The sequence below is a fragment of the Aphanothece hegewaldii CCALA 016 genome (assembly GCF_003007785.1).
In the GTDB taxonomy this organism is placed as follows: Bacteria; Cyanobacteriota; Cyanobacteriia; order Cyanobacteriales; family Microcystaceae; genus Chroococcus; species Chroococcus hegewaldii.
Genome location: NZ_PXOH01000007.1, coordinates 56358 through 171700, shown reverse-complemented (window position 1 = coordinate 171700; position 115343 = coordinate 56358). Strand labels below are relative to the sequence as shown.

At 38.0% G+C, this 115343-nt stretch carries 114 protein-coding genes, 1 tRNA gene, 1 other RNA gene, 2 pseudogenes and 2 riboswitches (1 of these 120 only partly in view); of the genes and pseudogenes, 55 read left to right on the top strand and 63 right to left on the bottom strand.

What is annotated here, in order from left to right:
* A protein-coding gene (rodA, locus tag C7H19_RS09330; protein ID WP_106456603.1) for a rod shape-determining protein RodA crosses the window boundary here: on the top strand, positions 1 to 374 show its 3' portion. It extends 892 nt beyond the left edge of the window; only the last 374 of its 1266 coding nucleotides appear in the window; its start codon lies off the left edge, out of view; its stop codon occupies positions 372 to 374.
* 43 nt (positions 375 to 417) lie between these two features.
* Here rodA and C7H19_RS09325 read toward each other — a convergent pair whose 3' ends face one another.
* Positions 418 to 1299 carry an alpha/beta fold hydrolase gene (locus C7H19_RS09325; protein WP_106456602.1) on the bottom strand — a complete coding sequence of 294 codons (882 nt, stop codon included), beginning with the start codon at positions 1297 to 1299 and terminating at the stop codon, positions 418 to 420.
* Between the two features lie 238 nt (positions 1300 to 1537).
* Between C7H19_RS09325 and C7H19_RS09320 the strand changes: the two genes are divergently transcribed.
* Together C7H19_RS09320 and C7H19_RS09315 are read left to right on the top strand one after the other, a co-directional pair.
* A complete protein-coding gene (locus C7H19_RS09320; RefSeq protein WP_106456601.1) occupies positions 1538 to 2116 on the top strand; it encodes a GGDEF domain-containing protein in 579 nt (192 codons plus the stop codon).
* 195 nt (positions 2117 to 2311) lie between these two features.
* Positions 2312 to 2641 (top strand): hypothetical protein, encoded by a 330-nt coding sequence (locus C7H19_RS09315; RefSeq protein WP_106456600.1) that lies wholly within the window; start codon positions 2312 to 2314, stop codon positions 2639 to 2641.
* A 132-nt stretch (positions 2642 to 2773) separates the two neighbouring features.
* Here the strand turns inward: C7H19_RS09315 and C7H19_RS09310 are convergent, their stop codons facing one another.
* From C7H19_RS09310 to C7H19_RS09300, 3 genes are all read right to left on the bottom strand, one after another.
* Positions 2774 to 3097 (bottom strand): DUF4278 domain-containing protein, encoded by a 324-nt coding sequence (locus tag C7H19_RS09310; protein WP_106456599.1) that lies wholly within the window; start codon positions 3095 to 3097, stop codon positions 2774 to 2776.
* A 34-nt stretch (positions 3098 to 3131) separates the two neighbouring features.
* Positions 3132 to 3199: riboswitch (Glutamine riboswitch) on the bottom strand.
* Between the two features lie 91 nt (positions 3200 to 3290).
* Entirely contained in the window at positions 3291 to 3926 is a 636-nt protein-coding gene (locus tag C7H19_RS09305) for a hypothetical protein (RefSeq protein WP_106456598.1), read from the bottom strand.
* Positions 3927 to 3981: 55 nt separating this feature from the next.
* On the bottom strand, positions 3982 to 4917 hold the full coding sequence (locus tag C7H19_RS09300) for an FTR1 family iron permease (protein WP_106456597.1): 936 nt from the start codon (positions 4915 to 4917) through the stop codon (positions 3982 to 3984).
* Between the two features lie 530 nt (positions 4918 to 5447).
* Between C7H19_RS09300 and C7H19_RS26330 the strand changes: the two genes are divergently transcribed.
* From C7H19_RS26330 to C7H19_RS09285, 3 genes are all read left to right on the top strand, one after another.
* Positions 5448 to 10400: a beta strand repeat-containing protein gene (locus C7H19_RS26330; protein WP_106456596.1), complete on the top strand. Its 4953-nt coding sequence runs from the start codon at positions 5448 to 5450 to the stop codon at positions 10398 to 10400.
* Between the two features lie 165 nt (positions 10401 to 10565).
* Positions 10566 to 11762 (top strand): choice-of-anchor L domain-containing protein, encoded by a 1197-nt coding sequence (locus C7H19_RS25595; protein WP_181280559.1) that lies wholly within the window; start codon positions 10566 to 10568, stop codon positions 11760 to 11762.
* An 84-nt stretch (positions 11763 to 11846) separates the two neighbouring features.
* On the top strand, positions 11847 to 13580 hold the full coding sequence (locus C7H19_RS09285; protein WP_106456595.1) for an HTTM domain-containing protein: 1734 nt from the start codon (positions 11847 to 11849) through the stop codon (positions 13578 to 13580).
* A gap of 75 nt (positions 13581 to 13655) precedes the next feature.
* Here the strand turns inward: C7H19_RS09285 and C7H19_RS09280 are convergent, their stop codons facing one another.
* Both C7H19_RS09280 and rpsF read right to left on the bottom strand, forming a co-directional pair.
* The gene (locus C7H19_RS09280; protein WP_106456594.1) at positions 13656 to 14096 is read right to left on the bottom strand and encodes a ferritin-like domain-containing protein; all 441 of its coding nucleotides are present in this window, start codon (positions 14094 to 14096) and stop codon (positions 13656 to 13658) included.
* A gap of 192 nt (positions 14097 to 14288) precedes the next feature.
* Positions 14289 to 14723: a 30S ribosomal protein S6 gene (gene rpsF, locus C7H19_RS09275; protein WP_106456593.1), complete on the bottom strand. Its 435-nt coding sequence runs from the start codon at positions 14721 to 14723 to the stop codon at positions 14289 to 14291.
* Positions 14724 to 14875: 152 nt separating this feature from the next.
* On the opposite strand from rpsF, the gene C7H19_RS09270 reads away from it, so the two are divergent.
* The gene (locus C7H19_RS09270; protein WP_106456592.1) at positions 14876 to 15694 is read left to right on the top strand and encodes a fumarylacetoacetate hydrolase family protein; all 819 of its coding nucleotides are present in this window, start codon (positions 14876 to 14878) and stop codon (positions 15692 to 15694) included.
* A 141-nt stretch (positions 15695 to 15835) separates the two neighbouring features.
* Here the strand turns inward: C7H19_RS09270 and C7H19_RS09265 are convergent, their stop codons facing one another.
* The 8 genes from C7H19_RS09265 to C7H19_RS09245 all read right to left on the bottom strand — a co-directional run bounded on the left by C7H19_RS09265 (position 15836) and on the right by C7H19_RS09245 (position 19852).
* Positions 15836 to 16285 carry a DoxX family protein gene (locus C7H19_RS09265; RefSeq protein WP_106456591.1) on the bottom strand — a complete coding sequence of 150 codons (450 nt, stop codon included), beginning with the start codon at positions 16283 to 16285 and terminating at the stop codon, positions 15836 to 15838.
* A 71-nt stretch (positions 16286 to 16356) separates the two neighbouring features.
* Positions 16357 to 16896, bottom strand: a complete 540-nt coding sequence (locus tag C7H19_RS09260; RefSeq protein WP_106456590.1) for a DUF2267 domain-containing protein — start codon at positions 16894 to 16896, stop codon at positions 16357 to 16359.
* Positions 16897 to 17110: 214 nt separating this feature from the next.
* A complete protein-coding gene (locus tag C7H19_RS09255; RefSeq protein WP_106456589.1) occupies positions 17111 to 18778 on the bottom strand; it encodes a tetratricopeptide repeat protein in 1668 nt (555 codons plus the stop codon).
* Positions 18779 to 18780: 2 nt separating this feature from the next.
* Positions 18781 to 18957, bottom strand: coding sequence for a hypothetical protein (locus tag C7H19_RS25590; protein ID WP_181280558.1), 177 nt, complete (start codon positions 18955 to 18957; stop codon positions 18781 to 18783).
* Between the two features lie 120 nt (positions 18958 to 19077).
* Positions 19078 to 19236, bottom strand: a complete 159-nt coding sequence (locus tag C7H19_RS25585; RefSeq protein WP_181280557.1) for a hypothetical protein — start codon at positions 19234 to 19236, stop codon at positions 19078 to 19080.
* 19 nt (positions 19237 to 19255) lie between these two features.
* Entirely contained in the window at positions 19256 to 19402 is a 147-nt protein-coding gene (locus C7H19_RS25580; RefSeq protein WP_181280556.1) for a hypothetical protein, read from the bottom strand.
* A gap of 15 nt (positions 19403 to 19417) precedes the next feature.
* On the bottom strand, positions 19418 to 19603 hold the full coding sequence (locus tag C7H19_RS09250; RefSeq protein WP_106456588.1) for a hypothetical protein: 186 nt from the start codon (positions 19601 to 19603) through the stop codon (positions 19418 to 19420).
* Positions 19604 to 19663: 60 nt separating this feature from the next.
* Complete coding sequence (locus tag C7H19_RS09245; RefSeq protein WP_106456587.1) at positions 19664 to 19852, bottom strand: DUF4278 domain-containing protein; 189 nt, start codon at positions 19850 to 19852, stop codon at positions 19664 to 19666.
* A 209-nt stretch (positions 19853 to 20061) separates the two neighbouring features.
* On the opposite strand from C7H19_RS09245, the gene C7H19_RS09240 reads away from it, so the two are divergent.
* Positions 20062 to 23640, top strand: coding sequence for a WD40 domain-containing protein (locus C7H19_RS09240; RefSeq protein ID WP_106456586.1), 3579 nt, complete (start codon positions 20062 to 20064; stop codon positions 23638 to 23640).
* 13 nt (positions 23641 to 23653) lie between these two features.
* Here the strand turns inward: C7H19_RS09240 and C7H19_RS09235 are convergent, their stop codons facing one another.
* Complete coding sequence (locus tag C7H19_RS09235) at positions 23654 to 24289, bottom strand: C-phycocyanin alpha-cysteine-84 phycocyanobilin lyase subunit CpcF (RefSeq protein WP_106456647.1); 636 nt, start codon at positions 24287 to 24289, stop codon at positions 23654 to 23656.
* A gap of 5 nt (positions 24290 to 24294) precedes the next feature.
* Positions 24295 to 25113, bottom strand: coding sequence for a C-phycocyanin alpha-cysteine-84 phycocyanobilin lyase subunit CpcE (locus tag C7H19_RS09230; protein ID WP_106456585.1), 819 nt, complete (start codon positions 25111 to 25113; stop codon positions 24295 to 24297).
* Positions 25114 to 25274: 161 nt separating this feature from the next.
* On the opposite strand from C7H19_RS09230, the gene C7H19_RS09225 reads away from it, so the two are divergent.
* Genes C7H19_RS09225 through C7H19_RS09210 form a run of 4 tightly spaced genes read left to right on the top strand, consistent with a single transcriptional unit; the run spans position 25275 to position 28857 of the window.
* Positions 25275 to 25652 carry a DUF3110 domain-containing protein gene (locus tag C7H19_RS09225; protein WP_106456584.1) on the top strand — a complete coding sequence of 126 codons (378 nt, stop codon included), beginning with the start codon at positions 25275 to 25277 and terminating at the stop codon, positions 25650 to 25652.
* 7 nt (positions 25653 to 25659) lie between these two features.
* Positions 25660 to 26577: an N-acetylmuramic acid 6-phosphate etherase gene (gene murQ, locus C7H19_RS09220; protein WP_106456583.1), complete on the top strand. Its 918-nt coding sequence runs from the start codon at positions 25660 to 25662 to the stop codon at positions 26575 to 26577.
* A gap of 21 nt (positions 26578 to 26598) precedes the next feature.
* Positions 26599 to 28101: a site-2 protease family protein gene (locus C7H19_RS09215; RefSeq protein WP_106456582.1), complete on the top strand. Its 1503-nt coding sequence runs from the start codon at positions 26599 to 26601 to the stop codon at positions 28099 to 28101.
* 3 nt (positions 28102 to 28104) lie between these two features.
* On the top strand, positions 28105 to 28857 hold the full coding sequence (locus C7H19_RS09210; protein WP_106456581.1) for an ABC transporter ATP-binding protein: 753 nt from the start codon (positions 28105 to 28107) through the stop codon (positions 28855 to 28857).
* Between the two features lie 7 nt (positions 28858 to 28864).
* On the opposite strand, the gene C7H19_RS09205 is transcribed toward C7H19_RS09210, so the two are convergent.
* Positions 28865 to 29065, bottom strand: a complete 201-nt coding sequence (locus C7H19_RS09205; RefSeq protein WP_106456580.1) for a hypothetical protein — start codon at positions 29063 to 29065, stop codon at positions 28865 to 28867.
* Between the two features lie 272 nt (positions 29066 to 29337).
* Here C7H19_RS09205 and C7H19_RS09195 point away from each other — a divergent pair, with 272 nt between their 5' ends.
* From C7H19_RS09195 to C7H19_RS09180, 4 genes and pseudogenes are all read left to right on the top strand, one after another.
* Positions 29338 to 29673, top strand: a complete 336-nt coding sequence (locus C7H19_RS09195; RefSeq protein ID WP_106456579.1) for a cupin domain-containing protein — start codon at positions 29338 to 29340, stop codon at positions 29671 to 29673.
* Between the two features lie 191 nt (positions 29674 to 29864).
* Positions 29865 to 30878: a DNA cytosine methyltransferase gene (locus tag C7H19_RS09190; RefSeq protein WP_106456578.1), complete on the top strand. Its 1014-nt coding sequence runs from the start codon at positions 29865 to 29867 to the stop codon at positions 30876 to 30878.
* A 33-nt stretch (positions 30879 to 30911) separates the two neighbouring features.
* Positions 30912 to 31742, top strand: a pseudogene (locus C7H19_RS09185) (Rpn family recombination-promoting nuclease/putative transposase).
* Between the two features lie 33 nt (positions 31743 to 31775).
* Positions 31776 to 32012: a DUF6737 family protein gene (locus C7H19_RS09180; RefSeq protein WP_106456577.1), complete on the top strand. Its 237-nt coding sequence runs from the start codon at positions 31776 to 31778 to the stop codon at positions 32010 to 32012.
* A gap of 26 nt (positions 32013 to 32038) precedes the next feature.
* On the opposite strand, the gene ilvN is transcribed toward C7H19_RS09180, so the two are convergent.
* The gene (ilvN, locus tag C7H19_RS09175) at positions 32039 to 32557 is read right to left on the bottom strand and encodes an acetolactate synthase small subunit (RefSeq protein ID WP_106456576.1); all 519 of its coding nucleotides are present in this window, start codon (positions 32555 to 32557) and stop codon (positions 32039 to 32041) included.
* Positions 32558 to 32620: 63 nt separating this feature from the next.
* Positions 32621 to 33583: an alpha/beta fold hydrolase gene (locus C7H19_RS09170; protein ID WP_425428886.1), complete on the bottom strand. Its 963-nt coding sequence runs from the start codon at positions 33581 to 33583 to the stop codon at positions 32621 to 32623.
* A gap of 206 nt (positions 33584 to 33789) precedes the next feature.
* Here C7H19_RS09170 and infC point away from each other — a divergent pair, with 206 nt between their 5' ends.
* Positions 33790 to 34326: a translation initiation factor IF-3 gene (gene infC / locus C7H19_RS09165; RefSeq protein ID WP_106456574.1), complete on the top strand. Its 537-nt coding sequence runs from the start codon at positions 33790 to 33792 to the stop codon at positions 34324 to 34326.
* Between the two features lie 193 nt (positions 34327 to 34519).
* Here the strand turns inward: infC and C7H19_RS09160 are convergent.
* From C7H19_RS09160 to C7H19_RS09140, 5 genes are all read right to left on the bottom strand, one after another.
* Positions 34520 to 34592 (bottom strand) — tRNA-Glu (locus C7H19_RS09160).
* A 58-nt stretch (positions 34593 to 34650) separates the two neighbouring features.
* The gene (locus tag C7H19_RS09155; RefSeq protein WP_106456573.1) at positions 34651 to 35220 is read right to left on the bottom strand and encodes an NYN domain-containing protein; all 570 of its coding nucleotides are present in this window, start codon (positions 35218 to 35220) and stop codon (positions 34651 to 34653) included.
* A gap of 76 nt (positions 35221 to 35296) precedes the next feature.
* Entirely contained in the window at positions 35297 to 35971 is a 675-nt protein-coding gene (locus C7H19_RS09150; protein ID WP_106456572.1) for an energy-coupling factor ABC transporter ATP-binding protein, read from the bottom strand.
* A gap of 119 nt (positions 35972 to 36090) precedes the next feature.
* Positions 36091 to 36843 carry a phycobilisome rod-core linker polypeptide gene (locus tag C7H19_RS09145; RefSeq protein ID WP_106456571.1) on the bottom strand — a complete coding sequence of 251 codons (753 nt, stop codon included), beginning with the start codon at positions 36841 to 36843 and terminating at the stop codon, positions 36091 to 36093.
* 111 nt (positions 36844 to 36954) lie between these two features.
* On the bottom strand, positions 36955 to 37539 hold the full coding sequence (locus C7H19_RS09140; RefSeq protein ID WP_106456570.1) for a phycobiliprotein lyase: 585 nt from the start codon (positions 37537 to 37539) through the stop codon (positions 36955 to 36957).
* Between the two features lie 590 nt (positions 37540 to 38129).
* Here C7H19_RS09140 and C7H19_RS27025 point away from each other — a divergent pair.
* The 13 genes and pseudogenes from C7H19_RS27025 (at position 38130) to C7H19_RS09075 (ending at position 51644) form a co-directional block, all read left to right on the top strand.
* Entirely contained in the window at positions 38130 to 40958 is a 2829-nt protein-coding gene (locus C7H19_RS27025; RefSeq protein WP_219907620.1) for a Calx-beta domain-containing protein, read from the top strand.
* Between the two features lie 386 nt (positions 40959 to 41344).
* Positions 41345 to 43201: an ATP-dependent zinc metalloprotease FtsH3 gene (ftsH3, locus tag C7H19_RS09130; RefSeq protein ID WP_106456568.1), complete on the top strand. Its 1857-nt coding sequence runs from the start codon at positions 41345 to 41347 to the stop codon at positions 43199 to 43201.
* A gap of 161 nt (positions 43202 to 43362) precedes the next feature.
* Positions 43363 to 43542: a DUF6888 family protein gene (locus C7H19_RS27155; RefSeq protein WP_106456645.1), complete on the top strand. Its 180-nt coding sequence runs from the start codon at positions 43363 to 43365 to the stop codon at positions 43540 to 43542.
* Positions 43539 to 43754, top strand: coding sequence for a DUF6887 family protein (locus tag C7H19_RS09120; protein ID WP_106456644.1), 216 nt, complete (start codon positions 43539 to 43541; stop codon positions 43752 to 43754). The genes C7H19_RS27155 and C7H19_RS09120 overlap by 4 nt, the downstream gene beginning before the upstream one ends.
* A 27-nt stretch (positions 43755 to 43781) precedes the next feature.
* Positions 43782 to 44604: pseudogene (locus C7H19_RS09115) on the top strand (Rpn family recombination-promoting nuclease/putative transposase).
* Between the two features lie 40 nt (positions 44605 to 44644).
* A protein-coding gene (gene prfB / locus C7H19_RS09110; protein WP_146136506.1) for a peptide chain release factor 2 occupies positions 44645 to 45749 on the top strand; the annotation gives its coding sequence in 2 pieces (ribosomal slippage) (positions 44645 to 44716 and positions 44718 to 45749; 1104 coding nt in all).
* 71 nt (positions 45750 to 45820) lie between these two features.
* Entirely contained in the window at positions 45821 to 46009 is a 189-nt protein-coding gene (locus tag C7H19_RS09105) for a DUF3285 domain-containing protein (protein ID WP_106456566.1), read from the top strand.
* A gap of 4 nt (positions 46010 to 46013) precedes the next feature.
* A complete protein-coding gene (gene ybeY, locus C7H19_RS09100; protein ID WP_106456565.1) occupies positions 46014 to 46532 on the top strand; it encodes an rRNA maturation RNase YbeY in 519 nt (172 codons plus the stop codon).
* Between the two features lie 30 nt (positions 46533 to 46562).
* The gene (locus tag C7H19_RS09095) at positions 46563 to 47075 is read left to right on the top strand and encodes a diacylglycerol kinase family protein (protein WP_106456564.1); all 513 of its coding nucleotides are present in this window, start codon (positions 46563 to 46565) and stop codon (positions 47073 to 47075) included.
* Positions 47076 to 47099: 24 nt separating this feature from the next.
* A complete protein-coding gene (locus C7H19_RS09090; protein WP_106456563.1) occupies positions 47100 to 47690 on the top strand; it encodes an anthranilate synthase component II in 591 nt (196 codons plus the stop codon).
* A 76-nt stretch (positions 47691 to 47766) separates the two neighbouring features.
* Positions 47767 to 48582 (top strand): MBL fold metallo-hydrolase, encoded by an 816-nt coding sequence (locus C7H19_RS09085; protein WP_106456562.1) that lies wholly within the window; start codon positions 47767 to 47769, stop codon positions 48580 to 48582.
* A 50-nt stretch (positions 48583 to 48632) separates the two neighbouring features.
* Positions 48633 to 49832: a 4-hydroxy-3-methylbut-2-enyl diphosphate reductase gene (locus C7H19_RS09080; RefSeq protein ID WP_106456561.1), complete on the top strand. Its 1200-nt coding sequence runs from the start codon at positions 48633 to 48635 to the stop codon at positions 49830 to 49832.
* Positions 49833 to 50081: 249 nt separating this feature from the next.
* Positions 50082 to 51644, top strand: coding sequence for a metallophosphoesterase family protein (locus C7H19_RS09075; protein WP_106456560.1), 1563 nt, complete (start codon positions 50082 to 50084; stop codon positions 51642 to 51644).
* On the opposite strand, the gene dpsA is transcribed toward C7H19_RS09075, so the two are convergent.
* The gene (dpsA, locus tag C7H19_RS09070; RefSeq protein WP_106456559.1) at positions 51645 to 52199 is read right to left on the bottom strand and encodes a DNA starvation/stress protection protein DpsA; all 555 of its coding nucleotides are present in this window, start codon (positions 52197 to 52199) and stop codon (positions 51645 to 51647) included. It abuts the gene before it with no gap.
* A gap of 162 nt (positions 52200 to 52361) precedes the next feature.
* Here dpsA and C7H19_RS09065 point away from each other — a divergent pair, with 162 nt between their 5' ends.
* Positions 52362 to 53018: a MarC family protein gene (locus tag C7H19_RS09065; RefSeq protein WP_106456558.1), complete on the top strand. Its 657-nt coding sequence runs from the start codon at positions 52362 to 52364 to the stop codon at positions 53016 to 53018.
* Between the two features lie 53 nt (positions 53019 to 53071).
* Here the strand turns inward: C7H19_RS09065 and hemB are convergent, their stop codons facing one another.
* The gene (gene hemB / locus C7H19_RS09060) at positions 53072 to 54058 is read right to left on the bottom strand and encodes a porphobilinogen synthase (RefSeq protein ID WP_106456557.1); all 987 of its coding nucleotides are present in this window, start codon (positions 54056 to 54058) and stop codon (positions 53072 to 53074) included.
* 137 nt (positions 54059 to 54195) lie between these two features.
* Here hemB and ssrA point away from each other — a divergent pair.
* Positions 54196 to 54586: a transfer-messenger RNA gene (ssrA, locus tag C7H19_RS09055) on the top strand.
* A gap of 8 nt (positions 54587 to 54594) precedes the next feature.
* Here the strand turns inward: ssrA and C7H19_RS09050 are convergent.
* The 3 genes from C7H19_RS09050 to C7H19_RS09040 are packed head-to-tail and all read right to left on the bottom strand — an operon-like array spanning position 54595 to position 59264.
* Entirely contained in the window at positions 54595 to 56106 is a 1512-nt protein-coding gene (locus C7H19_RS09050) for an MBOAT family O-acyltransferase (protein ID WP_106456556.1), read from the bottom strand.
* 11 nt (positions 56107 to 56117) lie between these two features.
* Positions 56118 to 57332, bottom strand: coding sequence for a DUF1574 family protein (locus tag C7H19_RS09045; RefSeq protein WP_106456555.1), 1215 nt, complete (start codon positions 57330 to 57332; stop codon positions 56118 to 56120).
* A gap of 54 nt (positions 57333 to 57386) precedes the next feature.
* Entirely contained in the window at positions 57387 to 59264 is a 1878-nt protein-coding gene (locus tag C7H19_RS09040; RefSeq protein ID WP_106456554.1) for a DCC1-like thiol-disulfide oxidoreductase family protein, read from the bottom strand.
* Positions 59265 to 59481: 217 nt separating this feature from the next.
* On the opposite strand from C7H19_RS09040, the gene C7H19_RS26700 reads away from it, so the two are divergent.
* Positions 59482 to 62400 (top strand): valine--tRNA ligase, encoded by a 2919-nt coding sequence (locus tag C7H19_RS26700; RefSeq protein ID WP_106456553.1) that lies wholly within the window; start codon positions 59482 to 59484, stop codon positions 62398 to 62400.
* A 331-nt stretch (positions 62401 to 62731) separates the two neighbouring features.
* Here the strand turns inward: C7H19_RS26700 and C7H19_RS27150 are convergent, their stop codons facing one another.
* Positions 62732 to 62845: an ankyrin repeat domain-containing protein gene (locus C7H19_RS27150; protein ID WP_181280554.1), complete on the bottom strand. Its 114-nt coding sequence runs from the start codon at positions 62843 to 62845 to the stop codon at positions 62732 to 62734.
* Between the two features lie 4 nt (positions 62846 to 62849).
* Between C7H19_RS27150 and C7H19_RS09025 the strand changes: the two genes are divergently transcribed.
* On the top strand, positions 62850 to 63032 hold the full coding sequence (locus tag C7H19_RS09025) for a hypothetical protein (protein ID WP_106456551.1): 183 nt from the start codon (positions 62850 to 62852) through the stop codon (positions 63030 to 63032).
* Here the strand turns inward: C7H19_RS09025 and C7H19_RS09020 are convergent.
* Complete coding sequence (locus C7H19_RS09020) at positions 63029 to 66322, bottom strand: PAS domain S-box protein (RefSeq protein WP_106456550.1); 3294 nt, start codon at positions 66320 to 66322, stop codon at positions 63029 to 63031. The genes C7H19_RS09025 and C7H19_RS09020 overlap by 4 nt on opposite strands.
* Positions 66323 to 66695: 373 nt before the next feature.
* On the opposite strand from C7H19_RS09020, the gene C7H19_RS09015 reads away from it, so the two are divergent.
* Together C7H19_RS09015 and C7H19_RS09010 are read left to right on the top strand one after the other, a co-directional pair.
* Positions 66696 to 66968, top strand: coding sequence for a BrnT family toxin (locus C7H19_RS09015; RefSeq protein WP_106456549.1), 273 nt, complete (start codon positions 66696 to 66698; stop codon positions 66966 to 66968).
* Positions 66952 to 67179 carry a BrnA antitoxin family protein gene (locus C7H19_RS09010; RefSeq protein WP_106456548.1) on the top strand — a complete coding sequence of 76 codons (228 nt, stop codon included), beginning with the start codon at positions 66952 to 66954 and terminating at the stop codon, positions 67177 to 67179. Before C7H19_RS09015 ends, C7H19_RS09010 begins: the two co-directional genes overlap by 17 nt.
* 38 nt (positions 67180 to 67217) lie before the next feature.
* Here the strand turns inward: C7H19_RS09010 and C7H19_RS09005 are convergent, their stop codons facing one another.
* From C7H19_RS09005 to grpE, 12 genes are all read right to left on the bottom strand, one after another.
* Entirely contained in the window at positions 67218 to 67814 is a 597-nt protein-coding gene (locus C7H19_RS09005) for an ATP-dependent Clp protease proteolytic subunit (protein ID WP_106456547.1), read from the bottom strand.
* 24 nt (positions 67815 to 67838) lie between these two features.
* Positions 67839 to 68483: an ATP-dependent Clp protease proteolytic subunit gene (locus C7H19_RS09000; protein WP_106456546.1), complete on the bottom strand. Its 645-nt coding sequence runs from the start codon at positions 68481 to 68483 to the stop codon at positions 67839 to 67841.
* 13 nt (positions 68484 to 68496) lie between these two features.
* Positions 68497 to 69183 carry an ATP-dependent Clp protease proteolytic subunit gene (locus C7H19_RS08995; protein WP_106456545.1) on the bottom strand — a complete coding sequence of 229 codons (687 nt, stop codon included), beginning with the start codon at positions 69181 to 69183 and terminating at the stop codon, positions 68497 to 68499.
* Positions 69184 to 69366: 183 nt separating this feature from the next.
* Positions 69367 to 70518, bottom strand: coding sequence for an IS200/IS605 family element RNA-guided endonuclease TnpB (tnpB, locus tag C7H19_RS08990; protein ID WP_106456544.1), 1152 nt, complete (start codon positions 70516 to 70518; stop codon positions 69367 to 69369).
* Between the two features lie 109 nt (positions 70519 to 70627).
* The gene (locus tag C7H19_RS25570; protein WP_181280566.1) at positions 70628 to 70780 is read right to left on the bottom strand and encodes a DUF6887 family protein; all 153 of its coding nucleotides are present in this window, start codon (positions 70778 to 70780) and stop codon (positions 70628 to 70630) included.
* A 7-nt stretch (positions 70781 to 70787) separates the two neighbouring features.
* Positions 70788 to 72161 (bottom strand): tRNA (N6-isopentenyl adenosine(37)-C2)-methylthiotransferase MiaB, encoded by a 1374-nt coding sequence (gene miaB / locus C7H19_RS08985; protein WP_106456643.1) that lies wholly within the window; start codon positions 72159 to 72161, stop codon positions 70788 to 70790.
* Between the two features lie 111 nt (positions 72162 to 72272).
* Complete coding sequence (locus C7H19_RS08980) at positions 72273 to 72521, bottom strand: hypothetical protein (RefSeq protein WP_106456543.1); 249 nt, start codon at positions 72519 to 72521, stop codon at positions 72273 to 72275.
* 90 nt (positions 72522 to 72611) lie between these two features.
* On the bottom strand, positions 72612 to 73697 hold the full coding sequence (gene rsgA / locus C7H19_RS08975) for a small ribosomal subunit biogenesis GTPase RsgA (protein ID WP_219907619.1): 1086 nt from the start codon (positions 73695 to 73697) through the stop codon (positions 72612 to 72614).
* Between the two features lie 24 nt (positions 73698 to 73721).
* Complete coding sequence (locus C7H19_RS08970; protein ID WP_106456541.1) at positions 73722 to 73943, bottom strand: sulfurtransferase TusA family protein; 222 nt, start codon at positions 73941 to 73943, stop codon at positions 73722 to 73724.
* Positions 73940 to 75064, bottom strand: coding sequence for a molecular chaperone DnaJ (dnaJ, locus tag C7H19_RS08965; protein ID WP_106456540.1), 1125 nt, complete (start codon positions 75062 to 75064; stop codon positions 73940 to 73942). The genes C7H19_RS08970 and dnaJ overlap by 4 nt, the downstream gene beginning before the upstream one ends.
* A gap of 108 nt (positions 75065 to 75172) precedes the next feature.
* The gene (gene dnaK, locus C7H19_RS08960; RefSeq protein WP_106456539.1) at positions 75173 to 77242 is read right to left on the bottom strand and encodes a molecular chaperone DnaK; all 2070 of its coding nucleotides are present in this window, start codon (positions 77240 to 77242) and stop codon (positions 75173 to 75175) included.
* A 282-nt stretch (positions 77243 to 77524) separates the two neighbouring features.
* Positions 77525 to 78283 carry a nucleotide exchange factor GrpE gene (gene grpE / locus C7H19_RS08955; RefSeq protein WP_106456538.1) on the bottom strand — a complete coding sequence of 253 codons (759 nt, stop codon included), beginning with the start codon at positions 78281 to 78283 and terminating at the stop codon, positions 77525 to 77527.
* Positions 78284 to 78514: 231 nt separating this feature from the next.
* Here grpE and C7H19_RS08950 point away from each other — a divergent pair, with 231 nt between their 5' ends.
* The 3 genes from C7H19_RS08950 to C7H19_RS08940 are packed head-to-tail and all read left to right on the top strand — an operon-like array spanning position 78515 to position 82945.
* Positions 78515 to 80539, top strand: coding sequence for a GspE/PulE family protein (locus tag C7H19_RS08950; RefSeq protein WP_106456537.1), 2025 nt, complete (start codon positions 78515 to 78517; stop codon positions 80537 to 80539).
* 27 nt (positions 80540 to 80566) lie between these two features.
* On the top strand, positions 80567 to 81670 hold the full coding sequence (locus C7H19_RS08945) for a type IV pilus twitching motility protein PilT (protein WP_106456536.1): 1104 nt from the start codon (positions 80567 to 80569) through the stop codon (positions 81668 to 81670).
* A gap of 60 nt (positions 81671 to 81730) precedes the next feature.
* Positions 81731 to 82945 carry a type II secretion system F family protein gene (locus C7H19_RS08940; RefSeq protein ID WP_106456535.1) on the top strand — a complete coding sequence of 405 codons (1215 nt, stop codon included), beginning with the start codon at positions 81731 to 81733 and terminating at the stop codon, positions 82943 to 82945.
* A gap of 57 nt (positions 82946 to 83002) precedes the next feature.
* Here the strand turns inward: C7H19_RS08940 and C7H19_RS08935 are convergent, their stop codons facing one another.
* Positions 83003 to 83227 (bottom strand): DUF4327 family protein, encoded by a 225-nt coding sequence (locus C7H19_RS08935; RefSeq protein WP_106456534.1) that lies wholly within the window; start codon positions 83225 to 83227, stop codon positions 83003 to 83005.
* Between the two features lie 379 nt (positions 83228 to 83606).
* Between C7H19_RS08935 and C7H19_RS08930 the strand changes: the two genes are divergently transcribed.
* The 3 genes from C7H19_RS08930 to C7H19_RS08920 all read left to right on the top strand — a co-directional run bounded on the left by C7H19_RS08930 (position 83607) and on the right by C7H19_RS08920 (position 85622).
* Positions 83607 to 84332, top strand: a complete 726-nt coding sequence (locus C7H19_RS08930; protein WP_106456533.1) for a superoxide dismutase — start codon at positions 83607 to 83609, stop codon at positions 84330 to 84332.
* A 22-nt stretch (positions 84333 to 84354) separates the two neighbouring features.
* Entirely contained in the window at positions 84355 to 85047 is a 693-nt protein-coding gene (locus C7H19_RS08925; RefSeq protein ID WP_106456532.1) for a lecithin retinol acyltransferase family protein, read from the top strand.
* A 110-nt stretch (positions 85048 to 85157) separates the two neighbouring features.
* Positions 85158 to 85622, top strand: a complete 465-nt coding sequence (locus C7H19_RS08920) for a phosphate-starvation-inducible PsiE family protein (protein WP_106456531.1) — start codon at positions 85158 to 85160, stop codon at positions 85620 to 85622.
* 17 nt (positions 85623 to 85639) lie between these two features.
* On the opposite strand, the gene C7H19_RS08915 is transcribed toward C7H19_RS08920, so the two are convergent.
* On the bottom strand, positions 85640 to 85891 hold the full coding sequence (locus tag C7H19_RS08915; protein WP_106456530.1) for a hypothetical protein: 252 nt from the start codon (positions 85889 to 85891) through the stop codon (positions 85640 to 85642).
* Between the two features lie 190 nt (positions 85892 to 86081).
* Between C7H19_RS08915 and C7H19_RS08910 the strand changes: the two genes are divergently transcribed.
* Positions 86082 to 87311, top strand: a complete 1230-nt coding sequence (locus C7H19_RS08910; protein ID WP_106456529.1) for an RNA-guided endonuclease InsQ/TnpB family protein — start codon at positions 86082 to 86084, stop codon at positions 87309 to 87311.
* 114 nt (positions 87312 to 87425) lie between these two features.
* On the opposite strand, the gene C7H19_RS08905 is transcribed toward C7H19_RS08910, so the two are convergent.
* Entirely contained in the window at positions 87426 to 88823 is a 1398-nt protein-coding gene (locus C7H19_RS08905) for a DUF3370 domain-containing protein (RefSeq protein ID WP_106456528.1), read from the bottom strand.
* Between the two features lie 447 nt (positions 88824 to 89270).
* Here C7H19_RS08905 and ftsH2 point away from each other — a divergent pair, with 447 nt between their 5' ends.
* From ftsH2 to speB, 3 genes are all read left to right on the top strand, one after another.
* Positions 89271 to 91160, top strand: a complete 1890-nt coding sequence (gene ftsH2 / locus C7H19_RS08900) for an ATP-dependent zinc metalloprotease FtsH2 (RefSeq protein WP_106456527.1) — start codon at positions 89271 to 89273, stop codon at positions 91158 to 91160.
* A gap of 90 nt (positions 91161 to 91250) precedes the next feature.
* A complete protein-coding gene (locus tag C7H19_RS08895; protein ID WP_106456526.1) occupies positions 91251 to 91556 on the top strand; it encodes a DUF2288 domain-containing protein in 306 nt (101 codons plus the stop codon).
* 30 nt (positions 91557 to 91586) lie between these two features.
* A complete protein-coding gene (gene speB, locus C7H19_RS08890; RefSeq protein WP_106456525.1) occupies positions 91587 to 92483 on the top strand; it encodes an agmatinase in 897 nt (298 codons plus the stop codon).
* Positions 92484 to 92525: 42 nt separating this feature from the next.
* On the opposite strand, the gene C7H19_RS08885 is transcribed toward speB, so the two are convergent.
* Both C7H19_RS08885 and C7H19_RS08880 read right to left on the bottom strand, forming a co-directional pair.
* Positions 92526 to 92912 carry a type II toxin-antitoxin system VapC family toxin gene (locus tag C7H19_RS08885; protein WP_106456524.1) on the bottom strand — a complete coding sequence of 129 codons (387 nt, stop codon included), beginning with the start codon at positions 92910 to 92912 and terminating at the stop codon, positions 92526 to 92528.
* A complete protein-coding gene (locus C7H19_RS08880; RefSeq protein ID WP_245927403.1) occupies positions 92905 to 93138 on the bottom strand; it encodes an AbrB/MazE/SpoVT family DNA-binding domain-containing protein in 234 nt (77 codons plus the stop codon). The genes C7H19_RS08885 and C7H19_RS08880 overlap by 8 nt, the downstream gene beginning before the upstream one ends.
* 278 nt (positions 93139 to 93416) lie before the next feature.
* On the opposite strand from C7H19_RS08880, the gene C7H19_RS26315 reads away from it, so the two are divergent.
* Together C7H19_RS26315 and C7H19_RS08870 are read left to right on the top strand one after the other, a co-directional pair.
* Positions 93417 to 93971, top strand: a complete 555-nt coding sequence (locus C7H19_RS26315; RefSeq protein WP_219907624.1) for a helix-turn-helix transcriptional regulator — start codon at positions 93417 to 93419, stop codon at positions 93969 to 93971.
* Entirely contained in the window at positions 93964 to 94377 is a 414-nt protein-coding gene (locus C7H19_RS08870) for a type II toxin-antitoxin system VapC family toxin (protein ID WP_106456522.1), read from the top strand. The genes C7H19_RS26315 and C7H19_RS08870 overlap by 8 nt, the downstream gene beginning before the upstream one ends.
* Before the next feature lie 43 nt (positions 94378 to 94420).
* On the opposite strand, the gene C7H19_RS27020 is transcribed toward C7H19_RS08870, so the two are convergent.
* From C7H19_RS27020 to C7H19_RS08855, 4 genes are all read right to left on the bottom strand, one after another.
* On the bottom strand, positions 94421 to 94546 hold the full coding sequence (locus C7H19_RS27020; RefSeq protein WP_281261722.1) for a hypothetical protein: 126 nt from the start codon (positions 94544 to 94546) through the stop codon (positions 94421 to 94423).
* Between the two features lie 15 nt (positions 94547 to 94561).
* Complete coding sequence (locus C7H19_RS08865; RefSeq protein ID WP_106456521.1) at positions 94562 to 94930, bottom strand: aspartyl protease; 369 nt, start codon at positions 94928 to 94930, stop codon at positions 94562 to 94564.
* Positions 94927 to 95244, bottom strand: coding sequence for a hypothetical protein (locus C7H19_RS08860; RefSeq protein WP_106456520.1), 318 nt, complete (start codon positions 95242 to 95244; stop codon positions 94927 to 94929). The genes C7H19_RS08865 and C7H19_RS08860 overlap by 4 nt, the downstream gene beginning before the upstream one ends.
* A gap of 76 nt (positions 95245 to 95320) precedes the next feature.
* On the bottom strand, positions 95321 to 96697 hold the full coding sequence (locus C7H19_RS08855) for a glycerol acyltransferase (RefSeq protein WP_106456519.1): 1377 nt from the start codon (positions 96695 to 96697) through the stop codon (positions 95321 to 95323).
* A 66-nt stretch (positions 96698 to 96763) separates the two neighbouring features.
* Between C7H19_RS08855 and C7H19_RS08850 the strand changes: the two genes are divergently transcribed.
* Positions 96764 to 98020 carry an MDR family MFS transporter gene (locus C7H19_RS08850; RefSeq protein WP_245927402.1) on the top strand — a complete coding sequence of 419 codons (1257 nt, stop codon included), beginning with the start codon at positions 96764 to 96766 and terminating at the stop codon, positions 98018 to 98020.
* An 84-nt stretch (positions 98021 to 98104) separates the two neighbouring features.
* On the opposite strand, the gene cobD is transcribed toward C7H19_RS08850, so the two are convergent.
* The 9 genes from cobD to C7H19_RS25565 all read right to left on the bottom strand — a co-directional run bounded on the left by cobD (position 98105) and on the right by C7H19_RS25565 (position 106379).
* Positions 98105 to 99157, bottom strand: coding sequence for a threonine-phosphate decarboxylase CobD (gene cobD / locus C7H19_RS08845; RefSeq protein WP_106456517.1), 1053 nt, complete (start codon positions 99155 to 99157; stop codon positions 98105 to 98107).
* A 20-nt stretch (positions 99158 to 99177) separates the two neighbouring features.
* The gene (locus tag C7H19_RS08840; protein ID WP_106456516.1) at positions 99178 to 99456 is read right to left on the bottom strand and encodes an HU family DNA-binding protein; all 279 of its coding nucleotides are present in this window, start codon (positions 99454 to 99456) and stop codon (positions 99178 to 99180) included.
* A gap of 324 nt (positions 99457 to 99780) precedes the next feature.
* On the bottom strand, positions 99781 to 100350 hold the full coding sequence (locus C7H19_RS08835; RefSeq protein ID WP_106456515.1) for a shikimate kinase: 570 nt from the start codon (positions 100348 to 100350) through the stop codon (positions 99781 to 99783).
* 83 nt (positions 100351 to 100433) lie between these two features.
* On the bottom strand, positions 100434 to 101249 hold the full coding sequence (locus C7H19_RS08830) for a LapA family protein (RefSeq protein WP_106456514.1): 816 nt from the start codon (positions 101247 to 101249) through the stop codon (positions 100434 to 100436).
* A 45-nt stretch (positions 101250 to 101294) separates the two neighbouring features.
* Positions 101295 to 102107: a Ycf66 family protein gene (locus tag C7H19_RS08825; RefSeq protein ID WP_106456513.1), complete on the bottom strand. Its 813-nt coding sequence runs from the start codon at positions 102105 to 102107 to the stop codon at positions 101295 to 101297.
* Between the two features lie 208 nt (positions 102108 to 102315).
* Positions 102316 to 103149, bottom strand: coding sequence for a transglutaminase-like domain-containing protein (locus C7H19_RS08820; protein WP_106456512.1), 834 nt, complete (start codon positions 103147 to 103149; stop codon positions 102316 to 102318).
* Positions 103146 to 105617 carry a glycosyltransferase family 39 protein gene (locus tag C7H19_RS08815; protein ID WP_106456511.1) on the bottom strand — a complete coding sequence of 824 codons (2472 nt, stop codon included), beginning with the start codon at positions 105615 to 105617 and terminating at the stop codon, positions 103146 to 103148. The genes C7H19_RS08820 and C7H19_RS08815 overlap by 4 nt, the downstream gene beginning before the upstream one ends.
* An 8-nt stretch (positions 105618 to 105625) precedes the next feature.
* Positions 105626 to 106069: a GNAT family N-acetyltransferase gene (locus C7H19_RS08810; RefSeq protein ID WP_106456510.1), complete on the bottom strand. Its 444-nt coding sequence runs from the start codon at positions 106067 to 106069 to the stop codon at positions 105626 to 105628.
* 160 nt (positions 106070 to 106229) lie between these two features.
* On the bottom strand, positions 106230 to 106379 hold the full coding sequence (locus tag C7H19_RS25565) for a hypothetical protein (protein WP_181280553.1): 150 nt from the start codon (positions 106377 to 106379) through the stop codon (positions 106230 to 106232).
* A gap of 184 nt (positions 106380 to 106563) precedes the next feature.
* On the opposite strand from C7H19_RS25565, the gene C7H19_RS08805 reads away from it, so the two are divergent.
* Positions 106564 to 107607: a class I fructose-bisphosphate aldolase gene (locus tag C7H19_RS08805; protein WP_245927400.1), complete on the top strand. Its 1044-nt coding sequence runs from the start codon at positions 106564 to 106566 to the stop codon at positions 107605 to 107607.
* A gap of 74 nt (positions 107608 to 107681) precedes the next feature.
* Here the strand turns inward: C7H19_RS08805 and C7H19_RS08800 are convergent, their stop codons facing one another.
* Complete coding sequence (locus C7H19_RS08800) at positions 107682 to 108866, bottom strand: hypothetical protein (RefSeq protein ID WP_106456508.1); 1185 nt, start codon at positions 108864 to 108866, stop codon at positions 107682 to 107684.
* Between the two features lie 31 nt (positions 108867 to 108897).
* Positions 108898 to 109089, bottom strand: coding sequence for a CbtB domain-containing protein (locus C7H19_RS08795; RefSeq protein ID WP_106456507.1), 192 nt, complete (start codon positions 109087 to 109089; stop codon positions 108898 to 108900).
* A gap of 23 nt (positions 109090 to 109112) precedes the next feature.
* Positions 109113 to 109254, bottom strand: a riboswitch (cobalamin riboswitch).
* Between the two features lie 149 nt (positions 109255 to 109403).
* On the opposite strand from C7H19_RS08795, the gene C7H19_RS08790 reads away from it, so the two are divergent.
* The 5 genes from C7H19_RS08790 (at position 109404) to phoU (ending at position 115338) form a co-directional block, all read left to right on the top strand.
* The gene (locus C7H19_RS08790; RefSeq protein WP_106456506.1) at positions 109404 to 110633 is read left to right on the top strand and encodes an RNA-guided endonuclease InsQ/TnpB family protein; all 1230 of its coding nucleotides are present in this window, start codon (positions 109404 to 109406) and stop codon (positions 110631 to 110633) included.
* Positions 110634 to 110999: 366 nt separating this feature from the next.
* Entirely contained in the window at positions 111000 to 112385 is a 1386-nt protein-coding gene (gene fumC / locus C7H19_RS08785; protein WP_106456505.1) for a class II fumarate hydratase, read from the top strand.
* Between the two features lie 206 nt (positions 112386 to 112591).
* Positions 112592 to 112891, top strand: a complete 300-nt coding sequence (locus C7H19_RS08780; protein ID WP_106456504.1) for an RNA recognition motif domain-containing protein — start codon at positions 112592 to 112594, stop codon at positions 112889 to 112891.
* 225 nt (positions 112892 to 113116) lie between these two features.
* Positions 113117 to 114439 (top strand): PAS domain-containing sensor histidine kinase, encoded by a 1323-nt coding sequence (locus C7H19_RS08775; RefSeq protein ID WP_106456503.1) that lies wholly within the window; start codon positions 113117 to 113119, stop codon positions 114437 to 114439.
* A 230-nt stretch (positions 114440 to 114669) separates the two neighbouring features.
* Positions 114670 to 115338, top strand: coding sequence for a phosphate signaling complex protein PhoU (gene phoU, locus C7H19_RS08770; protein WP_106456502.1), 669 nt, complete (start codon positions 114670 to 114672; stop codon positions 115336 to 115338).
* The last annotated feature ends 5 nt before the right edge of the window (positions 115339 to 115343 follow it).

Sequence of the window (115343 nt, the reverse complement as noted above, 5' to 3'; positions counted from 1 at the left end):
ATCAAGGTACACAAACGCAACTCAATTTTATTCCAGAACAACATACCGATTTTATTTTCTCAGCCATTGGAGAAGAGTTTGGTTTTGTTGGCGGAATTGCTATTTTAATTATATTTTGGTTGATTTGTTTGCGTTTAATCATTATTGCCAATCGTGCTAAAGAAAATTTTGGCTCATTATTAGCCGTTGGTGTTTTATCGATGATTGCTTTTCAAACCATTATTAATATTAGTATGACCGTTGGACTTGCCCCAATTACGGGTATTCCGCTTCCGTTTCTCAGTTATGGTCGTTCGGCTTTACTAACCAATTTTATCGCACTCGGATTAGTCGAATCTGTCGCCAATTATCGACCCCGCAAGAGATTATATTAATTAAAACCTGTAGAGACGCGCCGATCGCACGTCTTTACCATTTCTACAAACCTAAAATCCAATTTTTAATCAATTGATTCACTTGTTCTGGTATTTCATCATGGGGACAATGACCCGCATTGAGATAATATTCAGTAAGATTGGGATAATGCTCACGATATTTCACCCCTCTTTCTTTTGCCTTCATCCAAGGATCACCTTCACCCCACAACATCAATAAAGGACATTGCATCTGTTTTAATAACACATCGACCTTTTCTCCGTGAGGATTTTTGAATACCGCCGCAAAAACCTGCGCCGCCCCTGGATCACAAGAAGGACGATAAATATCTTCTACTAATTGATCGGTAATAGCACTTTGATCGACATAAACTTTAGCTAAGGTTTTCCGAATATTACTCCGATTACGGACAAATTGAAACAAGAAAAAACTCGCCCAAGTTTGCAGCAAAATATAACGAATGAAATTTTGAATGAGACTCGGTTTCTTTCTGGTTTGCGCTTCTGTAAAAGGACCCGCACTATTGAGTAAAATTAAACCAGCCACTGACGAGGGATATTTTGCCGCCACACACAAAGATACATAACCACCGAGTGAGTTACCCGCTAAAACAACGGGTTTGCGAATGACTTCAGTGATAAAATCGTACAGTTGATCTCGCCATAAGTCTGCACTGTATTCTATATTCGCTTTTGCCGATCGTCCAAAACCGAGAAGATCGATCGCAATGACTTCAAAATCTTGCTGTAACTGGGCTATATTTTTTCTCCAGTGATCCGTTGACGCACCAAAGCCATGTACTAATAATAAGGGTGGTTTTCCTTCTTGTTGAGTACCCGATGTCGTGTAGTAAATGGTTTGTCCACGCCACTGCCAATATACACCAGGAACAGATGTTATAGATGCAACTGATGTTGTCTGCATAACCCAAATGTTAAGTAATGTTAACTTCTTCTATTTTAGCGTGGTTTTTGGACCGATCGCTATTTTGGACAGTTTGTCTATGACGAAGATCACAACATCTATGTGATCAATATTATCGTCTTATTTTGAATTAGGAATAATAATAGTTACAGGATTCAAAAAGCGGATGCATAGCAAACGAAGTGGTTAGTTATTAAATAAAAATTTTGATAACTAACCATGCTTTCTTTATAAAATTATGTTGAAAAATCACAATGAATTAAATATAAAAAATAAAGTTTCACCAATGATTAAACCACAAAAGACAATTGTTAATCATCGTTATTTAATTGAATTTTTACAAAAAGAATTACAAAATATTCATCAATATGAAGATTCCCTATCTTTACTTATTATGGCAATTGAGGAAGTTCAGGAACTCGATGATAATCAATTTGCTAAAGACGAAATTATTGGATCAGTGACTAAATCAATCATAAAATGTATTCGTCGTGATGATTGTTTTGCTCAACTGAGCAAAGATGAATATGTAATTCTTTTGCAGTTTACGAATACCCAAGCAGCAATTACTGTAGCTCAACGTCTATGTAGAAAAGTTTCAGGATTATCTTTTATTATTAACCAACATTTAATTAAACCTACCCTAAAAATTGGCATTGCTAGTTCTCAAAAAAGTGATCTGAATATTGATGAGATTTTAACACGAGCTAAAGAGGCACTTTTAACAGCAAAAAATAATAAAGATAATAACTTTATCGTTCATCCAATAGATTTAGAAATTTGGTTAGCACAGTCCAAAAAAACTAAAAATTATTAAAAATAATAAGATGGTTATGTTTAAGCTGTAGAGGATGGTTTTAAAAAGATAAAAATAACAGCACTGCAATAACGAGTATGTTCTTTTATGGTATTATTTTTTAGTAGTGATAAAAATGTCGTGATAGTGGAACGGTTCTATAATGCTTTCAGTCTCTTTATTTACTGGTAGCTAAATTAACAATTTTATTTTACTATGAGAAAAGAAGAAATGTTATATTTAAATAAAATCATGAAAAAGCGGATTATTTTTCCCCTTAATTATTTGTCTGTCTCTTTTTTACTTTTAATGTCTTGGTCTAGCGTGGCTTATGGTGCGGTAGATCGGGATGCAACGCCCGAAGAAATAGCTAAGGTAGATAATGCTTTAAAAGAGGCTGGTTGTTCATCTTTCGACGATGTAGATTTTTATTACAGTCTGAATCTCTTTAAAGCTGATGATGTTATGTGTAATGATGGAAAAAAATACGATGTTTATCTGGATAAAAATTTTAAGATTGTCTCGAAACGGGAAGATCTAGATTAGAAAAATAAATTATACAAAATCCGATTAATCAAGTAGAAATGTGCCATGATGCGTTGCTACAGCCTAAAAAATAGGGTGGATATTATCCCCCCTAGCTTTGGTTAGTTGTTAGTTGAAGTGTTTAGTTGTTATTTATAGTCCGATGTCTGACGATAAACGATTCAAGACATTCTGATGACGTTTTCTGGTTTCTTTTTCTTGGTTGAAAATAGATAGACGTGCTTTTTCTTGAATCGATGTTACCGGTTGTTCCACAGGATGGGTTTGTGATACACCAACATTGTTATATGGAACTCCTCGATAAGTTAGTTTGACTATTGGTTGTATGACGAATGGCTTTTTCAGATTGCGGAATCTCCAATCGAGTCCTCGATATTTTCCGCCAATATTGCCGTCCGTCGTTTCAACTACAGGAGGGTTGTAATCGTAACTAACACCGCGATAAGTAAGTTTCATGGGTTTTCGCTCCTCAATATGTTGTGTTTTTTGAGGCGCGTTCCTTCGGGATTTTTCCCTACTTCCGTCTTTTCCTTAAATGAGGGGAAAAAGATGAACGATTTTTCTGTCTGTATCTATTGTTACAATTATCTAAAAAAATGTCAAGGGGTCAAAATCATTCGACCCCCCAAAAATGGTAGTAATTTTACCTTTATTTCATACGGTTAGGCTGTAAACGTTGATTGGGTAAAGGAATTGGAGGTGTAGTAGTCGGAACTTTGATCGAGGGAAGCGGGACTAATTCAGTAGAACTAGGTGTGGTTAATGGTGTCGTCGTTGTTGTGGGTGTTGTTGTGGGTGTTGGTGTCGTTGTAGGTATTGTTGTTGTAGGTATTGGTGTAACTCCTGGTATTGGTGTAACTTCAGGTTCAGATGCAGGAATTTCGTCGGTAGGAATGGGGGATGCGGGTTCTGTAGGTTCTGTCATTTGAGCTTGTTGTTGCTCAAAACCTAATAAATCTTTACTATAAGGATAAAGATTTTGCCAGCGTTTGACATTGGGTTCATTGTTCCAATTGTCTCGGTTGACTTGTACAGTTAATACAGGTGCGATCGCTCCTTGATTTTCACCAACGATTAAAACCCGCAATTCTTCTAAAGAATTATTTTCTTTAAAACGTTGTTGTACGGTATCTGTCGCTAGAGTTTGCGCCCGTTGTACAAATTGCTCGTAGTTTTCCGACGTTTGACGGTTAATGGATAAATTTACTTCTGTTGGATTTGCTAAAGTAATTCCAGATGTTAGTATTCCACCAAAAAGAGTAATTAGACCAAAAAATTTATTCATTGCTTTAGAGTTACGACTGTAACTGGAGAGATTAGATTAAGTTGTTTCAGTTCCCCTATCTTGTTGAAGTAATGACGGTTTTTTGGGTGTTAGGGTTAGGGGTTTGACTGCTAAGATTTTGAAAGTATATCTTGCCAATTGTGAATAAAAAGAGTAGATAAACGATCGCTTGTCCTAAATATAGAGTTTGACGATAACCAAAAAGTGCTTTTAAAAGAATGCCTGGAAATTGTTTATCGCTTAAAATAGCGGAACCATCCCAAATTTGAGGACCGAGTAAACAGGATGAATTCTGGAATAAACACCGATTTTTTCCTGTCATGAGCGAAAATAAAGTCACTGCTTGATCGAAATGCTTTAAAACACCGATTAATAAACCACCGACGATTAATAACAGGAATATTCCCATTATTTTGAAAAATAGACGGATATTTAATTTTATACCACCTCTAAATAATAAAATACCTAGAATTGATGCTGAAATCAAACCCGCGATCGCTCCTATTGTTGTTGCAAGCCATCCTTGATCAAATTGCGCCAAAATAAATAAAACGGTTTCAAATCCTTCTCGCAATACCGCAATAAACACCAAGAGAAAGACTCCTTTTCCTGCTTGTTCATTTTGACTTAAAGCGGTAGTAATTGCCCCTTCTACTTCAGATTTCATCGATTTTGCTTGGCTCGTCATCCACAGTAACATCCAACTCAACATTATCACCGCGACTAAACCAAAAAGGGCTGCTAAAATTTCTTTAATTAGAGGTGTATAAGGACTAGGTGAGTGATTAATTCCTTGTAAGATACCTCCTAACAGAAATCCGATCGTAACACTTGCGATAATACCTGCACTAACCCCACGAATAACCCAGCGATAGAGTTGAGTTTGTTGTGCTTTATTTAAACACGCTAAAACAATTCCAACCACTAACGCTGCTTCAAAACCTTCTCTTAGGGTAATGACAAATGTTGGCAAAGCTGCACTAAAATTCATGGTAATTTGATATGGTTTGGAGACCAAACCCCTACTAATTCCTGTACATGATTGAATATAAAGCAAAATCAAGTAATGGTATCGTAGAGACGCGCCATGATTCGTCTATACAATGGTTGGAAACTTTTGTTAATTTTTTGTAATATATATTATAAAAAACTTGACAATATTAAAAATTTATTTTACAACTAATCGTGTCTAGCGATTGTACTGTAAACGGAAAAAATCTAAATTTTCTTTTTCCCTAACAAAATCTTGTATCTGTAGCCCTAACCTAAGATAAATTGCGCTTAATTAAAAAAACTCATTTTTTCATCAATGAGTTGAAAACGCGTTTTAAGATTATTAGCTAAAGTTGGTGCGCGACAACTTTATACGATTTCGGAATTCAAACAAACGAAACATGAGTGAATCATTTTTTCTCTTGCTCATAAAAATTTCTATGAAGGAATTTTTAAGCAAGAGATGAAATACTGATTCGTCGTTGAAAAGGAAAGTCAATCATCGCATTGAAAGAGAGAGAAGAAATTATGACTGAACAAACTAATCTGTTAATTCCTTGGGATAATTCCTTAGATAATGAAAATTTAACAGCACTGAGATACGGGCCTTGGCTCGATAGTGAAATTGATACAATTGAGCAAGCAAGTGTTCCAATCCAGATTTTTGTCGTTGCAGTAGAAGAAAATCAAATCATTTTTCAAACTGTAGCTCAACATCAAGCATCAAGTGATCTTACCACGCTAACTATTCAAGTTGAGGCGACGGATGAAGCGGAAGATAAATTAAATCTTATTGCTGGTCAAATTTCATCGATACTGGATAATCTACGATCGAAAATAGAAGGACAAGATCTCAACAATGTTCCTTTACTCAATGATATTTCGGTCGAGGATTATGTAAACCAGTTGTTAAATGGAGTCGATACAAAAATTATCGATGAAATTAATCAAGAAGGTACAGATAGTGTTGATGCAGTACGGAAAGCGTTGTATGATGCACTATCGGATTTGAATTTGTTGCTAGATTCTACAGGAGATAGCGCAGTTACGATCGATGATATCAAACTCGTCCAAAATGATGCAGATGCGATCGACTTTCAATTTAAGATCGGAAAAAGTTTTACACCAACACTTGATTTAGCCGAAAAATTAGGATTACCGTTTTTAGGACTCGATATTAGTGGTGGAATTAGTGCCTCTCTTGATTTTGGTGTAGCCATTGGGTTCGGAGTCGATAAAGATGGTAATGTTTTTGTAGATACTGGGATTGATGATGAGTTTCAAGCAGGAATCGGCGCAACACTCCAAGATTCTAGTAATAATCCCTTGAATTTTACGGGAAAATTGGGCTTTATCAATCTTACTGCGGTGGACAACGGAAGTTCTATCACAGGGGACTTGACAGCCGACCTAACAAGTGCTATGGCTGATAGTAAAGGAAGAGTCAAAATTAGTGATCTTGGTAGTCTGAGTATTGCATCTACAGAAAAAGCTAATGCTGACTTGAAGCTTAAACTAGAAACAGGTTTTGGCAATGATCTATTACCATCGATCGCAGCCGATTTTAATTTAATCGGTTTGAAGTACGATAGCAATACGAGTACACCAGCGCCGAGTATTTCCTTTGATAACGTCACTCTAGATGTAGGAAGTTTGGCAAACACTTTAGGTGGTGGTGTTTTAGGGAAGGTGCAAGAAGTTCTTGATCCGATCGCTCAAGTTCTTGATCCGTTTATTTCTCCCTTACCCGTTATTGGCTATTCTTTTTTAGATTTAGTACCAGGTATTCCAGAAGAAACACGCGAATTTGTCAAGCAACTTAATGAAATTTTAAATGCAAGTGTTCCGGGGGGAGCAAGTGGCAAAATTGATTTAGGTAGTTATGTTCTATCAGGAGATGTCAGAACAGATCCATTAAACACTACAACGCCGTCACCTGAAGCAGCTTTAGCCTCTTTCGTAACGTCTAGTTCTCTAGAACCCGACTTTCTCAAAGATTTAGAAGATATTGGCTTTGATTTTCCCTTATTTGATGGGGATGTGGCAGATGTTGGAACAAAAGTCGTCAGCTTACTACTGGGAAAAGATAATGTAGATCTGTTTACCTATCAATCTCCTGAGTTTCGTTTTGAATACACTGTACCCGATATTAAAATACCGATTTTTGGGCCGATTTTCTTTTCTATTGGTGGTGAAGCTCATGCAAGCGCACAAGTAAAATTAGGTTATGATTCTTATGGTCTTGCTAATGGCGATCTAACTGATGGTTTTTATGTCGCTCGACCTACCGATCCCCTCAATCATCCCAATGTAGGAGGAGGAGCGCAAATCGATGCAAAAGTCGGTGTATCAGTTGCCGTTTTTTCTCTAGCTATAGGTGGTGGTGTTGCGCTCGATTTGGGTTTTAATATCAAAGAAAGTTTAGATGGACTCGATGGCACTGTTGATAATAAAGTTAGAGGCTCTCAATTAATTGCTAATCCTGCTTTCTGTGCTTTTCAGTTAGATGGTGGGTTATCTGTCATCATTTTTGGACAGCTAGAAATCGATCTCGGATTTTTTAGTGTAACTGAACGGTTGAATTTAGCTGATATTAAACTTATTGACTTCACTCAACCGATCGACTGTGATGGAAGTAGTTACTTTAATGTAGATGATGCTGAACCAACAGAACATCAAAAAGAGCAATTTAGAAACGCGGGAATTATTGAGCGCAAGGGAACTGATGGCGACGATAACATTACCGTAGATCATGACGGAGGAAGCTACAATAATCCTGAAAGTTCCGACGAAAAAGCCACAGTATATGGTTTATTCGATCCAAGTTACCCCATACCAGATCCTTACGAGAATGTCAAGTTAGCGGTGATTAACGGTGAGGGCGGAAATGACACGATCGTCTTTGATGAAATGCAAGCACCAGGGCAGATTAAAGGAGGATCTGGAAACGACACAATAACCACAGGAAAAGGAAATGATTTCCTAAACGGGGGAGAAGGCAACGATTTTCTAGACGGTAACGATGGGAAAGATACAGCCGATTATGGTGATGCACCAAATGGCGTAAATGTCAACCTTTTATTATTTACGGCTTCTAACGACGGTTACGGAACTGTTGATGCTATCTTCGATATCGAGAATGTTCTAGGTTCGAGCAAAAATGACTCGATTGTAGGAAATTCTGAGGAAAACTATCTCAACGGTGGTGATGGCAACGATACCCTAAATGGTGGTGCCGATGACGATGTACTCCTTGGGGGTGCGGGTGCAGATTATTTAGATGGTGGTGATAATATTGATACGACTACCTATTTTGACTCACCTTCTGCGGTTTTTGTCAACCTCTCCAATGATAATTTATTTGGGAATATTACGGCTCCTGATGGCATATCTCCGCTATTTTTGATGGCGCATCAAGGGCAAGGCGGTACAGCACAAGGCGACACAATAACGGGAATGGAAAATGTCTCAGGGTCAAGCTATGATGACATTCTAGTAGCCAGTAATGGTAATGGTATTATCGATGGCTGGGACGGAAATGATATTATTTACGCTGGCCCGATCGGTGATACACTCATTGGCGGGAACGGGGTAGACTGGTTATCCTACAAGCTTTCTAATGGGGGTGTTGGAGTTAATGTCAGCCTCAAAGATAATTCATTGTCTGGAGGTTTTGCTAGTGGGGACAAACTGCAAAAACTCGTTTACACAGGGAAAGACGGTAATCTAGAAGACGGTAACTCTTTTGAAAATTTAGAAGGCTCGAAGTACGATGATGCCAGACTAGAAGGTGATGATGGTAATAATATTATTCGAGGTTTAGCTGGAAATGATAATCTATCGGGAGCTAATGGAAATGATACCCTCATCGGTGGTGCTGGCGCAGATTTCCTGAATGGGGGTGATGGCGAAGATACCGCAAGTTATCTAGATTCACCCGATAAAGTCATTGTCGATCTCGAATTTAATAACGGTTTCTTAGCTGATGCGGAAGGTGATACTTTCTCTAGCATTGAAAATTTAATCGGTTCCAACTACGGAGATACACTCTATGGTAATGGTGTCAGTAATAAGATTTATCCGAGTTTGAGTAATCGTCAACTCGATTTTGTCGATGGTGAAGGAGATATCGATATCCTTTATGTAGACTACTCCATTGATGATTATGGGGAAGGTGTTGAAGGTGGGTTCAATGGATTTACTACAGGTAATATCAAGCATTATGATATCGGCAAAACCACACTGTTAGATGAAGTGACGTTTGAAGATATCGAAAGTCTGGTGCTAACTGGTACGATTCGTAGTGATGCGATCGTCGGTGGTGCGGGTGATGATACGATTTGGGTTAGTGAAGGTAATGATTTTGTAAACGGTGGTAATAATAGTCTCGATGGTATTGTCGCTAACGATTTTATAAACACTGGTAGTGGTAATGATAGTCTCGATGGTGGTAAAGGAATCGATACCCTATCCTATGATTTTACCCACAGAAGCGAAAATATTACCTTAGAAAGCTTCGATATCACCACAGAAAAACAAGGTACTAATCTTTTTCTGCCTTCTATTCCTTTTTTCCAAAATAGTATTACGATTCAAAACTTTGAAATCTTCAAAGACATTGAGACGGGTTTTGGTAATGATATCCTCACCCAACTCGACAGAGTTAATAATTATTTTAGTACAGATGGTGGTACAGATGTAGTCAATGCGGGTTTAGGGTTTGATACCGTTGATGGTGGTACAGATTTTATCATCGGAATTGCTATCAACGACGTTTCATCTCCTGTCATCGATACACTAATTATCGACTATTCCCAAGGTGATACGGGTAGCGAAATGGTTATGTTTGTCTTCTCGGAGGACGAAAGCGGTTTCGCTTACAGAAGCATCGATCCTAATGATGTTGAAGCATCTCTATTAGACTCGATCGACTTTAGTAACTTTGAGGTTTATCAAGTGACTGGTACTAGCAAAGGTGACACTATAGTACTGGGATATGGAAATGATACCATTTTCGCAAATGCTGGTGATGATTACTTAAGGGGTAATGGTGGTGACGACTTCATTGATGCTGGCGATGGAAATGATGTGATCATCGGATCTGATCAAACCAGTTTCTTTGATATTGATACCCTAACAGGTGGTACGGGGGCTGATCTCTTTATTTTGGGGGATTCTCTTGTGGCAGGAAGTGGGCTAGATCCCCATTTTTATGACAAATCTGGTCTAAATGACTATGCTTTGATCACTGATTTTAATCCTGCTCAAGGAGACGTAATACAATTACCTAAATGTGGTGTAACAAGCGGTTCTGGTTTCGGTAGTGGTTATGTACTACAAGATTTCTTTGGTTTAGGGCAATTTCTCTATGCAAATTATGGACAAGAACTCATTGCTTATTTGCAAGGTGCAAGCGGACTTGATCTCAATGCTTCTTATTTTAGTTATGTTGGTGATCCTTGTTTTGAACCTCCTTCCTGATTGATTTAAACAGATTTATTTGGGTAGATTATTGATCTTATAGTCGCTAAGGGTTTGTCTATCAGGGTTTGGAAATAAAACCCCTACATATTTAATTAAGAGAAGCTATATCTACCCATTTCCTCGTATGTTTCGTATTTACGCTTTTTTAAAGGATGTCGAAAAATGAAATATTCTCGTTATATAATCCCTTCTTTGATGCTTTCTATTGGTGCTAGTTTTAGCTTTTTCAACACTTCAGCTAAAGCTTTTACCGTTACACAAAATAATAATCCGTCTGCTTTACAAAATGCTTTGTTAGGTAGTGATCCCAATACTTATGCAGGTTTAAGTAATTTTCAAATTAGTCTAGTTGGTGATGCAAGAGCCTATGGTACTTTCACTGATGATCCTTTTGGGTTAGGATCTGCTGTAGCCCTCAGTACAGGACGAGTTGAGGATTTAGCGGGTATTAATACGTGTTTCTCTTTTTGTCAACCCGATCTAATTACTGATTTAGGTTTACCTGGTGTTGCGGGCGACTCTATTTTCTTAATTCTCAGTTTTGATGCCGATCAGACTGTTGATCAATTATACTTCCAGTATGTTTTCGGTTCGGAGGAGTTTCCAGAATTCGGAGGATCTTCATTCAATGATACTTTTAACCTCTATCTCAATGGGGTTAATTATGCGACTTTGAGCAACGGCGATCAGGTTACAATTAATAATCTTGCGGTTAGTCCGAATGGGCCTTTTAGTCCTGATTTGATCTTAAACCCAGTAGGTACCGGCCCCGCTAATGATGTCACTCGCTTAGATGGATACACTACACCTCTACTCTTCACCGCACCTGTAGTTAAAGGACAAACTAATACTCTTGTTATTAATATTGCTGATTCAACTGATGGCATTTATGATTCTGGTGTTTTTATCAAAGCTGGAACTTTAGGCAGTGTTTGTCCCGTAGGAGTTAATTGTAACGGTGGAACTACACCAGGAACTACACCAGGTACAACACCAGGAACTACACCAGGTACAACACCAGGAACCACACCAGGTACAACACCAGGAACTACACCAGGCACGACCCCAGGTACAACACCAGGAACTACACCAGGAACTACACCAGGTACAACACCAGGTACAACACCAGGTACAACCCCAGGTACGACCCCCGGTACAACCCCCGGTACAACCCCAGGCACGACTCCAGGTACAACACCAGGTACCACACCAGGTACAACTCCAGGTACGACACCAGGTACAACCCCAGGTACGACTCCAGGTACACCATCAATACCCGAACCTAGTTCTAGTCCTCTTTCTTTTGTAGCATTGGCTCTAGCAGCGATCGGACTTGCGTTATTTCAGAAAAAGAGTTAACAATTAATCACAATAAAATAACCTAAAATTCCCTATTCATTACCTAAAAATGAATGGGGATATTGTCAAAAATGTCAAGATTTTATGTTAAAAAAAATTTTTGAACTCGATTTACGATCGCTGGCTTTTTTTCGCATTGCTTTTGCTGTATTAATCATCACTAATCTTTGGGAGCGTTTTAGCTCTTTAACTGCTCATTATAGTGATTATGGAGTTTTACCCAGAAGCTTTTTAGGACAAGGTTTATCAGAACCTTGGGTTTGGTCAATTCATCTTTTTAGTGGGGAACCTGCTTTACAAGCTATCTTATTTTTTATTGCTTTTCTGTCTGCGTTTGCTTTATTAATTGGTTATCGAACTCAATTTGCTATTGTTATTTGTTGGCTTTTACAAGTATCAATTATTAATCGAAATTGGTTAATAAATACGGGAGGCGATAAAGAGGTTGCCTTACTATTATTTTGGAGCATTTTTTTACCATTAGGTGCTTATTATTCGGTTGATAGTGCGCTTAATATCTCTAAGAAAACGATTCCTAAAACTTATTTTTCTGGGGCAACAATAGCTTACACTTTACAAGTTTGTATGGTGTATTGGTTTGCCTGGGCGTTAAAATCTGATCCGATGTGGTGGCGCGATGGTACAGCCGTCTACGCTGCATTAAGTATTGATTATATGGCGACAAGTTTCGGTAGTTTTTTATTAAATTTTCCCTCATTGCTAGTATTTTTTAATTTTTTAACTTTAAAAATAGAATTACTCGCACCATTTTTGTTATTTATTCCTGTTAAAATGAGTTTTTTTCGCAGTTTTGCTGTGATTTTATTTATTTTAATGCACATCGGATTTGGTTTATCATTAAGACTTGGTGTATTCTCTTTTATTGGTGCGATCGCTTGGCTGTCTTTTATTCCTAGTTCAATTTGGGATACTCTTAGTCAACGTTGGATAAAGTCTCAAGAATTCTATCAAGTTTATTATAATTCAGGATGTGATACTACTATTAAATTAATCGGGATTTTAAAAACATTTTTAATTTTACCCAATGATTTATTTATTCCTGTACAAAATAATTTAGATATCTTTAATTTACTCAAAAATAAAAATAGATTATGGTTAGTCATTGATTCAAATTCTCAGCAATATGAGCAATTTTCCGCTTTTAAATATTTGTTAACTCAATTACCAATTTTCAAACCATTTAAATTTTTATTCAAAATAAAGATTTTTGATTTATTTTTAGATTTAATTTATAAAATTTTGACTAAAACTTGTCTTTTATATCAATTTAAATTCGGTTCTTTAAATGTTCGATTTAATACATTTACAAATGTAATAACTATGTATTTAATAGGATGTGTAATTTTATGGAACTTAAATACAATTAATCCTTCTTATGGCTTACCAAAACATATGATCATACTCAATAAAGTTTTAGGATTAGATCAAAACTGGGGTGCATTTTCTCCTTATCCCTCTCCTGATGACGGTTGGTATGTTATTCCTGGAAAACTACAAGATGGCACAGAAATTGATTTATTTCGGGAGGGAAAATCTGTGACTTGGGAAAAGCCTAAAATAATCTCAGCTTTGTTTCCTAGTATGTATTGGCTGAAATATATGGAAAATATCTGGAGACAAGTTCAAACACCTTATCGATATTATTATGCTCAGTATCTTTGTCATAATTGGAACAGTCAACATCAAGGAGCAAAACAATTAGAAAGTCTAGAAATTTATTATATGTTAGAAAGAACTTTGCCCAATTATCAAACACCCAAAATAGAAAAAGTCCTACTCTTTAAACAACAATGCTAAAAAGTATCATCTAAATCTAGAGGTGGGTTTGTTGCGTTGTCTTAAAAAACGTCATCACAACCCCAACCACTAACTTTAATGATCAATAAAATCCCGTAACATTTTCTTGATTTCGATGTTGTGTAATTCTTCTTGTCCAATCATTCCTCTAGCAAATTCTTCTAGATAGACACTGGCATTTTCTACAGTATCGAGCAACACTTTATACAATTCTAAGGCTTTTTTTTCATGGTTGAGGCTTTCCGTCAAAATAGCTCGTAAACCATGCTCATAGCTTTCCTCAATGGGTGCTATTTTTAAGCTAGGATGACCTTCTAGACCTGTTAAAATTTCGCCGACTTGTTGTGCGTGGGTGAGGGATTCGGTGGCTTGTTGCTGAAAAAACTGCACAATGGGAATACGATGTGGCCCTGTAACCATCAGAGAATAGTGAGTGTATCGTACTACTCCCGCTAGTTCAAATTCCATGATCTGGTTTAGAAGATCAGTTGTTTTTTCTCGGTTTAATTCTCTCATTGCGTTTAGAGGTATAGTTGCTCAACTCATTTTAGCGAATAACTAAGAGCAAATGATAACAGGAAGTTGAGGATCTCTATCAATTCAGCGAATTTGTATGCAGCGAATCATCAATGATTATTGAGAATAATTAGTGTTTGAGTTGAATAATAATTGGGTTTGGAGACCAAACCCCTACATTATCATTAAAAATTATTCTTCGGCAGAATACAGATCATCATCGTCTGTTGCTGCGGGGAAGGATGTGTCTACTGCTGTTACAGGTTTAGACTCTCTATCTCTAGGGAATGATCTTTCAGAGGTTCCAGAGTCGGAAATGGCAGTAACCAGAGGTTGATCGGTATCTAGTTTAATTGTCAAATAACGAATTACTTCATCAGAAAGACGCATTGCTCGTTCAAGAGGGGCGACTTGCTGACCGTTACATTTATAATTGACTTGAACATAGAAGCCTTCATTAAATCTATTGATGGGGTAAGCTAGGCGGCGTTTTCCCAAATTTTTGACTTGAATTTCTTCTGCGCTGTGTTCCTGTAAAAAAACCTGATATTTTTCTACTTGTTGGTTAACCTGCTCGTCAAGTAAGTCTGGGCGCAGGATATACATCATTTCGTAACTTTGTGGCATTTACTTCGTCTCCTTATGGACAAAATGGCTTCTTTGTCAAGTGCTAGACAAAACCTCTTCGGATTTGTTATTTAGCATTAAATAAAGAAGCAAGGATATACGATCTTACTACTTCTTTAGTCCCGATCGCTAGTTATAAAGCCAAAAAAAATATGGCGCAACGTTACGTTAGAGTAAAAAACTATCAAGGACAAACCTACTATGGTTTGCTTCAGCTTAACCGAACTGTCGTCGTTTTGGATGCTCCGCCTTGGTTGGGTGGTAAACCCACTGATATCATCCTCACAGCCGATAGTTATCAACTTCTTTTTCCTTCTAACCCCTCGAAAATTATTGCGGTGGGGAAAAACTATTCAGATCACGCCGCCGAAATGGGTACACCTGTTCCTGATGAGCCTTTGCTTTTTCTCAAACCCCCAACCACACTCATCGCAGAGCATCAGCCCATTTACTACCCATATCAGTCAGAACGTGTAGACTATGAGGGAGAATTAGCTTTAATTATCGGACAAGAGACTAAAAACTGTTCCATTAACCAAGCGCGTCAAAAGATTTGGGGATATACGATCGCAAATGATGTAACTGCGAGAGATCTGCAAAAAAAAGATGGTCAGTGGACGCGAGGCAAAGGATTTGATAGTTTTTGTCCCCTTGGCCCTTGGATTGTCCGGGAAATTAACGCTGATGCCAAGATTACGACGTTTATTAATCAGGAAACACAACCGCGTCAGTCTGCTTTACTCTCTGATATGGTGTTTTCGCCAGAAGAAATCGTCTCTTATATTTCTCAGATTATGACACTATTACCTGGTGATATTATTTTAACAGGGACACCCGAAGGAGTTGGGCCTATGGAAATCGGCGATCGGGTTCGAGTCGAAATCGAAGGAATAGGTATATTAGAAAATCATGTTGTCGCTTATGCTCAAACACCTTCAATTAATCAGGAAAATCCTACATTACCTAAATAAAAAATTAATATAATTTGTCAAATCTTTAGGGTAAGCAATACGGTTTTATATAAAAAATTATTAAAAGCTTGCCTTGATTGCTATTCTAAGCCGTCGATTCCTGTTTTTTCTATTAATAGCAAGTTCCGAGGAAAAAAATTTTTAAGAGTTTCTTTCTTGATGAGTTTTTCCGTTTGCCTGACGGAATAAAGCTCTGACAAAACCTGCGCCAAATTGTTTATCTGGCTCTTGAGTATACCACCACGCCCAAGCAATTAAAACGGCTTGAAAAGGAAGTCGCGCCCAATACAATGCTTTAATATCAGGAATTCCTTCTATTGCAATACCATTGATCGCCTGATTAATATTAGCTGGAAATACGGCAATATATAGAGCAATAAGTCCCCAAGCCGCAGCTACACTAACATAAGGAATTAATAAACCGATTCCGCCTAATATTTCAAAAACACCGCTAATATAAACTAATTCAAGAGGATGGGGGAGTTGTGGCGGGACAATTTTTACATAGGGTTCAGGTTTAATAAAATGCGTGATCCCTACTATAATAATGGCGACAGCGTGTATACCACGAAGGATTTCTTTACGATTCATCGCTCTAATTTTCTGTTATTAATGGTGTGTGTAAAGACGTGCCATGGCACGTCTCTACCAATATCTGTTGTTTACGCTTCTTCCCAAAGTTTACGCACATGAGGAGGTAGCCACTCGGCAACTTCTTGTATACGTTCTTCTGAAAGTTCATCTTTTGTAGCAGAGAATACAGCCTGAACGGCCACTTCTCTATCTAATGCTGGTGCTAAACCGCCTTCATTTTCGACGCGGAACAAAAAGCGATCGTCATTAATCTTAAAGATTCCAGGGCCTTGCCAAGGTGGACGAACTCGACTTAAAAACCCGACAATGGGGTTAGTATCTTTCCAAAGATCAGCAACTTCTAATTTAAGTCTTTTTTCTTTCGTTGCATAAGCTTCTTCATGTAATTCCGATTCTACATGATCGGCGGCTTCTGTTGTCATTAAATCGCGCATCACACGAAATACAACTTCTGTAAAATCCCTAGCATCATAAGGATCAGCAAAACCACCTTTTACCATCACTTTTTCTAAGAATGAACCATTTTCATCAGCAAGAATGGCTCTACGATCTTCTATTTCTGATGGATCGATTTCTGGTCGATTTTTGTTGAAAACTTCATCTGGCATAATTTTTTTTATGTTTCTTAAAATTGAAGAATCAAACTCATATCAGTAAAATCGCATAATTTAAAACCATTCAGCATCATCCAGAAGTTTTAGATATTATGTAGACGAAAGGCATAAATAGAGAAAAAGAGGGTAGAATTAGCCGTTGTATTGTTGGCTAAACTACCCCCACCAGAGCTACAAGATTGAATTATTGTTTAAATTAGGCTATTTTTTAGAATCCTGCCGTAGTGAGGGTAACATCGCCATATTGCCAAGCTTTTTCTAGACGAGTCTTAACGGATCTGGCTTCCTTGGTTTTGCCTTGTGCTGCTAAACTTTGAGAGAGTCCATAAAGTGACCAACCATTCTCAGGATAGATTTTTAATTCTTCACGAAAGACTTTTTCTGCTTCTATCGGTTGGTTTGCGGTGATTAAAGTTGCTCCGAGTAACTGTCTTGCAGGATGATACCAGTCTTGAGGTTCCGTGTAAATTAGAGAATCTTCGATCGCAACGGCTTGTTTAAGATGAGCGATCGCGCTGCTATAATCATTTTGTTTGGCTGCAATTTTAGCCGATAATACTTCAGTAGCGATTTTCAGTACTTTTGCCGTTGAGTTGAAACCCCAAATTTTGAATTCTTCTAAAGTAGGATCAGCAGCAATAGTTTTAAGATTAGCTAACTCCTCTATTGCTTCTGTCAGTTTTCCTAAAGCAGCAAAAGCCATTCCTCTAGCATAGTGCCAAACACCTGTAGGATATTGTAAATCTTTGTCGGGTGCAGAAGTAGAGAGAATTTTATTCCATAGTCCAAAACGAACATAAGTATAAAGGGGAATGGTGTAATAATGTTGTAGAGAAGCAGCCAGATTAGGATCGCGCATCAGTTCAGGATTTACTTTAGCTGTATTTAAAGCGGCATCAAGTGCAATTTTACTTTGACCATTCATGAGGGCTGCAAACCAGAGAAAATGTTGATTATGAGGCATATAAGCTAAAGGATACAACCCCTTTTGATGACAGCCAGCAAGATAATTTTGATCGGCTAGAATTGCGTTTTGATTAGCGATGACGGCATCATGATAGCGTCCTACTCTAATATAAATGTGAGAGGCCATATGTACCAGATGTCCAGAGTCGGGGGCAAAGTTGAGTAAGCGATCGGCTGATTTTTCGGCTAATTGGGGTTTTTCGGCTTCTACGGCGTGAATATAGAGATGATTCGCCCCAGGGTGATTCGGACTGCGTTTTAGGATAGATTCTAGAGTAGAAATAATTTCCACTGCTTCGGGTTTCGGTTCACCATTTTCTTGCCAATAGTTCCAAGGTGTGGTATCCATTAATGATTCGGCATAAAGAGTCGCTGCATCGAGATCATCGGGATATTGTTGTGAGACTTGTTTCATCGCTTTGGCAAAAGCAAGATCATAGGGTTTGCGATCGCTCACAGGTTCCGCCGTATAGCGCAAGGATAAAGCATTAATATAAGCTTTTTCTTTGTCTGAAGCATAGGGGCTAAGTTCTTTGGCTTTTTGGATGGCTTTCCACGCATGACTAACGGCAGCATCATCCATCGGTGCGTTAATATTAGGTCCAGAAACTAAAGCAATTCCCCAATAACAAATTGCACAATTAGGATCAATTTTAGCGGCTTCTGTGAAGGAACGGGCAGCCTCAGCATGATTAAAACCGTAAGCGAGGGTTATTCCTTGATCGAAGTATTTTTGAGCGAGTTTAGATTGACTTGAAATCGGATGATGATGATTTCCTAACTTTTGAAATAAAGGTGCGGTAGTATGATTGGTATGTGTTGGGCTATGGTTTTCGGCTTTTAGATAATGATTGAATCCTGAAAAACTAATGCTGAGTATTAAAGTGATGATGAATAGTTTGCGATACATTTTTAGTTCCCCTCTTGTCGTAGTTTTTCTAGTAATATTTGTCCTTGTTGAATTTCAGTAATATTATTTGAATAATCAATACTAACTATCCGAAATAAAAGACCTAAAGTAATAATACTGATACACAAACTGAGGTGATTTGCAATATTTAATAGAATATCTTTATCAATTTTTAACATCGTCAACCTCTTTGATGACCTGATAGTGAATTCAAGAAAATAGATTAGAGAACAATGATGAGTAGCGAGGGTTAAGACATCTTGAATTCTATCTTTGAGGTCATCAATAGCTTTTCAAATTTATTGTTTGTCTTGTACCCATTTGCAAGTTAGTTGAGCGTTTTCGTCTAATGTCCATTGCATGACTAATTGATTCGCTTGATTGGATTTTTGCCGATGAACAAAAATCACTTTTTCTTGTTCTTGAATATCAGGTGAAATCAGAATAGCAGGAACCATTTTAGTTTTCTCCAATAAATTAGGTTTGGTAAATTATATTGAGTTTGTTTTTCTCAGTTTTTGCCCACTTTAGAGATAGCTGATAAACTCTGATTTTGGGCTGATTAGGAATAATTGAATCTTGTTCAAATTTAGAAGCTTTTTGAGATTCGTATGAATTCGTCATCGGAATATCTCCAATTTATGTAGGAACTTGCCAACGCCAGTTAATGGCTTTAGGTTGTTGATAATTCTTTTTAAGTAAATAGCTTTCTTGATATTTCTCGTTAGGTACTCGATAACGCCAGTTGATTGTACAAGGTTTTTCATAAGCGAGCGGTTGACGAGTATTATAAGCAAAAGTTTGACCGCGATAGATAAGTTCCATTGTTTTTTTCTCCTAGAAATTTGATTGTTTTGTTTTGGGTAGAAAGACGAAACCAAGATGTTACATTGTGTAACAAATTCCACGATATTTAAGTTGTTTTTGGGTGGGATATTGTAAGAAGGTTGTCGAATCAGTTTGATAAGAATTTCCGCGATATTTAATTGTTTTATTGGTTTGAACAAAAGGAAAAGATTGAACTTGGTAAGAAAGACCGCGATAACAAAGAAACATTGTTTTGACCTCACTCATTAATAAAATTGAATTCCGTTTTTTAGAATTGATTGATTTGCTTTGTTAACTCTAATATCTCGCTTATTCTCAGTTCACACCAGGATTTTTAGGCATCTTCGACAGGCAATTTAAGAAATTCTTCAAAAGCCTTGTCTTATATAGATGGAACCAGATAACCAATCTTCGCTAGAATGTCTTAAAGTGCCTAAAATGCCTATATGTGATCTGTGAATGAATCCAAACAACAACGCCAAAGAGGAGTCATTCCCACTCCTATTGGTCTAAAAAAGCTACAAGAGGCAATTCTCGCTTTAGAAAAAGAGGATGCTTTTGAATATCGTTTTACTCAAGAACGAATTAGCGAACACACGGGTTTAGCAATTCGGACAATTCGGAAAGTCTTTAACCGTGAGGGTTTAGTCAGTATTAGTACTCTCCAAACTCTGTTTAGTGCATTTAATTTAGAATTAGTCAAGAGTGACTACACGAAACCGAAACTAAAAGAAGAAACGACGGTTAGTTCTTTACCTTCTGTGTCCCAAAATCGTATAGATTGGGGAGAGGCGATCGATGTTTCTTTTTTTCAGGGTAGAAGTACGGAACTTCTTACACTACAAAATTGGATTATTAAAGATAAGTGTCGTTTAGTTCTTCTGTTGGGAATGGGAGGGATCGGGAAAACCGCTTTATCTGTTAAGCTAGGACTACAGTTAACGGATCATTTTGAATGTATTATATGGCGATCGCTACGAAATGCGCCAACTTTTACAACCCTAATGAGTGAATTAGTCGAATGTCTGTCGGATCATCAAGAAAAGAATGGGGATATCCGTCAGTTTATTGCATATTTGCGATCGATGCGTTGTCTGATTATTCTCGATAATTTAGAAACCCTTCTGCAACCCCAAGGAACCGCCGGACAATATCGTAAAGGTTACGAAGAATATGCTACTTTATTACAATCTGTTGCAGAGATTGGACATTCTAGCTGTATTGTGCTAACCAGTCGAGAAAAACCCTCAGAGATTGCAGCATTAGAAGGATCTGGGTTAGAAACACGTGTCCTAAATATTAAAGGTTGTCCTGAAGCGGCACAAGCGTTATTATCAGCAAGTGGGTTAGTGGGAACACCAGAACAAAAACAAACCCTCGCGGATGAATACGGTAATAGTCCTCTAGCCCTAAAAATTGTTGCTAATTCGATTAAAGATTTATTTGATGGCGATATTCCGACTTTTTTGGCACAAAATACTACTGTTTTTAATCATATTCGCTATCTGTTAGCCCAACAATTCGATCGTCTTTCCCCACTAGAACAGAAGATATCTTATTGGTTAGCGATTAATCGAGATTGGACATCAATTCCGACTCTAATTGACGATATTACACCACCAGTGACCAAAAAAGACTTATTATCCGCGTTGGAGTCCCTGAGTTGGCGATCGTTTTTGGAACATCAAACCAGTCGCTACACCCAGCAACCCGTCGTCATGGAATATGTCACCGAACGTTTATTAGAAAATGCGATCGCTGAATTTTCTCAAACCAGTTCAAATGATCTGAAGCTTTTGCGGAATCATTCTCTGTATAAAGCGCAAGCAACCGATACAATTAAAGAAGTCCAACAACAGTTATTCATTATTCCCCTCATTCAAGAATTACTTAATCGTTTTGGTCAACCCTATCACGTTCAAGACTATCTGATCGGTCTTTTGAGGGAATTGCAAACATCTACAGAAAATAATTATTTAGCGGGTAATTTACTTAATCTTTTACTCTATCTCAAAACCGATCTCAGTTATTTTGATTTATCTAATCTCACCATTTGGCAAACTGATTTTAGAAACATTAATTTACAATCGGTCAACTTTACGAATACTAATCTATCCAAATCTATCTTTTCTCAGGCGTTTGGAACCGTATACGCGATCGCATTTAGCCCCAATAATCAACAATTAGCCACTGGACACGCAGACGGAACGATCAAAATATGGCAAGTTAATACAGGACAGTTATTAGTCACCCTAAAAGCTCATCTTAGTTCAGTTTGGACACTTGCGTTTAGTCCAAATGGCGAAATGATTGCAAGTGGTAGTTTTGACACCTCGATCAAACTCTGGAATCTAGCGACCTTTACGGAATATCATACTTTATATGGTCATCAAGATTGGGTGAAAGAAATTGCATTTAGTCCCGATGGTAAGGGGTTGTCCTCGCCACCTGTGGGCGAGGCTTGTACGCCCCGTCAACTTTTAGCCAGTTGTAGTAATGACCAAACAATTAAAATCTGGAATAGTCAAACGGGAAAAGTAATACAAACATTCTATGGTCATACTGCGCCCGTCACAACCATAACTTTTCATCCCCACAATAATTATGTAGTCAGTGGTAGCGAAGATCTAACCCTGAGATTTTGGGATCTCAGTACAGGTGAATGTCTAAAGATTTTAGAAGGGCATACGACGGCTATTTCTTCTGTAACTTTTAGTACAGATGGAGAAATTTTAGCCAGTAGTGAGGAACAACTGATCAAACTTTGGACAGCAGAAAGCGGAAAATGTTTGCATACATTGGGAAATCTAACCTTAGTTTGGTCAGTTGCATTTAGTCCCGATGGTCAACTTTTAGCGGGAAGTGATGGACAAACCCTCAGACTGTGGGAAGTCAAAACGGGAAAATGTTGTCAAATTCTTTCTGGATATACTAGCCAAGTTTGGTCAGTCGCATTTAGTCCAAATGGACAACTTTTAGCCGCGAGTGATAATGAACAAGTGGGGTTATGGAATGTTCAGACGGGAGAACGATTAAGATCTTGGCAGGGTTATACTGCTTGTGTTGAGTCATATTGGTCATTAGCATTTGATCCAACGGGTGAACGTTTGGTGAGTGGGGACGGGGCCGGAAAAGTTAGAGTGTGGGATATTGGAACGGGTGAGTGTCTCAAAACTTTTCACCAACCCAAAAAAACATTTCATGCAGTCGCTTTTTGTCCCGATGGTAAAACGATCGCAGGAGGTGGAGATGATGGCAAAATTGAGTTATGGAATATTGAACAAGGAATAACCAGTCAGTCGTTATTCGGACATACAGAAACGGTGTGGACACTTGCGTTTAGTGATGATGGTCAGTTTTTAGTTAGCGGTAGTAGCGATCATACGATTAAACTATGGGATATTAAAACGGGTCGTTGTCTAAAAAATTTGACGGGACATAGTGAGCGTATCCTATCGGTTAATTTTAGTCCAGATGGTGCGTTTTTGGCGAGTGTTAGTGGCGATCATACAATTAAACTATGGGATATTAAAACGGGTCGATGTTTACAAACTTTTGAAGGACATCAAGGATGGGTTTGGTGTGTCGCTTTTAGTCCTGATAGCCAAAAAATTGTAAGCGGTAGTGGCGATCGAACGATTAAACTATGGAATATAAATAATGGAAATTGTCTAGCGACGTTATCGGATCATACTAAGTTAGTTTGGTCGGTGATGTTTAGTCCCGATGGTCAAAGTTTATTGAGTGGCAGTGCTGATCAAAGTGCTAAACTGTGGAATCTGCAAACCTTACAATGTCAGCATACGTTTAAAGGTCAGACTGATTTTATGTGGGTTTTCCACTATTCTAAAAATGGTGAAATTTTGGTCAGTGGAAGTACTGGAGAACTGATCCATGTTTGGAACTTCCTGACGGGAGAATGTCTAAATACACTGCGTCGTCCTAAGCTTTATCAAGATATGATTCTCAGCTTAACTTCGGGTTTGTCACAAGCGACTCTTTTAAATTTACAAGCATTAGGGGCAAAAATTTAGTTCATTGCGATATTCATCTATATTTATCTAAAACACTCTCCGCTAACTGAATACGGGCGCAAATGACGGGTTCATTTTCTGATTCTCTCATTTCTTGAAACCGTGTAAAAATTTCCTCTAGTTGAAATGTCCCATCTGTAGAGATCGCAAAATTTTCTAAACCCACAATAGCCGCATAACGTACCACCCATTCGGGATCTTGAGATACTTTGAGTAAAGCTGCTAAAACTTCTTGTTTTGCTCTTGTAGCATCCTTTAAGGGCATTTTTTCCCAACGAATACCCCCTAAACCTTTAGCCGCCGAACGACGCACACTCAGAGAAAAATCATTAAGGGCAGCATCTAATAATAATTCTAAGGCACGAGGATCACCAATTCCAGCTAAGGCACGAGTAGCCCAAGCTCTCGCCCCATAATTATAGCCGTCCACTTGTTCTAAAATAGGAGAAACCGCAATATCGCCCATCTCGATCAAGCCATCAACAGCAGCAACAGCAGCCCCAGGATTATTGTATTTTAAAACATCGATTAAAGTAGAAATAGCGGCTTGATGACGAATGGCACAAAGGGCTTTAACTGCATCGAGTAAACCCTCGGATGTATCTGCTTTTTCGACTGCTTGAATGAGTTCTGTTACGTGATTTTCCATTGTTTTCATAATAATCCGTCCATCAGTTCCATCACGTGTTTACTTTGATCAGATAAAGCATCCGACTGTTGTTTAAGATGATTTTCGAGTAATCCTTTGAGGGCAATCAGTTTTAAACTATTTTCTGCCAAAGTATTATAGATGGGGTCGGCTGCGTTTAAATAACCGATCGCTCCTAAATCCATTAAAGCAGAACGGCGTAACTGTAGGTCTTTTCCGTCTAAGGCTTGAATTAGACGATCGCCATAACGATTTTCTCCCGTCAGTTGATATAATGCTCGTGCTGCTGCATATTGTACCTTTTCGGTAGAATGGGCTAGAAATGGTTCAATCATTAAAATAGCGTTTCGCGCTCCCAGTGTCCCCAATGCCTCTAAAATAGCCTCGTATGGCTGTCTCAGATGAGGTTTACCGTCCACCTGCACTGCTGCTTCGACACCTCCATCAAGTAGATTAATTAAAGCAGGAATACATTGCTCATCGCCAATCATTTCGAGGGCAAAGGCGGCGGATTCTCTGACATAATAATCTTCACAGGCGAGACAGTCGATTAATGCAGGAACGGCGGCGATCGATTCGAGTTTACCTAATGCGGTGGCTGCATTGCGTCGCAGAGGATAACCCCCATCGGGAGTGCGATCGGTTTGATCACCTAAAGCATCAATCAGCATTGTAATCGCTTCTGGTTCTTTGACACGGAACCGTCCTAACCACCATGCGGCATAATAACGTAAACCTGAATCGTCTTTTTGTTGTAGGTTAGCGAGGGCTTGTTCAACGGTGAGAGAGGGACTATTAGACTCGTATTCGGCAAAATCAGACATTAGAATTTAAGATTTATAAAAATTCTGTTTTAGTGTAGAGTAACCTTTGATCTATTATACGGCAAGCTTTGACGCAGATTAAATAATCATATCATCTCGATTCGATGATGGACGGAATCTAGTAGAGTAGATAAAAAATCCTTTAATTGAAATTGATTTCTATGCGTGTATACGTCTTACTTTTTAATGCCCGAACTGAAAACGAGGGAATTCATACAGTACAAGTGGGTTCTCAGAATAAAGTATTAATGTTTGAATCAGAAGATGATGCAGAGCGCTACGCTTTGTTATTAGAAGCGCAAGATTTCCCCACGCCCACAGTTGAAGCGGTTGACTCAGAAGAAATTGAAGAATTTTGTCGAGAGGCAGCTTATGAATGGGAACTGATCAAAGATGGGATGTTGGCTATTCCACCTGAACAAAATGTTACCAGTCCTGATTGGACTACGGAAGGGGAACCATTAGCGGTCGAAACCCAGTCGGAAATGTCAGAATCAGAACTCGATCGCATTCGTCGTCAACTCGAAGGATTAGTGTAAAACATTGATGGAAACACTCGAAAATAGAGGGTATCTCCTCACCGAACAGATTAACCCCAATAGCCAAAATTTAGATGAACTAACGACTATAGAATTAGTTGATCTTTTTAATCAAGAAGATACCCAAACTTTAAAGGCGATCGCTAATGCACGTATTGAACTTGCCAAGGCGATCGATCTCACTAGCGAATCTCTATCCTTAGGCGGTAGACTTTTTTATATTGGCGCGGGAACCAGTGGCAGATTAGGGGTACTCGATGCTGCCGAATGTCCCCCAACTTTTTGTACACCACCCGACTTAGTTCAAGGAATTATCGCAGGTGGTACATCAGCACTGATAAAAAGTTCTGAAGGATTAGAAGATCAAAAAGAAGATGGCGCGTCGGCGATCGCAGAACGAAAGATCACCGCAGTCGATGTGGTTGTCGGAATTATGGCAGGGGGAACCACTCCTTATGTACATGGTGCATTAGAAGAGGCTAAACGTCGAGGTGCGACAACAATTTCGATGAGTTGTGTACCATTAGAACAGGTAGAAATTATCGCTGATGTTGATATTCGTTTACTGACTGGGCCAGAAATTTTAGCCGGTTCCACTCGTCTCAAAGCGGGTACAGTGACTAAAATGGCACTGAATATTCTATCGACTGGCACAATGGTTAAACTCGGTAAAGTATACGGAAATCGCATGATCGATGTTGCTGTAACAAATCGTAAATTACACGATCGCGCTTTAAGAATAATCCAAGATCTAACCAGTTTAAACCGCGAAGAAGCAGGATTATTATTAGAAAAAAGCGGCAAAAAGGTTAAACTAGCTTTATTAATGCACTGGAGTGGGTTGGATGAAAAAATATGCGATCGTTTACTCAATGATCATCAAGGTAACTTACGTTCTGCCCTTTTAGCAAGTAATAAACCTTAAATTAATTATTTTTAAAACCTAATGTTAAATGTTTCCGAAACCACTGCTATTGTTTTAATTCTTGTACTGGCTCTAGTGATCTTGACTTGGGGTTACAATCGCTCTAGAGTGTATGGTAAGTTGGGGCTATTAGCTTGGTTACAATCTGTTATTTTAATGGCTCCTTGGCTCGTTTTTTTCGGGCTTTTTGCGGCTGGAATTTATCTTAATCTCGTGGCGATTATTTCATTACTCATCATTTCAACGATCGTTTATATTTATCTTGGTAAGCGTTTGCGTTCGGCGGGACAAGATACTATTCTTAGAGAACGAGCAGCACAAAGAATTCAATCTGAACAAATCGAACATAACTCGAATAATTCAAAAGTAGTATCGACAGTCGAAGCGAAAGTTTTACCCGATGTTTTACCAATTCCTGAAGAAGATTTAAAAACCATTAAAAGTATTTTTGGTATTGATACCTTTTTTGCCACAGAAACCATTCCCTATCAAGAAGGGGCAATTTTTCGCGGAAATCTTCGGGGTGAAATAGAAGAAAGCTATCAACGACTTTCGGAAAAATTAAAAGAGCATTTTGGCGAGAAATATCGTCTTTTTTTAGTCGAAGGTGCAGAAAATAAACCTGTTGTGATTATTTTGCCGAGTGCGAATGATCCTCAACCAACAACAACAACGCAAAAATATATTGCAATTCTTCTAATTGGTGCGACGATTTTAACCAGTTTAGAAGCGGCAGGATTATTATTAGGATTCGATCTTTTTTCTAACTGGGGACGCACTTTAGAAACCGTTCCAATGTCTTTAGGACTTTGGGCAGTTTTAGTATCTCATGAAATCGGTCATCGTATCCTGGCAAATCGTTACAATATTCGTTTAAGTATTCCTTTTTTCCTTCCTACTGGGCAGATAGGTTCTTTTGGTGCAATTACTCGTTTTGAATCTTTAGTCCCCAATAGAACAGCATTATTTGATGTGGCGTTTGCAGGGCCTGCTTTAGGGGGAATTGTTTCTTTAATCTTATTAGTGATTGGTCTAACTTTATCCCATACAGGTAGCCTTTTTCAAATTCCCAGTCAGTTTTTCCAAAGTTCAATTTTAGTCGGTTCATTAGCGAGAGTTGTTTTAGGTGATGAACTGCAAAAAACGATTATTGATATTAATCCTTTGATGATTGTTGGATGGCTTGGATTAGTAATTACTGCTTTGAATCTTTTGCCCGCAGGTCAACTCGATGGGGGAAGAATTGTACAAGCAATATATGGTCGTAAAGTGGCGCGAAGAACCACAATTATTACCTTAGTTATTTTAGGGATTATTGCGATAGTTAATCCGATTAATCCGATTCCTTTATATTGGACAATTTTAGTCCTTTTCTTACAACGAGATTTAGAACGTCCTAGCTTAAATGAACTCTCAGAACCCGATGACACTCGCGCAGCTTGGGGTTTACTTGCGCTATTTTTGATGTTAGCAACACTTATTCCTTTGAGTCCTTCTTTAGCGGGACAATTGGGAATTGGATAAAAAATGAATGACGATTCTATTCTGGAGTTACAACAGGTTGGTTTAACCGCTTCTCTTGGTAAGAATTATCTGTTAAAAGATATTTCGTTTGGGGTGAATTTAGGCGATCGTATTGCTATTATTGGCTCATCAGGTGCAGGAAAAACCACCCTTTTACGTCTACTAAATCGCTTAAGTGAACCCACCGAAGGACAAATATTTTATAACCATCAACCAATTCAAAAAATACCTATTATTTCCCTGCGTCAACAAATTGTATTAGTTCCCCAAGAACCGAAATTATTAGGCATGACGGTTCAAGAAACTTTAGTTTATCCTTTAGTCTTGCAAAAACGTTCTAAACAAGAAATATCAGATAGAATTAACACATGGATTAATCGTTTATTAATTCCTTATGAATGGTTAGAACGCAATGAATTACAACTCTCTTTAGGACAACGCCAAATTATTTCTATTGCGCGTGGTTTAATCATGCAACCGCAAATATTATTACTTGATGAACCCACTTCAGCCTTAGATTTAGGAATGGCTAATCATTTAATTGATGTTCTAAAAGAATTGACAGAACAGAAAATCATGTCGATTTTAATGGTCAATCATCAGTTAGAAATTACTGAAAAATTTGCTCAAAAAGTTTTATATTTACAAGGAGGAAAATTAGAAAGTCAAATTAGCTATCCTGATATTAATTGGCAAGTAATAAGAGAAAAATTGATGAAAACTCAACAAGATAGACTTGATGAATGGGGAGAATAAAATATTTTTAGGATTGTTCTATACTCACAGAAACATCATTAAATTGTTTAATAAGATTCTGACAGTTTTTAGATGCTGCTCTAGCTTCATTCATCAGTGCCTTTCCTTGTATTTTATTGTTATCCTCAAATGCTTCTATAGCTTCTTTACTTAATCGCGCGGCTCGATTTGATTCATACTTTATTTGTGTTTTTAATTCTTCCATCATTGATTTATTCCTCTTGTTCTGTCAATATCGTTTCTAAATTCTCTACCACTTCATACAGTAAATCTGCTTGACTTTGAAGTAAACTAGCATCATTATAATTTTCCTGCTCAACTGCGTTATCTGCTTCACTATATAAGTCAGTAACAATACGTTGAAGTGATAAAGCAGCCCGTTCTAAAGCGTTAAACGTCTGTCTTTCGATAGCTAAATATCCAAATATAGATTTATAATTATTATCACATATTTATTCAAACATAAAAAATTTTAGCATAATGACTCAAATATTTAAAGATGCTTCCACCCAAGAATACACAGATTTAAGCGCATTCCTCGGAACAAGTTGGGTTGTTTTAGCTGAACCTGTTTCTCAAGGTTCGATTCATCGCTTAAAAATGAAACAGGGAACTATCATACCTGTACATACTCATCCATCTGATGAATATGTTTTTGTCGTCTCTGGTAGCCTTAAAACGGGTGAGAGGCTGTGCGAAGCAGGATGTTTTTGGATTACACCAAAAGGAACTAGACAAGGCCCCCATGAAGCATTAACCGATGTAGAATTAATTACGATAAGGCTCGGAGAAATGGGAGAATTTGAAAATATCTAAATTTTTGCTTTTAAAGATATGTGATATCCTATATTAATCGAAAAATTACGAAGCTGATTTATCTTATTTTTTTAAGATAGATATAGATAGGTTGGGTTGGGAGACCAAACCCCGACAAATCATCTGTATCTTATTTCTTTGAAAAGGAATAAACCTTGAGATAAAATTAAAAAATTGCTATTAGTTATAATATGTTAACTTTTATTGATTTATTTGCAGGGATAGGAGGTTTTAGAATTGCCTTAGAAAATTTAGGTTGTAAATGTGTTTTTTCATCTGAAATTGATTCTTATTCTAGAAAAGTATATTTAGAAAATTTTGGTCATTTACCAGAGAATGATGATATCAGACAGTTAGATGAAAATGTAGTCCCAAACCATGATATTTTGTGTGCAGGTTTTCCCTGTCAAGCTTTTAGTATAGCAGGTAGAAAAAATGGTTTTGAGGATGCAAGAGGAACTTTGTTCTTTGAGATTGCACGTATTATTAATGTTAAGAAACCTAAAGCTTTTTTGTTAGAAAATGTTCAAGGTTTATTAACACATAATAAAGGTAAAACGTTAAGAACAATATTAGATATTTTAGAAAATGATCTACAATATTTTGTTCCTTCACCTAAAATATTGAATGCCAGAAACTTTGGTGTACCTCAAAATAGACCTAGAATATTTATTGTTGGTTTTAGAAAAGATTTAAACATTTTTAATTTTTCATATCCTAAATCTATAGGTAAAATCGTTTTAATAAAAGATATTTTAGAAAAAACCGAAGTAAGCGTTAAATATTATTTATCTGAGCAATATTTAGGAACATTGGTCAAACATAGAGAAAGACATCAAAATAAAGGTAATGGGTTTGGTTATGAAATTATTAAACCTGATGGAGTAGCTAACTCTTTAGTTGTCGGTGGAATGGGAAAAGAAAGAAATTTAGTAGTTGATGAACGATTGACGAATTTTATACCAGTTACTCGTATTAAAGGAGAAGTCAATAAATCTAAGGTCAGAAGAATGACACCGCGAGAATGGGCAAGATTACAAGGATTTCCCGAAAGTTTTAAAATCGTTGTTAGTGATGTACAAGCTTATAAACAATTTGGAAACTCAGTCGCTATCCCTGTAGTTGAAGCTGTAGCCGAACAAATTATAAAAACTTTGACTTTATCTTTACAAGAGAAAAAACAGATCACCAGTTCTGTCTTATAATTCTGTTTAACTGTAACCTATTCCCGTAATTTTGTGAAAACGGATACACTTTTTTATCAACTATTTCAAACTTTTCCCCATTTCTTTTTTGAACTGCTTAACCTGCCACCTGAAACCGCTAATCATTATCAATTCTCCTCTGTCGAGGTTAAACAACTTGCTTTCCGTCTAGATGGCGTATTTCTTCCAGATACTTCTGATTCACCGATTTACTTTGTTGAAGTTCAGTTTCAAAAAGATAATAAGTTTTACTCTCGATTTTTTTGTGAAATCTTTCTCTATCTGCATCAAACGGACTTAGGCAATAATTGGCAAGGAGTAATTATTTATCCTCAACGTCGAATTGAAGTTGGAGAAACTTCTCGTTATCAAGAATTGCTAAACTCAGGGAGAGTGTCTCGTTTTTACCTTGATTAATTAATCAATACTGATTCGGTGGGACTAGCTATTTTAAAATTAATTATAGCTCCAAAAAAAAGAGCCATTGAGCAAGGAAGAGGATTAGTTCAACAAGTTAGACAAGAATTTCCACAAGCCAAACAACAGCGAGAACTTTTACAATTAATAGAGACGATCTTAGTTTATAAGTTACCGAAACTCAGTAGACAGGAGATAGAAGCAATGTTTAGTTTAAGTGATTTAAAACAAACTAGAGTGTATCAAGAAGCCAAAGAGGAAGGCTTAGAAGAAGGTAGACAGCAAGGCATCGAGCAAGGCATCGAGCAAGGCATCGAGCAAGGGAAAATAGCCGCAAAACTAGAATCTATTCCTCGTTTAGTGGCGTTAGGTTTGGGTAAGGAGCAAATTGCACAAGCTTTAGACTTAGAAATCGAACAAGTTAGACAAGCGACTCAAAACAACTAAAAAAATCAATTTAATAAACAATAGAAAAATTTCATGTCAAACCCACAATCTTTTAATGTTTGGAATTATAAACCTTGGTGGTGTCAACCTTGGTCAATCTTGCTGACTGGGATAACAATTATCGGTGGTACTTGGTTTTTATTCCACAAAATTTGGCTTGTTTTAGTTATATCTTTTCCTATTCTGGTTTGGTGGGTTTATTTTCTCATTATTTATCCAAAACTTGTACAACAGGCTTTGATTGAGTCACAACAGCTAATAGAAAATTAATTTAAAAGGGTTCTGTTACCAAACCCCTACACTTTTGCCTCTAAAGACTTGAGATATTCTGTATTCACTCCAGACTCACGAATTAGAGCAATTTTACCGGTTCTGGCTACTTCCCGAATGCCAAATTTATTCAACATTTGCATAATGGCGACCATTTTTCCCGGATCACCCACTACCTCAATTGTCAAGGTTTCTTCAGAAATATCTACAATTCTGGCGCGGAAAACTTGAGCAAGTTCGATAACTTCGGCGCGACTACCAGCATTTGCACTCACTTTAATTAACATCAATTCCCGTTCGACTGCGGGTGTTTGGGTAATATCTTGTACTTTCAGGACATTGATTAGTTTGTAGAGTTGTTTGGTGAGTTGTTCAATATCATTATCGCTTCCGGGGACAACCATCGTAATTCTAGAAATACCTAGATTTTCCCCTGGCCCTACTGCTAAACTTTCAATATTAAAGCCTCTACGTGCAAATAAGCCAGCGATCCGACTTAAAACTCCGGCCTCATCTTCGACTAAAACCGAAAGAGTATGTTTCATGGCAATCAACTTTTATCTCTACTTCTTCTAACCAATCGACTAACAGCTAGATCTCGTATCTTATCACACATCTAGGGCAGTCTCCGCCTTTTCAATGAAATTTTTTGACCCAATTGGATGAAAATGTTTCTCAATCCATGCCAGTAAGATAGCATTAAAGCGATCGGGACATTCATCATGGAGACAATGACCCGCCCCATCAAAATCAACCATTTCAATTTTAGGATTAAGATCGCAGAAGATAGACGCTAGGGCAAAAGGAACCATTCTATCTTGACGACCCCAACACAACAACATCGGTATTGATATATTAGGTAAAAGTTGTCTAACTGAAGGCGAAAAATTAGGATTACGTGCGGTTTCAAACAAAGCACAAAACGCCCGTTCTGCACCTTCATCTTGGGCGGGATTGGCTAAAATATTCAGTAATTCATCTGTGACAGCTTTTTTGTCTTCGTAAGCAATATTAGCCCATTTTCGTAAAATATTTGGACGACGCAAAAAACGAAATAGGGGTTTAAGCAGTACGGGTGAAGCGAATAAATTTTCGATATTAGTCACTATAGGACTTAACCAACCCGGAAGGGCTTCTTGTCTGAGGGAAACATCAGGTAAACTCAGCATAGCAATACCTTTAACCATTTCTGGATATCTTGCAGCAGCGAGTAAACACACCAGAGAACCAATTGAGTTACCGACTAAAATAACAGGTTTTTGCAGAAAGTTTCGCCAAAAATCGTAAACTTGTTCAACCCAAAGATTTATATTATAGGTTGTATAGACTTTTCTCGATGCACCAAAACCCAATAAATCTAAGGCATAGACTCGATGCTGCTTTCCTAAAATGGGGATATTAGAGCGCCAATGTTCGATCGCTGCCCCAAATCCATGCAGTAGAATAACAGGAGGATTCATTTGTTCTAATTCTCTTGATGAGGGCATAAAAGTGTAACGAATTTGCCAGCCCCGCCATACCCAGTCTCTAGAGTACCCGATACGCTGTCTCCAATCCATCGGAACGGTCACGCTTGACACCTCAACTTAAAAAATGTTTACATTTCTATTTTAATCGTCCCATAGTAAGCGACACAGATGGATTAAGTTCAATTAAAAACAAATCCAAACGGTTTGAGTACAATTAAAATTAAAGAACAGAGTCATCCTAAATCATTTATTACTCACTGACTCAAATTCTATTGCAATATATTCATCGGAGACGATAACAAAAGCCTGTGACTGAAAGAAAACGTAATCAACGCGATCTGCCTCAAATTAACGAAAGAATCCGCTTTCCTACAATCCGCGTCATTGATAGCGATGGAGGGCAGCTAGGCATACTAACGCCAGACGATGCGTTACGCATGGCCGAGGAAAAAGAACTCGATCTTGTTTTGGTCAGCGAAACAGCCGACCCCCCTGTGTGCCGTATTATGGATTACGGTAAATATAAATTTGAACAAGAAAAAAGAGCCAGAGAAGCGAAGAAAAAGCAGCATACGGCCGATGTAAAAGAAGTCAAAATGCGCTACAAAATTGATGACCATGATTATCATGTCCGCGTTAACCAAGCAAAACGCTTTCTTAAAGATGGAGATAAGGTCAAAGCAACTATTACCTTTCGAGGCCGCGAAATTCAACACTCTAACCTAGCAGAAGATTTACTCAAACGCATGGCGACAGATTTAGAGGAACACGCTGAAGTCCAACAAGCCCCGAAAAAAGAAGGCCGTAATATGATGATGTTACTGTCACCGAAAAAAGAAAAATAATATGTAATGTATGGGTTTGGTCTCCAAACCCTTTGCTCAAGAAAATAAAACACTTATAACTTTAGATAGAGAATTTTAATTCCCTATCCCCACATATTTTTATAAATATGTTTAGACTGCTTTGTCGATTACTAAGATGATTGCTAAAATGTACTTCAACAATATCACCTTTCTTTTAGTATCCCTTTTTTAATACCCCCAAGGGAATTCGAATCCCTGTCGCCTCCGTGAAAGGGAGGTGTCCTAGGCCACTAGACGATGGGGGCTTGTTTTTTCAGACATTTACTAATATATCGGTAATATTTGGAAAAGTCAAGAGTTTTTTTAAAAGTTTTTTGAGTCGGGTTTAATCCCGTGACGTAACTCGGCTAAACGTTGTTGAACCTTAATATCGAGAGAATTAACTAAAAAACGACCTTGAGCCGGATTTTTGGGTCGTTGTTTGCGTTTTATTTGAAGATGGATAAAATCTAGATCGGCTTCGAGTTGTTTAGCAGAAAGCCATTCCGCGCCATAGCCTTGTACAGTTATGCGCTGTGCTTGATCGGATGTAGCGACAATTAAGCGAGAAGCAACTGGGACAGCACGACGTGAGTAATAAGACGCGCAGGTTTTTTCGATGTAGGTATCTGCGGTCTGAGCAAAGGCTGTAAAATAAATCGATAAATTGGGGCTGTAGTCCTCTTGGGAACCAGGCGTGTTTTGATAATAAGAATCAAAAACAACTTGAGTCTTATAACCCTGATGGGCTGTATAGTTCAGCAGTTTTTCGACTAGCTCATAACGAGCCATCTCTAAACCATGTTGATCACGGGTTTTCTGTAAAGATGACCAAGAACCGATGATGTTATAACCATCAACGAGAAGTAAAGCACACGGGGAAGAAGTAGACATTGTTTTAAAAAGGAATTTGACACAGTTAGACAATGAGTAACTACATTTCCCAATGTTAACAAAAAATTTACGTTTCTTAATTAGGGGTTTTCAAAAGTTTTTCTTTTAAAAAGATGGGATCACCCTGAGCGACGACTTTGCCCGCTTCGAGTAAAAAAGCACCATCAGCATAATCTAATTCATCTAAACGATGTGTCACCCACAAAGCGGTAATGTTGCGATTTTTGACCAAACGTTGGACTTGTGCGACGAGTTCGAGTTGAGTATCTGCATCAAGTAAAGCTGTTGGTTCATCTAATAACAAAACCTCACAATGACGGGCTAAAGCACCAGCGATCGCAATGCGTTGTTTTTGACCCCCACTGAGAGCGTAGATGGGTCGTCTCTCTAAATCTAATAAATTAACGGCGGCTAATGCTTCTCTAACGCGATCTTTTATTGCCACGAGTGATAATTTTTCTTTCACTAAACCAAAAGCTACATCAGCGCCAACCGTCGGCATCACTAACTGATGATCAGGATTTTGAAAAACAAATCCCATTGGTTCAGTCATAAAAATTTCTCCCTTTTGAGGAGTCAGTAAACCCGCTAAAATCCTGAGTAGTGTAGATTTCCCACTTCCATTGGTTCCCAACAACATCCAGAATTCCCCTTTCGGCACATCCAATGAACAAGATTGTAAAATGGGGACACCGTAGGACCAACTAAAATCAATATCTTTAACAGAAATGCCAAAAGATGAATCATTCATAAAACATTTTCCCATCAAATAGGGGGTAGTCACAGATCCACAAGATAACCGAGTTTAATACACGTTCGTCATCTAGCCAATCCGCAACTATCCCCACTCAACAGTCGAGCAATTTTTTATTAACGACGAGGAACAGAAGCCTCAATGTTAATATTCAACGCACTAACACGAGGTGTTGGGTTTCCTTTAGCACTGTTTAAACCACGAGCCATGTCGAGATATAAAGAGGGATCGCCAGCTTTTGCTTTCTTCTCTTGAGGGATATAACGACGAATTTCGTTTTGCCAAACAATTTGGGGGAAGCCCAATTGACTCCGATGGTAGCCATCGTAACGAGGTGATTTAATGTTAAAAGGTAGTTCACCCGCATCACGACCAGGTAAATTACGACGACGCTGATAAGGCAGGGTGTCATAACCAAAGTTTTCTAAATATTCGTCACTGTTGAGTAACGCATCAACAAAACCTTGAATACCTTTAGTCGCTATTAGGATAGACCAAGTAATTTTTTCTTTTTCGCTGTATACATCACGACCTAATACTCGTTGAACACATTGTTCTACGAAACGATAGTTACTATTTTTTTCGTAAAAACTGTTTCTGTAAGTATTAGATAAGAGTAAACCCCGAACAAAGTCCCGAACGGTGATTTGTCCGTTACGGAGTTGAGATTCGAGAAAAGGTTCTCTGTCTGCTTTAAAAGCATGAAAGAAGATTTGACGGTAGGCCGCCTCAATCAGTTCAGTCATGTCCGAATAAGACAAGATATTTTCGGTGGTGTAGACTTTGGGTTTTTCGTCTCCACCGACTTCGTAACCTGTAACACGCGCATTTTGAGTCTTGGGCGCGTACTCTAAGAGAGGAATAGCCAAGGAAAGAACCTCCGTATTGAAACGAACAATGCAAAAACTTTCCTACCCATCATAAGGGAGTCAGTGCATAAGTGCTGAGATATGTTAAAAATTCTTACAATTATTAAGAATTTACCAGCCACTCACGGCATAAAAAGGGGTATCGGATGTGCTATGAGTCGATGACTCGGTTTCTGATTCATGGCGCATTTCCGCACAAAAGGTCGCTGTATTAAATCCGCCAAACCGTTGAACCGTACTGGTTCTCAGGCGTAAATTAGGATCGGCAAACCAAAACCGTTCGATGGTGGACATGGTATCGTATTCGGTGATCAAAACCAGTCCATTAAGTTCGTCTATGTGATATCGTCCAGCGATCGGAACAATTTCGGCGTAACCTCTTTCTCGGAGTAAAACACCCGCTTTAGGATTATCAGCATCGGGAATTAAAGCAAAGATCGTCGTTCCTTCGTGGTTTTCGTCATCTTTATCCCAAGCCATCGAACCATCCCAACTGACAAACGCTCCACCAACCGCGAGATTAGGATCATATTCGTGCATTTGACAGATTTCAATGACTTTCGGATGCTTTGCGTCTAATGCTTCGACATAAATGTCAGATCCGCCAGTTTCAGCCCGTCTAAAGGCTAAATGATGGGTTGTCCGTTGCGATTTCCAGCGTCCCCCACTCTGCTTAAAAAATTCCATCGCATCCACTAAGTTTAAGTCTCCTAAGTCTTGTATTCTTACTGTACCAAGTTACCTAGTATTTGTGGCAGATACAACAAGCTTTGATTGATAAAAAGTTTGACACTTCTGTGCCTAAGCTTGTTACTACCCTAAAATTATTATTTGTCTCTTTTAAGATCACATCATCTTTATTTTTTAATTTTTTTAAGCAATATTATAACCGACGAAAAAGATTTGTATTAAGATTTAATTCGATAGCTGTTCTCTATAACTTTGAGTCGTTTAAAACAATTTTTAGATTTGCTTTGGCAAAAATTATCATCAGTCATTAGCCCACTTGACAGAATGCTAAATCTACTTTTATAGTTATAAATGATTTAACTAGACTATTGAGTCGAAGTACATTTATTCTCATCTACGTTTGAGTTATTTAGTTCCCTACCCTTCCAAAAAAATCAAAAAAATAAATTAAATACAAAGTCATTTGACACTAAGTCTCTAATTATTTTTGAGATAAAAAATTAGTTATTTAGGTCAATGAAGCAAGACTTAAACGAATGTAGAGCAAAATATGAAGGACACTTATTCTGTTTATCTAAAAAATGGAGTCATCGAATATGCAATCTCACAATACTGTGTTAAATTCTGGTTTTGAATATCAAAATTTGTTAACTATAGCCTTATCCCAAACTCAAAACTCTTTAAGCTCCTTTGCTAGTTCATCGAATTATCTGACTACACTTCAACAAGCTTTTGGAGGTAATTTCAATACTTCTGTCGCTTTAGATTTAGTTTCCTCTTGGCAAAACGATGATTTTAGGATCATTCCATCAATTCAAATCGTTAATAATAACGTATTACAAGGTGCTAACGGGGCTTTTTCATTAGAAACAGATACGATTTATATATCGGAAGAATTTATAAGAGAAAATCAACAGAATATAGAAGCGATCGCAGCCTTACTTCTAGAAGAAATTGGACACAAAATAGATAGTGTACTGAATACAACCGATAGTCAAGGGGATGAAGGAGCGATCTTTGCTGCTTTGATATTAGGATATGATTTGATGGCGCAGGAATTAGCGCAGTTACAACAAGAAGATGATACAGGGTTTATTATCGTAAATGGGGAAGCGATCGCAGTTGAGTTTCAGGATTTTCCTGGAACCACTGGAAATGATACGATTACAGGAACCAATGACGATGATGTAATTAATGGGATACAAGGTAATGATAGCCTGAGTGGTGCTGGAGGCAATGACCGAATAATCGCAGGTGTCGGAAATGATACTATATCTGGTGGTACGGGAAATGATACGATCGTCTTTGATTACTCGGCTGGTACTGATGTCATTACGGATTTTGTGCAGGGACAAGATAAAATCGATGTTAGCAGCCTAAACCTTAGTGATTGGACAACTCTACAACTCCTGATTAGCAACGATAATCAAGATAATGCTCTGATTACCACTTATTTTAATGGTGGTACATCAATACTAAAAATTAATGGCATCAATTTTAGTCAACTACAAGCGACTGATTTTATCTTCAACACCGATAATATTAATCAAACAGTTAATGGAGATGATTTTTACTCTGATCAGCTATTCGGTGGTTTAGGCAATGATACAATTCGAGGATTACGGGGTAATGATGTCCTTTTTGGCGAACGAGGTGACGATCGTTTAGAAGGTGGAATTGGTAACGATACTTTTTATGGTGGTACTGGTAAAGATGTAATCGTTTTTGATTACTCGGCTGGTAGTGATGTCGTTATAGATTTTGTGCAGGGACAAGATAAAATCGATGTGAGAAGTCTTAACCTCAGTGATTGGACAACTCTACAACTCCTGATCAGCAACGATAATCAAGATAATGCTCTGATTACCACTTATTTTAATGGTGGTACATCAATACTAAAAATTAATGACATCAATTTTAGTCAACTACAAGCGGCTGATTTCATCTTCAACACCGATAATATTAATCAGACAATTGATGGAGATGATTTTTACTCTGATCAGTTATTCGGTGGTTTAGGCAATGATACGATTCGAGGATTGCGGGGTAATGATGTCCTTTTTGGCGAACGAGGTGACGATCGTTTAGAAGGTGGTTTAGGGAATGATACCTTGTATGGGGGTTTGGACAATGATACAGCCGCTTATGTAGGAAATCGTTCTCAGTATTCATGGACTAATAATGGGGGAGTATTTACCATTACCGATTCAGTCGCTAATCGTGATGGTATAGATACATTGTATGGTATTCAAAACCTAAGATTTTCGGATCAAACTGTAACGATCGCACCTGTTGAGGTAGAACTAGCTATTAATAATGTAACCCTTGCTGAAGGCAATAGCGGTACTAATAATGCTGTCTTCACCGTTACTCGCATGGGTACAGCCACCCAATCGATTACCGTTCAATATACTACAGCTAACGGTACAGCCACCGCAGGAAGCGATTACACGGCTACTACAGGTACACTGACTTTTGCGACTAACGAAACGACAAAAACGATCGCAGTTCCGATTATTGGCGATACTACAGTAGAATCGAACGAAACTTTCTTTGTTAATCTCAGCAATGCAACGAATGCGATTATCACTGATAATCAAGGTTTAGGCACGATTAGTAACGATGATCCTCAAATTCCCCCTGCTACTGTAACCCTTTCTACTAATCCCAGCATTGTCACCGAAGATGGTTTCTCTTTTATTGCCTATACCTTCACACGAACTGGAAACCTAACTAACTCTCTCATCGTTAACTTTAATGTAGGCGGTACAGCAACTTTCAACAGTGACTATACTCCAATTGGGGCAATTAATTATAGTGCTACAACAGGAAACGTATCATTTGCTACTGGACAAAATACCGCTTTTGTGATAATAGATCCACTTTCTGATACAACCGTTGAACCGAACGAAACTGTAAATCTTACTCTGACTCCTGGTTCAGGTTATAGTATCGGTACAGCCAGTGCAGTAACCAGTACTATTACCAATGATGACGCAGGAACAGGAAATGATAGTCTCACAGGTGCTTCTAGCAACGATAGCTTAAATGGTCTTGCCGGAAATGATACCTTAGTTGGTGGTGAGGGTAACGATACTCTAACGGGTAAAGCAGGTTTAGATAATTTTGTCTTTAATCTTCCATCTGAAGGTATTGATACAATTACTGATTTTTCAGTGGGTGATGACACTATTGTTGTTTCTAAAGTAGGTTTTAAGAGTGGTTTAACGGTGGGAACTTTGGCAACAACACAATTTATCCAAGGTGCAGCCGCGACTACTGCTAATCATCGCTTTATTTATAACAATACTAACGGTCAACTTTTATTCGATAGCGATGGAAATGGTGTAAACGCGGCCATCTCTATAGCCACTTTAAGTACAGGGTTAGCAATGACTAATCAAGATATTTTGGTGATTGCTTAGTAAATTTTGTAATACCAAATCCTATTTAATTGCACCCTTGATCTTAAGAGTAGGGGTTTGGTCGCCAAACCCTTTTTTTAACTGGATTTGGTTTTTAAATTCTTACATAATAAATATCTAAAGAAAGGAAAATCTTTATACATTATAATTGACTAAAAGTCAACCATTATAAATAACTATTATACAGCCAACTGTAATCGGCTTCTGTGAAAACGCGCTTTACGAGAGAAAGTAGAAAAATACTGTTAAAACTTCATGAGAAACGTTAACATAAATTAACAAGAGTCATCATCGATCGCATTCAAAGAGGATACATTGGGTCAACTGTTAGACACCCCATCGCTCACTCTAGAACTATATCCCCGCCTAACCAGGAGGCTTATCGCGTGAACAAAAATAATAATAATAAGAAATGGCGTAACGCTGGATTATATGCTCTTTTGCTGATTGTCGTTTTAGCATTAGGATCAGCTTTCCTAGAGCGACAACCTGAACCTCATACCACATGGAAATATAGCAAATTCTTAGAAGAAGTTAGAAATCGTACAGTAGAAAGTGTTAGATTAAGTGCCGATCGAACTCGTGCCAAAGTACCAACACAAGACGGTACACAAGTTTACGTCAACCTACCCAACGATCCCCAACTGATCAACATCCTAACTGAAAACGGCGTTGATATCTCCGTAGAACCCCAAAAAGATGACGGAACATGGGTACGCGCCCTAAGTAGCCTATTCTTCCCCATCTTATTACTCGCGGGTCTTTTCTTCCTCCTCAGACGGGCGCAAAGTGGACCAGGTTCTCAAGCAATGAACTTCGGCAAATCTAAAGCAAGAGTTCAAATGGAACCCCAAACCCAAGTCACCTTCGGAGATGTTGCAGGGATCGACCAAGCAAAACTAGAACTTGCTGAAGTAGTAGACTTCCTGAAAAATGCCGATCGCTTTACCGCCATTGGTGCAAAAATTCCTAAAGGTGTTCTATTAGTCGGGCCGCCAGGAACAGGAAAAACCCTCTTAGCGCGTGCCGTTGCAGGTGAAGCAGGCGTACCCTTCTTCAGTATCTCTGGTTCTGAATTTGTAGAAATGTTCGTCGGGGTGGGTGCATCTCGCGTTCGTGACCTCTTTGAACAAGCAAAAGCAAACGCACCTTGTATCGTCTTCATCGATGAAATTGATGCAGTCGGTCGTCAACGGGGTGCAGGTTTAGGCGGTGGTAACGATGAAAGAGAACAAACCTTAAACCAACTCCTCACCGAAATGGATGGTTTTGAAGGCAATACAGGTATCATCATCATCGCAGCTACTAACCGTCCCGACGTATTAGACGCAGCATTACTTCGTCCAGGACGTTTTGATCGTCAAGTCGTGGTAGACCGTCCAGACTATGCAGGACGTAAAGAAATTCTCTTAGTTCATGCGCGTGGTAAAACTTTAGCCCAAGACGTAGATCTTGATAAAATTGCCCGACGGACTCCTGGTTTCACTGGTGCGGATCTTTCTAACCTACTCAACGAAGCAGCTATCTTAGCGGCCCGTCGTAACCTGACTGAAATTTCGATGGACGAGATAAACGATGCAATAGATCGAGTTCTCGCAGGTCCAGAGAAGAAAAACCGCGTCATGAGCGAAAAACGTAAAACTCTAGTCGCTTATCATGAAGCAGGACACGCTTTAGTCGGTGCATTAATGCCAGACTATGACCCTGTACAAAAAATTAGCATTATTCCTCGCGGTCGTGCCGGTGGTTTAACTTGGTTTACTCCCAGTGAAGATCGCATGGAGTCGGGTTTATATTCTCGTTCCTACCTACAAAACCAAATGGCCGTCGCCCTCGGTGGACGCATTGCCGAAGAAATTATCTTTGGTGAAGAAGAAGTAACCACAGGTGCATCCAATGACTTACAACAAGTCGCACGAGTCGCACGTCAGATGGTAACCCGTTTTGGGATGAGCGATCGTCTTGGCCCTGTTGCCCTCGGTCGTCAGAATGGCGGTGGTGTCTTCCTCGGTCGTGAAATTGCCTCAGATAGAGACTTTTCCGATGAAACCGCAGCAGCAATAGATGAAGAAGTCCGCAACCTTGTCGAACAAGCGTATCGTCGTGCCAAAGATGTTTTAGTCGGAAACCGTCACGTTTTAGATCAACTTGCACAAATGTTAGTAGAAAAAGAAACCGTAGACGCAGACGAATTACAAAATATCTTGGCTAATAATGATGTAAAAATGGCGGCTCTAGCTTAATTTTAATTTACTTAAATCATTAATTTTCGGGTGGGTTTTGTACTCACCCATTTTTATAAATAAAGTTTTTCCTTTCTCCCCATGCTCATCAATTTCCTATCATGCGATCGCTGCAAAAACCTCTAAAATAAAATAGACTGTATTACTAAAGAGGTGGAACTATTTTTCCGACTGCTGAACAAGGATTAGCTTGTATTATTTTATGTCAGTACCTGACCAACTTTTATCATTCTATTGAGTTACTCCGCTTTGATGAGCGTGATGGCATAATATATATATTTGCAGGAGAAGAACTGCAAATCAAACTTGAGCCTAATGGGATTTGGGACTTTTTACTATGAAACCAGACTTCGAGCAAATGAGCAAAGCTGAATTAAAATCTTATGTACTTTCTCATAAAAATGATGATGAGGCTTTCTATAAATTAGTTGACCGTTGGAAAGGGGAGTCTCAAAATAGCCTAGGTTATCCATGCCCAAAAACACCTGAAGATATTGAGAAGATGAAACAGACAATAAAAGAAAAAATTAGACAAATTGAAGAACAAGCTTAATTTCTTGAGAGTGTATCTATTTCACTTATGTACGATAACGTCTGTAAATTTATCGCTGAAATGTTCTCCGAAGACTTTGCTACTTGGTTATTAGGTGTACCTATTCCTTTAACAGAATTAAAACCAACGGAACTATCATTACAACCCATTCGAGCCGATTCTTTAATCTTTTTACAGTCCGATGATCTCGTTTTACACCTAGAATTTCAGACCGAACCTAAAACAGATATTCCTTTTCGTATGGCTGATTATCGGTTACGAGTGTATCGAAAATTTCCCCAAAAAGAAATGTATCAAGTTGTCATTTATCTCAAAAAATCTAATTCAGAACTGGTACAACAAAACACATTTGAGCTAACCGAGTTAAGGCATCGATTTAATGTCATTCGTCTGTGGGAAGAATCACCCGAATTATTTCTAAATAAACCTGGTTTATTTCCCTTAGCCGTACTCACACGAACCGAAAACCCCATCGATGTTTTAACTCAAGTAGCTGAACAAATTAACCAAATTCCCAACCGAATAACACAAAGTGATCTAGCAGCATCGACAGCTATCTTAGCTGGGTTATCATTAAATCAGAGAGACATCAGACGGATTGAAAGAGAGCGAAATTATGAGAGAATCAGTAATCTATCAAGAAATCTTAGCCGAAGGTGAACAAATCGGCGAACGCAGAGGCGAACAAATCGGCGAACAGAGAGGCGAACAAATCGGTAAACAACAAGCTACTGAAGAAATAGCTTTAAATTTACTTAGAGAAAAAGTTGATCTAGTACAGATTGCTAGAGTAACTAAATTAACGATCGCTCAAGTTCAAGCTCTACAATCGAGATTAGAAAATAATTAGATTAGCGTACAATATTACGAGTCAATAAAACATTAAAAATATGGAAACGACAGAACTAAGAAGAGAAATCGAACAAATCGGCACGCGCCTGGGTAAAACTCAGGACTATCTTTGACTTAAAATCATTAAAAGCCCAAATTCAAGATTTAGAACAAGTCGCAGCACAACCGACATTTTGGGATAGTCCCGAAACAGCCCAAAGTACCTTACAAAAATTAGATGAAGCTAAATCTAAAATTGAACAGTATCACAAGTGGAAAAGCCAATTAGAGGATACTAAAGCGATCGCAGAACTCCTAGAATTAGAAGAAGATCAATCCTTATCTGAAGAAGCAGAAAACACCGTAACTCAGCTAAAACAAGATTTAGACCGTTGGGAACTGCAACAACTTCTATCAGGACTTTATGACGGGGAAGGGGCGGTTTTAACGATTAATGCGGGTGCAGGGGGTACGGATGCTCAAGACTGGGCTGATATGCTACTCAGGATGTACACTCGTTGGGCAGAAAAACAGGGATATAAAGTCCGTTTAGCCGAAATATCCGAAGGTGACGAAGCAGGAATTAAATCGGCTACCCTAGAGATAGAAGGTCGCTACGCCTACGGATATCTTAAAAGTGAAAAAGGAACCCATCGCTTGGTCAGAATTTCCCCATTTAATGCCAATGGGAAGCGACAAACGAGCTTTGCTGGCGTGGAAATAATGCCCGCGTTAGATAATGATTCAATTAAGTTAGATATTCCGGAAAAAGACTTAGAAATAACAACCTCTCGTGCAGGGGGCAAAGGTGGGCAAAACGTCAACAAAGTAGAAACCGCCGTCCGTATTGTACATCTTCCGACTGGACTTGCAGTAAGATGTACCCAAGAGCGATCGCAGTTACAAAACAAAGAAAAAGCTCTTGCTATCCTAAAAGCTAAATTATTAATAATCGTCCAAGAACAACGAGCGCAAGAAATTGCCGAAATTCGCGGCGATATGGTCGAAGCAGCATGGGGAACTCAAATTCGTAACTATGTCTTTCATCCCTATCAAATGGTTAAAGACTTACGCACCAATGTTGAAACCAGCGATGTAACTGGCGTAATGAATGGGGATCTTGATCCGTTTATTGAAGCTTATCTTCGTCAAATTCCTGAATAATCAGCAAAACTCCATTTAGGTTAACAAATTGTTACATTAGAAACAGTTCTATTTGTCTTTCTTACACCATCATGAGTAATACACCTGTTGAGACTCCAAGCACCGAAACGCCTAGTAAATCTACTGAACCGCAAGCTAGTTATGTTAAACTCGCCATGCGAAATATGGTACGGAAAAAAGGCACATCGTTAAAACACTTTTTTCTAACTACAACAGGTTTATTAGCATTGCTAGTCGGTTTAGCCTATCTCACCCATTAAAATTATGGCCTCTTCTGCTTCCACCCTAGCTATTGAAATTAATGTACAGGATGATTATTATACTGAGTCATCTTGTCCTATTACGCCGCAAACGTGGCAAAATTGGATACAAGAATGGTTTAATATTCTGTCTCCTACGATACAGAAAGCCAATAACTACGAAATTAGTTTGCTATTAACCGACGATACAGGGATACAAGAACTAAACGCCCAATATCGGCAAAAAGATCAACCCACTGATGTCTTAGCTTTTGCGATTCTTGAGACAGATTTTCCCCTACCATCGGAGATTTTTTTAACAGAAGCTCTATACTTAGGAGATATTATTATCTCAGTAGAAACCGCTAACCGACAAGCCCAACAACACGGGTATTCACTTAAACAAGAACTCGCTTGGTTAGCAGCACATGGGTTCTTACATCTACTGGGTTGGGATCATCCTGACGAAGAACATTTACTCTTAATGCTTTCTCAACAGGAAACTTTATTATCTAAGGTTGGTCTTTTGCCTCAGAATCAGTAAGTGCATTATTTTTATACTTTATAACCTTGTATGAAATCTAACTTTAAAATGACCCAAACCCCAACTTCACAAGCCTCAGCCGTTTCCCTCGTGCCGTCTCAAGAGTCTTTTAAATCTAAGTCCTACCATGAAACCTCTAATCATCTTAGACGAGAATATGCTTGGCAGGTCGCAACGAACTTACTGGTTAGTTTTCAATATGCTTGGGCGGGTGTACGGTATGCTTTCGCAACTCAAAGAAATTTCCGGATACATACATTTATCGGTATTTGTGCCATTAGTTTAGCAATTGGCTTAAAAATTTCAGCCGTTGGTATTAGTATTATTACATTAACATCGGCTTTGGTCATGGTTTTAGAATTACTCAATACCGCCTTAGAATCCATTGTTGATCTAACCGTTGGTCAAACCTATCATGACTTAGCAAAAGTAGCGAAAGATTGTGCGGCTGGTGCGGTTTTAATTTCAGCACTAGCAGCGATTTTAGTGGCTAGTTTCCTGATACTTCCTCCCTTGCTCACACTTCTATTTTCTCCATTCTAATTAATCAAATAAAGGAGATATTCATTGATTCTGGTTATCGATAATTACGACAGTTTTACCTATAATTTAGTTCAATATTTGGGAGAACTAGGCGCGGAATTTCCTGTTGCTGCCCAAATTGAAGTTTACCGAAATGATCAAATCGATCTCGAAACCATCAAACAAGTTAAACCCGATGGTATAGTAATTTCACCAGGTCCCGGTCGTCCAGAAGATGCAGGAATTTCGCTTCAGTTAATCGAACATTTAGGCGCGACTTTTCCGATTTTAGGAGTATGTTTAGGACATCAAAGCATCGGTCAAGTATTTGGGGGTAAAATTATTTCAGCCCCCGTTTTAATGCACGGCAAAACCTCAGAAGTTCATCACAACAACACAGGCATTTTTCAAGGTATTAATAATCCTCTAACAGCGACTCGATATCATAGTTTAGTCATCGAAAAAGAAACCATACCCGACGTATTAGAAATCACCGCTTGGGTAGAAGACGGTACAATTATGGGCGTTCGTCATCGTCAGTATCCTCATATTCAAGGTGTACAGTTTCATCCTGAAAGTATTCTCACTCAATCTGGGAAGGAACTTTTACGCAACTTTCTTAAATCTATTAGTTAGCTTGAAGTCATTTAGGGAATTGCGATCGCATACCAAAAAACATTATTGTTGACTGTATCTTCTGAGATCTATACCTATGCAACGCCGAAAACTTATTCAATATGCTGGAATTAGTTGTCTCTCAATGGCTGGAACCTTGGGAACATCTTCTCTCATTCAAGCACAAACCAAACCGACTCAAACACCAGCTAAACCCAATAATGGACTAACCGTACAATGGTTAGGTCATACCTGCTTTCTCTTTACAGGAAGTGGTTATAGAATTTTAGTCAATCCATTTCGGGCAATTGGTTGTACAGCAGGCTATCGCTTACCCAAAGTAGAAGCAGATTTTGTTCTCATTAGTAGTCAACTTTGGGATGAAGGGGCGGCGGAAAATTTACCAGGAAATCCTAAAATCTTATTTGAACCAGGCGTATACGAAATTAAAGACTTCAAAATCCAAGGTATCGCCAGTCCTCACGATCGTCAAGGGGGTAGACGTTTCGGAACAAATGTCGCTTGGCGTTGGACACAAGGCGGTATTAAAATTGTACATCTTGGTGGGGCTGCATCAGCGATCGCACTTGAACAAAAAATCTTGCTTGGAACCCCAGATTTAGCCTTAATTCCCGTTGGTGGTGGGCCAAAAGCGTATAACCCCGAAGAAGCCAAACAGGCTATATCGGTCCTACAACCTAAAATTGTCATTCCCACCCAATTTCAGACGGTGGCAGCCGATAAAAAAGCTTGTGATTTAGTACCAGTAGACGCATTCCTTAAACTGGTTTCTGGAATGAACGTTCAAAAAATTCCCAATGATTCTATCAGAATTACACCATCTGACTTACCAAAAACAGGAACTGTTATTAGAGTTCTCAACTCAACCAATGCTCTAGCACAAAAAAAATGAACCCATTATCTCTAAAATGAGTTAGAGAGAAAAATTACTATATATAAAATATGGATACCAAAGCTTTTAAACGTTCTTTACAGCAGTCGGACAACTATCACCGTAAAGGGTTTGGCAAAGAAGCGGAAGTGATGGAGGTTTTGAATACAGAATATCAAAGCAGTCTGATTCAAGAAATCCGTAATAATCATTATCGCTTAGAGCGAGGTAATGTTACAATCCGCTTGGCCGAAGCATTTGGCTTTTGTTGGGGTGTCGAACGGGCTGTCGCAATGGCCTATGAAACCCGTCAACATTTTCCCAATGAACGCATCTGGATTACAAATGAAATTATTCATAATCCTTCGGTTAATCGACGTTTGCGAGAAATGGAAGTCGGATTTATTGAAGTAAATCAGGGTGAAAAAGACTTTTCAATTATTGATCAAGGAGATGTCGTTATTCTACCCGCATTTGGGGCGAGTGTGGCCGAAATGCAGTTACTGAATGATAAAGGATGTACGATCGTTGATACGACTTGTCCTTGGGTTTCTAAAGTCTGGAATTCCGTCGAAAAACACAAAAAACGCGAATATACATCGATTATTCACGGCAAATATAATCACGAAGAAACGATCGCAACTTCATCGTTTGCGGGTACTTATTTAGTTATCTTAAATCTGGCACAAGCTGAATATGTCAGTAACTATATTCTTAATGGTGGCGATAAAAACGAGTTTTTAGCCAAGTTTAAAAATGCTTACTCAGAAGGTTTTGACCCAGATCAAGATTTAGCACAAATTGGTATTGCTAATCAAACGACAATGCTCAAAAGTGAAACCGAACAAATTGGGAAATTATTTGAACATACTATGCTTAAAAAGTATGGGCCTGCTAATTTGAATGATCATTTCATGAGTTTTAATACGATTTGTGATGCGACTCAAGAACGTCAAGACGCAATGTTTGATTTAGTCAAAGAAAATCTATCTCTTATGGTAGTTATCGGCGGATATAATTCCTCGAATACGACTCATTTACAAGAAATTGCCATCGATTACAAGATTCCGTCTTATCATATCGATAGTTCTGAGCGTATTCTATCGGGGAATCGAATTGAACATAAACCCCTTGGAAAAGAATTAGAAATTACTGAAAATTGGTTACCCGAAGGTAAAATTACAGTTGGAGTGACTTCAGGTGCATCTACACCCGATAAAGTGGTAGAAGAAGTTATCGAGAGAATTTTTCTGGCTAAATTGGAATATTAATAACGGAGCGTTAATGATAGTAATGATTAGTACATTAATATGGCCAGAGAATTTATTCTCTGTCTCATAGCAAAAGTCCATTAAAATGGACTGGACTGAAAACCATAATTTGAGTCTGTTTGAACCGACTGTAGAGACGCGCCATGGCGCGTCTCTACGAGACAGGGAATAAATTCCCTGGCGATATTAATAGGCTAACAATTACTTAAACTATGAGACAGAGAATTTAATTTCTGAAAAAAAAATATCATGACTTCTCTTTTGTCTGATCCCTTTCTACAACTCCCAACCGAAAATTCTGTACGAGTGGTTTGGTTTACTGAGTTTGCAGGAATACAGCATTATGTCGTCTATGGAGAAAATTTAGAACACTTAGCAACAGCGACAACTACTCAATTGACTCGTGTTAGAGAAGATAATCAGTCGAAAGTTACACCAGTTTACGACACAGTCACTCAACGTAAAATCTGGCGACATGAAGCAGAAGTTAGCGAAATAATAGCAGGTAAACGTCTTCCTTATCGGGTGGTGAGTAAAAATGACTTAGAAGTTATTGAAAGTAAGATTTTTACCCTTTCTGCTTTACCTATTCCAGAAACACCTCTAAAAATTTTACTGACTTCTGATCATCAATTAATGCCCATGACAGCAGCTAATTTACAGAAAGTTTGCGAAACTATTGGTATTGATGCTGTTTTTTTTGCAGGTGATTTAGTTAATATAAGCGATCGCGCCTCAGAATGGTTTGATGATAACAGAGGTGGTGCGTTTTTTCCCTGTTTACAGGGTCACGCTCATTATGAATTACAATCCACGATTTATCAAGGTGGCGAGATTATTCAACACGTGCCATTATATCCCGCGATCGGTAATCATGAAGTAATGGGGCGATTTTCCACAACAAAAGGCTTAAATGAGCAGTTTTATGATGCTGTACCGCGTTTTAATGGATTAGATAAAGATAATTCTTTTAATACGGATACTTATGAAGAAATTTTTACTTTACCAGGCAATAAAAGATATTATGCAGTTACTTTTGGCGATATTCGTTTAGTCGTTTTGTATGTGACAAATGTTTGGCGTTCACCTAGTTTGGACTCTAATATTAAAGGACGTTATCAAGAAGCAGAACAAGATCTAGATTATCCCGAATCTTGGGGTTATGGGCAACATATTTTCGAGTCAATATCTCGGGAAAGCCAACAATATCAATGGTTAGAGAAAGAATTAAACAGTATAGAATTTAGAAAAGCTAAATATAAAATAGTCATGTTTCACCATCCGCCCCACACATTAGGTGCTAACATTGTTCCGCCTTATACTGCTCCAATACAAAACATAGAAAGGGATGAAAATAATAAAATTTTAGCAATTCGTTATGATTATCCAAAAGAAAAAGATTATATTATTCAAGATTTAATACCATTACTTGAAGCATCGGGCGTTCATTTAGTATTTTATGGTCATTCTCATCTTTGGAACCGTTTTAGAAGTTCTAAAGGAACACATTTTCTAGAATCATCCAATGTGGGGAATAGTTACGGTGCTTATGTTGGAGACTTAAAAAGACCAATACCGAATAATTCTGTTTATGCAGCGACAGGCGATCCCAATGGACTTGATCCGATTATACCGACTATAGCCCCAATCAAGGACGAAAATAATCAACCACTTCCTTATATTGCCAGTAATGAGATTACAGCGTTTAGCATTTTCGATACAGAAAAAGGGAGAGTGAGTAGTTATTATTTTGATACTCGCTATCCCCATTCAAATATCATTCAGTTTGACCAATTTTCTCTGTTATCGTGATTAATTACTAGGATTTCCCACAAAAGCAAGTGTTAGGCTATCATGTGCTAAGAAATGACCTAAATGATAGGCTCTTTCTTCGGTTTCGAGTAGAATTTTTTCATACATATAACGAGTTGCGCGATCGCCTAAACTTTCAGCTTGAGCGGCTACACGGCGTAATAATTGAATAATGGCTTGCTCGGCGGCGAGATCATGCTCTACCATAGTACGACAGTCAAAAGCCCCATCTTCTTCAGGCGAAAAGCAGCATAATTCAGCTAATTTAGTAAAACTAGCCGCAGGAATGCCCCCTAAACCGTTGAGACGTTCCCCCGCATCATGGGCGTAGCCTTGTGCTGCTTCGTATCCATCTTCAAAGAATTGATGTAAAGAATAAAACTCCGAACCCTCAACGACTAGATGGTGTTTTTGATATTGCAGGTATAGCCCCTGAAAACTCGCTAAAACTGTATTTAAACCCTCACAGACGGGTACTGTCACACTTTTATCTAATAAAACAGGATTGTCACCCACCTCACCAAAGGAACGGATTAAACCTTGCGCTGTAGCCATAATAGTGTTCTCCTCTCGTAAGGAATTTGCAAGATACTCACAATATCTAACTTTAATCGGTCTACTTGAAGAAAGTCACTATAAATTTTAAGATTTCCTGACAATACTCCTTAACATATAAAGTTAGGATGCAAAAGAAGTTAATGAATCTTTGTCAAACCAATGGAAAATCTGGATCTACAAAATATCTCTAATTACGTTAATATTTTTATCGGCTTACTGGCGATCGTTGATCCCATTGGTGCGATGCCCATTTTTTTGAGTATTACACAACCGAATAGCACCGAAGAAAAAAAAGCGATCGCTCGTCTCACGGCTCTTTCTTTTTTTGTCATCTTGTTAGTTGGAATGGTACTCGGTGAGGCTATTTTAGGAGCATTTGGCATCAGTATCGCAGCGTTTCGGGTGGCGGGAGGTTATGTGCTATTTACGATGGGCATCTCGATGTTAAATTCCGATCACTCAGAAGTTAGATCAACATCACCAGAAGATGAAATTATCTCAAAAAATCCCTCATCTATTGCGGTTGTACCCCTTGCTATTCCTTTACTCGCAGGGCCTGGATCTCTTAGTGCTGTCATCGTTTATGCTCATCAAGAAGGTAAGGCACTATATAACGATATTGCGTTATTGATGTCGATCACTTTTATTGCGTTACTAATTTTAATTACTTTTTCTCTTGCCCCAGAAATTGATAAACGCATCGGCAAAACAGGGATGAATATTATCGCTAAAATTATGGGACTCATTACGATGTCGATGGCTGTAGAATTTATCGCAGGCGGCATGAGAGATTTATTTCCAGGGTTACAGATGTAGAACAGTTATCAGCTATTAAGTTTTTCTACTGATAACTGATAACTGATGACTGATTACCCTTCAAGTAGCCAACGAACGGCATCTTTAGCATGATAGGTTAAGATCAAATCAGCCCCGGCTCGTTTAAAACTGGTTAAGGTTTCGAGAGTGACTCGTTTTTCGTCGATCCAACCGTTTAAAGCCGCCGCTTTAATCATGGAATATTCACCCGAAACGTTATAAGCAGCGACTGGTAAATTTGTCATTTCTTTAATCTGCCAGATAATATCCATATAAGATAAAGCAGGTTTCACCATCACCATATCTGCCCCTTCCAAGATATCTAATTCTACTTCTTTGAGGGCTTCTCTAGAGTTTCCAGGGTCCATTTGATAGGTGCGACGATCGCCAAATTGGGGAGTAGAATCAGCAGCATCTCGAAATGGGCCATAATAAGCTGAGGCATACTTAGCAGCATAGGACAAAATCGGCGTATCTTGAAACCCTGCTTCGTCTAAAGCTTCTCGAATAAATTTGACAAAACCATCCATCATTCCCGATGGTGCAATAATATCCGCCCCAGCTTTGGCTTGAGAAACGGCGGTTTTTTTCAGTAATAATAAGGTGGGATCATTTAAAACTCTTCCCGTTAAATCACCGACTTCTAAATAACCGCAATGTCCATGATTCGTATATTCACATAGACAAGTATCCGCAATAACCACTAATTCGGGTACGGCTTCTTTTACTGCTGTTGCCGCTTTTTGTACAATACCATGATCATGCCATGCGCCAGTTGCATCTGCATCTTTGGTTTCAGGAATACCAAATAAAATAATCGCGGGAATACCTAAATCATAAACTTCCTTGGCTTCTGCTACAATTTTATCAACTGACAGTTGAAACACCCCCGGCATTGATTTGACTTCTTGAGCAATGCCATCACCTGGAACCGCAAAAAGGGGATAGATTAAATCATTGGCAGTTAGTACCGTTTCACTTACCATGCGGCGCATTTGAGGCGAGGAACGTAAACGGCGAGGACGATTAAGAGGAAACATAATTTTAATGATTAATATAGATACCTCAAATTAGTTTAATGCGATCGTTTTACCGATCAACACTGAATTTAAGATTACTCAATCAAATGTAATGTTGTCATTCTAGAAGACTACAAGTATAATAAATATATATACATGGGGCCGTAACGGTTTCGACAGGTTGGCGAATCCTATCCCGTGATGCAGGTCGAGAGTGAGTCTGCTCTCGTTAATCAAGGACTCAAAAAAAAAGTAAATGCGAACAACATCGTACCTTTTGCTCGTAAAGCCGCTCCTGTAGCTGCCTAATAATCTAATATAGATTCGAGCGTTTGTAATTCGACTCCGTTAAGGATTACAGACATAACCCCAACGGATGCCCTCTCTAGTTACCTCTAGTTGACTATTGAGTTAAGACTTTACTAGAGCATCCCGCTATCAGGGATAACAGATAGTCCCCGTCTTTCGGGTTAGAAAGACTAAACCTGTGAATGAGCGAACAGTTAATACCCAATTTGGACAGCAGTTCGACTCTGCTCGGCTCCACTCAAAATTTACTAAAATTGAAAATAAAGAAACTCGGAAACACGATTCAGGGATAAAAGAGAAAGGCTTGTAATCACACCGACAAAAATAGCCCACCATTTATTAGGGCGAAATTTTTCAATCATTTCTTGCGTATTGGGTAAATAAGCAACCCAAAAAGTTAGTAATATTATACACATTAAACTATTTAATTTACTGCCATTAACAACAGGAAGATAATTAAAATCGGCAAAAGTTTTTAACTGAAATCCTAAATGACTTAAAAAAGCTAACTTACCTTGTGGGGAAGCAGGAAGCGTAATACCATTCATTCCTACCATTGTTTTTAAAATTTCCATAGCATCGGAAAAACTAGCAGAGCGAAAAAGCACCCAACTAATGATAACTGCAATAAAAGTCATTAACCATGCGACAAATTTAGGCATTTTTAAATTAAGTTTAGCCCAACCATGATTAATACATAAATATAAACCATGTAAACCACCCCAAATAACATAAGTCCATCCTGCACCATGCCATAAACCCCCTAACAGCATTGTAATCATTAAATTAATATAACGTCGCACATTTCCTTTACGATTTCCGCCTAAAGGAATATATAAATAATCTCGAAGAAAGTTAGATAACGTGATATGCCAACGTCTCCAAAAATCAACGATAGAAGTTGCTTTATAAGGAGAATTAAAATTAAGAGGAATAATAATATTAAACATTAAACCTAGTCCGATGGCCATATCTGAATATCCAGAAAAATCGAAATAGAGTTGAAAGGTATAACTTAAAGCACCAAACCAAGCTTCAATAAAATTTACTGAATCTGTATTCTTAAAAATCGCTCCCACCCAAGGCGAAATATTATCAGCAATTAAAACTTTTTTCGAGAGTCCTAGACAAAACCAAACCAAACCTATTGTAAAATTTCTTTGGGAAAAAATAAATTTTCTTAAGTTACGAAACTGAGGTATTAATTCATCGTGTCGTAGAATAGGACCAGCTATTAATTGTGGAAAAAAAGTAATAAATAGGGTATAGGTTAATAAATCATAATTATTATTTTTGGTTTCACCACGATAAGCATCAACTAAATAAGCAATTTGAGTAAAAGTATAAAATGAAATACCTAAAGGTAAAACAATTTGTAGTAAAGTAATTTGAGTGCCAAAAATTTCATTAATTGAATTAAAAATAAAATTCGCATACTTATAGTACCCAATTAGAGCTAAATTGACAGCAATACCACACCATAAAAGTATACTAGCTTGCTTACTTTTGGGTTGACAATTCGTGATAAAAGCTCCCATTTGGTGATTAAAAACTAAAGACAAAATAATTAAAAAGAAATATTGTGGTGTAGATGATTGACCTTCAGTTGGGACAAAATTCCAGTAAGAATAGAAAAATAAAGATGTAATTGTTAACCAGATAATTGATAATTTAATTAAACGAAATTTATTTATAATATAAAATCCTACTAGCGTGATTGGCAGAAAGAAAAATATAAATATATATGAATTAAACAGCATAAATTTTAGTTTTATTGATTGGTAGATTGAATGTTTTTTCTAATATCTTGAATTGCTTTAACAATTTTTGGATTTATCCTCGCCCACTGATTACCATTTTCACGAATTGTTTTAAAATATTCTTGATAATTTTGGTTGGCTAAAAGCTTTTTACCAAAATTTGAAGGAACATTATTAGATGAATTTGAAAAAATACGAGAAAGAATTAAATCACCAGTTTCTTTAGAATAGTGTACACTATCATGAAAATATTTCATCTTGTTTTGAATCGGTTCTTCTGTGATACTGTTATAACTAGAAAAATCCCAAACGGGCGTTATTTGAGCGATTTCTTGTTTCCATTGTTCAAAAAGAGTCCAAAGACCTGCTTGTTTTATAGCTTCCATTTGAGAAGCGTGTAAAGGTGAAATAAATACCGTTAAGGTAATATTATTTTTTTGGCAAATGGTGACAATATCTTTGAGTTTTTGTAAATCAGTCTGAGAAAGTTGATAATTTTTATAATAATTTGTTAAATAGTTTTGAATTTGATGTTTAAAAAGAAGAGATGTATTACTGGTTTTATTTAACTGTTCAAGATTAATATTATTTCTCATTCCTAAACTATAGTAGGGTTTTGTTTGTCGTGTTCTTAAGTTATCTTCTATCGTATCTATAGATTTTTCTAAAGTATTTAAAGATAAATCTATTGCTAATTTTTCGCTTAAAGGAATTTGTGTCTGATTCAAAAAATCTTGACGATCAAAATTAATTTCTTTTTTGGTTTTATTAAACATAAAGAAATCAAGTCCGAGAATTATTTCTTCAACTTTGGGTTGATTTAAAAGAGCGTGTTTTAAATAATCATGAACTTCAGAAATATAAGATCCTGTTAACCCTAAATTATAAAAATCCTTCTCTTTATTATTAATTAATTCAGTATTTTTAGGAGCAATTCCTAAGATTACAGTTGAAGATCCTAAAATTAATCGCTTTGGTTTAATTGAAATAATTTCAGCAGATTTAAACAGTCTTGTTTGATTATCTTGCGCTGGTTTGAGTAAATTTAGACCGACAAAAGTAGGCGTTTTTGTAATCCCATAAGGATCAATAATCATATTAAAAACTCCAGTGGCAATTAAAGGGATGAAAGTAATTGTAAAAAAAAGCATATTAAATTTAGTATAACTGTCTTTTTTTCGAGTATTAATTTGATTTTTTTGAGAAACTGAAGTTTTATAAAACATAAAATTTAGTGAGGGAGAATCAAGACGATTTTCAACTTATATTTCTGGTTTAATCTATTTTGATAAACTTGAACTATTCCAGATGACTTTTGGTGTAACAGTTTGCTTTTCATTAGGAGGCACAGTTCTTTCATCCATAAAATAAATCCTTAGCTTTTCTATTTGTTTAGATGGCTCATTATTTTGATTCCATTGTTCAGTTAAATAATTTACCAAATAAGGATAAAGTGGTTTTCCCTGCGCTCGATAAAGACTAATAAAATAACTTCGCCATTGCATATTTTTATAGAGTTGATCTCGCTCACTAATTGTTGGTTTGTCCCAAATCACTGAATTTCCATTTCTGAATAAATCAACTTTGCTGCCATCTTTTAAAGTCGCTTCTGCAATGTACCATCCATCGTCTCGCGGTGGGTTTGGAGCGAAAATACTCCAATATTGATCGAGTCGTGTGATGCGGGCAAATGGATCTAAAGTATTAAATGTTTTTCGAGATAATAATTTATTTAATCCCTCAACCCACGCCCCTTCTGCGTCTTTTCTAATGACACTTTGTTGAATAAAACCTCTTAAATTCCACACCGAAGTATAAGCAAGGAGTAATAAAACAATTAGATTAAATAATAGAGGAGGTGATGAACGAATGACTAAAGGACGGAACTTAAATGGCTTTGTAAAATTACCTGCAAAACGTCTATTTGTTGCGATCGCTTCATAAAACTTTGTACCAATACTCATTAAAGGTTTCCATCTCAAAAGAGGAGCAAGAAACCAAAAAATCGGGGATAAACTACAAATATAAGTAATAGCTTCCCATTTATAATGTCTATTTCCTTGCCAGTCTTCAACAACCCAAGAATTAATTCTCTGCATATCCTCATAAACCGTCGGATTTGGATTTTCTTGCGCTTTGATTAAAGGAGTTCTGGGAAGAATTAAAAATGTTCTTAAAAGATAAACTATTTTTTTACAAAATCCACAATCTGCATCATAATTAATAACTAATCCTTGACGCTCAGGAGTTAAAGAGCGTTTTTCGAGATAATCCCAAACTTCACTCGGAATTAAAGCCAACCAATGGGTAATACTTAAGAAAGGAAAAATACCAATACGAAAGACAAAAAATCCTAAATGTAACAGACTAAAAGAAACGATCGCTACACACCGAAAAAAGCTATTATGAATGGGAATAAACATTAAAATTGGCCCCACCCATTCAAAAGTTAAAGCCCCAAAGGTCATTATTTTTAAGATGTTTTGCGGCAGTTTTAGCATCCATTGACCGAAAACAGTTGCATACTGATCAAAACTTAAAGAATAATAAACAGCCGTTCCATCGGGCCACCATAAATCACTTTTTGTTTTAAAAGCAGCCGACCACATATAAATAAAAGCTATTTGTATCATAAAAGCAAATGTAGCCCCAGACCAAATGCGTTTAGGTAAAGGATCTAATGAAGTATTTAAGGCGCTATCTATCGAATAAGTTGCCCCCAAAGGTAAAAACATCGACCAAAAAAGAATTGCTCTTAAAACATCATCTGCGGCAAAGAGAACAACTGGGTTACGATTGTGAATAGAAATAATCATCGCCCAAGTAGCGATCGTTGCTAAACGAGTACGGTAGCCAACCAATAACAGTAAGGCAATAAAAATAGCAAATAAAAATAAAATAACTTGTACCCAAGGCTGACCACTGAGATTTAAAATAGACCAATAAAAGGGACTAGAACCAATTTTAGCCAAAGCTTCACGAGGTACAAGACCTTGATCGCTATAATGAGCCGTAATACCCCCAAAACGAATGATTAGATCACTTAGGATAACTAAAGCCAACGCAACTCGAAATAAACCAAGCGATCGTAAATCAAACCCGATTATTGTTTCTAAGCTGGACCATGCTGACTTTTTTTTCTGTTCAATGGCAGCCATAGGGGACTTTACATAAATTGATGAATGTTAATTACATTACTTTACTTTTCTTGATAAATAAAGAGTTTAAGCAAAAAAACATTATTAAAATTAATCATAAATATCTAAAAGACCCATCAGACGAGTGACCTACAAAATTAGAACTCAAATTCTCATCAAAATAGTCTTAAAATAATGTTAGGAACTTAAAATAGTCAATCCGTCACTTAACTCATTCATGACTGCAATTATATCCAATCTACCCACTCAATACGACCCAAAAACAACCGAAACGAAATGGCAACAATATTGGGAAGAAAATCAGATCTTTAAAGCTAATCCTGATGCTGAAGGTGAACCTTTTTGCGTTGTGATCCCTCCCCCAAATGTGACGGGTAGTCTCCACATGGGTCATGCTTTTGAAGAGGCTTTGATTGATACAATTGTACGCTATCAACGGATGAAAGGTCGTAATACTCTATGGTTGCCTGGAACGGATCATGCTAGTATTGCAGTCCAAACGGTCTTAGAAAGACAACTGAAAGCCGAAGGGAAAACCCGTTATGATATTGGCCGAGATGAGTTTCTCAAACGCGCTTGGCTATGGAAAGAAGAATCAGGTGGTACAATTGTTAATCAGTTACGACGTTTGGGTGTGTCGGTAGACTGGACACGCGAACGCTTTACGATGGATGAAGGTCTATCATATGCCGTTAAAACCGCTTTTGTCCAACTCTACGAAAACGGATTAATCTACCGGGGAAATTATTTAGTAAACTGGTGTCCTGCCTCTCAATCTGCGGTTTCAGATTTAGAAGTTGATAGTAAAGAAGTTGATGGGAACTTATGGCATTTTCGTTATCCTTTGACTGATGGTAGCGGATTTATCGAAGTCGCAACCACTCGCCCAGAAACCATGTTAGGTGATACTGCTGTTGCTGTAAACCCGAATGACGATCGCTACAAACAGCTTATCGGAAAAACCCTAACTTTACCGATTATGGGTCGAGAAATCCCCATAATTGCTGATGAACTCGTTGATCCTGCATTTGGGACAGGTTGCGTTAAAGTTACCCCCGCGCATGACCCTAATGATTTTGAGATGGGAAAACGTCACAATCTTCCTTTCATCAATATCATGAATAAGGATGGAACGCTTAATGAGAATGCGGGCGAGTTTGTGGGACAAGATCGCTTTGAAGCCCGACAAAACGTCGTAAAACGCCTCGAATCAGACGGATATCTCGTAAAAATAGAAAACTATCGTCATACGGTTCCTTATAGTGAACGGGGAAAAGTTCCCGTAGAACCGTTACTATCTACCCAATGGTTTGTAAAAATCGCCCCACTATCCCAAAAAGCGTTAACTTGTTTGGATGAAGAAAACTCACCGCGTTTTGTCCCCCAAAGATGGACAAAAGTTTATCGAGATTGGTTAGTTAAATTAAAAGATTGGTGTATCTCGCGTCAGTTATGGTGGGGTCATCAGATTCCCGCTTGGTATATTGTTAGTAAAACCAATGGAGAAATAACCGATCATACTCCTTTTATTGTCGCTTATTCAGAAACAGAAGCAATTCACAAAGCCACACAACAATATGGCGAAAATATTAAACTCGAACAAGATCCCGATGTTTTAGATACATGGTTTTCATCGGGTTTATGGCCTTTTTCTACAATGGGATGGCCAAAACAAACTAAAGATCTACAAACATATTACCCGACAACGACTCTAGTTACAGGATTCGATATTATCTTTTTCTGGGTAGCCCGTATGACAATGATGGCAGGATATTTTACAAATCAAATGCCATTTAAAGATGTTTATATTCACGGTCTGGTTAGAGACGAAAATGGGAAAAAAATGTCTAAAACGGCGAATAACGGCGTAGATCCTCTTGTTTTAATCGATCAGTATGGCACAGATGCCCTACGCTATACTCTCATTAGAGAAGTTGTAGGAGCAGGACAAGATGTCAGCTTACAACTCAATCGTTTATTATATCGGATTAAAAATGAGCCATCCGAAATTACAAAATTAACCAAAAAAGAAAAAGAAGAGTTAATTAAACCTTTATTACCGATATCCGACTCTTTCCCTCTACTGGGGCGAATTAAAAATAAACCTTCGGAATGGGAAAAATTATCAGATACAGAACAAGAAGAATTAATCAAGATATTTTCAGAAAACTTAACATTATCCGAATCAGTCGAAGCCTCGCGCAACTTTGCGAATAAGTTATGGAATGCGTCGCGTTTTGTGATGATGAATCTTGAAGGAAAAACGCCGCAAGACTTGGGTAATCCTAATATAAATGAATTGGAGTTATGCGATCGCTGGATTATCTCACGTTTTTCTCAAGTCGTTCAACAAACCCAACAGTATCTAGATGTTTATGGACTTGGAGAAGCAGCAAAAGGAATATATGAATTTATTTGGGGCGATTTTTGCGACTGGTACATCGAATTAGTCAAAACCCGTCTTTGGCAAAAAGAGACAACATCCCGTCTAGTCGCACAACAAACCTTAGCCTATATTTTAGAAGGGATTTTAAAACTACTCCATCCTTTTATGCCCCATATCACTGAGGAAATTTGGCATACACTAACGCAAAAAAACGATCAAGTCCTCGCATTACAAACTTATCCCTCGGTTGATGTCGCAAAAATCGATCTTAATCTAGAAAAAACCTTTGATCTTCTGTTTGGAACAATTCGTACATTGCGCAATCTCCGCGCTGAAGCTGAAATTAAGCCAGGGGTAAGCGTTCCAGTTATCCTGCAAACCGAAAGCGAACTCGAACGCGATATTTTAAATGCGGGTATATCATATATTGTTGATATTGTCAAGGTAGAACAGTTAACAATTACGACCAAATTAGAAGAAGAAATCAAACAAGCGATCGCAGGAGTGATCGGTACTGTCCAAGCGTTGATCCCCTTATCGGGAATTGTTGATATTAGCGTCTTGCGAACCAAACTCGAAAAGAATCTCAATAAACTAGAGGGAGAAATCAAAGGAATTAGCGATCGTTTGAATAATCCCAATTTTGTCGATAAAGCACCTGAAGAAGTCGTACAAAAAACCAGAGAAGCATTAGCAGAAGCACAAAAACAAGCCGAAATTCTTCGAGAACGCTTAAAACGACTTGAATAGCTAGATCACCAGAGAATAAATTCTCTAACGGACACTCTGGCATTTTCGACAAGTCGAAAATCCGTGTCCTCGTCTCATAGCTTAAGTCGAGGGGCTGTAGGGCGAACCTGCGTCGCCCTCTTGTAAGCCCCGTGGTTGAAACCGACTAACCCCTAACCCTTAAGTATTTATTCTATTAAAATGATTTTAGCTGTGAGCGGTGAAATACTTGATTACGGTGGACTCAATGATTAACATTCTAACCGAATTAATTTCCAACTTTTATAAACCGATTAATTGAATTGATTTTAATCCGTTTCAACGGATTTTCGCTATTAGGCAGTGAATTTATTCACTGACTGACTAGCATTTTTACAATCTCAAAATGTCCATGATGAGCGGCTGATCTAAGTGGAGTTATTCCCTCTTCAAATCTTGTATTTATATCATAACCAGAGTCAAGCAATATTTTGAAAAAATCCCTTGAAAAATTCCCAGATTTACACTTTAAACTTCTTGATTGTTTAGTCAGTATTAACAGTATAATTTTATACTATACTTCTGTTCAAGGCATAAAAGCGGCAGAATTTTTAGTTTTTGGTGAAAATGGTAAAGTAATTAAAGCGATCGCACACTATGAGCAAATTTCTTAATGAGTTAAAGGTTGTTTTGGCCAAGTAAAGCGAAACGTTGCACCGCTACCTAACTCAGATGTTACAGTAATTTCGCCGCCTTCAGTTTCGACAATTTTTTTAACAATTGATAAACCAATTCCCGTACTTTCTTTAACATCACGAGAATTAAGAGTTTGAAAAATCCCAAAGATTTTATCATGATTTTCGGGAGCAATGCCATTACCATCATCAGAAACAGCAAACTCATAGAATTGTCCCTTACAAGTAGCTGAAATCTCAATCTGTCCATCGGGGCGAGGATGGTGTTTAATCGCATTACTGATCAGATTAGCAAAAACTTGAGAAAGCAGCAAACGTTTAGTAACAATTGTGGGTAACTCTGCTTGAATGCTAATCGTAAAAGTCGGGGGTATTACCAGAGAGTCAAGAATCTCGTTAAGCAATTCTTTAACCTTGACGGATTGGGTTTCCACTTCTGTACGTCCCACTCTAGAATAGGTCAGTAATCCATCGATCATAGCTTCCATGCGTTCGACTCGATTTCGTAAAAGCTGCATCTGACGTTGATTATCTTCGTCTAATTTTTCTTGAAGATCATCTTCTATCCATTGTGAGAGATTAGAAATCGCCCTTAACGGTGCTTTTAAGTCATGTGAGACAATATAACTAAAACTATTCAATTCTTGATTACGCTCGGCTAAAAGATCGGTTGTTCGTACTAAAGAATGATTTAACTGAGTCAGTTCTTTGGCTCTTTGTTGTTGTTGAATTTCAGATTGTTTACGTTCAGTAATATCTTTAAAAAAGATGGCGACTTTACGACTTTCTGGCTGCTCAAAGCGGAAAGCATAAACATCAAACCAACGGTTCATTTCTTGGGAGCTATTTTCAAAACGAATCGGTTCCCCTGTCAGTGCAACTTTACCATAAATTTCAAACCAATGAGCCTCAAGATTTGGTACTAGCTGACGTATTGATTTACCCTCTGCGTCTTTAAGACCTGTTTGTTTTTCAAACGCTGGATTAATTTCTAAAAAGCGATAATCAATCGGTTGATTGTTTTCATCAAACATCATCTCAATCACGCAAAAACCATCTTCAATAGATTCAAATAATGTTCGATAGCGTTCTTCAGAACGACGTAAACTCTCCTCAGCTTGCTTACGCTCGGTAATATCCATCACTGAGCCGATATAGCCCTTAAATTGACCATCTACCCCAAACCAGGGACTAGCTGCATCAATGCAAGTACGATATTTACCATCAGAACGCCGTAAGCGATATTCTAATTGAAACGCACTCTTCTGACGATTAGCATCAAGAAAAATGTTTTTAGAGCTTTCACTATCTTCAGGATGTACCGCATCCAACCAACCAAAACCTAAGCCTATTTCCTCAGTTTGCCCAGAAAACTCGTACCAACTTCGGCTAAGGTAGGTACAGTAACCTGTCGCATCAGTCATCCAAATCATGACAGGCGCATTATCCGCCATATTTCGGAATTTTTCCTCACTTTCACGCAACAAGACTTCTACTTGTTTTTGTTGAGTGATATCCCGCGAAATAGCAACGAATTGTGTGACTTCTCCAGACGCATCTCGAATCGGTGTTACGACAACATCCCACCATTTCGGCTTATCTTTCATTGTGGGACAATAACCTTGAAAGTGACCGATCTGACCTGCTTTAGCCGTTGCGATCGCGTTTTTAGCCTTCTCTCGATCTTCACCTTGCCAAAAACTCAGCCAGTCGGTATTACAGACCGATGAAAAATCGTCAATTTCGATAAGACATAACCCACCTGGATTCATGTAGAGGATTTCATGATTTAATGATAAAACTTTAATACAGTCATTAGAGCTTTCTAAAATCCGTTGCTTAAACTCCTCACTGTCTCGTAGTGCTTTTACTGCTTGTTTACGCTCGGTAATATCGATCACTACTCCGATCAACTTTTGGACATTTCCCTTTTCATCTAGCCATGCTTCACCGCGTTCTTCAAGCCAAATAATTTCGCCATTATCAGGACGAATGAAACGGAACACTGAATGATAGCCTTTTCCAGTCGCCACCGCATTTTCGACTAAACTCTGATGTCGTGCGCGATCTTCGGGATGAACTAACGCAAATCCTTGCCCTGCTGCTTCAATTTTACTCAGACCATAAATTGACGAGAAATTATCTGTAGTAATAATTGTGTCGCTATGTGGGTTCCATTCCCAAGCAACCATCCTTCCAACTTCTACAGCAAGTCGTAACCGTTCTTCATTTTGCTTTAAAGCGGTTTCTGTTTGTTTACGTTCACTAATATCGCTATAAATCAGCGCAAACTTTCCATCATCGTTTTTACCAACTTTATAAGCGTAAATATCAAACCAGCGATTTAAACTCGATACATAATTTTCAAACCGAATCGTTTCGCCACCTTTTGCCACACGGAAACAAGTTTCATACCAACTATCATCAAAATCAGGAATCAATTGACGCATCGTATTACCCATCGTTTCCTCGTTTGTCAGTCCCGTCACTGTTTCATGAGCCGGATTAACTTCAAGTATCAATACATCAAACGGCTTACGATCGTCATCTAAAATAATTTTACACAGGGCAAACGCTTCACCCATTGAATTGAATAACGTGCGATATTTATCTTCAGATTCGCGTAAAGCTTTACTCGACTGTTCACGCTCAAAAACAATACTAGCAATTTGAGTACCAAACTCTGCTAATCTATATTCCCAATCCGTCGGCGATCGCGCCTTATCAAAACACAACATCAAAGAACCGAGAGGCAAATTATCCGCACCCAAGATCGGTGTAGAATGACACGCGAATATCCCATGAGCGACACATAAATCTCGCCATCCAAGCGACCATCGAGTATCATTGGCGATATCTGTACAAATAACAGGTTTACCGCAATACACTGCTGTGCCACAAGTACCAATGGCAAGCTCATTAATAGGAGCATCTTTCAGTCCTTGTCCGAACGATGGCGGAAAATTTGGAGTGATGGAACGAGGAAACTTGAGACGCTGATCATCAGTTAAAAGGATACAAGCTCGTACACCTGAATTAAGCTTAGACACGGAGTCACAGACGGCTGTCAAGCATTCATCCATCGGCTTAAGAGAAGCGATTAACTTCAATAATCTATTCTGTTCAAGCAGTAAAAGTTCTACTGATTTTTGCTTGCTCATGTCTTCGGCAACACTAATCAATCGATTTTGATTTTCAAACTCCCAACTCGAAGGTCTGGGCGAGTTCTGTTGCAATTTATCTGTAATCAGATTAGCGTTTTCAGTCATCGACTTTGCTTCTTTCAAAGAAAAATGTTTACTTAGAACAAAATTATTAAGGTTATTGCCATATTAATTCACTTAGATGTCATAGTATCGCATAAATGATGAATTCTTAAAATAATCTAAAGATAGATCGTTATTTATTTTCAGATACGAGATTTGAGAAGTTACGCAAAACTGTCGGTTATCGAAGAATTCGCGCCATATGAGCGTTTTTATTGGTCGATTACGAATTGAATTCAAGAGGTAACGCTACAATATTATCTTATCGCTCTAATCGAGAATTAGAAGAGTACAATCAGTTTGTGAATTTTTATTATTTTATTGTTAAATCAAACGAGAAAACCTAAAAACTATAATTAGTACATATAATATATGTATGGAAGTTGAATGGGATCGTAATAAAGCTGAATCCAATTTCCGGAAACATGGTGTGCGTTTTTCTGACGCTGAAGCTGTTTTGTATGACCCCCATGCGCTTACTTTTGAAGACAATACGGCCTACGGTGAACAGCGATTTGTTACACTTGGCATGGATCATCTGTGGCGTTTACTGGTTATCGTTTATACCTATCGAGATGATAAAGTTCGATTAATTTCGGCGCGTCCTGCCACTGGTTATGAGAAACGAAAATATGAAAGCGGAATATGATTTTAATGAAGCTAAACGAGGTGCGGTTATTCCTCAAAAGGGAAAAACTCGTATAAATATTTATGTTGACGATGATATTTTAGAAGAATTTCGAGAACGTGCCGAGAGTTCAGGTAAAGGATATCAAATCATGATCAATGAAGCGTTAAAAGCTTATCTGAAGCAATCTCAACAACCTTTGGATGAAGAAACATTACGGCGAGTTCTTTAATCCTTAAAAAGGGTTTGACAACCAAACCCTCAAATATATTATATTGCGCCTTCGATTACCTTATCGATTAGACCGTATTCGACTGCTTCTTGTGCAGACATGAAATAATCACGATCGGTATCTTTTTCGATCTTCGATAAAGGTTGTCCGGTGTGTTTAGCTAACAGTTCATTCAATTCACTACGCACACGTAGTATTTGTTTAGCTTCAATTTCGATATCAGTTGCTTGACGACGACCTGTCCCACCGAGGGGCTGGTGAATCATAATACGACTATGGGGTAAAGCGAGACGTTTTCCTTTTGTTCCTGCTGCAAGGAGGAAAGAACCCATCGAAGCAGCTAAACCAACACAGATCGTAATCACGTCGCATTTGATATACTGCATTGTGTCATACATCGCCATTCCTGCGGTGACTGAACCCCCAGGAGAGTTGATATATAAATAAATAGGTTTATTGGGATCATCCGAGTTGAGATATAACATATAAGCGACGATCGCATTAGCAATACCATCATCAACTTCTTCAGTCAAAAAGATAATCCGTTCTCTAAATAGACGATCTTCGAGGTCGATCCACTGTTCATAAGAACCACCAGGAAGACGATAAGGAACTTTTGGAACACCAATAGGCATAATTTTTTCCCTTGTGGTATACGTTTACGGTTTGGATGTTTCTAAAACGCGATCGATTATTCCGTATTCTTGCGCTTGAGTTGGGGATAAATAGAAAGTGCGATCGGTATCTTTTTTAATCCGTTCGACGCTTTGTCCCGTTTCTTGCGCCAAAATCTCTAAAATCGCGTTACGTTTATCAATAACTTCCTCTGCATTGACTTGAATATCACTAGCTTGTCCTTGGGTTCCTGTTTTCGCTGAGGTTAGGACGATTTCGGCGTGGGGTAAACTAACTCGTTTGCCTTTGGTTCCTGCTGCGAGTAGTAATGCTGCCATTCCTACCGCTTGTCCTAAACAAATGGTCGTCACTTCCGATTTAATGTATTTCATCGTGTCGTAGATAGCTAAACCTGCGATCACCGAAACCATTCCCGCAGTAATATCGCCCATTCCGAGATCAAGAGGATCACCAATAGAATTGATATACAAACTAATTGGCTTTTTATTATCTTCCGATTCGAGGTATAACAACGCCGAAATAACGGAATTTGCGACACCATCGGTTAGCGGTTGATTGAGAAAGATAATCCGTTCTTGGCTCAGACGAGTATAAATACTTACCCATTGCCAATAAGGACTACCAGGAATATTGTAAGGAACACGACGGGTATCATTGGTAATCAACATAAAAAGCCTCAACTTAAACCAATGCTGGAATAGGTTTCGGCAAATCTTTGACGCTTTCTAAAACTCGATCAATCAACCCGTATTCTTTCGCTTCAGGTGGAGTTAGATAGAACATCCGATCGGTATCTTTAGCAATTTTTTCGGGGGGTTGTCCCGTATTATTAGAAAGAATATCTAGCATTGATGCTTTATTCGCTAGAACTTCTTTAGCGCGGATTTGAATATCGGTTGCTTGTCCTCTTGCACCTGTTCTGGGTTGATTGAGAACGATCGTCGCATGGGGTAAACTAGCCCTAAAGCCTTTCGTACCAGCCGATAGAATCATTGCTGCTGTTCCCATCGCTTGACCTAAACAGATGGTATGAATAGGTGGTTTAATATAGTTCATCGTATCGCAGATGGCAAACGCTTCGGTTTCAAAGCCGATCGCATCTCCGGTATACCACGATGTACCTGTAGAGTTGATATAGAAAAAAATCGGTTTTTCGGGATCGTCAAACTGTAGATACAATAACTCAGCAATAATTAATTTAGTGACATCTACACCGATTTGACGCTTGTACTGATCATCCGAAAACAGGGGCGTTCCTAAGTAGACAATCCTTTCCTTGAGTAATAAGGAGGGTAAGTCTGGCGGTGGTGTACGGTAGGCTGCGTCCCCATAATATGCAGTTTGAACTGCTTTGATTGGTGATTCCATTGAGGTTTGTCTACTTATTTCTTCAGTTATCTTGAATTTGATTCTAACTTACTTCGAGAGTCGTCAGGGGTAGGGAAATCTAGAACGAATTGTTACGAAGTCGTTTTTTTCTCCAGAAGATTTCGCAGCATTGCTTCTTGTTCGGGTGAAGCACTCACGACTAAAGTCGCGAGCTTCCTAGACTCAATTCGTAACCGAACTGATACACTGCATTTCAACAGCATTCTTAGGCGTAGATTTCTGTCCTTCCGACAGTATTTTAGATTCAGAGAAGGCTAACAAATTATGACAAGCGTTAATATCTCTGTCGTGATGAGTAGAACATTCAGGACAATCCCATTCTCTATCTTTTAGGGTTAAATCTTCTTTAATGTAGCCACAACTAAAACACCTTTTGGAACTAGGGAAGAATCTATCTACACGGCGTATTTCACAGCCGTACAATTCACCTTTGTATTCTAGAAGACTTAAGAATTGTCCCCATGCTACATCAGATATTTGTTTAGCTAGTTTTCGGTTTTTGACCATCCCTTTGATGTTTAAGTCCTCACAACTAATTGCTTGGTTTTCACAAGTTAGTTTGAGACTTATTTTGTGTTGATAATCTAATCGTTGTAAGGCAACTTTTTCGTGAACTTTGGCTACAGTAAGTCTTGCTTTGTTTCTATTGTTTGACCCTTTGACTTTTCGACTTAACCTCCTTTGTCTAATTTTTAACCTTCTTAAAGATTTTTGTAAATATCTGGTGTTGGGAAATTTTTCGGGCTTACTCGTAATAGCAAAATATTTTAAACCTAAGTCCAATCCTATTTTTTCTCCATTTAAAGGAGCTTTTGGAATATTCTGCTCAGTCAAAATAGAGGCAAAATACTTTCCTGATGGAGTCTTGCTAATTGTGACACTTTTAGTCGTTCCTTCAACTTTTCGATGAATGACCATTTTTATTGGTGCCATTTTCGGAATCTTCAGTTTATTGTCCTCTGTAATCGAGAAATGTTGAGGAACCCTAAATGATTGCTTATTTGAACGTCTTTTGAATCGGGGAAATTTCCCTAGTTTTTTAAAGAATCGAGTGAAAGCTGATTCTAAGTCTTTTAGAATTTGCTGCAAAGACTGAGAGTTTACTTCACTTAACCAATCAAACTCTTTCTTGAGTTGTACAAGTAAGTTAGCCCATTCTTTATATCTAAAATGTTTTTTAGATTCTGCATAGACATCAGTAGTCACTCTTAGGAAATGATTGTAAACAAAGCGTGAACACCCAAAACATTTAGCCAAAAATGCTTGTTGTTCTGGGTTCGGATATATTCGGAATTTGTACGCTTTGTTACCCATGTCTAAATCCTCCTATGTGATAATCATAACATATTTTATCTAGCGTAAGAAAAAAAGATAAGTTACCGCCTCTCATCCCACGATTGAAATCGCGGGTGTACGGGCGCGGCTATAAAGGCATATTTGTCTTAAAATAAGTAGCGTTAGGTCGTTCCCGACTGGTAAATTCTTCCCATGCTTCCTCATCATCTCTGTGATCTAAGACATAACGCCGTAGTTCCTGAAGACTCATTTCTTTAAAATTAAATTTCGGTAACATCATACCTCGTTTAAAACAGAGGGACTAATTCTGTTTTTTCAATCGGAACACCCGTTAAACTAAAGGCACGAACTTCGGTCACTTTCACTTTAATTAATTGCCCTTTGAGTTGTTCAATATTACCCTTAAAGAATGTCAGACGATTTCCTCTGGTTCTACCCATGACTTGAGTTGGATCTTTCGGGTTTACATCTTCGACTAAAACTTCTTCTATTCTTCCTAAATAACGCCCAGAACGATCGGCTGCTTTTTGTGAGACTAAATGATTAAGACGTTGTAGGCGATCGCTTTTGACTTCCTCACTCAGTTGATTATCCCATATTGCGGCGGGTGTCCCCGGACGAGGTGAATAAGCTGCGGTATTAAGTTGATCGAATCCAATATCATCTACAAGTTTTAGGGTATTCTCAAACTGTGCTTCTGTTTCCCCTGGAAAACCGACGATCGCATCAGCACTAATTGACGCATCGGGCATATATTCCCGAATTTTCTCAATAATTTGGCGATAGCGTTCATGAGTATAACCCCGTTTCATTGCTTTTAGAAGCTCATTATCACCCGACTGAAACGGTATATGGAAATGTTCACACACTTTGGGCAACTCATAACACGCTTTTATCAAACGTTCGGTAAAATAGCGCGGATGACTGGTTGCAAAGCGAAGACGTTCCACCCCTGATACATCGTGTACATAATATAGTAAATCTGTCAAGGTGTGTAAATGTCTTCCTGTTGCCGTTACTCCTGGTAAATCTCGCCCATAAGCATCAATATTTTGTCCGAGTAAAGTAATTTCTTTATAGCCTAATCTGCCTAATTCTTCCATTTCGGCGCGAATTGCTTCTCTGTTGCGAGACTGTTCAACCCCCCGTACACTGGGAACCACACAATAAGTACAGCGTTCATTACAACCATAAATCACATTTACCCAAGCGGTAACTTTACTTTCCCGTCTAGGTTTAGTAATATCTTCTATAATGTGGACAGGTTCAGTGGCTACGACTTGATTTCCATCAAACACCTGTTGTAATAAATCTTCTAGACGGTTAGCGTGTTGTGGTCCCATTACCAAATCTAACTCAGGAACCCGTCGTAATAATTTTTCGCCTTCTTGTTGGGCGACACAACCTGCAACAATCAGAGTTAGTTCTGGATGTTCCTGCTTGCGTTTTGCCTGTCTACCTAAATAAGAATAAACTTTTTGTTCGGCATTATCCCGAATCGTACAAGTATTATAAAGGATCAGATCCGCCTCGTTGGGGTCTTCTGACCAATTAAACCCCATTTCTTCTAAAATACCTGCCATGCGTTCCGAGTCAGCTTTATTCATCTGACAGCCAAAAGTCGTAATATGGTAGCGGCGATCGGATTGAGTCATGGTCATTTTAGCAATTAAAGTCCAATTCTTTATTATAACCGCGTCTAATCCTTGTTGGGGTAGCACTTGGATAATGAGTCCGACCAAAGACAAATTTCTAAAATCTCATTCTCACTTTCAAGAGTAAAATCGATTATAGACGCGATAATCCGAACAATCGATCGCTTGCTCAGTATTAGCCGTTTTCGGATGTAGTGTACATTTTAGACGATGATCATCGGTAAAATATTGACAATTTGCACAGGGTATCTCGTGCATTGTTTTGGCTACTTCAATCGTATCTTTTACTACACTGCCTAGTGTCCAGCCGACTAATCCTAATAGCGAAAATGTAGAAATTAATCCTAAAATACTCAATATTTCCATAATTTTTCAAGTTAATCAAGACTGAAATTGACTGTACATTTTAATTATCTCTTGTCGGGGTTTCATCTTCCTACTCACTAAGGATTATAATTACCAATCTTCATCGGTATCCGCTAGATCACGTAAATTTTGATTTTCATAGCGTTCCTGTAAAAATTGATTGTTTTGTTTTCGAGAGGGGCGACGATATTTCTTACTTTCTAATTTTGGCTCATATTGGGACTGTCCTAAACTTTTAACTTTGAGTTTTAGGTTTGTTTCTTCGTCGGGAAGTTGGGATACATTGGACTGTAAAACGATCGCTTCTTCTAAAAACTTCAAATAATGTTCGTAGCGTTCCCAGTCTCCTCTAACCACGCAATTCGGTTCAAGACGATGTAAACAGTCGTTAAACTGACAATTCCCCTGACTTAACCGTTGTCTTGCTTCAGGAAATAAATAAGCCAGTTGATCTGGAGTACAATCGACATCAGGTTGATTAAATCCTGGTGTATCGGCAATTAATCCACTATTGGGTAAGTCAAACAATTCCACATGACGAGTTGTATGACGACCTTTTAATAGTTTTCCTGATACTGAACCCACGCGCTGTTCTATATTAGGAATTAAACGATTAATCAGACTCGATTTCCCAACTCCTGAAGGCCCGGCTAGAATGCTAATCTTATTCTGTAAACGCGATAGTAATTCTTCGATTCCGAGATCTTGAGTTACACTGAGAAAAATTGATTGGTAGCCCCATCCATTAAGACGATTTTGCCATGCTTGTTGTTGCTGTGGACTAATCAGATCAGATTTATTTAGACACAAACACAAGGTTAAAGCAGTAGACTCCGCTTTGATTAAAAAACGGCTGAGTTGCCAAGGATCTAAACTAGGTTCTTCTAAAGCGAACACTAATAAAATTTGTTCAGCATTAGCGACGGGAGGTCGTGATAATTCTGTTTTTCGCTGTAGTACTTCGGAAATTGCCCCTCGTCCATCCTGAAAGTCAGGTTCAGTGACCAAAACGCGATCGCCTACCATCACTTTTTGACCAATTTTCTTGAGTCGAGTACGACGGGTGCAAAGCAAGCAACGATCTTCTAGTTCATTTGTATCTAATTTGACGTGATAATAATTAGCCTGAACAGCTAAAACCGTTCCATACAGACTTGTTATTGGTTTTTCGCTCAAGATAACTGGGTCCACTCTTTTAGATTAACGACGTACATGGAGGATAAAAAAACCGTCATTTTCTTGGATATTGTCGATCGTATACCCCTCTACGGTTAAGCTTTGAGGTACTTGTTCGATGGGTTCACCGCCATCTAACCAAACTTCTAACAACTCACCTTTAGGCATTTGTTCAAGTTTGAGTTTAGTACGAACAAAATTAATCGGACAAGGCGTACCGCGAAGATCTAAGGTGACTTGACTCATTTTTGAAATAGATTGAAGAAGCCTTCTAATCCTCCCTTTCCTTGGCCATCACCTTTCATCTTAGCGAGTTTTTCGAGTAATTCTCGTTCCTCAGCATTGATGCGAGTCGGTATCGAAACTTTAATCGTAAATAGATGATCCCCTCTGAGGGTTGGACTACCCAGTTTAGGAACACCTTTACTTTGTAGTGTTAAAACCGTATTGGGTTGAGTTCCCGCAGGAAGAACTAAATCTTCTGGCCCGTCTACTGTAGTCACCTTTAAAGTACTACCTAAAATAGCTTGCAGATAACTCACCGTCAGATCCGACTTAATATCAAAGCCATCGCGTTTAAACTCTTCGTCGGCTTCGACTGTGATATAAACGTATAAATCTCCAGGGGGACCCCCTTTTAGACCTGCATCGCCCTCAGAAGCGACTCTAAGGCGATTATTATTATCCACACCTGGGGGAATTGTAATTTTAAGTTTTTTGGTTTCTTGCTTGCGTCCAACACCGCCACAAACTTCGCATTTTTCCTCGATCACTTCGCCTGTACCGTTACAAGTGGGACAGGTGGACACTTGAGCAAAAGTCCCAAACGGTGTACGGGTAGCGCGTCGAACTTGTCCTGCACCGCTACAGGTTGTACAAGTTTTCGAGCCTGTCCCTGATTTTGCGCCACTACCTTGACAAGTTTGACACGTTTCTAAGTGACGAATCCGGATTTCTTTTTCACCACCAAAAACGGCTTCTTTAAATTTCAGTTTAAAATCGAGTCTTAGGTCATCGCCACGAGTTGGCCCGCTACGCCGACGGGTTGCCCCACCTGCGCCCATATTGCCGAAACCACCGAAAATCGTTTCAAAAATATCTGTAAAGCCGCCAAAATCGCCATACTCAGCGCCAACACCAGCACCCCCGGCCACGCCCGCTTCACCAAATTTATCGTATCTAGAACGGGTTTCGGGTTCTGAGAGAATTTCGTAAGCGCGATTAATTTCTTTAAATCGTTCTTCTGCTCCAGCTTCTTTGTTAACATCTGGATGATATTTTCTAGCTAGACGACGATAAGCTCGTTTGATCTCTTCTTTGTCTGCGTCTCTTGGAACTCCTAGAGTTTCGTAATAATCACCTGGCATAGAGCAGCTTTTTTTCTTTTATTGGTAATGATCTAATGGGTCTAGATGTTACTCTAGCAAACTATTGACGAAAATTAACACCCCTGTCTATCTAATCGTTAATCCTAACTAATCTACTGCTTCATAATCACTCGCCATTGTTTCATCAGAATCATAATCATAGGATTCGCTCGATTGAGGTTCGACGCGGGTATAGGTTCTAAAACTTGTTCCTGTACTCGTTTCTGTTGAGGGACGATAGGGTGTCGTTGGTTTATTGGCTGTATTAGAAATCGCTGTGGCTGACATTTCAATTGTTTTATCAGGACGAGTTAGACGAGTTGGATCATCTGGAAGAGCATTAAAGGTTTGTGTGTTTGAATTAGCTTGAGCCCCTGTATAAATTCGCGTTCCAATTTCAAGGATGACTTGTCTAAATTCTTCGAGATAGGTTTTCAGTTTTTCTAAACTAACGCTATTATCTTTTAGTCCTGCTTCTAACTGTTCTTTTTTCCGTTGACTTAATACTTTTAAGTCTTCGCTGATTAAATGATTATTTTCTTTAAGGGTTGTTTCATAAGTATGGAATAAGCTATCGGCTTGATTTTTGATCTCAATCATCACAAGACGACGACGATCGTAATCCGCGTATTTTTCGGCTTCGGAACGCATTCGCTCAATTTCTTCGGGTTTGAGTCCTCCAGTATGACTAATTAAGATACTTTGTTCTTTGCCGGTTCCTTGATCGTGTGCTAAAACTTTTAAGATTCCATTGACATCGATCTCAAATGAAACTTCAATCTGAGGGACTCCTCGCGGTGCGGGTGGAATTCCATTGAGTAAGAATTTTCCTAAACTTTTATTATCTTTGGCCATAGCGCGTTCGCCTTGTAAAACCTGTATTTCGACTGAGGTTTGTCCATCGGCTGCGGTGGAAAAGATTTGAGATTTACTGGTGGGAACGGTGGTATTGCGATCGATAATTTTAGTAAAAACTTCGCCGAGTGTTTCAATTCCTAATGATAAGGGGGTTACATCTAGAAGTAATATATCTTCAATATCTCCACCTAACACGCCACCTTGAATGGCTGCTCCTAGGGCTACTGCTTCATCTGGGTTAATTGAGCGATCAATTTTGCTTACTGGAAAAATTTGTTGAATCATCTGTTGTACGGCGGGAATGCGCGTTGATCCACCTACTAAAATGACTCTTTGTATATCTTGGGGCGTTAATTCACTATCTTTTAATGCTTGTTGAACCGGTCCTCTTGTTGCTTCGACGAGTGATTGTGTTAGTTCATCAAATTTAGCGCGAGTAAGTTCTATTTCTAAATGTTTTGGCCCATTTTCATCGGCACTAATAAAGGGTAAATTAATTGATGTTGTTCCCGTTGTTGAGAGTTCAATTTTTGCTTTTTCTGAAGCTTCTCTTAAGCGTTGAACCGCCATTTTATCAGTATTTAGATCAATTTTTTCCAACTTTTTGAAATTTTCAATTAACCAACGCACTAAAACGTTATCAAAGTCATCGCCACCTAGATGATTGTTTCCAGAAGTCGCTTTAACTTCAAACACCCCATTTCCGATTTGTAGAATGGATACGTCAAAAGTTCCACCCCCTAAGTCAAACACTAAAATCTGTTGATCTTCATCTTGTTTTTCTAATCCATAGGCGAGGGCGGCGGCAGTTGGTTCATTAATAATTCTTAATACTTCTAAACCAGCAATAACTCCAGCGTCTTTGGTGGCTTGTCTTTGGGCATCGGTGAAATAGGCAGGAACAGTAATAATCGCTTCTGAGACGGGTTCTCCGAGGAAATCTTCAGCATCTTTTTTTAGTTTTTGGAGAATCATCGCACTAATTTCTTGCGGGGTAAAATCGCGCTCACGAATCCGAACATTTACGGTGTCGTCTCGTCCTTTATTACATATGTAGGTTACTTGCGATCGTTCTTGTTCAGTTTCCGCCCAGCGTCGCCCGATAAATCGTTTAATACTATAAACCGTATTTTCGGCATTGGTTACGGCTTGACGTTTGGCTAACTGTCCGATTAAGCGCTGATTGGACTTGCCAAAACCCACAATACTTGGGGTTGTGCGTCCGCCTTCCGAGTTGGGGATCACTATAGGTTGTCCAGCTTCTAGAACTGCAACACAACTATTGGTTGTCCCTAAATCGATCCCAATGACTTTTCCCATAATGCTTGTGCCACAATAATACGCATTTCTCCTTACAATAACCCGAAATTTACTTTCATCTGATGCTCAGTTTAGAGTTGTCAAAAGTGCAAATTATTAATTGACACGTCAAGAGTGCAACTACTAACTTTTGCGTGATCTGATTTTTGACTGTAAATTTACGGACTAAGGATTCTTTTGATTAAAAACGGATTCCACTGCAACGAACTGAATCAATATCAATTCGCTTGAGTCATTAGTCACCCAGAAATTACCTGATCAACTAATGACTAGATACTCTTGTTACATTGAACTAGAGTCGCTGGTTTCAGAATAAGACGATGAGCTATAGTTTTCGGTTGACTCAGAAGTCTGATCAGGATCTTTAGCCGCCGCAACTTTAACCATTGCGTGTCGAAGGACTTGATCGCCTAAAAGATAGCCTCGTATCAACTGTTCTATCACAGTTCCTTCGGGATAATCATCAGTATATTCACGTAGCATTGCTTCATGATAAGTGGGATCAAAGGGTTGCCCTTCGGGGCGCATTGCTGATACTCCAAGGCGTTTCAAACCATCAACAAAGTTTTTATAGACACTTTGATAACTTTTGTGAATGCCCATTTCTCCATCGGTAGCGGGTTTAAGCTGAGTTCTAGCGCGATCAAAATTATCGATTACGGGTAATAATTCAGCAATGGTTTTACATTTGATCTGAATTTCCAAATCTTCTTTTTCTTTTTGTGTCCGTTTCCGAAAATTATCAAATTCAGCAGCTAGATTAATGTAGCGTTTCTTATTGGCTTCAGCTTGTTGGGTTTGCTCATCAAGTTGTTGAGAGAGCATTGCTACTTCTTGCTGTAAAGAAGTCATGATAGCTTCAGGGGAAAGACTTTCTGAAGCAGAATCGGTGAATGGTTCTTCATTTTTATCCTCATTCGTAGGCGAATTGGATTCAAATTTAGGATCGACTGACGGTTCTGGTTTGGTTTCCCCCATTTGCCCAGAAGAGGATTTTATATTTTCTAAAGTTGTCTCTAATGGTTTTTGTTCTTCACTCATAGGACTATTACTGGAGTCGCAATTGGCTTGTGTTTTTCTAATCTTTTGTAGGATTCCCTCCCAACTAATGTAGCATTTTGTGGTCAATCGGCGTGGTCTACCCATTGGTGGAAAACCGAAGCCCAATTCAAGCCAATTTTTTGATTTATCAAAAACTTTTCACTGGCTCTCGATTAATTTATCTCCTTTTTTGGGAACACTGAAGAGTAGTGAAGAGGATAACAAAATTTTATGACGAATGCGTCAACTACAAAACGGACTCGCGCCGTTGCTTTAAGAAACTATTTTTCGCCTTTTGGAAACAAGCTCGTACAAGCGGGTTATGCAGCACCCGATCAAATGCAGCAAGCATTAATCGAAACCCGAAAAACAGGTCGTCCGTTAACCGATGTTCTGCAAATGATTACGGGAAGACCTTTACCACCCGAACTACAGCGACAGTACAAAAAAAATCAGCTTTTTGAATTAAAAATTCTCTACGGGGTTGAATTCCTCGATCCTGAGATTAACAATGTTGATCCTCTTGAATCAGCAAGATTGATCGATTCGTTGATTCCTATTGATATTTGTCGTCGTTATCGACTGATCCCTCTGCGACGAATTGAAGGAATCCCTGTCTCTATTCTAGTTGCAATGGTTGATCCGGATAACCTTGAAGCACTCGATGATGTTAACCGAATCTTGCGCCCGAAAGATCTAGAATTACAGCGTCTAGTCATTACACCCGAAGATTACGAGGGATTATTAGAGCAGTATCACTCAGTCCAAGGCGAACTCGATAACGAAAAGAAAAAACTCGAAAGAGAAAGAGAAATCGAGAAATTAGCCGATATTACCGAGATTGTCGATAATATTGATGCCACCGTTTCCGCCGCTAAAGATGAGGCGACTGATGAATTAGATGCAGTCGATGGAAATCAAGCACCAGTGATCAATCTTGTCAACAAAATTTTAGCAAAAGCGTTACAAGAAGGTGCATCCGATATTCACGTCGAGCCGCAAGAAGAATATCTTCGCATTCGATTTCGTCGAGATGGGGTACTACAACAAGCTTTTGAACCTTTACCGCGTAAGGTTACGCCGGCTGTGGTTGCTCGTTTTAAAATTATGTCGGATCTTGATATTGCCGAACGACGACTCCCCCAAGATGGCAAAATTCGCCGGATGTATCAAGGCAGAAAAGTCGATTTTCGGGTCAATACACTACCGAGTCGTTATGGCGAAAAAGTCTGTTTACGGATTTTAGATAATAGCGCGACTCAACTGGGTTTAGATAAATTGATCACCGATGATGACACTCTAGCAATTGTTAGAGATTTAGCAAGTCGTCCTTTTGGTCTGATTTTGGTTACTGGGCCAACGGGTTCAGGTAAATCAACCAGTCTGTATTCGGTGCTTGCAGAACGAAATCATCCTGGGGTTAATATTAGTACAGCCGAAGACCCGATCGAATATTCTTTACCCGGAATTACCCAAGTTCAAGTCATCCGGGAAAAAGGGATGGATTTTTCGTCAATTCTACGAGCTTTTATGCGACAAGACCCCGATGTGATCCTGGTGGGTGAGACACGGGACAAAGAAACGGCAAAAACAGCGATTGAAGCCGCGTTAACGGGTCACTTGGTCTTAACCACATTACACACTAATGATGCAGCAGGTGCGATCGCCAGGCTTGATGAGATGGGGGTTGAACCTTTTATGGTCTCTGGATCTTTACTCGGTGTTTTAGCACAACGTCTAATGCGTCGAGTTTGTACAGAATGCCGTGTCCCCTATAACCCGACTCGACAAGAACTTGCTCGCTTTGGTTTAAGTGCTTCCAATGAAGAAGAAGTTATTTTCTATAAAGCTAATAGCTTAACTCATGAGGAAATTCAACAAGCCCGCATGGCTAACCAATTATGTCAAAAATGTAATGGCAGTGGCTATAAAGGACGGGTGGGTGTGTATGAGGTGATGCGGAACAGTGAACGCCTACAAGCCATGATTAATGAGGGCGCAACCACAGACCGCATTAAGGAAGTAGCAGTTGAAGAAGGAATGATTACCCTCCTCGCCTATAGTCTTAACCTGGTACGTCAAGGATACACCACCTTAGAAGAAGTAGAACGAGTAACCTTTACAGATTCGGGGTTAGAGGCGGAATTAAAAGCAAAACGCAAGAGTGGTTTAACCTGTCGAACTTGTAGCGCCGATTTACAACCAGAGTGGTTAGATTGTCCCTATTGTATGACCCCTCGATTTACTGATCACTAAATTTAATGGAAACAAGGAGAAATATCAATGGAATTAATGATTGAAGATTTAATGGAACAATTGGTCGAAATGGGTGGCTCTGATATGCACATTCAAGCAGGAGCGCCCATTTATTTTCGTATTAGTGGTAAGTTAGCCCCCATTAGTGAAGAACTCCTCACACCGCAAGATTGTCAGAAATTAATTTTTAGTATGCTCAACAATACTCAACGCAAAGAGTTAGAGCAGAATTGGGAGTTAGATTGTTCTTATGGCATTAAAGGACTAGCGCGGTTTCGGGTGAATGTTTACAAAGAAAGAGGCTGTTATGCGTCTTGTTTGCGAGCATTATCGTCGAAAATCCCTAACTTTGAACAACTCGGCTTACCTGAAGTGATTCGAGAAATGTCGGAACGTCCTAGAGGGCTTATTCTAGTGACAGGACAAACGGGATCTGGCAAAACTACGACTTTAGCGGCGATGTTAGATCTGATTAACCGGACTCGTGCTGAACATATTTTAACCGTTGAAGATCCGATCGAATATGTTTTCCCCAATGCCAAAAGCCTGTTTCATCAACGTCAAAAAGGAGAAGATACGAAAAGTTTTGCCAATGCACTACGGGCAGCTTTACGCGAAGATCCCGATATTATTCTAGTTGGGGAAATGCGGGATTTAGAAACAATTAGTTTAGCTATTACGGCCGCAGAAACAGGACACTTGGTTTTTGGGACACTGCATACGAACTCGGCTGCTGGAACAATTGATCGGATTATTGACGTTTTTCCAGCTAATCAACAAGCACAAATCCGAGCGATGTTATCTAATTCTTTATTAGCGGTTTTTAGTCAAGCTTTGGTACAGAAAAAAGCTCCTAAACCTGGTGAATTTGGTCGAGCAATGGTGCAAGAAATTATGATTGTCACACCAGCGATCGCCAACTTAATTCGAGAAGGAAAAGCCTCTCAAATTTACTCATCAATTCAAACTGGTTTAAAATTGGGAATGCAGACAATGGAACAAGCTTTAACGAATTTGGTCGTTAATGGCACGATTTCCTTTGAAGAAGCAATTTCTAAAAGCGGTAAACCCGATGAATTACAACGTTTAATCGCAGGGGCGAAACCGATAGCAACTGGAGCAAAACGCTAAAGAAAAAAAGCAAATATTTCTAATAACTATTATTTTAAAAATAGAAGACGAGGACTGAATATGCCGACCTTTGTAGCACAAGTAAAAAATAATTCAGGTAAAGTTTTTAAAGAAAAAGTGCAAGCTTACACACCAGAACAAGCTCGCGTTCTCCTGAAGATGAAATATGCTTCGGTGGGAAAAATAAATAAAGCGGGAATGGAAATAGATTTATCGGGTCTTGAATCAGCTTTAGCGAATGTTTCAATTAAAGATAAAGCGGTTTTCTCCCGTCAATTTTCGGTCATGATTAATGCGGGTGTGGCAATTGTGAGATGTTTAGGGGTGTTATCGGAACAATGCGGTAACCCGAAGTTGAAAAAAGCTCTCACCGCAATTAGTTCAGAAGTACAACAAGGTAGCCCTCTTTCTGAAGCAATGGCTAAACATCCAGAATGTTTTGATCAACTCTATGTCAGTATGGTTGAAGCGGGCGAAGCGGGCGGGGTATTAGATGAAGTTTTAAATCGTTTAGCTAAATTATTAGAAGATATGGCCAGGTTGAAAAATCAGATTAAATCCGCGATGGCTTATCCTACAACAGTCGGCGTTCTAGCGATTATTGTTTTCTTTGCAATGACGATTTTTTTGATTCCTGTTTTTGCGAAAATTTTCCAAGATTTAGATGTTCCTTTACCCGCACTGACTAAATTTATGTTGTTTTTGAGCAGTATCATGCGAAGTTGGAAGATTTTGATCCCCATTGGTGCAATCATCGGTACTACCTTTTTTCTGAAAAATTACTACAAAACCCCAGCAGGACGCTTACAAATTGATGGTTTTTTGCTCAAAATGCCGTTATTTGGAGATTTAAACGAGAAGACTGCGGTTGCTCGTTTTTGCCGCGTTTTCGGTACGTTAACTCGTTCGGGTGTGCCGATTTTGAATTCTTTAGAAATTGTCTGCGATACTGTGGGGAATCAGGTGATTGCGAATGCGATTAGCGCTGCTAAATTTGAAATTCAACAAGGGGGAATGATGAGTCTTGCTTTGCAACAAGAAAAAGTTTTCCCCGCACTAGCTATTCAAATGATTAGTATTGGGGAGGAAACAGGGGAATTAGATACAATGATGATGAAAGTTGCTGATTTTTACGAAGATGAGGTGGAACAAGCGGTAAAAGCTCTCACTAGCGTCATTGAACCCTTGATGATGGTGATGATTGCGGGGTTGGTTGGTACGATTCTGCTGTCGATGTATTTACCGATGTTTAAAGTTTTCGATGCTTTGGGTTAGAAAAAAATCATCGGGTAAAGTTGCAATAATTGACCTTTTTTTGGCTTCTTTATCCGATTAGTCGTTTTCCCATCGTTCTTGATTAATTAAATCACCAATGCGATCGCGCAGTAAAAAGTTATGTTCTTCTAAAACATATTCTAAACAAGTCCAGATTTGCGGCGGCAGGTAACGACTGAGAAGATAAATCGGTTGATTACGCTGTAGATATCCTTGTTGAACAAGTTGTATTGCTTCTTCCCTTAATACTTCGAGGGAATGTCTCATCGCTGATTGAACCATAACATATCTCCTGATGTGCCTACTATAGAGCAGTTTTCACATCTAACTCAATTGATTTATTTTTCGGATTTTTCTTAGCTTAATGGTCTATTGTGTCAGGTAAATGACAGATAGATGACAAACGTTTGTCAACAAGGTAGGATGTGGTTGTCAAACCTTTTTATGCACTGATTCTGCTAGAAAATACAGATGTGTCATGTCTCGTCTCTATAAATTATGTAAGAATTTTGTCTCGAAATTCACTTAAAAAAAAGGCGCAAATAACCAACTCAGTTTGATAAAAAAATATTATTTGTTTTTACAATCTAGCTAGAGAAAGTTACGATCGCATCCCTAAAAAATTATAATGGCTACGTTGTCAGCAGTTAAAATAAAACATATGGCTATCAACCGTCGTCATTTTTTAATGTTATGTGGAACACTTACAGCCGCCACAGCAATTGAAGGTTTATCTAACCCAACGTTTGCTCAAACCACTGAGACTCAAAGTGAACCCTTTAAATTACCACCGCTTCCTTATGCTTATAATGCACTCTTGCCTTATATCGATGAAGAAACCATGCGTTTTCATCACGATAAACACCATGCCGCTTATACTAAAAATCTTAATGAAGCGATTAATAAATATCCAGAGCTAAAAAGTAAATCTATTAATCAATTATTGTCTAATTTAGATACTATACCGACTGATATTCGTCAGACTGTGCGGAATAATGGTGGCGGTTATCTTAATCATAAAATATTTTGGGAGATTATGAGTCCTAATGGTGGTGGAACGCCAAAAGGTGAAATTGCACAAGCGATACAAAAAGATTTTGGCAGTTTTGAAGCTTTTCAAACTACGTTTACGGATATGGGTGCTAAAGTCTTTGGTAGTGGTTGGGTTTGGTTAGTTTTAGATAAAAGTAATAAACTCAAAGTGATGAATTTACCCAATCAAGATAGCCCCATTATGCAAGGTTTTTCACCTATCATGGGAAATGATGTTTGGGAACACGCTTATTATCTAAAATACCGCAATAACCGAGGTGAATATTTAAAACAGTGGTGGAATGTGGTGAATTGGGAAGAAGTTAATCGACGTTTTCAGAGCAAGAAAGCTTAAAAGTTAGTTTTTTGGTTATTTTATGGCACGTGGCGATCAAATTTACGTTTATCGAGAATTTATGAATTTAAAAGGTGTTTATCAACATCATGGGATTGACTGCGGTGATGGAACTGTTATTCATTATCGCAAACCTAGTGAGATAGTTGAAAAAACATCTTTTGAAACGTTTTCTAGAAATAATCCTGTGTATGTGGTTCAATATACTAATGGATTTTGTTTTATTCCTGATGTTGTGGTGTCACGTGCCGAAAGTCGATTAGCTGAACAAAAGTATAATTTATTGTTTAATAATTGTGAACATTTTGCCACTTGGTGTAAGACGGGAATTAGTGAAAGTTTACAGATTAAAGATTTTATTCCAATTATTGCTCATCTCAAGACAGTTGGTTTATATGATCCTTTAAAAGAAGCTTTAGTCGGTGCAGATCCTAGTAATGCTAGAACTTTATTACAAGGTGCTTTAGCAGATATTAAAGTGGTTTGGGATGATTTACAGCCTCAGTATAAAACAGCATTAAAAGAAATAGATTCTTGGAATAAAGTCGCTACCGAAGCACTGAAACAAAATCGGGTTGATTTAGCTCAAAAAGCTTTAGAACGGAAGGTTTATTATAAAAAACAAGCGAATAAATTAAAAGATGAGTTAGATCAATTAGCAATTATGGCGGAAAAGGTAATTAAGGATTTATTAATTGCTAATAAAATTGGTTAATAATAGGATTTATAACTCTAGTTTATTTGATTCTATCTTGCAGTAAGAGTCAGTTTATGACATGATTTTTTTAAGATAAGCTTAATAAATCATAGACAAATATCTATCTTATGAAAAAATCTAATAATTTTTTTGAGCGATTCAGAGAAAGTTTTAAAGATGAAAGCTTTTTAGAAATCGTTCATGGTTTTGAGAAATTTACGGCAAAAATATTAACTATAGTGTTATTATTTGTCATTTTAGTTTCTTTATTTGATTTAGTGGTCATTTTGTTTAAAGATGTTTGGAATTCTGAACCAATCGGATTTTTTAGTAAAACTTTAATAGAAATTTTTGGTTTATTTCTTAATATATTAATTGCTTTAGAATTATTGGATAATATAACGGCTTATTTAAAAAAGAATGTGTTTCACGTAGAATTAGTAATTGTGACGGCAATTATTGCGATCGCTCGAAAAATTATTATTTTTGATACCTCTAAATACACGAGTTCGGATCTAACCGCTTTGGGCTTTTCAATGGCTGCGCTGACTTTTTGTTATTGGTTAGTCCGACAAGTTAAGTATGATAAATAAATCGATATTTGGGCTAACTAATCGATTAATTTTAAAAATTTGCCCCAAAAATTATTTGGCTGATTTTCTTCTAATTCATGGTCTAAACACCGTTCTAAAAATTCGATTTGCTGCTCATAAACTAATTCTTGAGCTAAGACATTCATTAATACTTTCCATGCTTCTCGCAAGGGAAAAGTTAAAACGGCTGCTTCTGCGGTTGGTTCGGGGATTGATTGAGGGAGGCATTCTAACTCTTTATAGAGTTGCCAGTGCGGTTTTCTATCCATAATAGATTTAATATAATGCTGATTTTTTCTGTATTAATAGTTACAGTTTAACATTAGTTTTGTCCAAAACACAGTATCACAAAACTTAAATGAAAATGTAGACAAACATTAACAAGTAACAGCAAATATCACTTGGTTGATTTCACAGATTTTATGTTACAATTGAAGTATTTTCAGTATATATACCAAAATGCAGTTAGTAGAGCGTCATTTAATTAAACGGGGTCATCGTTACTTTAATGAGTGCGACCAGCTTTGTTGGTTATCAAAAAATCTTTACAACAGCGCAACGTATATTTACCGTCAAAACTTTTTCTTAGGAGTAATGACTAATGCAATAGAAGTGTATCATCAACTAAAAACAGGTGTAGATTATAAAGCACTACCATCTAAAGTAGCTCAAGGGACTTTAAGATTAGCTTTGAGAAATTGGACATCTTATTATCAAGCCAAAAAATCTTACTTGAAAAATCCATCCTTATTTAAAGGAGAACCGAAAATCCCTCATTACAAGGGAACCAGAAAGAAAAATCGAGAGGATGGTCGATTTATTGTTACTTACAATCATCAAGCAATTAGTAAAAAGCTTTTAAAAAAGCAGATTGCTAATCCTAGTGGAACGAAAATCTTTTTACCAACAAAGGTGACTGAAATTGAAGAAATAAGAATCGTCCCACGAACAGGTTGTTATGTAGTTGAAATTATTTATTCAGTCGGCGAAGCTACAGAAAAACTGCCCGCTTCTAGAGTAGCTTCAGTCGATATAGGATTAAATAATCTAGCTACTTTAACCTATAATATTCCTAGGCTTAAACCTTGTATCTATGATGGGCGTGCCATTAAAGCCGCCAATCAATATGCCAATAAACTAAATGCCTTTCTCCGTTCTCAGTTAAACGATAATCAATTCACCAGTAAGAGATTAGAAAAACTGTGGGCAAAAAGAAATCAAAAAGTGGACTACTATCTCCACACAACAAGTCGCGCTATAATTAATGACTTGGTTAAGAATAACATTGGCGTTTTAGTAATTGGTTGGAATGAAGGGTTTAAAGATGGCATTAATATCGGTCGTGTTAATAACCAGTCATTTGTCTCTATTCCTCATAAAAAGTTAATTGAACAACTTCAATATAAAGCTAAACTCGCTGGCATTGAAGTCGTCTTAGTTAATGAAGCTTATACTTCTAAGTGTTCTGCATTAGATAACGAGCCTATTCAAAAACATAAGAAGTATCTAGGGAAAAGAATCAAGCGTGGGTTATTTAAAGCCGCAAATGATAGAACAATAAATGCTGATATAAATGGCAGTTTAAACATTTATAGACTTTATCAGCAAGTAGCTGGAAATGCTTTGGCTCATCTAGTAGAGGGTGTTGTAGTTCACCCAGTACGGGTTAAACCGTACAAAGTTAGTTGATAGTCGATGTAATATTTGACTATACAATTAGCAACTATAGATAGATGGATTTAGAATGAGCTAAAATATCTATCAATAGTATAAGAGCAAGACAGAGTAAGCCTTTTGTGGAACTTAATCCAAAGTTTGTACGGTTAATACTTGAGGAGGCGTTGCATCAGGAGGATAAAGAAAATCAAGATTAACCTCACGAACAGATCGTGCAGGAATTTCTATCTTAAGTAATGATTCTCCTTGCTGTCCTTGACGTTGCACAAGATGATAATACCGAACACTCGATAAACTTCCAGAATCTCTGTAAGCTACTCGTATCGTCCCTCTAAAAAAAACTTGACCTTGTGCCGGTTCGACGAATAATAAGCGATCGCTGTATCGATCATCAATAAATGGTGTTTGCAGGGATACGGAAATTGTTTGAGATCGCTCAGAAGAGTTATACAAAGGGAAAGTTAAATTATAGTGTACTCCATAATTTCCATGCGCTCGATAAGCCGTATCAGGATAGCGGACTAACATCGGTGCGCTTTGGACTTGTCGAGTCCCAAAGGTTGCTGCTGTAACGGTACTCAAAGGATAAGAAAAAGCTTTGCCTGTTTTGGGAATCGTTAAATGAGAGGTTTTTGGTTGATCAGTAACTCGTGCAAACCATTCTGAGCCTACCGAAATTCCTGCCACACGACCATAAATTTTATCTTTTTCATCTATACCAAAACGATCGGGAGGAGTTGGCACTAAATCTCTGGGTGTCGCAAGTTTTCCTCTAATTAAAACCGTTTTCCATTCTTCAATCGTGGGGACTCGTAGCAGTACACTGGGGGTAATATTGCGATCTCTGTCTTGAGGTTTGGGTTTAGGGGTTTTCGGGATCTCTACGATCGCACTCATGGCTAAATTAGCTAAATAAACAGGGCCACTGCTATCAAGACGCATCAGTGTTGAACGTGCGCTGCGGTTGGGAATTTGCAACGTAAACAACATCTGGCTTTGTTGTGGAGGAATAACAATATAACTAGGAAACTGGGGTTGATTTCTTCTTCTAAGGATATCACCCATTAATCGTGATCCTGGCCCTGAATAAAATCGGCCGACGGGATCTTCAACTTGTGAAGGAAGTTCGATAAAAGGTGCATCCGTAGAATTTAAATAACTAGCCGCTTGTAAAACCCGAATCATAATGGGTTTTGAAGTGGGATTATGAACGAGTAATCCTTGATAGAGTGGCCGTTTATTGTTATAGGGACGAGCGATATGATGGGTAAAAATATCAAATCGACCTTGTAGCGGTTGGTTCAGATGTGCTTTAGGAGACAGTTTTCCACTTTGGGGAAAAGTAGAAAGCAGAATACCTTCAGAGTGAATCACTTCTGGACTGTTGCTATTAAATACTAAAACATCATTAAGCTGTCCTGGTAGCGTGCGAACTTCTTGCAATTGCGTAATATAACGTCGCTCTATCGGTGCTACAGTTGCCGTTGCTTGGGCAATGATGGTCGGATAAATGAAAGGTAGCATAAAGGACAAGTGAACAGTCACAGATTAATCAGCAAAAGAGATGAATCACGATAAATAACGAGATTTCAATCATCTAAATAAATATAAGGGAAATCTGAAAAGAAATTTGATTAAATATACTAATATCTAAGATTTGGTTTTATTATAATTTACTAATTATAATCATAATCATAGATAATCATCTATTTATGTCTCATAATTAGAGAAACTGATTGATTAAGACTTACTTGCTCAAATAATTGTTTCAATGCGTATCGATTCTCATCCTATTTTCCTTCGGCTTGGGATCAGCTATTGCAAGAAAACTGAGAATTACGTTAAATTTAATTAAGATACAAAAGCTGCTAATAACAATTCGGCTTTAATTGTGCTACTAGCATTGACAAAAGTAGCCAAGTAAGTTAGCAAACTAAATTTTGCTCATTAAAGAGAGATACTAAAAAAAACATGAAAATTTCTTGGCGAACCGTATTACTTTGGATCTTACCCTTGTTGTTCATTGGGTTTTTCCTTTGGCAAGGTACCTTTGCGACGGCAACTTCTTCTTCCATCGGAAATAATACCGCCAGTACTCGCATGACTTACGGACGTTTTCTAGAATATCTAGATACGAACCGAGTAATTAGCGTTGATCTGTATGAAGGCGGAAGAACAGCCATTGTACAAGCGGTTGATCCAGAACTCGAAAATCGTATTCAACGTTTGAGAGTGGATTTACCTTCAAATTCTCCAGATTTAATTGCTAAATTAAGAGATTCTAACATTAGCTTTGATATTCATCCTTTACGGAATGATGGCGCATTGTGGGGCTTTTTAGGTAATCTAATTTTCCCATTTTTACTGATTGCGGCTCTCTTTTTCCTGTTCCGTCGTTCGAGTAATATTCCAGGTGGCCCCGGACAAGCAATGAGTTTTGGTAAGTCCCGCGCCCGTTTCCAGATGGAAGCTAAAACAGGGATCACTTTCGATGATGTTGCTGGAATTGATGAAGCGAAAGAAGAGTTACAAGAAGTTGTGACTTTCCTTAAACAACCCGAACGCTTTACCGCAGTCGGCGCAAAAATTCCTAAAGGTGTTCTCTTAGTCGGACCTCCTGGAACTGGTAAAACTTTACTTGCTAAAGCGATCGCAGGTGAAGCGGGCGTACCTTTCTTCAGTATATCTGGTTCAGAATTCGTCGAAATGTTTGTCGGGGTGGGTGCATCTCGTGTTCGTGACTTGTTCAAAAAAGCTAAAGAAAATGCTCCCTGTTTGATTTTTATCGATGAAATTGATGCGGTAGGTCGTCAACGGGGCGCGGGGATCGGTGGTGGTAACGATGAACGGGAACAAACCCTTAACCAGTTACTTACCGAGATGGATGGTTTTGAAGGCAATACAGGAATTATTATTATTGCAGCAACAAACCGCCCTGATGTTCTAGACTCTGCTTTGATGCGTCCTGGTCGTTTTGACCGACAAGTGATCGTCGATGCGCCAGACTTTAAAGGTCGTATTGGTATTTTAGATGTTCACGCCCGTAACAAGAAATTAGCCCCTGAAGTTTCTATTGAAGCGATCGCCCGTCGGACTCCGGGTTTTAGTGGTGCAGACTTGGCTAACCTGATGAACGAAGCAGCTATTTTAACAGCCCGTCGTCGTAAAGAAGCCATCACCATGTTAGAAGTTGATGACGCAGTAGATCGCGTTGTCGCAGGGATGGAAGGAACGCCTTTAGTTGATAGCAAGAGTAAACGGTTAATTGCTTATCATGAGGTAGGACACGCGATCGTCGGAACACTTCTTAAAGATCATGATCCTGTCCAAAAAGTGACTCTGATCCCCAGAGGACAAGCACAAGGTTTAACTTGGTTTACCCCCAACGAAGAACAAGGACTCACCACCAAAGCGCAACTCATGGCTAGAATTAGTGGTGCATTAGGTGGACGTGCCGCAGAAGAAGAAATCTTCGGTTATGATGAAGTGACCACAGGTGCAGGCGGTGACTTACAACAAGTTGCTGAAATGGCGCGTCAGATGGTGACTCGTTTCGGGATGAGTGATCTTGGTCCCTTGTCTTTAGAAAGTGCTGGTGGGGAAGTCTTTTTAGGCGGTGGTTTGATGAACCGTGTCGAATATTCCGAAAAAGTAGCGACTCGCATTGATGATCAAGTCAGAGGAATTGTTGAACACGCTCATCAAATTGCTAGACAAATTATGCGAGAAAATCGTGAAGTTATCGATCGTTTGGTTGATTTATTGATTGAAAGAGAAACAATCAATGGACAGGAATTCCGTCAAATCGTTGCTGAATACACTCATGTTCCTGAAAAAGAACAGTTTGTCCCTCAGTTGTAATTATATTGTATGAAACAACGGTAGAGACGCGTCATGGCGCGTCTTTACATTTATCCCTTAAGATAAATATAGTTACCCTTTTTTTATCAAATGTCAGACATAAAAAGCCAGCTAAAACAAGAATTAGCTTATGTCGAGTGGCGCGATCTCATTCCCCATGCTCAACGCGATGTTTTAATTGTTGTTGAGCCCTCATTAGATATTCTGGAAGTTGGTGATGCGATCGCAGGTGATCAAGTTAATATAGTACAAAGTTGGATTAGCCAAAATCTGATTCATAAACCGACTCCCGATCAATTAAGTGACTGGAATATTACCCCAGAAAGACAGTTTAGTACTCTCATCGTTCAGCCTTTTGTACTGGTTCAGTTTATCAATTCCTCTGAATTACAATAGAAATTAGATATATTTGGGACAACGCCGTTAATGTTAGTACAATCTCAAACTGAAGTTTTACAGTTTTTGGGTTCAGAAGCCATTACACCTTATGAAACTGCAAAAGTCGTCATTTTACCCATTCCTTATGAAGCAACAACGACTTATCGTAAAGGGTGTGAAAATGGGCCCGACGCTTTTCTAGATGCTTCACAACAGTTAGAAGCGTATGACGAGGAATTACAACAAGAAATCTGTATACAATTAGGTTTTTATACTCATGAATCTATTGCAGATACTCGTCGTAACCCTTCTCTCACCGCAGAGGAAATGTTAGAGGAAACCACCGCAACGGTAGCGAGACTCATTGCAGATGAGAAATTTGTCGTCGCAGTTGGGGGAGAACACGCTATAACTACGGGTGTTGTCAGAGCGTATTTAGAAGCATTAAACGAACCCTTTACCGTGATTCAAATTGACGCACATGGAGATATGCGTTATGAATATGAAGACTCATTACATAATCATGCTTGTGTGATGCGACGGGTGATAGAAATGGGTTTACCGACGCTTCCTGTAGGAATACGTGCTATTTGCTCTGAAGAAGCTTTATTGATTCAAGAAAAACAAATCCCCGTTGTCTGGGCAAGAAATACCGCTTATGATCCAGATTGGGTCGAAAAAGCGATCGCACAAATTAAAACAGAAAAAGTCTTTATTACCATTGATGTTGATGGGATCGATCCGACTTTAATTCCAGGAGTCGGCACACCCGAACCCGGTGGCTTAAATTGGTATGATACCTTAAAATTCCTACGACGTGTCTGTGAAACCCATCAAGTCATCGGATGTGATGTGATGGAATTAGCCCCAATTGTCGATTCTGTGGTGTCTGAATTTACAACAGCCAAGTTGATCTATAAATTAATTGGATATCGGTTTAAATAGTTTATAGGTAGGTGGGCAAGCCCCACCAAAAACTTATAAATATTATCTAATAACTTCGATTGTCGCTCCTATGGTTAGCAACTGCCAAGCTCTGTCAGATGTTACGGCTGGTAAATTTAATTGTAGCGATAATCCTAAACAAGCGCGATCGCCTAATGATAGACCTGCATTTTTAGTTAGAGGAAGAAGAAGAGCAGCATACCAAGCAGACTGTTCATCGAAGTTGATCACTGTACAGTTGAGATAACTAAGAACTAGACGAATCTCTTCTTCTGGTACTCCTGCTTCAATTAACTTTGTGATCACTTCGCTGAGATTAACCGCGCTGACGACTGCTCCTGTTGCTAATATTTCTGAAACTCGATCGCTACCTGGTTCTTGGTTGAGGAAAGCAAGAATGGCACTAGCATCCAATACATAATTACTCATTATGAGCCTCTTCTCTTCTTTGAGAAATCAGTTCATCAGCTAAAGAACGTGATTTGACATATCGTCCAATGATGTTTTGAGCGCGACGAAAAGCTTCTGGGCGAGGAATAATCCGTATTTCTCCCTCATCTAGGATACAAACGACTTCGTCACCTACTTCTAAGTTTAAAGCGCGGCGATATTCGACAGGAATAAGGATTCTGCCACCTTCTGTAATTTTTGTCATATTTTTTTGATTTGCCATAATCTATAAAAAAGCCATTTATTTTTATTATGGCATCATGTCAATTCAATGTGTGCAGACTTTTCTATTTGTCTATAGAATTTTAGGAAAAATGAGACCTCTGCGTACAACTCGTTCAGGTGTATATTGAGGCATAAGATCACATCGTTTAACATTTATAAAAGTCTATTTACATACATATATGTATGTTTTTATATAAATCTGTTATATTAAGTTAGTAGGCTAAATTTTAAACCGATAAATCAGTAAAGTTATCAACAATGGAACATAATACACGTAAACAAAAACTTGCAAAATTAGTCAAAAATAAGAGAGATGAGCTAGGAATGACACAATCACAGTTCTGTGAATATGTTGCTAATGTATGTGGAATTCCTAAATTTACTTATGGCGCATTACAATCATGGGAAAAACCTAACTCTAAAAGTAATGGTTTACCTGATGTTGATAACTTTTGGGCATTATCTAAATTATTTGGCACAACAATGGATGAATTTTATATCTATTTAATGAATGAATCTGATAAAGTGATCGTTCAAAAAAATGAGATTATTGAGATAGAACGAATTAAGCAACAAGTATCTCAACTTCCATTTGATAAAAAGCTATTAATCTTAGAGCAACTTCAAGCTGAAGCCTTTCAAAAGCTTTTAGGAATTATTGGTCAAGAAACCAAGCAAAAAATTGAAAGACCTCTAGATGCTTGGGATATTTTAGAAAATCTGGCGGGTACAGTTGATGCGCCTCCAGATTGGTCTAGTGAACATGATCATTATTTGTATGGTACACCCAAGCGGAATATAGGCAATGAATAGAGAGCGTTTATTTGTTGATACCGTATTTATTCAAGCTATTCTAAATAAACATGATCAATATCACCTACAAGCGATAAGAATATTGCCCCGTATTAAAAATGCTCATGAGGTTTGGTTGACGGAAGCAATTTTAATGGAAGTAGGAAACGCTTTAAGTAGCATTAATCGACAAAGTGCAGTGAATTTTATAAAGCAATGTTATCAAACAGTCAATATAAATGTAGTTAATGTAAGCTCAGAACTGTTTAACGAGGGTTTAACTCTTTATGAATCACGTTTAGACAAAACTTGGGGATTAGTTGACTGTATTTCTTTTGTAGTCATGCAACAACAAGAATTAACCGATGCTGTGACTGTGGATGTACATTTCGTACAAGCTGGATTTAGAGCTTTAATGCTTGAGTAATATAAGATTAATTAAATTAGCTGTAATAAATTTTATAATTTGTTTAATATCGAATAATTAAACTATCTAAAGCAGTCTGTAAATCTTGTGTTAAATTCGCTACGGCTTGACGACGATTTTTTTGATAATCTAAACTACGATCGCTGACTGAAAAAGTACAGTAGATCACACTGATTTTTAGATTTTATTCCTTTTCAAGCGTTACTCTACCTTCAGAATATCTTACTATTAATGTAAATTGTTTAAGCCATTGTGAACCCAATAAAATTTTTTGAATTTCAGAACCTGCAAAAACAGGAATTTCAAAAACTTGCTCATCTATTGCTAAACGACCTAAGTATATATTAAAAGTGGCTTCACCTTGCGCTGTCATTAGTTTATCTTGACCTAAAAATGACCATTCAAGACTGTCTATATCTTGCTGGTTCATCGCCAGAAATTCGGTAAAACCAGTGTCTAGCATGGCTTCGACAGCAAGATTTTCCCCAACATTATCAATTAAATCAATTTCAAAATAGATTTGACCATTCTCCCCAAACCTTCCTCGGATCATATTCTTCCGCTAACTCCAGTTTCATTAATCCCAAAAATATGATGAATAGAGTTAGGATATTTGTTACGTGCTTTTTGACTGGCTACTTCTTTAACTGAGTCTATGAAATAATCGCCGCTATCTGGCTCAATTGCAATATACCAACCATAATATTTATCTAGCAATTCAGGCTTTAATCGTTCAAAAATTGCCCAACAACGTTGATAAAAAGCTTCTTGTCTAGCTTTATGTTGTGCTTTTTTGGATTCTGTCCATTGAATTTCGGGGAAAATGCGCCCTCGCCGTACAACTCGTTCAGGTATATATTGAGACATAGGTTAGCTTGATCTTATGTTTTATTTTTATGTTAATGCGGTTTTAAGTCTGTTTGGTTAATCCTAAAAAAGTTTTTTAATCCCGAATAATTAAACTATCTAAAGCAGTCTGTAAATCTTGTGTTAAATTCGCTACGGCTTGACGACGATTTTTTTGATAATCTAAACTACGATCGCTGACTGAAATCGGTTCACCAATAGTAATTTGTACCGTTTGTTTTCCCAATTGTGGGCGGAAAAATGAACTTTCTCCTTTAATTCGAGCGACTAAATCCCATAATAATAAGGATGTTTCGGCAAAGCGTTCGGCAGTAAGTTTTTCCTTGACATAATACCCCGTTACTGCCACAAAACTTTCAACTATTCTCATGTGCCACATCATTAATTCTGCTTCTTCGGCAACACGATTGGCTAATCCTCGTTCAACGATCGATAATGGATGAGTAGGCTTTAATTCTTGTCGATAAATATAATCCCATCCTGCTTGTTCAATGCGACGACAACGATCGATCACGTTTCCCGTCGGCTCTAAATTAAAATATTCTTCTGATACACTCAAAGCAGTATTTAGTAAGTTTTGTAGACGAATTCCTAAAGCTAGATTAGGATTATCTATATTTTGAGGCTCAATTTGGGGAATCTTTTTATGATAAAAGTCTCGATAAAACTCTTCTATTATTTTTAAAAAATGTTCTGCAAGTGTGTAGAGTCGTTGATATAACATCTTTTCATTGACACTTTCCTCCTGATGAGATATTAAACCGCTTTCTGTTTCGAGTTGGGTGAGTAAATAGGATATTTTTTCCCAAGGCGGTGTAAGATAATGGTACTGTATGCCAATAGGAACGATTAAAACCGATTCTGAACGTTTCGCTTTGCGTAAGTCTTCGACACACCAAAAACTCAGTTGAGGGATACCAGGTTCTAGAGGGCTAATAATTTCATTATGGCCATTTGTCGCGCCTTCGGGAGAAGCTGCCATCGGAAACTCACCATCAGTAAATAAATGACGTGCGGATCTTAACCCCATTAAATCCATTTTACCCCGTTGAATGGATGTGCCGCCTAGACTAGAATACAGCCATCCTACCTTTTCTCCAGCCCAAATGGGTATCCCGCGATCGTACATAAAATGGGCATGAATAGGCTTTTTGAGTGGTATTTTCTTTTGTTTGGCGACTTGAGGAATAATACGCCACCACAAATAGGCTAAACAATAGGGATCATTAATATTAGGATGACGAAACGCCATTAAAAAGCGGGTTTTCTTTTCTTGAAACTGCTGATAACACTCAACTAATGTCTCAACACCTTGAGAGTGAATATCGGCTACTTCGGTTCGTGTTTGTAACCAAAATGGCAGAATTATTTTACATCCTTTTAAAACCCAAGGATTTAACATTGGGGGAATAAATTCTAAAGGCGGTTGTGCTTGTCTATGTTTTTGATTCATTGGTTAAATAAAGATGTTTTTATAATGTAATTTTTTTATAATTTTAGTAGCTTTCATCAATGAGTTTTGTCAAAAATTAGTTTTATTTTAATGAGACAGCGATCGCTATTTTCTTTACCTCATCTACCTTATCAAATCTGGATTCTTGCCCTAGGTAGATTTTTATCAGAAGTGGGAACAGGTTTTATTTTATTTTATACGCCAATTTTTTTCGTTAATGAAGTTGGTTTATCTTCTACTTTAGTTGGTATTGCGTTAGGAAGTGCTTCGGTTTCTGGTGTGATTGGACGCTTTTTAGGAGGTACTTTAGCAGATTCTCCAACTTGGGGAAGACGTAAAACACTCCTTTTATCGGCTTTTGTGTCGGCTATTGCTGATTTAGTTTTAGCTTTTTCTAATAATTTTCCTCCCTTGGTTTTAGGCAATTTATTAATGGGTTTTGGGATGGGTTTATATTGGCCTGCTAATGAAACGATGGTCGCTGATTTAACTACTGGTGAGCAGAGAAATGAAGCTTTTGCTATCACTCGATTAGCTGATAATTTGGGCTTAAGTCTTGGGGTGATGTTAGGCGGTCTAATTATTTCTGTTGCTGAAAATTATCGTTTACTTTTTATCATTGATAGTATTTCTTTTCTGCTCTTTTTTCTTCTCATTTATTTTACCATTCATGAACCCAAACGCGCTGAAAATGATACGGTTTCAATGATGAAAGGTTGGCAAATTGCTTTCGGTGATCATCGTCTAAGATTGTATTTTATTGCTAATATTCTTTTTACAACTTATATATCACAATTACAAACGACTTTACCACTTTATTTTAAAAACTTTACATCAAATGGAGGTTTTACCGCCGCGATTATTAGTGCTTTATTTAGTTGGTATATTGTTACTATGGCGATTAGTCAATTACCGATCGCTCGTTTTCTTAATCGTTTTAGTCGGATTAATGCTTTGCGTTTTTCTCTGCTTTTTTGGGGTTTGGGATTTAGTTTAATTTGGTTAACTGGTATTCCTTTTACTTCACCGCTTATCTGGGCAATTCTAGGCTTAGGAATTCTGGCAATTGCTACAGTTTCTTATACACCTTCGGCATCTTCTTTAATTGTTGAAATAGCCCCATCTAATTTATTAGGTATCTATTTTTCGATTAATTCTCAATGTTGGGCGATTGGATATTTTATTGGTCCTTTAATTGGTGGTTTTGCTTTAGATCAATCTCCTTTAGTCATCCAAAGTTATTGGTTATTGGTTGGTTTAAGTATTGGATTTAGTTTAATCATTTTATATTATCTTGAAAAAATAATGCCAACTCCGTCATAAATACGAGTTTTAAATAGCCTATGGATTTAGCCTCTTTCATCGAAAAATTAAGGAACAAAAGCAGAATTATTCTTATATTTGGCATTAGTTCAAAGCTTCAGTTAAGGCTATAAATAAACGTTCGTTTTCTTCAGATGAACGAATAGCAATTCTAAAATAATCTTCGCCAAGTTCAGCAAAACTCAAACAATCTCGAATCAAAATGCGATTTTGTATAAGTAGTTTTTTTTGAAGCTGAGAACTCGGAATACTTGTTTTAACTAAAAGATAATTAGCCTTTCCTAAAATCGGTTGAAAGTTAGGTATTTTTGATAAATCCTGAAATAACTTTTCTTTTGCAGGTAATAGCCATTTCCAAGTTAATTCTTGAAATTCTCGATCTTGTATAACAGTTTGAGCAACAATATCCGCTAAACTATTAATTGGCCAAGGATCGCGCCATTGCTGCCATCTTTTTAATACGTCAGGATGAGCGATCGCATACCCGATCCTTAAACCTGGTAAACTGTAGAATTTAGTTAGAGAGCGTAATATTATTAAATTCGGATAATCTTGTATCCTATCGATCAAACTTTGTTGCTGTGGTGGCGGTATAAAGTCCATAAAAGCTTCATCTACCACAACCAAACCAAAATCTAAATAAGGCAAGATTTGAGTTAGAGAAAATAAATGACCTGTGGGATTATGAGGATTATTGAGTAATAAACCGCATTGTTGAAGATTTTGCCGCTTAATTTCCCAATTTCCCTGATGAATATCTAAAGGATAATATTGAATTTCGCCATTAAATGCCTTTAATGCCCTTGTATAGTCTCCAAAAGCGGGACTCAGTAAACAAGTCATGTCTTTTTGGGCTAAATCTCGTGCCGCCCAAGTGAGTAACTCGGCGACTCCATTACCTGGTATGATCCAATCGGGCGATAAATGATGTTCTTGGGCTAAAACAGAGCGTAATTGAGTGTAATTGGGATCTGGATAATGCTTGAGCGTGGCGAGATGGGATTGAATGGCTGCGATCGCACTTTTTGGCGGACCCAAAGGATTAATACTAGCCGAAAAATCCGTAATTAGAAATTCTGGACAGCCGGCGATGGTAGCTGCCCAGGCTAGATTTCCTCCGTGAAGTGGTCTAGACAAATCAGTAAATCGCGTGTTTGTTATTTTGGTGCGACTTTATCTTTAAAAAGTTTGCCAGCCGAAAAAGCTGGAACACGGGTGGCGGGTATCACCATTTTTTCATTAGTTTTGGGGTTGCGTCCTTCTCTGGCCTTGCGTTCTCTGGCTTCAAAGGAACCAAAACCGACCAGAGTTACTTTATCGTCACTGGACACAGCTTCCATTATTGCTTCGATCGCTGCTGTAAGAACTGCGTCAGCTTGCTTTTTAGTAACCATTGCTTTTTGAGCAATCTGATCGACTAATTCACCTTTATTCATGCGTATTCTCCTTTTTATGGCTATTTTCTCGCGTTTTTTCCCTATGATCACCAAGTGATCAGTGAGATAAGATAATCTTCCTGTCAGATTTAGCCGATAAAGTGGCTGTGATCTTGACGGGCTAGTTGTTTCACTGCCTTATTCTAAGCTTTAATTGGCTATAAAGGAACACGCAAACCTTTAATTTATGTAGATTTCATCAATTTTTTTACTTCAAATTACTTAAAATCAATTAACAATTTAATTACAAAAGATTGTAAAACGCTATAAAAACCATAAAAACAGCGTAAGAATTTCATATAGTGTGATTATGTGTCTATAATTCTAGTTTTCTTCAATTTTTACTGAATAACTAGCTTTTTCGGGCAGAATTATTAAAGGAATACGATCTAAAATTTGAGCGACGATTTCTTCTGGAGTTTGGGCGTTTTCTATAGAAATGTGTAGATCTGCTTCACTATATAGTCTTTTTCTGGAGTCCATCAGAGTCTCAAGCTTTGGTTTTAGCTCAGTTTCTTGGAGGAGGGGACGAGTGGTATCGAGTAATAAGCGTTGAACCAGTACATTTGTTGGTACATCTAACCAAATCACTAAACCATGACGTAAATAACTCCAATTTTTGGGACGCAAGACAATCCCTCCACCAGTTGCTATGACACTTTTAGTACAAGCGCAGACTTCCATTAAGATTTGAGATTCGATGTCACGAAATGCCTCTTCTCCCTGGATGGTAAAAATCTCTGAAATACTTTGCTGTGTCACTCGTTCAATTAATACATCTGTATCAAAAAAACGATAGCCAAGCTGTTTGGCTAAAACCTGTCCTACTGTTGTTTTTCCAGTTCCCATCATTCCGACGAGAAAAATACTAAGGCCTCTAATTAAATCTGTCATGTGTAATCTCCACAAAAAAAGAGATTATAGCAAATTCGCCAGTAAAGACGCGCCATGACTCGTCTCTACAAATTTTCAATCCGCTAAATCCATTCTTCCTCATCGGGATCGGTTTGAGAATTTCGCGGGTTATTATCGATATTTTCCTTGATAGGTGGCGTAATTACGCGGAAATTAGCATCATATACTCGCTCAGGGGTCTGTTTTTGCGATTTTGTCGATTCACGATAGGTATAGGAATAAATAGAGCCACTACGAGAGACATTTTGAGGGGATTGGGGGACTTCGTAATTAATGGATTCTTCCTGATTATCTTGAACAATGGGTTCTTTCTTAAAAGAAAACTCTTGTAGCGTTTCGTCTATGGGTTTTCTTAAAGTATTTTCTATTTCTTGAAGTGGTTTTTCTTCTAAAGGCGGTTCCTTGGGGGATTCTTGGACGAATGAAGGTACTGTATATTGAATCGGTTCTTTTTCTTGAATTCGTTCTCTTTCATAATCTCGAATTGGGGTTGTTTGCACTGGAGGTGATTCAATATCCCAGTCGTCTACTTCATTTGGGGGAGTTGATTGATATGTAGAACGATTCCAATCTTGGGTGTTAGATGGAGAACGAAAGCTTGTTTCTGAGCGTAAAGGGTTTAGTGGTTGTTTAGGACGTGGTGACGGGGAGGGTTTAAACGGTTCTACTTTTGCTCGACTAGGACGAAAAAGATTAGACAATAATTGGATTACTAGACTCCCGATTAATCCAGCACCTGTAAAGATTACAATCCAGATAGATAAAGGAAGTCTTGCAATCATGCTACCACCAAAAAAGATTAGGGTTACGCTTTGCAAATTTGAAAAGACAAAGACCCCAATCACGATGAACAACAGCAAGAGAATGATTAATCTCATCTTTTTCCTGACGATCTGTGTATTTTAATTCTACCGAAGCCCGTTCTAAGATGGCTTTTCTTCTTCTCCTTCTACGGTTGGAGATGATTGATTAATCTCAATGTTTTCTGGATCTAGAGGTGATTCAACCGAATTACTCGGAACAAATCGATCAACTTGGATTTCTGGTTCTGTAGGTTCGGGTTCAATAATTATAGGTGGTTGTGGTTCTATTTGTTCAACTGCTATCTCAAAATCATCGATCGTATCAAGTGTTGTTTTTTCAACGATGGGTGTAGGTGTAGGTATGGGTGTTTTCTTGCGGAAATTTAGGAATTTTTTTAGATTAAATCCTTCTTTAGAAGAAGTTGCAGCTTTAGCATCCGCGACGACTTCTTTAACTTCCGATTGGATTTCGGCGACTTTTTCATCTATTTTATTATCTTCGACAAAATCAGATACTTTTTCTGTGACTGCTGTTTGTACAGAAGATAATGTCTCAGTGATTGGGGGTTCATCAGAATGTATTACAGTAGAAGGTTGTGCGACTTTTGGACTCTTGGAAGAACCGAGGAAATTTTCAATCGAGTCAATGACTGAGAATGACAAATCAATCCCTTTTTCTGGATGTGCGATCGCGTCTCTAAATTTTAGAGTTTGCCAACCAAAAGAGAGTAACATAATAGCAGCAGCCGTTTGACCTAATAAAACTGCACCTGTTATCTGGGAAGCACACAACCATAAGACTAAAGCATAGAATAATCCGACTCCACTCCATAAAAAATCGTCTCTTCGATGCAGTGATGGTGCAAAAAAGGCTAGGCCAAATATAATTAAACTGAATACAGCAACGACAATTGAGAGGATGTATGCCAGCATTTGTGCTTGCTCCTTTGGTATTTCTCCTTATTCAATTTTGAATCATCTTGAGCCGTTCTTGACGAGAATTTTTCAGTCTGTTACTTAATCAGTCTCACTCAAAATTAATCTATTGAAAAGGACTTTACTTGCTTAGTTTAGTAATGTTTGTCTGAAAATAAAATAGCCATAAGTACAATCTCTTTTAATTACATACAATTGTACTTAATTAATTGGATGTATTAGCGATCGCTTTTGTGGTATGAATGGGGGGTTGGGGATCGAGACAGTCTGCATATACTTTCATATTTTGAAGAATTGCTGAACCCCAAATGGTAGCGAATGCTGCGTCTGCTGCGTCTCTTCCTGCACCAATACGAATTAAACCTTCAATAGGTGCGAGTCGTGTCGGATCAAATAGATACCAACGATCGCCTAAATACGCTTCAAAAACTGCATGGAAATCGGGAGGATATAACGCATAGGAATAGTTTGACACAAAACGCGCTGGAATATTTAAAGCACGACAAAACGCAATTCCTAAATGAGCAAAATCTCGACAAACTCCTGCTCTTTCGGTTACGGTATCAAAAGCGGAGGTTTGAGCATCTGTACTACCCGATAAATAGGCGACATTTTCATAGATCCAATTACAAATTGCTGTTACTCTAGAATATCCTGGTGCTAAATTCCCGAATTCATATTGTGTGAGACGAGATAAGCGATCGGATTGGCAGTAGCGAGAGGGATTAAGATAGGGTAAGGTTTCGATGGGTAATTTAGCGGGTGGAACTTCGTATAATAGTTCGGAATCAACTTGCATCGGAAATGATTCTACGGTTGCTTGATAGGATATCGCTAATTCTCCTGCGGGACATTGTATCCGAAAATATTGACTATTAAAGTTCGGTATCACATAATCCTCATGGGGAAGATTTGGGGTAATGAGCAGTTTTTCTTCTAGAATTGTTTGATGGTTATTTCTTATTGGTGCAATATTAAAAACAAATATACTATCACTGCTTACAGAATAATTTAATTCACATCCGACATTAAATTTCATAATAATTCTCTCAGGTTTGTCCAAGCTTTGATTAAATTGCCTTGCATTAGTGCAGTTACCCCACTTAGGGTGTTTAGTTCGGGAATGTTAGGATCGAGTTTAAGTGCAGTTTGTAGGGGTTTTTCAGCTTCATGAGGATTCCAGTCATACAGATAAACAAAGGCTAGATAGGCATAGTTATAAGGGTTATTCGGCGCAATTTCAATCACTTGGTTGATGGCAGCGATCGCACCTTTAACATCTTGTTGTAAAACATTGGATAAAGCAAGAGCATAAGACCACTGAAGACGGTTTCCTTGATCATTATTTCTCAATCGCTGGGCAAAAGCTGTATCCGCTTGTACCAGATAGTCTTGATTTGCATCATATTGATTGATTCTAGCGGTTTGTTTAAAAACTGGATCGAGTCCTTTTATTCCTTGGGATAATCCTGATGACAGAATTCTTAATTGTGTTACTAAGTCTAATTCTGGTGCGGGAATAATTGGGGCTAAAGGATCTATTTTTATTGTAATTGGTGGTACAGCAATTGAGTAATTTTCTTGGGTTTTTCGATTTAGATAAACTGCTTCTAATGTATAGTTTCCTGCTTCAATCTCTCCATCTGCTAACATAGCTGTTCTTTCGATGACTTCGTATCCATTTTTGTAATCATCTACTTTTAAAGCATCTTGCCGAAGTCTCCCCATACCGATACCATGATCATGTATCCAAGAAGATGATGAGCCGTCTTTTTTCCAAGTTAATAATACAACACCGTTTTGTAATTGTTCCCATGATCCTGACCATTTATAAGTTACAGGAATGGGCTGATTAGCTTGAACAATACTAGGGGTAATAATTTCTTCTAGCTTAACTTGTTCTGTGGCTTCCGTAAAGGGTAAAACTGTGACATTAGGATATTTTTTCCGATATAAGAATAAATCACTTTGATCGGGTAATTTCCATTGTTTCTGTAATTTAAACTCTAATCCTTGTTCAACTCGTTTAACGATTAATTTTTGAGCATCGGGAATTGAACCTTGATCGCCATTTTTCGTGATAAAGTAATTGAGACTTCGCGCATCTTGTTCGATTTCTTTTTCTCTGACTCCTACTTGTCTTCCAGATATCTGTGATTGATATTTTCCACCATAAAAAGAAAAAGTGTGCTGATTTAGTTGCGGTGTTGAGGGTAAAACTCCCAAGGTTTCTTGTAAATATGGAGAAGTTTTAATGATTTCTTGTACAACTTCTTCGTGATACCAAGGTTTCCCTATATAGGGTTGATGCTGCATTTTTGGACTGAAAATCTCAGTGATTGCATTTCCCCCAAGTGGAAACAAATTTAATAACATTAAAATAAATCCAATACCAACTGTACCCCATCGAATTATTTTTGACCAACGTCCTCGCCAAGATAAGAAACCTACGGCTAAAATAATTGATAATACGGGAAGAAGTGGCAAAATATAACGAGCATCTTTATTAATATTTACTGAAGATAATAAATAACCTCCTAATAAAAATAATCCTAACCAAAACCAGTTATATTTAGAAGTGAGTGTTAAGATATTTTCTCTTTTGTTCCAGTAAATCCAACTCATTAAGAATCCGACTATAGGAATTAATAATAATACCCAAGACAGAAAATAAGGTAATACTTTAAAGTAATATGTCCAAGCATCTAAAGTATTGAGTGCTGGATCTCCTTCAATAATTGCAGAATCTATTGTTGCTCGTTTCCCAGAGGTTAGCATTAATAACCAATTTGTCCGAACCCAAGGAAAAATAATTATAAATGAGATAAATAAACTTATGATTAACTGACTCAATCTAAGCCATTTTTTCCGAAATAAATAAGAAATAAATAAATAAAAAATCGGAATAAATAAGAAAAATAGAGAAGTTTGCTTAACGAATAATGCCAAACCGAAAGAAATACCAAATAATCCTGCTTTTAGCCAACTCCATCGCTTTGTACAATGCCAAATAGTTAGTAACCAAAAACTAAAAGTAACAATAGCAGCTAACGGAAAATCTAATAAAAATTCTAAGCGATAATAATAAAATCCAGGGATAATTAAACAAATAATACTAGCCCATAAACCAACCGAAACATTAAACAGAATAACACCCAATCCATAAACCGAAATCAAAAGAATAGCACTATACAATAACATCACTAAAGTGCCAGAATCTAAACTGACTCCAAACAAGGAAAAGAAAGGCGTTGTTAATAAATAAGTTAAGGGAGGAATTTTTGGAGAAATTAACCAAAATTGTCGCCACCATTCACCATTTAAAACATCAGGTTTTTGAAGTATTTCCCAATAATTAACAACTCCATTTAGATAATCAGCTTGATCCCATGCAGGAATACTTTGATCGATCGCAAACCAGAAACGATCAATAATGACACCAACGAGCCAAATAATAGTAAGATAAACTAATCCTTGCTCCCAGTTTAATTCTTTTTTATCCTTCACCCTGTAGCCTAACCTTCTAAGTATTTAATCATTTTTATATGTGGGATACCAGCTTCATCAAATGGTTCACCTACTGATTGAAAACCTAATTTTTCATATAATTTTTTAATATATTCTTGAGCATTGACGACGACTTTTAGATAATTTTTGTTCCGAGAAATCAACTCTAAAGCAGTTTTCACTAATTCTGTACCAATGCCAAAACCTCTAGCACTAGACAAAACAGCTACTCTTTCAATCTTAGCGGTTTGAGGCTCAAGTTTTCTAATTCGGGCTGTTCCTACAGGTTCACCATCAAGATAAGCTAATAAATGTACAGCACTTTCATCTAATCCATCAAATTCTAATTCAGGATTAACCCCTTGCTCGTCTTGAAACACGATACAACGTATCATTTGAAGAGGTTCTATTGCTTCAAGATAAGTGACTGTTTTAATCTCTAGTTGATTCATCGTTTTAGATTAAGAATTAAAACTCATCACTATCATAGATGATCGGCTCACTATCAGCATTAAATAATTAAAAAATTTGTTGACAAAAGTGCTATTTTACTATAATGTTTCAGACTTTTTGCTGATGAAAGCCGCGTTTGTTCTAATCCTATATTTAGTGTCAATGATGATGGGATAACTTTTCTTCTCTAGTTTTGTGCTGCATTGCCTGTTGAGTTTCAGCCCAGCGATCGCGTAAGATGCCCGATATTTTGTCTAGATAGTTTTCCGACAAAATTCTATTTTGCTTTTTCTTGATTATTTTTCTCATTGCTCTAAAAAATTGACTAGCATTAATATAGCGGTCAAAAAAGCTTACCTAGTCCAACTTCTGCAAATATGCCGATTAGCCTTTCCATGAAGCTTTCTAAACACAATATAGCAATTTTTTACTTTAAATGCGAATTAATATCAATAATATTGGTATAAAAGAAACCCATATGGAGTCACAGACTATGATGAATACATATTCTCAAGAGCTAAAAGAGACAGCGAAAGCAATGGTAACTTCTGGAAAAGGAGTCCTAGCAATGGATGAAAGCCATGCAACCTGTAACAAGCGATTTGATAAATTAGGGATTCCGACAACCATCGAACAACGTCAAGCTTATCGAGAATTAATTCTAACAACGCCAAATTTAAGTGAGTATATTAGTGGTGCAATTCTATTCGATGAGACGATCCGCCAAACCAGTCGCGCTGGCGTTCCATTTACGCAAATTATGGCCGATGCGGGGATCATTATCGGAATTAAAGTAGATGCAGGGGCAAAAAATCTTGCTGGACATCCAGACGAAAAAATAACAGAGGGACTAGATGGATTACGCGATCGCATTGCCGAATACTATAAAATGGGTGCAAGATTCGCAAAATGGCGGGCTGTAATTACCATCGGTCAAGATATACCGAGTCGCGCTTGTATAGAAGCAAATGCCCACGCCCTCGCCCGTTATGCCGCTTTATGTCAAGAGGGGGGTTTAGTTCCTATTGTCGAACCCGAAGTCCTCATCGATGGGGATCACACGATCGAACGCTGTTACGCTGTGACTGATGAAACGCTACACACGGTTTTTGAGCAATTGTACAGACAAGGAATTGTATATGATGAAATGATCTTAAAACCCAGTATGGTCATTTCAGGTCTAAATAGTCCAACTCAAGCAACCGTCGAACAAGTCGCAGATAAAACAGTAGAGTGTTTATTAAAAAATGTTCCCGCAACCGTCGCAGGAGTAGCCTTTCTTTCAGGTGGACAAAGTATCGAACAAGCTTCAGAACATCTTAATTTAATGAATATAAAGTATAAGTCACAATGTCCTTGGCCGATTACATTTTCCTACGCACGTGCCATACAACAACCCGCTTTAGAATATTGGCGAGGAAATGATGCTAATATTGCTAACGCTCAACAACTTTTGTTACATCGAGCAAAGTGTAATAGTGCAGCGAGTTTAGGACAATATTCGTCTCAAATGGAAAAAACACCAGCATTAATCTAAACAGATTTTTAATTTTATTAAATTAGCGAGTTGCTGATTTATTTTTAAAATGTTTCAACGACTCGCCAATTGTTTTAAGCTAAATTCTGTAATCTTTGACGCTGTAACCACAGACCTAAAACCAGACCTAAACTTAAAATTCCAGTGAAATAAAATAACCCAACAAAGCGAACAAAAAGAGGTGGCGCAATGCCTTCTACCTCAATATTTTTAGTCACTTGGAACGGTTGAAATTGTCTGTTTCCATCCATTTTAGGCGATACTTTAACTTCGATTTGATGAGGAGCCCCATCAAAAAACTGCTGTTGCCATGCGAGTAGTCCTTGATTATCTGGAATACCTTGATAAGCAAATGCTACCCAATTATTTTCAGAAGCAGTCGCTTTGATGTCAAAAACAGCATCAGTCACAGGTAAATTAGTTTGGCTATCGGTAAGTTTTACTTGTAATGAAGCCATTTGACCAACCGATGTATTGCTATCTCCAGTCAGTTCTAGTTTCATTCCTTGAGACTGAATCAAACCATTATCGGTTAAGGTTGTTTCTGCGGTCATTCCGTCCATTTGTGCTTGAGCCAATTCAGCACTAATATTAAAGAAAAACAAAACGACGATCGCACTCACCGTTACACCACTCAGAAGCATTCTAACTCGCCGGGGTGCTATCTCTCCATATTGCGACTTTTGATGATCGCCAATAACCCAACCACCGACAAACCCAATTGCTAACAATATGCCTAAAACAATGGGAAAATAACGCCATTTTAACGGATTTTCGGGAATAGTCAGCGTCAATGTTTGCTCAATTGGAGTAAACGCATTTTCAACAATAGGTGTAACGCTTGCTTGTAACTGATAGTTACCTCGAATTGGGAAAACCTGCTGTATCTGTAGTTCGCCCGTAGGTGCATCACCTGAAATATCTAATAGCTTGGTTCCTTCAACAATTGGAAAATCTGTAGTAAACCAAGGAGTGGGAGGAGGAGTCAGAATTTGCAATCTGTATCGAGCATTTTGTAAGGGTTTTCCTTTTGCATCTAAAGCTTGAAATCTCAACTGGACGGGGGATTCATACTTACCCGACCCTAGATATTCAGTCGCTTCCGCTTCTAATGGAATTACTTGAGAAAGGGGGGGATCAGTAACTAATTGTACAGAAGCTTGAGGCGATTGAGAAAAGCTAGTTACTGCATAACAAATAAAGCTAATGGTGCAAACAATACCCACCAGCATAGACCATCTAAATTTTGAAAAAATCATGAGAAATTCCGACCTGTGCTGAATTTAAATATTAATGACAACTTACGCCCAGAGTGTGGTGTCGCAGGGAGTGTACAGTATCATGCACTAGAGGATAGGTGCTAAAAAAAACTAACCAAAGAATTAATGACCATAGCGCAACGTAGAGTATTGCTTGTGCTGGAATTGATAAAACAAATCGTTCAGTTCTTTGCCAATGTAAAACTTGAATGGGCGTTCTCATTCTGTACCTCGCAGATGAAACAAATATAATAAAATTGATCGGCGGGCATTCTGGCTTTTGAGAATTTCTCTTTCACAGTTGCGGGACAGCATTGGACTTCCACCAAACTTTCCCCGTTACCTCTAGTTGATAATTTTCACTAGAACCGATTAATTAAGCTAATTGTATCACCATTAGTGGCTTTAACATATTTCCAAGCGAGAAATCCCCGTTCGAGCTTGCTCGCTCACGTGGGATGAAAGCGAGAGCAGGATATTTGACACTAACAGATTTCTGCTCTAAAATAATCTTATCACAGTAATTCAACATTGATAATGTACACAGGACACAAGTTTAGATTATATCCAACCAACGAACAAAAAGAAGCTTTAGACAATGCTTTTGGATGCTCTCGTTGGTATTGGAATTATAGCCTAGAATTATGTCAAAAGACATTTCAAGAAACAGGTAAAGGATTGACTCGAAATAAGATTCAATCTCTATTACCTAAACTTAAGAAAGAGCATGAATGGTTGAAGACAGATGTTTATTCCCAATGTTTACAAGTAGTCGCACTCAATCTATCTACTGCCTATAAAAACTTCTTTGAAAAACGCTCAGGATTTCCCAGATTTAAATCTAGGAAGGGAAAACAGTCGATCAGTTATCCTCAAAATACGAAGATAAAGCAAGACTGCATCCACTTCCCCAAGTTGGGAGATATTTATTGTCGTTTTACAAAAGAAGTTGAAGGAGAAGTCAAAATGATGACTATTTCTAAAACCCCTGAGCAAAAGTATTTTGTCTCGATAGGAGTGGATGATAAGTTGGATGCACCACATTTATCTTCAGACGGAAAAGCGATAGGCATCGATGTAGGGTTACTTGATTTTTGTGTTACTTCAGATGGAAGCAAATACAATAACCCTAAGCATTGGAATAAACATTACAAGAAACTCAAGAGAAGACAACAAAAGCTATCTAAAAAGGCTAAGGGTGCGGAAGGCACCTCGCCGCAAGCACTGGATTTTAAATCCAGTGAACAGCGAGGTTCTATCAACAGAAATAAAGCCCGATTAGCTGTCTCTAAAGTTCATGGAAAAATAGCTAGATGTCGTGAGGATTTTCTGCACAAGCTATCCCGTAAGATAGTAAACGAGAATCAAGTTATTGCAGTAGAAAATCTAAACATAAAAAGCATGGTCAAAAATCATAACCTAGCCAAAGCTATCAATGATGTTGGTTGGGGTATGTTCTGTACCATGCTCAAATACAAGTCAGAAAGAGAAGGAAAAGTTTATCTAGAAGTTGATAGATTTTTCCCATCTTCTAAGACTTGTAATAAATGTCTTCACGTAATAGATAAAATGCCATTAGATATCAGACAATGGCAATGCCCTAAATGTGAAATACAACACGACAGAGATGTAAATGCTGCCCGAAATATTCGGGATGAAGCCTTGCGGATATTAGCGGTGGGACGCATCGCTACAGCCTCTGGAGACAATGTAAGACGTGCGGTGGGTGACATTAGTTATCTAACGGATGCAATTGTCGGTGAATGAGGAATCCTCGCACGAAGTTTACGGAGTGCGTGGGAGTCGTCAATTATTGTTTCTATTGAATAAACGGAAGCAATATTCAAAATAATCTTTCAAATTATGCCATTTAGTCAATCCGAAACAAAAATATCTAGAAATATCATAAAATCTGGGTTTGGATATCCTCCCCCTACCTTTCTTAAAAATAACAATTATGCCATCAATATCTTAATAATTCTATATTCCAGACCCATAATCCTTTTCCTTCGGTGATGACGACATCTAAAGGATGGTAATTATTTGCTTTATAATGAGTTATTTTAAATATATTAATGATTTGGTCAAATAACTTAACATTACGTCAATATTTTAAGGATTGATTTTGCTTTTATGACGCATCGCATCGAAAAAGATAGTATGGGTGAGATCGAAGTGAAAAACGATCGCTACTGGGGCGCACAAACTCAACGTTCTTTGATTCATTTTGATATCGGTGATGATCTCATGCACCCAGAATTGATTCGCGCTTTTGGTATCCTAAAAAAAGCGGCAGCAATGGTGAATCAAGATTTAGGAAAACTCCCCACAGAACAAGCACAATTAATTATTAAAGTCGCGGATGAAGTAATAGAAGGAAAACTGCTGGAACATTTTCCCTTAAGAGTTTGGCAAACGGGAAGCGGTACACAAACTAACATGAATGTTAATGAGGTGATCGCTAATCGTGCGATAGAATTAGCGGGTGGAACAATGGGCAGTAAAAAACCGATCCATCCGAATGATCATGTTAATATGTCCCAGTCTTCTAATGATACTTTTCCGACGGCGATGCACATTGTCGCTGCGACAGAAATTGTTCATCGTCTCATTCCCAGTATTACTGAATTACGAGATTCTTTAGCCCAAAAAGCAGATGAGTTTCAAGATATTATTAAAATTGGTCGGACTCACCTGATGGATGCTGTACCTTTAACGTTGGGTCAAGAATTTTCAGGTTATGTTATCCAATTAGAGCAAAGTATTGAACGGATCAAAAATACTTTACCTTATATATATGAGTTAGCTTTGGGTGGAACCGCAGTCGGAACAGGTCTAAATACTCATCCCGAATTTGCTCAACGTTCAGCCGAAAAAATTGCCGAAATAACAGAACTTCCTTTTACTAGCGCACCGAATAAATTTGCCGCTTTAGCGAGTCATGATGCGATCGTAGCAGCAAGCGGCGCACTGAAAACCCTAGCTTGTTCCTTGATGAAAATTGCTAATGATATTCGTTGGTTAGGATCAGGGCCAAGATGTGGCTTAGGTGAACTGATTTTACCCGAAAATGAACCAGGTTCCTCGATTATGCCTGGAAAAGTCAACCCGACTCAGTGCGAAGCGATGACGATGGTTTGTGTACAGGTGATGGGTAATGATACCGCCATTACAGTAGCCGGTTCACAAGGAAATTTTGAATTGAATGTCTTTAAACCCGTCATGATTCATAATTTGTTACATTCAATTGATTTATTGACTGATGCCTGTCGTTCTTTTCGAGAACATTTAGTAATTGGTATTCAACCCAACCATCAACAGATTGAGCATTTTTTACAGAATTCCTTGATGCTAGTCACAGCCTTAAATCCTCGTCTTGGCTATGAAAAGGCGGCCCTAGTGGCAAAAAAAGCCCATACTGAGGGCAAAACTCTTAAGCAAGCTTGTTTAGAGTTAGATTTTTTAACCTCGGAAGAATTTGAGCAGTGGGTTAGACCCGAAAAAATGATTAATCCTTAGTCTTTTTGAAAAATTCTGTAATTAAGGTGAAAAATTTCTATTTCATGCTAAAATAATGAATAGAGAAATAAAGTCGGTGTCCAAGCTCGGTGTCAGTGTTAACTAGATTAAAGTATTTAAGATTTGGTATTCGTCAGCTTCCTTCCGAAATTTGCCTCTCTACATTTATATTGTCCAAACATTTCTGATTTAACAGGTACAAACGCATGTCTATTTTTATCGGTAATCTCTCCTATGAGGTAACCCAAGAAGATCTTTCTGATGTCTTCACCGAATATGGTAAAGTCCAGAGAGTTCATATTCCTACTGACCGCGAAACTGGCAAAAAAAGAGGCTTTGCTTTCGTAGAAATGGAAACCAAAGTACAAGAAGCTGCCGCGATCGAAGCCCTTGACGGTGCCGAATGGATGGGACGCGAAATAAAAGTCAACCAAGCCAGAGAGCGTGAAGACAGAGGCTCCTTTGGTGGTGGTGGTGGTGGCGGAAACAGACAAAGACGCTACTAAGTCTCAAAATATAATCTAAGATAATTATTTGTCTAATGTGGAGGGAAGCTGATAGGGCTTTCCTCTTCTGTTATGGTTAGATAAAATCAATCGGGCATCACTTTTTTTGATTAATTCTAGCCATTAGAAATAATCCATCACAAATTTTTGTTAGAACATAAATATAGGGGATAAGCCGTCCTCAGTACGGTTAAGACTTTAAATGTAAAGATTTACCCCAGATTAATGAACACATTTTCCTTTATTTTTGGATTGATTATAGGACTCTGTATCTGTTACTGGCAGCGCAACCGTATCGATAGCCAGTTACAACAACTGCTCAAAGGAGCACCCTACCCAGTTGATTTTTCCACGTCCTTACCATTACTGTCTTTAGTGCGGCGAGAAATGCACTATTTACATGACAAACAACAGCAACTAGAACAAGAACTATTTACCCAATTATCGATTTTAGAACAAGCTCCAATTGGATATTTAGAAGTTGATTTAGATAATCATCTATTAAAATGTAATCAACAAGCCAAAGAACTTTTAAAAATAGATCGATGGCAGATAGGACAAGTTCGATTATTGTTAGAGTTAGTGCGTTCCTATGAATTGGATCAATTAATTGAATTAACCCGTCAAACCCAACGATCGCAAGTTAAAGAATGGTTTTTTTATTCAAGTCAATATTATCTAAATGACGCTTCAGAAGCCACCAACAAAAATAAGAGCAATATTAATAAATCTACTGCTCTCAAAGCTTATAGCTATCCGCTTCCTGATGATAAAATATGTGTTTTTATTGAAAATCAACAACCTTTAGCCGAAATCTCACAATCACATGAGCGAGCCTTTTCTGATCTGACTCATGAACTTAGAACCCCATTAACCTCTATATCATTGGTTGCCGAAACTTTACAAAAACGCTTGCAAAATCCTGAAAAACATTGGGTTGAGCAAATGCTTAAAGAAATTAATCGTTTAATAAAATTAATTGAAAATTGTTTAGAATTTGGACAATTGCAAACCAATCCAGAACAATATCTAAACTATGAAATACTAAATATTAAAGAATTAATATTATCCGCTTGGCAAAATATCACGCCCATCGCACTAAGAAAAGAAATTAATTTAGATTATCAAGGATTAGACGATATTTTTCTTGAAGGAGATGCCGCCAGATTAACTCAAGTTTTCTTAAATTTATTCAATAATTGCATTAAATATAGTGCTGTTAAAGAAATGATTTTAGTAAAAGTGTCTCCCCTTCAAGAAATCAACGAACTTGAGGAAATTTCCATAGACGTTATTGACTCTGGGATCGGTTTTTCAGAAATAGATTTACCCTATATTTTTCAACGTCTCTATCGGGGTGATCTTTCAAGAACTCGACAGGGGGCGGATACCAGTTCATTAACTCAAGGAAGTGGGTTAGGACTTTCGATCGCTCAACAAATCATCAAAGCCCATCAAGGCTCAATTATTGCCAAAAATCACCCACAAACTGGCGGTGCTTGGATACAAATTATTCTTCCTTTGAAAAAACCCGCGAATTTGTCATAAAATCCTGACTTTTTGACGGATTAACTAAAAACATTTTGGCGTTCTTGATTATAAGCAAATGAAGTATATTTTAGCAGTAATGATCAACAGACTTCGGATTTACAAATTTAACAGATCTGTCCATCATGATTTTTTTGGTAAATTAGCATAAAATATCATTCTCAAGAAAGTTTTTTATTGTTATTACTAGAAGTAGAATAAAAAAAATAAGGCTATGTCCTGCTTGTAACGTGAATCTATCAGCTTATACCAATCGTCCCGAACGATCGCACTTTGAACGTTGTCTCAAACGCCTAGAACAAGATGTATTACGAATGGGCGCATTAGTTGAGGAATCCTTCCGTTTGAGTCATCGATCGCTATTTGAGCGAGATCTCGAAGCCGCCCGCAAAATAAAAATTCTTGATAAAGAAATCGATCGCTATTATCGTCAAATCGAGTCAGACTGTGCCACATTTATGACCCTACAAGCACCTGTCGCACAGGATCTCAGACTATTAAGTGCTTTCATGCAATTAGTTCGAGATTTAGAGCGTATAGGCGATTATGCCAAAGATTTAGCCGAAATTGCCATCAAACTTTTTTCTTATCCGACACATGATTGTATGAAAGAAATACTAGCCATGTCTGAACACGCTCAATTAATGTTAGCCAGCAGTTTAGTCGCCCTCACCGAATTAGATGGCGAAGCAGGAAGAAAAGTTAAAAAGCTAGATGACACCGTCGATGATGCTTATGACAGACTTTACGGGATTTTATCGCAACAACGGGATATAAAAGGAGTCGTCGAACCAATTTTATTAATGGGGCTAATTATTCGGCATTTAGAAAGAATGGCGGATCATGCGACAAATATTGCCCAAAGAGTCTCTTATATTGTGACAGGAATTAGAGGTTAACTTTA

What these genes read in the sequence shown, in the direction of transcription:
- C7H19_RS09325 (WP_106456602.1), bottom strand. Translation starts at nt 1,299, where the DNA reads ATGCAGACAACATCAGTTGCATCTATAACATCTGTTCCTGGTGTATAT.
- C7H19_RS09320 (WP_106456601.1), top strand. Translation starts at nt 1,538, where the DNA reads ATGTTGAAAAATCACAATGAATTAAATATAAAAAATAAAGTTTCACCA.
- C7H19_RS09315 (WP_106456600.1), top strand. Translation starts at nt 2,312, where the DNA reads ATGAGAAAAGAAGAAATGTTATATTTAAATAAAATCATGAAAAAGCGG.
- C7H19_RS09310 (WP_106456599.1), bottom strand. Translation starts at nt 3,097, where the DNA reads ATGAAACTTACTTATCGCGGTGTTAGTTACGATTACAACCCTCCTGTA.
- C7H19_RS09305 (WP_106456598.1), bottom strand. Translation starts at nt 3,926, where the DNA reads ATGAATAAATTTTTTGGTCTAATTACTCTTTTTGGTGGAATACTAACA.
- C7H19_RS09300 (WP_106456597.1), bottom strand. Translation starts at nt 4,917, where the DNA reads ATGAATTTTAGTGCAGCTTTGCCAACATTTGTCATTACCCTAAGAGAA.
- C7H19_RS26330 (WP_106456596.1), top strand. Translation starts at nt 5,448, where the DNA reads ATGACTGAACAAACTAATCTGTTAATTCCTTGGGATAATTCCTTAGAT.
- C7H19_RS25595 (WP_181280559.1), top strand. Translation starts at nt 10,566, where the DNA reads ATGAAATATTCTCGTTATATAATCCCTTCTTTGATGCTTTCTATTGGT.
- C7H19_RS09285 (WP_106456595.1), top strand. Translation starts at nt 11,847, where the DNA reads ATGTTAAAAAAAATTTTTGAACTCGATTTACGATCGCTGGCTTTTTTT.
- C7H19_RS09280 (WP_106456594.1), bottom strand. Translation starts at nt 14,096, where the DNA reads ATGAGAGAATTAAACCGAGAAAAAACAACTGATCTTCTAAACCAGATC.
- rpsF (WP_106456593.1), bottom strand. Translation starts at nt 14,723, where the DNA reads ATGCCACAAAGTTACGAAATGATGTATATCCTGCGCCCAGACTTACTT.
- C7H19_RS09270 (WP_106456592.1), top strand. Translation starts at nt 14,876, where the DNA reads ATGGCGCAACGTTACGTTAGAGTAAAAAACTATCAAGGACAAACCTAC.
- C7H19_RS09265 (WP_106456591.1), bottom strand. Translation starts at nt 16,285, where the DNA reads ATGAATCGTAAAGAAATCCTTCGTGGTATACACGCTGTCGCCATTATT.
- C7H19_RS09260 (WP_106456590.1), bottom strand. Translation starts at nt 16,896, where the DNA reads ATGCCAGATGAAGTTTTCAACAAAAATCGACCAGAAATCGATCCATCA.
- C7H19_RS09255 (WP_106456589.1), bottom strand. Translation starts at nt 18,778, where the DNA reads ATGTATCGCAAACTATTCATCATCACTTTAATACTCAGCATTAGTTTT.
- C7H19_RS25590 (WP_181280558.1), bottom strand. Translation starts at nt 18,957, where the DNA reads ATGTTAAAAATTGATAAAGATATTCTATTAAATATTGCAAATCACCTC.
- C7H19_RS25585 (WP_181280557.1), bottom strand. Translation starts at nt 19,236, where the DNA reads ATGGTTCCTGCTATTCTGATTTCACCTGATATTCAAGAACAAGAAAAA.
- C7H19_RS25580 (WP_181280556.1), bottom strand. Translation starts at nt 19,402, where the DNA reads ATGACGAATTCATACGAATCTCAAAAAGCTTCTAAATTTGAACAAGAT.
- C7H19_RS09250 (WP_106456588.1), bottom strand. Translation starts at nt 19,603, where the DNA reads ATGGAACTTATCTATCGCGGTCAAACTTTTGCTTATAATACTCGTCAA.
- C7H19_RS09245 (WP_106456587.1), bottom strand. Translation starts at nt 19,852, where the DNA reads ATGAGTGAGGTCAAAACAATGTTTCTTTGTTATCGCGGTCTTTCTTAC.
- C7H19_RS09235 (WP_106456647.1), bottom strand. Translation starts at nt 24,289, where the DNA reads ATGGAAAATCACGTAACAGAACTCATTCAAGCAGTCGAAAAAGCAGAT.
- C7H19_RS09230 (WP_106456585.1), bottom strand. Translation starts at nt 25,113, where the DNA reads ATGTCTGATTTTGCCGAATACGAGTCTAATAGTCCCTCTCTCACCGTT.
- C7H19_RS09225 (WP_106456584.1), top strand. Translation starts at nt 25,275, where the DNA reads ATGCGTGTATACGTCTTACTTTTTAATGCCCGAACTGAAAACGAGGGA.
- murQ (WP_106456583.1), top strand. Translation starts at nt 25,660, where the DNA reads ATGGAAACACTCGAAAATAGAGGGTATCTCCTCACCGAACAGATTAAC.
- C7H19_RS09215 (WP_106456582.1), top strand. Translation starts at nt 26,599, where the DNA reads ATGTTAAATGTTTCCGAAACCACTGCTATTGTTTTAATTCTTGTACTG.
- C7H19_RS09210 (WP_106456581.1), top strand. Translation starts at nt 28,105, where the DNA reads ATGAATGACGATTCTATTCTGGAGTTACAACAGGTTGGTTTAACCGCT.
- C7H19_RS09205 (WP_106456580.1), bottom strand. Translation starts at nt 29,065, where the DNA reads ATGATGGAAGAATTAAAAACACAAATAAAGTATGAATCAAATCGAGCC.
- C7H19_RS09195 (WP_106456579.1), top strand. Translation starts at nt 29,338, where the DNA reads ATGACTCAAATATTTAAAGATGCTTCCACCCAAGAATACACAGATTTA.
- C7H19_RS09190 (WP_106456578.1), top strand. Translation starts at nt 29,865, where the DNA reads ATGTTAACTTTTATTGATTTATTTGCAGGGATAGGAGGTTTTAGAATT.
- C7H19_RS09180 (WP_106456577.1), top strand. Translation starts at nt 31,776, where the DNA reads ATGTCAAACCCACAATCTTTTAATGTTTGGAATTATAAACCTTGGTGG.
- ilvN (WP_106456576.1), bottom strand. Translation starts at nt 32,557, where the DNA reads ATGAAACATACTCTTTCGGTTTTAGTCGAAGATGAGGCCGGAGTTTTA.
- C7H19_RS09155 (WP_106456573.1), bottom strand. Translation starts at nt 35,220, where the DNA reads ATGTCTACTTCTTCCCCGTGTGCTTTACTTCTCGTTGATGGTTATAAC.
- C7H19_RS09150 (WP_106456572.1), bottom strand. Translation starts at nt 35,971, where the DNA reads ATGAATGATTCATCTTTTGGCATTTCTGTTAAAGATATTGATTTTAGT.
- C7H19_RS27025 (WP_219907620.1), top strand. Translation starts at nt 38,130, where the DNA reads ATGCAATCTCACAATACTGTGTTAAATTCTGGTTTTGAATATCAAAAT.
- C7H19_RS09120 (WP_106456644.1), top strand. Translation starts at nt 43,539, where the DNA reads ATGAAACCAGACTTCGAGCAAATGAGCAAAGCTGAATTAAAATCTTAT.
- C7H19_RS09105 (WP_106456566.1), top strand. Translation starts at nt 45,821, where the DNA reads ATGAGTAATACACCTGTTGAGACTCCAAGCACCGAAACGCCTAGTAAA.
- ybeY (WP_106456565.1), top strand. Translation starts at nt 46,014, where the DNA reads ATGGCCTCTTCTGCTTCCACCCTAGCTATTGAAATTAATGTACAGGAT.
- C7H19_RS09095 (WP_106456564.1), top strand. Translation starts at nt 46,563, where the DNA reads ATGAAATCTAACTTTAAAATGACCCAAACCCCAACTTCACAAGCCTCA.
- C7H19_RS09085 (WP_106456562.1), top strand. Translation starts at nt 47,767, where the DNA reads ATGCAACGCCGAAAACTTATTCAATATGCTGGAATTAGTTGTCTCTCA.
- C7H19_RS09080 (WP_106456561.1), top strand. Translation starts at nt 48,633, where the DNA reads ATGGATACCAAAGCTTTTAAACGTTCTTTACAGCAGTCGGACAACTAT.
- C7H19_RS09075 (WP_106456560.1), top strand. Translation starts at nt 50,082, where the DNA reads ATGACTTCTCTTTTGTCTGATCCCTTTCTACAACTCCCAACCGAAAAT.
- dpsA (WP_106456559.1), bottom strand. Translation starts at nt 52,199, where the DNA reads ATGGCTACAGCGCAAGGTTTAATCCGTTCCTTTGGTGAGGTGGGTGAC.
- C7H19_RS09065 (WP_106456558.1), top strand. Translation starts at nt 52,362, where the DNA reads ATGGAAAATCTGGATCTACAAAATATCTCTAATTACGTTAATATTTTT.
- hemB (WP_106456557.1), bottom strand. Translation starts at nt 54,058, where the DNA reads ATGTTTCCTCTTAATCGTCCTCGCCGTTTACGTTCCTCGCCTCAAATG.
- C7H19_RS09050 (WP_106456556.1), bottom strand. Translation starts at nt 56,106, where the DNA reads ATGCTGTTTAATTCATATATATTTATATTTTTCTTTCTGCCAATCACG.
- C7H19_RS09045 (WP_106456555.1), bottom strand. Translation starts at nt 57,332, where the DNA reads ATGTTTTATAAAACTTCAGTTTCTCAAAAAAATCAAATTAATACTCGA.
- C7H19_RS09040 (WP_106456554.1), bottom strand. Translation starts at nt 59,264, where the DNA reads ATGGCTGCCATTGAACAGAAAAAAAAGTCAGCATGGTCCAGCTTAGAA.
- C7H19_RS26700 (WP_106456553.1), top strand. Translation starts at nt 59,482, where the DNA reads ATGACTGCAATTATATCCAATCTACCCACTCAATACGACCCAAAAACA.
- C7H19_RS09020 (WP_106456550.1), bottom strand. Translation starts at nt 66,322, where the DNA reads ATGACTGAAAACGCTAATCTGATTACAGATAAATTGCAACAGAACTCG.
- C7H19_RS09015 (WP_106456549.1), top strand. Translation starts at nt 66,696, where the DNA reads ATGGAAGTTGAATGGGATCGTAATAAAGCTGAATCCAATTTCCGGAAA.
- C7H19_RS09010 (WP_106456548.1), top strand. Translation starts at nt 66,952, where the DNA reads ATGAAAGCGGAATATGATTTTAATGAAGCTAAACGAGGTGCGGTTATT.
- C7H19_RS09005 (WP_106456547.1), bottom strand. Translation starts at nt 67,814, where the DNA reads ATGCCTATTGGTGTTCCAAAAGTTCCTTATCGTCTTCCTGGTGGTTCT.
- C7H19_RS09000 (WP_106456546.1), bottom strand. Translation starts at nt 68,483, where the DNA reads ATGTTGATTACCAATGATACCCGTCGTGTTCCTTACAATATTCCTGGT.
- C7H19_RS08995 (WP_106456545.1), bottom strand. Translation starts at nt 69,183, where the DNA reads ATGGAATCACCAATCAAAGCAGTTCAAACTGCATATTATGGGGACGCA.
- tnpB (WP_106456544.1), bottom strand. Translation starts at nt 70,518, where the DNA reads ATGGGTAACAAAGCGTACAAATTCCGAATATATCCGAACCCAGAACAA.
- C7H19_RS25570 (WP_181280566.1), bottom strand. Translation starts at nt 70,780, where the DNA reads ATGATGTTACCGAAATTTAATTTTAAAGAAATGAGTCTTCAGGAACTA.
- miaB (WP_106456643.1), bottom strand. Translation starts at nt 72,161, where the DNA reads ATGACCATGACTCAATCCGATCGCCGCTACCATATTACGACTTTTGGC.
- C7H19_RS08980 (WP_106456543.1), bottom strand. Translation starts at nt 72,521, where the DNA reads ATGGAAATATTGAGTATTTTAGGATTAATTTCTACATTTTCGCTATTA.
- C7H19_RS08970 (WP_106456541.1), bottom strand. Translation starts at nt 73,943, where the DNA reads ATGAGTCAAGTCACCTTAGATCTTCGCGGTACGCCTTGTCCGATTAAT.
- dnaJ (WP_106456540.1), bottom strand. Translation starts at nt 75,064, where the DNA reads ATGCCAGGTGATTATTACGAAACTCTAGGAGTTCCAAGAGACGCAGAC.
- dnaK (WP_106456539.1), bottom strand. Translation starts at nt 77,242, where the DNA reads ATGGGAAAAGTCATTGGGATCGATTTAGGGACAACCAATAGTTGTGTT.
- grpE (WP_106456538.1), bottom strand. Translation starts at nt 78,283, where the DNA reads ATGAGTGAAGAACAAAAACCATTAGAGACAACTTTAGAAAATATAAAA.
- C7H19_RS08950 (WP_106456537.1), top strand. Translation starts at nt 78,515, where the DNA reads ATGACGAATGCGTCAACTACAAAACGGACTCGCGCCGTTGCTTTAAGA.
- C7H19_RS08945 (WP_106456536.1), top strand. Translation starts at nt 80,567, where the DNA reads ATGGAATTAATGATTGAAGATTTAATGGAACAATTGGTCGAAATGGGT.
- C7H19_RS08940 (WP_106456535.1), top strand. Translation starts at nt 81,731, where the DNA reads ATGCCGACCTTTGTAGCACAAGTAAAAAATAATTCAGGTAAAGTTTTT.
- C7H19_RS08935 (WP_106456534.1), bottom strand. Translation starts at nt 83,227, where the DNA reads ATGGTTCAATCAGCGATGAGACATTCCCTCGAAGTATTAAGGGAAGAA.
- C7H19_RS08930 (WP_106456533.1), top strand. Translation starts at nt 83,607, where the DNA reads ATGGCTATCAACCGTCGTCATTTTTTAATGTTATGTGGAACACTTACA.
- C7H19_RS08925 (WP_106456532.1), top strand. Translation starts at nt 84,355, where the DNA reads ATGGCACGTGGCGATCAAATTTACGTTTATCGAGAATTTATGAATTTA.
- C7H19_RS08920 (WP_106456531.1), top strand. Translation starts at nt 85,158, where the DNA reads ATGAAAAAATCTAATAATTTTTTTGAGCGATTCAGAGAAAGTTTTAAA.
- C7H19_RS08915 (WP_106456530.1), bottom strand. Translation starts at nt 85,891, where the DNA reads ATGGATAGAAAACCGCACTGGCAACTCTATAAAGAGTTAGAATGCCTC.
- C7H19_RS08910 (WP_106456529.1), top strand. Translation starts at nt 86,082, where the DNA reads ATGCAGTTAGTAGAGCGTCATTTAATTAAACGGGGTCATCGTTACTTT.
- C7H19_RS08905 (WP_106456528.1), bottom strand. Translation starts at nt 88,823, where the DNA reads ATGCTACCTTTCATTTATCCGACCATCATTGCCCAAGCAACGGCAACT.
- ftsH2 (WP_106456527.1), top strand. Translation starts at nt 89,271, where the DNA reads ATGAAAATTTCTTGGCGAACCGTATTACTTTGGATCTTACCCTTGTTG.
- C7H19_RS08895 (WP_106456526.1), top strand. Translation starts at nt 91,251, where the DNA reads ATGTCAGACATAAAAAGCCAGCTAAAACAAGAATTAGCTTATGTCGAG.
- speB (WP_106456525.1), top strand. Translation starts at nt 91,587, where the DNA reads ATGTTAGTACAATCTCAAACTGAAGTTTTACAGTTTTTGGGTTCAGAA.
- C7H19_RS08885 (WP_106456524.1), bottom strand. Translation starts at nt 92,912, where the DNA reads ATGAGTAATTATGTATTGGATGCTAGTGCCATTCTTGCTTTCCTCAAC.
- C7H19_RS08880 (WP_245927403.1), bottom strand. Translation starts at nt 93,138, where the DNA reads ATGACAAAAATTACAGAAGGTGGCAGAATCCTTATTCCTGTCGAATAT.
- C7H19_RS26315 (WP_219907624.1), top strand. Translation starts at nt 93,417, where the DNA reads ATGGAACATAATACACGTAAACAAAAACTTGCAAAATTAGTCAAAAAT.
- C7H19_RS08870 (WP_106456522.1), top strand. Translation starts at nt 93,964, where the DNA reads ATGAATAGAGAGCGTTTATTTGTTGATACCGTATTTATTCAAGCTATT.
- C7H19_RS08865 (WP_106456521.1), bottom strand. Translation starts at nt 94,930, where the DNA reads ATGATCCGAGGAAGGTTTGGGGAGAATGGTCAAATCTATTTTGAAATT.
- C7H19_RS08860 (WP_106456520.1), bottom strand. Translation starts at nt 95,244, where the DNA reads ATGTCTCAATATATACCTGAACGAGTTGTACGGCGAGGGCGCATTTTC.
- C7H19_RS08855 (WP_106456519.1), bottom strand. Translation starts at nt 96,697, where the DNA reads ATGAATCAAAAACATAGACAAGCACAACCGCCTTTAGAATTTATTCCC.
- C7H19_RS08840 (WP_106456516.1), bottom strand. Translation starts at nt 99,456, where the DNA reads ATGAATAAAGGTGAATTAGTCGATCAGATTGCTCAAAAAGCAATGGTT.
- C7H19_RS08835 (WP_106456515.1), bottom strand. Translation starts at nt 100,350, where the DNA reads ATGACAGATTTAATTAGAGGCCTTAGTATTTTTCTCGTCGGAATGATG.
- C7H19_RS08830 (WP_106456514.1), bottom strand. Translation starts at nt 101,249, where the DNA reads ATGAGATTAATCATTCTCTTGCTGTTGTTCATCGTGATTGGGGTCTTT.
- C7H19_RS08825 (WP_106456513.1), bottom strand. Translation starts at nt 102,107, where the DNA reads ATGCTGGCATACATCCTCTCAATTGTCGTTGCTGTATTCAGTTTAATT.
- C7H19_RS08820 (WP_106456512.1), bottom strand. Translation starts at nt 103,149, where the DNA reads ATGAAATTTAATGTCGGATGTGAATTAAATTATTCTGTAAGCAGTGAT.
- C7H19_RS08810 (WP_106456510.1), bottom strand. Translation starts at nt 106,069, where the DNA reads ATGAATCAACTAGAGATTAAAACAGTCACTTATCTTGAAGCAATAGAA.
- C7H19_RS25565 (WP_181280553.1), bottom strand. Translation starts at nt 106,379, where the DNA reads ATGAGAAAAATAATCAAGAAAAAGCAAAATAGAATTTTGTCGGAAAAC.
- C7H19_RS08805 (WP_245927400.1), top strand. Translation starts at nt 106,564, where the DNA reads ATGATGAATACATATTCTCAAGAGCTAAAAGAGACAGCGAAAGCAATG.
- C7H19_RS08800 (WP_106456508.1), bottom strand. Translation starts at nt 108,866, where the DNA reads ATGATTTTTTCAAAATTTAGATGGTCTATGCTGGTGGGTATTGTTTGC.
- C7H19_RS08795 (WP_106456507.1), bottom strand. Translation starts at nt 109,089, where the DNA reads ATGAGAACGCCCATTCAAGTTTTACATTGGCAAAGAACTGAACGATTT.
- C7H19_RS08790 (WP_106456506.1), top strand. Translation starts at nt 109,404, where the DNA reads ATGTACACAGGACACAAGTTTAGATTATATCCAACCAACGAACAAAAA.
- fumC (WP_106456505.1), top strand. Translation starts at nt 111,000, where the DNA reads ATGACGCATCGCATCGAAAAAGATAGTATGGGTGAGATCGAAGTGAAA.
- C7H19_RS08780 (WP_106456504.1), top strand. Translation starts at nt 112,592, where the DNA reads ATGTCTATTTTTATCGGTAATCTCTCCTATGAGGTAACCCAAGAAGAT.
- C7H19_RS08775 (WP_106456503.1), top strand. Translation starts at nt 113,117, where the DNA reads ATGAACACATTTTCCTTTATTTTTGGATTGATTATAGGACTCTGTATC.